The sequence below is a fragment of the Nostoc sp. CALU 546 genome (genome assembly GCF_048836525.1).
The window spans coordinates 1-97,521 of sequence record NZ_JAWJTF010000005.1 but is presented as its reverse complement, the minus strand read 5'-3'; the positions used below and the strand labels follow the sequence as shown (position 1 = coordinate 97,521).

The following is a 97,521-nucleotide window of genomic DNA, read 5'->3' as shown; positions in this document are numbered from 1 at the left end:
AGTTGATTGTTAGCGAGGTTTAGCGTTGTCAAGTTGGAGAGTTGAGTGATTTCTGGCGGCAGGATGCTGAGTTGATTGTTATTGAGGGATAGCGTTGTCAACTTGGAGAGTTGAATGATTTCTGGCGGCAGGCTGGTGAGTTTATTGTCAGAAAGAGATAGCCTTGTCAATTTGGAGAGTTGGCTTATTTCTGGTGGCAGGCTGGTGAGTTGATTGTTATTGAGGTTTAGCTTGGTTGTCTTTTTCTTCGCAGCTTTTTCTATAATTTGCAACAGTTCTTCGTTTGTCACCTGCAAACCTCACCAACTCTGTAGCGATATTTACTAAAGTAGTATATCGTAACTAACCGTTAGAGACTGGATGAGTGTGTTCATCTGCGTAAAAACGGTTGTAATGTTTAAATTAGCAGAGTCATTAGGCGTAGCCAGTCGTAGACATCGCTAACCTCGCAATAACATTTACTCATTAACGAGTATAAAAGACTCATTAACGGAGTTCAAAGACTCATTAACGGAGTTCAAAGACTCGTTAACGGAGTTCAAAGACTCATTCACGAGTATCAAAGGTGCGTTAGGCTTTTGCGCTAACACATCCTACGACTACGATCGCTTTATAATTGCAATGTTACGCCTAGGCACTACCAAAACTACAGGCGATCGCTTTATGGCATACATTGAATATAGTTAGCAGTCGGAAATCCCATGAATATTCGTCAAGAACTTCTAAGTCTGATTGAACAAATGAATTATGAGCAGTTATCAGCACTGCTAGATTTAGCTCTTTCTTTCAAAAATGGGGAAAAATCTGTTAGTCCTACTCTTGAATCTCAGGCTTATCAGGATTGGGTAAGTCCTGAAAATGATATTTACGATGAAGTATTTGCTGATGAACTTACAGCGCGGTGATGTGGTATTGTGTCGAGTCCCCATGCCTTCAACCGGATTCACACAGTTTAAAGTTCGCCCTGGTGTTGTTATTTCGGCAAATCAATTGAATCAAATTCTGGATGATTTGATGGTTGTGCCTTGTACTTCCAACACTAATCGCCTATTAACTGTAACGCAATATTTAATAACGGGCGATGAAATTGCCAGTGTCGGTATTAGAGTTGAGTCTGTAGTTCGCTGTGAGTCAATTTTTACATTAAATAAACCGATGATTCTCAGAAAGCTGGGTTCTCTTTCCTCTGAGGCGATTAATCAGGTGAATTTTTGTCTAATAGCGGCTTTAGAATTATAAATCAATAAGCTTGGGTTAGCGTCAAAAAACACTGGAAATGTTGGATTAACCTGCGGGAAGCCACTTTGGGTATACATTCCTCAACCCAACCTACGATTTTCCTTTACTTTCGCGCTAACACGCCCTACGACTACGATCGCTTTATAATTGCGATCGCAGTTATGCTAACCACAGTCATTACACCCCACGTCAATTATTCCTTGACAGCTTTTGCATAATTCTGTCGTCGCCAACCTTGATAAATCAGGTCAAAATGAGCGAATAGTGAGTCTCAGCAAAACAGACTTTATTAAAACGTGCCAAAAATATCACAATTTTGGAAAATAATAAAGTAAGTCGAGTATCACAAGACTCACTTGATATCCTCATTTCTTCTAGGAAAATATGACTCATCCTTTCCTTGAACGCCTGCGTAGTCCAGATAGCCCAGTTCTCGTATTCGACGGGGCGATGGGAACCAACTTACAAACCCAAAACCTGACTGCTGAAGACTTCGGCGGCCCACAGTATGAAGGTTGTAACGAATACTTAGTCCACACGAAACCTGAAGCTGTCGCTAAGGTTCACCGCGACTTTCTCGCCGCTGGTGCTGATGTCATTGAAACCGATACCTTTGGTAGTACGTCCCTAGTGCTGGCAGAATATGACTTAGCAGACCAAGCTTATTACCTCAGCAAGACAGCCGCAGAATTGGCGAAGCGTGTGGCTGCGGAATTTTCCACGCCAGAAAAACCTCGGTTTGTGGCGGGTTCCATCGGCCCGACAACTAAACTCCCCACCTTGGGACATATTGACTTTGACACCATGAAAGCTACTTTTGCCGAACAAGCAGAGGCGCTGTGGGATGGTGGTGTAGATTTATTCCTGGTGGAAACTTGCCAAGATGTGCTGCAAATTAAAGCGGCGCTGAATGCCATTGAAGAGGTATTTGCTAAGAAAGGCGATCGCAGACCGTTGATGGTTTCTGTGACAATGGAAAGCATGGGCACAATGTTGGTTGGTTCCGAAATCAGCGCGGTGCTGACAATTTTGGCACCTTACCCAATTGATATTCTCGGTCTAAACTGTGCCACTGGCCCAGACTTGATGAAACCACATATCAAGTATCTGGCAGAACATTCACCTTTCATCGTTTCCTGTATTCCCAACGCGGGTTTACCTGAGAACGTTGGCGGTCAAGCGCACTACCGGCTGACACCGTTGGAATTACGGATGTCATTGATGCATTTTGTTGAAGATTTGGGTGTCCAAGTGATCGGGGGTTGCTGTGGGACGCGTCCAGAACACATTCAACAATTGGCAGAACTTGCTAAAGACCTGAAGCCAAAAGTTAGACAACCTAGCTTAGAACCAGCAGCAGCATCAATTTATACTACTCAGCCATACGACCAAGATAATTCCTTCTTGATTGTTGGCGAACGTCTCAACGCCAGTGGTTCCAAGAAGTGCCGCGATTTGCTAAACGCCGAAGATTGGGATGGACTCGTTTCAATGGCGAGGGCGCAAGTCAAAGAAGGCGCACATATCCTCGATGTCAACGTCGATTATGTGGGACGTGACGGCGTGCGAGATATGCACGAATTAGTTTCGCGCATTGTTAATAATGTGACACTGCCTTTAATGCTTGACTCCACCGAATGGGAAAAGATGGAGGCAGGTTTAAAGGTTGCCGGTGGTAAGTGTTTGCTTAATTCCACCAACTACGAAGATGGAGAACCGCGCTTTTTGAAGGTGTTGGAGTTAGCGAAGAAATACGGTGCGGGTGTAATCATTGGTACTATCGATGAAGATGGGATGGCGCGGACAGCAGACAAAAAGTTTGCGATCGCCCAACGCGCATACCGTCAAGCTGTAGAATATGGCATACCACCCACAGAAATATTCTTTGATACCCTAGCATTACCCATTTCCACCGGGATTGAAGAAGACCGAGAAAACGGTAAAGCCACAATTGAATCTATCCAGCGGATTCGTGAAGGATTGCCTGGATGTCATGTGATTTTGGGTGTTTCCAATATTTCCTTTGGTTTAACTCCAGCCTCGCGGATGGTTCTAAACTCGGTGTTTTTGCACGAGGCGACGACGGCGGGAATGGATGCAGCCATTGTCAGCGCTAACAAGATTTTACCACTCTCGAAGATTGATGCACGCCATCAAGAAATTTGTCGCCAGTTGATTTATGATGAGCGGAAGTTTGAGGGTAACGTCTGCGTTTACGATCCCTTGGGAGAGCTTACCACAGCGTTTGCTGGGGTAACAACTAAGCGCGATCGCTCTTTAGATGAAAGTCTCCCCATCCCCGAACGCCTCACACGCCACATCATCGACGGCGAACGCATTGGCTTAGAAGAACATCTGAAAAAAGCCTTAGAAGAACATCCCCCCTTGGAAATTATCAACACCTTCCTGCTAGATGGGATGAAAGTTGTCGGGGAATTATTCGGTTCTGGACAAATGCAGCTACCCTTCGTCTTGCAATCTGCGGAAACCATGAAAGCGGCGGTGGCATTTCTAGAACCGTTCATGGAAAAATCAGAGTCAGGCAACAATGCCAAGGGAACCTTTATCATTGCCACAGTGAAAGGCGATGTCCACGACATTGGTAAAAACTTGGTGGATATCATCTTGTCCAACAACGGCTACAAGGTGATTAACCTGGGAATTAAACAGCCAGTAGAAAACATCATCAACGCTTACGAACAGTACAAACCTGATTGTATTGCCATGAGTGGTTTGCTGGTGAAATCTACCGCCTTCATGAAAGAGAACTTGGAAGTATTTAACGAAAAGGGAATTAGTGTCCCTGTAATTTTAGGTGGTGCGGCGCTGACTCCCAAATTTGTGTATGAAGATTGCCAAAATACCTATAAAGGTAAAGTTGTTTATGGCAAAGATGCCTTTTCTGACTTGCACTTCATGGATAAATTAATGCCAGCAAAGGCAACCAATAACTGGGAAGATTTGCAAGGATTTTTGAATGAAGTGGAAACTGCTGAAGTTTCGACAAATGGCCACAAAGAACCAAAAGCTACCACTTCTGAAGAAAAATCTTCTGAACCAAAAGTAGTAGATACAAGACGTTCTGATGCTGTAGCGATAGATATTGAACGTCCAACACCGCCTTTTTGGGGAACACAGTTATTGCAACCTAGTGATATTCCCATTGAGGAAATATTCTGGCATTTAGATTTACAAGCTTTGGTTGCTGGACAATGGCAATTCCGCAAACCAAAGGAACAATCTAAGGAAGAATATCAGGCTTTCTTAGCTGAGAAAGTCTACCCAGTGTTAGAAACTTGGAAACAGCGGATTATTGAGGAAAATCTGTTGCATCCCCAGGTGATTTATGGGTATTTCCCTTGTCAATCTGAAGGGAATTCTCTACATATATATGACTCAGAGAACCAATCACAGCAGGTTACGACTTTCGAATTTCCTAGACAGAAGTCGTTAAGGCGGTTGTGCATAGCAGATTTCTTTGCACCGAAGGAATCAGGAATTATTGATGTCTTCCCAATGCAAGCGGTGACTGTAGGGGAGATTGCAACCGAGTTCGCCCAAAAGCTGTTTGCCGCCAATCAATACACCGATTATCTGTATTTCCACGGTATGGCGGTGCAGGTGGCGGAAGCTGTAGCTGAATGGACACACGCCAGAATTCGCCGTGAGTTAGGTTTTACTGCTGAGGAACCCAATAATATTCGGGATATGTTGGCACAACGCTATCGTGGCTCACGGTATAGTTTTGGGTATCCCGCTTGTCCGAACATTCAGGATCAGTACAAACAACTTGAGTTATTGCAGACTGACAGGATTAACTTGTATATGGATGAAAGCGAACAACTTTATCCAGAACAGTCTACCACTGCGATTATTACCTATCACCCAGTAGCAAAATACTTTAGCGCGTAGAATCCTACCCATTAATCCAATAAACTTGGGCTAGTGATATTTTGCCCTTAAAGATCCCCCCAACCTCCATTAAAAAGGGGTTGGGGGGATCTTCACCAATTTACGAGTATTGGCATAAAGCAAATCTAGATTTTTGGCGGATGGTAAAAAAACTGAGCCAATAAAGTTGCCTCAAAAGCTTTCCCGCTCTTGTGTTGGGCTATTTCGGCAAAAGCTAGGCTACCTCTTTTTTGGTGAAAGTATTACCAGAAGGAATCACATCACATATTATCGGCTCAATGCGATCGCAACTTGCCAGAAAAGTTTTACAATAATGATTATCATTCTTATAAAGCTTTACGGAAGTTTGAATTGATTATGACTCAACTAACAGTACCAACTTCAAACCCAAGTCTTGAGATTCCTAAAAAAGGAATGCCTGTTACTATCATCACCGGATTTTTAGGTAGTGGTAAAACTACACTGCTAAATCAAATTCTCAAGAATAAACAAGATTTAAAAGTTGCCGTACTCGTGAATGAGTTTGGTGATATTAACATAGACAGCCAATTGCTAATTTCTGTTGACCAAGATATGGTCGAACTAACTAATGGCTGTATTTGTTGTACTATCAATGATAATTTAGTTGATGCAGTTTATCGAGTTTTAGAACGAGAAGACCGGATTGATTATTTAGTTATTGAAACAACTGGTGTCGCTGACCCACTACCAATTATCTTAACTTTTTTAGGTACAGAATTAAGGGATTTGACAAACCTTGACTCTATTCTCACTGTGGTAGATACTGAGGCGTTTAATCAAGAACATTTCCATAGTGAAGCTGCTTTAAAACAGATTACATACGGAGATATGATTCTTTTGAATAAAACAGACCTTGTGACTCCAGAAAAAATAGAAGACGTAGAAAATTTTATCCATGATATGAAAAATGGTGCAAAAATCCTGCACACCAAACATGGGGAGGTAGCGTTACCATTAATTTTAGATGTGGGTTTAACTCCAATAAATGAGTATACTGCCAATGATTACCAAGATACTCATGAGCATGAACACCATCATCATGAACATCATCATCATCATGGACATCACTCACATCATTTAGAAAATGATGGATTTATTTCGATTTCTTTCCAAACTGATAGACCATTTGATGTCCATAAGTTTGAGAACTTTCTCACCGAAAAGATGCCACAGAATGTATTTCGAGCTAAGGGCATTTTATGGTTTAGTGATAGCGACTTGCGCCATATTTTTCAACTGAGTGGCCCTCGCTATAGCTTACATGCTGATGAATGGCAGACTCCACCTAAAAATCAAGCTGTTTTTATTGGTAGAAAGTTGGATATTAGCGAAATTTACTCACAACTTAATGAATGTTTGGCATAATTAATAAGTGTTAATTAAGCATTACACTTGGTTAGTAGTCGTTAGTGATTATTCTCAAAATTGACTGATGACTCTTGACTATTAACTCAAGGTGTTATGTTGTTATACAGAATCATTAAACCTATCCACCCGCTGCGGGATCTTATGCAGAAGCGTTCTGAATAAGAATTGTTAAGCCCAGCTGCATGTTCTTCACCACACCTCTTATGCCAGATAAATCTGCACCAGAAATTGAACTGATACGCGCGGCTTACGCTGCCTTCAACGCGCGAGATATTGACGCCGCCCTCGCCACAACGACTCCTGATGTGGCTTGGCCGAAAGCGTTTGAAGGCGGTTATGTTCATGGACATCAAGCAGTCCGCGCTTACTGGACGAGGCAATGGTTCGGCATCAATCCGCACGTTGAGCCGATTTCCTTTCACCGGGAGGATTCCGGACGCATTTTAGTTGATGTGCATCAGGTCGTGCGCGACTTAGCTGGAACAGTTCTTTCCGATCAGCACGTTGGTCATCGTTATACCATTGAGCATGGCTTGATTCAAACTATGGAAATCTGTCCACCTCCATTGTCCGGCCACTGAGCCTAACAAAGCGCTGCAACGAACGGCGGGGTAGTATCTGCAAAGAGGTTGCTTTTCCTCCCGCCATCGCTGTTTTTACTGGCAGAATAGACATCTCCAGGTTGTAAACGTTTGGCGGAAATTTTGGAAGATTTATCTCATGGTAGTGTCAATCGTTTCCTTTTAAGGGAAAGGTATGAACCCAAGGATTTATTTAATGAAGTAAAGCCGTACATCAATTTAACAGGCGGTACTTTAAGTGGAGACGATACAGTTATTGACAAGCCTTATAGTGACCCGCATTTAACAGAGTTAATTGGTTATTTTGGGTATGGAAAGCATCATCGTATAGTTAAAGTAATTCAATTAATTACTTTGTATTACACCGACCTGTTAGGTAAATCTGTGCCCATAAATTATCAAATATATAACAAACAAGAAGGGAAAACAAAAAATGATTATTTAAGAGAAATGATTGCTGAAGTTTTGGCTTGGGGATTACAGCCGAAGACGGTGACTACAGATGCTTGGTATTCCAGTCGCGAAAATCTAAGATTTATTAGGGAAAAGGGATTAGGACTTTTCATGGGCATAGCAAATAATCATTCTTCATTAGTTAGGTGCTGTTACTTTCACGATTGTTTTGGGAATCCTGTAGTTGTATACCCACCAAATTTGTTAATCTCTCAGCTTAGGTAGGCTTATTTATGCAACTCATCACCTCGTTAGATATTAGAAATTCAGAATATTTATCAAAAAATCGCCTTATCAGTTACCATCACCAGTTGCGTCTAATTTTTTCGCTGGGTAATCAAGTAAAAAACGTTCTGGAAATTGGGATTTTTAATTCTCTGTTAACAGACATCCTGAAGAATAATGGATACAACGTCTCTACTGCTGATGTTGACCCCAGCCTCAAGCCAGAAATAATTTTGGATTTGACTACAGATTTTTCCTTACCAAAAGATAAATTTGATGCAATTGTCCTGTTTCAAGTGCTGGAACACTTCCCCTACGAACAGTCAGAAGAAGCATTGAGAAAACTTGCTATTGCAACTAAGAAATTTTTGGTGATTTCGATTCCCTATTGCACTCAATACCTCTCGTTTCAGGTGAAAACTTCTTTCTCAGGCAGACCAAGGCATTTACTATTCAATGTGCCAAAATTCTGGAGTACAACACCAGTCTGTGACGAACACTGCTGGGAAATGGGTTTAAAAGGATATCCGAAAACGCGGATTTTAAACTCTGTTGCCAAAGCTGGGTTAACTGTTAAGCAAGAATTTATCGATCCCACTTATCCATACCATTATTTTTTGGTGTTGGAGAAGAATTCTAGTAATACTTAAACAGCAATCTGTGGGGAGTGGGGAGTCGGAAGTAGGGGAATCCGAATCAGAAAATGGCGGCAAACAATGCTTCAAAAAGGTGCGATCGCCTAAGCTATGCTTTTAAAATCCTAATTGGTATCATGCCCTTCTGTGTTCTCCGGGTTTATCCTGGAAAACAGATGGCTAGGTTGTATTACCTACTATCATCATTTCAGATACTAACATCGAAAACTACCAATTATGCTAGAACAAGGCACTATCAGTATTCATACTGAGAATATTTTCCCGATCATTAAGAAGTCGCTTTACTCAGACCACCAAATCTTCTTGCGGGAACTGGTATCCAACGCTGTAGACGCCATCCAAAAGCTAAAAATGGTATCCCGCGCCGGCGATTATGCTGGAGATATCGGCGAACCAGAAATTGAAATTGCCATTGACAAAGATAAGAAAACTCTATCCATCTCCGATAACGGTATCGGGATGACCGCAGATGAAGTTAAGAAATATATCAATCAGGTTGCCTTCTCTAGTGCTGAAGAATTTATTCATAAATATGAAGGCAAATCAGATCAACCGATAATCGGCCACTTTGGTCTTGGTTTCTACTCTTCCTTCATGGTGGCGCAAAAGGTAGAAATTGATACCCTCTCTTATCAAGAAGGGGCGCAAGCGGTTCACTGGACTTGTGATGGTTCGCCAGCTTTTACTCTCGAAGAATCTTCCCGGACAACTCGCGGTACTACTATTATTCTCAGCCTGCAAGGGGAAGAAGAGGAATTTCTCGAATCAGCACGAATCAAGAATCTTGTCAAGACATACTGCGACTTCTTGCCAGTCCCAATTAAACTAGACGGCGAAGTAGTAAATAAGCAAAAAGCACCGTGGCGAGAGTCTCCAAGTAATCTGACTCAAGAAGATTATTTAGAGTTTTATCGCTACCTGTATCCTTTTCAAGAAGAACCTTTGTTATGGGTACATTTAAATACAGACTATCCCTTTATCATCAACGGAATTCTGTATTTCCCCAAAATGCGACCGGATGTAGATGTTACCAAAGGGCAGATCAAGCTATTTTGCAATCAAGTTTTTGTTAGCGACAACTGCGAAGAAATTATCCCGCAATTTTTGATGCCGATGCGGGGTGTGATTGATAGCACCGATATTCCCCTAAACGTATCGCGCAGTGCCTTGCAAGGCGATCGCACCGTGAAGCGAATTGGTGACTACATTGCCAAAAAAGTAGGCGATCGCCTCAAAGAACTCTTCCGCGATAACCGCGAACAATACATTAGCGCCTGGAAAGACCTCGGCACCTTTGTAAAATTCGGCGTTCTCAACGACGAAAAATTCAAAAAACAAATCGAAGATATCATCGTTTTCCGCACCACCGCCAAGCTGACAGAAAAAGTTGCTGCTGAAACACCAGTGGTTGAAGTCCAGTCTTCAGACGGCGATGCTTGGCAAGATGTCACTCCTTCACCCAGTTCTGACTCAGCACCCATAGCTCCCTATACTACGCTGAAAGAGTATCTAGAACGCAACAAAGAACGCAACGAAAACCGGGTTTTCTACAGCACTGATGGAGCAACCCAAGCTACATACATAGAACTGCACAAAAATCAAGGTTTGGAAGTCCTATTTATGGACTCCTTTATTGACACCCACTTTATCAATTTTCTAGAACGGGAATATCAGGATGTCAAGTTTACGCGGGTAGACTCAGACTTAGATAATACCCTGCTGGAACAAGATAAAGATAAGGAAATTGTCGATCCCAAGACGAATAAAACCCGGAGTGAGACGATCAAAGAGTTATTTGAGAAATCTCTCAACAAACCCAAACTCAACATCCGTACCGAAGCCTTGAAATCAGACGATCCTCAAGGAACACCACCTGCGATCGTGCTTTTACCAGAGATTCTCCGTCGTATGCGGGAAATGAGCGCCATGATGCAGCAGCAAACAGCAGAGTTTCCCGAAGACCACATTTTGTTGGTAAATACTGCTCACCCACTGATTCAAAATCTGGCAAATATTAACCAAGGTAGTATCATTCAAGGTGACGGTGAATCGCCTACAAATCAGTTAGTCAACTTGATTTGTCAACACGTTTACGATTTAGCGCTGATGTCTCAGAAAGGATTTGACGCTGAGGGAATGAAATCCTTCGTCGAGCGATCGAATGACGTACTCACCAAGCTGACGGAACAAGCGAGTAAATAGTGCTGAGTGGGGCATTGGACATTGAAAAGAGGCAGAGGGGAAGAACTTAGTGTAAACTTCTCCTCTGCTCCCCTGCCTCCCCTGCTCCCTCATCTCCCTCATCTCCCCACTTCTGCTGCCTAAGACCTAAAATGGAAAGGCTGTATTAAAATAACAATCTGGAGATAGTAGCTATGTCCCGTCGCTGTGAACTAACTGGTAAGAAGGCAAATAACGCTTTTTCTGTTTCTCACTCCCACCGTCGTACAAAACGCCTTCAGCACGCTAATCTGCAAGACAAGCGTGTTTGGTGGGAAGGCGGAAATCGTTGGGTGAGATTAAAGCTGTCTACTAAAGCAATTAAAACCCTACAAACTAATGGATTAGAAGCAATGGCAAAAGAAGCTGGCATTAACCTAAATCATTACTAAATAATGTGGATTTCATAACCCAAAGCTTTCGTTGGGTGAAATACTAGGTAATTTGTAGGGTAGCACAGCTAGGTGTGCTACCCTACTGCTTTGTCTAGCTAATTTTGAGGGATTTTAGTAATTTTCTGTTACCCAATCAATACGATCCTTTCCCCAAAATTTTTCGCCTTCCACTATCCAGGTTGACACTCTAGGACAAGCAAATTGTTCATATAGGACTCATATTTGATTTCTGAAAAAACTCAGTACAACTAAGAAGCCTTCTTGACTATTGCCTATTGCCTATTGCCTGCCTACGCAAATTAGTTCAGAAATCAAAGCGGATTCCTATATTCTGCTAAAGCTGCTACTAATTCTAGAATGCGATCGCCATTCAGCCCACCATCATTTGCACTAAATTAACTCGCTATTTTGATTGATATTAAACTTGGCTTTTCACCCATTGGCGAAATTCTTTAACTAATTCCAAATAATCTTTTTCTCCCACCTGCTCTAAGAAATTAGAAATCTCTGTTAGAGGCAGATTAGGAAATACTAAACTCTGTTCAACAGATATATATTTCTGATTTTGTAAAATGTTAATACTAAAATAACTACCATCATATCGCCAGATTTCAGGTACACCCATATCAGCATGGACTTCAAAGCGATTTTTAGAACTGCTAGTAATATCAATTTCCACTACCAAATCTGGTGGCGGATCTTGTTGCAAGTTAATTCTTTTTTTGCCTCTAATTATATTGATATTTTCAATATAAAAGCATTCATCTGGTTCTGTGCCACTAAGCTCTGGACGTTTGAAAGTAGTAGAACCAAGGGGGTCGATTCTAACGTCTAATTCTTCTCCTAGAGTTTCGACAAATCGACCTAATACTTTTTTGTATCGTTCATGTTCAGGTGAAGGAACCATGATTTCTAGAGTCCCTCGATTATAAGTAAGCCGGAGGCGGCGACTAGCACTAAGTTCAGTTAGCAACTTTTCATAAGTTTGCCAACTTATACCCGATAGGTGGACGATTTCTGTGGGTTGAAGCAGTGTGTTGCTAGCCATAGCGATATTTGATGTAGGTTCTCGCTGTACAATAGCCATTCTTACCCTCACTGTACTTTAAGCTGAATCTTCTTTAAAGGAAGGTGTCTGGTTGCTACAGTCGCGGTGAAAAATACTAAGCTGGTAAATAGCACGTTAAAACTTTAGCGGAAATTCCGAATCGCATTCATCGGCGGTTTAGAATTCCCCATTGGCGAACTACCTGTAATTACATTATGTTTGATGCATTATCTGACCGTTTAGAATCCGCCTGGAAAAAACTGCGGGGACAGGACAAAATTTCTCAATCCAATATTCAAGATGCATTGCGCGAAGTGCGCCGCGCCTTGTTGGAAGCAGATGTCAATCTCCAGGTAGTCAAAGATTTTATTAGCGAAGTCGAAGCCAAGGCACAGGGAGCCGAGGTGATTACCGGCGTGCGACCTGACCAACAGTTCATCAAAATTGTTCATGATGAATTGGTGCAGGTAATGGGAGAAGAAAATGTTCCCATCGCAGAAGCCCCAGAACAGCCTACTATTGTGTTGATGGCTGGGTTGCAAGGTACTGGTAAAACCACAGCTACCGCTAAGTTAGCTTTACATCTGAGAAAATTAGAGCGTAGCTGTTTGTTGGTGGCGACAGACGTATATCGCCCAGCCGCGATCGATCAGTTGCTAACGTTGGGTAAACAAATTGACGTACCAGTATTTGAACTAGGAAGCGACGCCGATCCCGTAGAAATTGCCCGACAAGGTGTAGAACGCGCTAGGGCAGAAGGCGTAAATACAGTAATTATTGATACTGCTGGTCGTCTGCAAATTGACGAAGACATGATGGCGGAATTAGCCCGCATCAAAGCAACTGTCAAACCCCATGAAACTCTTCTGGTGGTGGACGCGATGACTGGTCAAGAGGCTGCAAATCTTACCCGCACCTTCCATGAGCAGATCGGAATTACTGGGGCGATTCTCACCAAGATGGATGGTGATAGCCGTGGTGGTGCAGCGCTTTCGGTGCGAAAGATTTCGGGAGCGCCAATTAAATTTGTGGGCGTGGGTGAGAAAGTCGAGGCACTGCAACCCTTTTATCCCGATCGCATGGCATCGCGGATTTTGGGAATGGGCGATGTGCTAACTCTGGTAGAAAAAGCCCAAGAAGAGTTTGATTTAGCCGATGCCGAGAAAATGCAGGAGAAAATCCTGTCAGCGAAGTTTGACTTTACTGACTTTCTCAAGCAGTTGCGAATGCTGAAGAACATGGGTTCTCTGGGAGGCTTCATCAAGATGATCCCAGGGATGAACAAGCTTTCAGACGATCAGCTAAAGCAGGGAGAAACCCAACTAAAGCGCTGTGAAGCCATGATTAACTCCATGACTCGCCAAGAACGCCATGACCCCGATTTATTAGCCAGTTCTCCCAGTCGGCGGCGGCGGATTGCTGCTGGCTCTGGCTATAGAGAGTCAGATGTGACAAAACTGGTGGGTGATTTCCAAAAAATGCGATCGCTCATGCAGCAAATGGGTCAAGGTGGCTTCCCTGGAATGCCGGGAATGTTTGGCGGCGGCGGTATGGGCAACGCCTTTGCTGGTGCTGGTAATCGTCCCCCAGCCCCCGGATGGCGTGGCTATGGTGGCGATGCAGGCGCGAAAAAGAAAAAACCCAAAGATAAAAAGAAAAAAGGCTTCGGCAATCTTTAATTATTGGGCATGGGGCATGGGGCATGGAGTATTGGTAATTTACAAATGACTAATGACCAATGACAAATGACTAATGACCAATGACTAATAGCAGCAAATGCTAGGCAGTGCTAAAATTAGCATTTCGACCTCAGAATTTATCAGCAGAGGAAACTAACCCTCAATTTCTCGGCAGCAGCCAGATTTAGGTTACTTCCTCACCAATTAGTTGCTAACTAATATCTAACAACCAACGGGAGAACGATTCTTCAACCATGATCAAACTGCGCTTGAAGCGATTCGGTAAAAAGCGGGAAGCAAGTTACCGCATTGTCGCCATTAACAACCTTGCTCGCCGCGATGGCCGTCCCCTAGAAGAGTTGGGATTCTATAACCCCAGAACTGATGAAGTGCGACTAGACGTTCCCGGTATCGTCAAGCGACTACAACAAGGCGCTCAACCCACTGACACCGTTCGTCGCATTCTAGTAAAAGCTAATGTTTTTGAGCAGGTCAGTGCAACAGCCGCATCATAATTTCGGAACAAAACTCCCAACAGCTAGCCCCAACTATGTTGATCTGGTTCGGTTTTTGGTGCAGCCGTTTCTGGAATCCCCAGAGACATTAAGCGTCGATTGTGAAATTTCTCAGACCCTCAACCGGGTTTGGGTTCGCATCGCTTTTGAAAGCACAGATAAAGGAAAAGTGTTTGGTCGAGGGGGACGCAATATTCAGGCGATTCGTACAGTAATTGCGGCAGCCGCAGCCGCAGCTGGGCAATCAACATACCTGGATATCTACGGCAGCACCACTCCGGGCCGCGAGGGTATGTCTTTTGATGAAGAGACAGAAGAGCGATCGCCACCGCCGACTAGGAGAGAACCGCGTGCAAACGATGGGCCTAAACCCATTGTTAAACCACGCCTCCGCTAGGTTGAAACTAGAGAGCAAATCTGAGCGGTTGTAGTCACTTCCGCTCAGAATTTTTGTAAAGATGAAAAGTCAAAAGGGCGAATAGAATTCGCAGCTACACAAACATAGACGCTTTGCGGCTTCCCGCAGGGTAGTCCGCCTCCGCGGACTAAGGATAATCCAATTCGCAATTCGCAATGGGCTAACGCCCCGCTCCGCTAACGCAATTAAACTCAGACAGGCACTTCAGGATGGGGTTTTTACCTAACCTTGAGATACAAGGATTTTTTCGCCCACTATTCCACTCGCTTTTAACTAATATTCGTCACCCACTCGTACAGAATTCATACTGAATTCTGAATTCTTCTTAAAAAAAGCATAATTTCGCCGTTAGCGAGAAAATATTAACCTTTGTCAAACACAGATCCTCACCAATTAAGAAATACTATGGCAGGTGCCTTAACAATTCAGCTGCCGAATGTTCCCAGTGCGATCGCTCTTGCAGGAGATGGAGAAGAAAATCTCAAAATTTTATCTCGGCAAACAGGAGCTACTTTAGTGCTACGCGGACAGGAATTAGTGATTTCTGGTACCGAAGGGCAAATTGATCTGGCTTCTCGATTAGTGCGATCGCTGGAAGGCCTCTGGATTAAAGGCAATAACATCACCAGTGCTGATATTTTAACAGCCCGTCAAGCCATAGATAGCGATCGGCAAGGGGAACTGCAAGACTTACAGCGAGATGTCCTCGCCAAAAGTCGTCGGGGTGAAGAAGTCCGTGCCAAAACCTTCCGCCAGCGTCAATATATCGACGCACTCCGTAGACGTGATCTTACCTTTGGGATTGGCCCTGCTGGTACCGGCAAGACTTATCTCGCTGTTGTTGTCGCCGTCCAAGCACTCCTTGCTAACCAAGTGGAAAAGCTAATTTTAACTCGCCCTGCCGTCGAAGCCGGCGAAAAACTCGGCTTTTTGCCTGGAGACTTACAGCAGAAAGTTAATCCCTATCTTCGCCCACTTTATGATGCTATTTATGAATTCATCGACCCAGAAAAAGTACCCAGTTTAATGGAACGCGGTGTGATTGAAGTCGCACCACTCGCCTATATGCGGGGACGCACTCTCAATAACGCTTTTATAATTGTCGATGAAGCTCAAAATACTACACCCGCTCAGATGAAAATGGTTTTGACTCGTTTGGGTTTCCGTTCGCGGATGGTGATTACAGGCGACATGACACAAACTGATTTACCACTTCATCAACAATCGGGTTTAGGAGTGGCTTTACAAATTTTAAAACACGTTGAAGGCATTGCCTTTTGCGAATTTACTCAAAAAGATGTCGTCCGCCATCCTCTAGTTCAGCGCATTGTTGCGGCTTATGAACAATACGAAAAATAGGGATTGGGAATGGGGCATGGGGCATTGGGCATTGGGTATTAGTTAGGAATCATCGTCTAACCAACGACAAATGACAAATGACAAAGGACAAATGACAAATGACCACAACATTAAAAGAATTTTTAGAAGCTTGCGAGACTCTTGGAACTTTGCGTTTAATTGTTACTAGCAGCGCTGCTGTATTAGAAGCACGAGGCAAAATAGAAAAGTTATTTTATGCAGAATTGCCCAAAGGTAAATATGCAAATATGCATACAGAAGGCTTTGAGTTTCACTTGAATATGGACAAAATTACTCAGGTGAAATTTGAAACTGGTGAAGCGAAAAGGGGTAACTTTACAACCTATGCTATTCGGTTTTTAGATGATAAACAGGAGTCTGCTTTAAGCCTATTTTTACAATGGGGTAAACCAGGAGAATATGAACTAGGACAAGTGGAAGCTTGGCAAACTTTAAAAGAGAAATATGGGGAAGTTTGGCAACCTTTACCAGCAGAAATTTAATACAGCTAAACTGATAAAGGTGAAGGAAATCGGATATCTGCACTAAACTGCTCGATATTAACGCTGCGATGAATCGGTAAAATATATTCTAAATTTTCGTGGGGACGGGGAATAATGTGATTAGAAAGTACCTCGCCACCGTCAACTCGCAGCACTGCCTTTAATCCTGCTGTCACAGCTACATTCACTTCGCCTATAGCTCCTCGAATTAACACGGTAATTCGTCCTAAATCAGTATTTTCATAACCAACAAGGGTTACACGGGCAGCTTTACACATGGCATCTCCCACTTCCACTGCTGCGGGAACGCCATAAACTTCAATCATGCCTAATGCCAATGTCATGCTATTACTATAAATTCGGGATAGGGCTAATTATCTCACTACAAAGTTTTAATTTATTACAGAAAATTACTTAATTTTTAATCGATAAACAATAACCATTAAATACAAAACTGCTAATGCTTGTAATGAAGGTAATTTGGAGTTTTTGCTTGTTGCTTTTATTCCTTTTGTGGGGTGGTGAAGCTTTTGCAGGAGAGTTGGCTGAACGGTTAGCAAATTTTCCCCAATGGGAAAAACTAACTTCAGTGCAACCCGCTTCGGGAGATTTAGTTTACCCTGAATGGATGGCTGGAACTTGGAAAGTTACAAGTACCTTAGTAGATTTAGCTGCGCCTTTAGCACCAGAGATTGTAACACCAGGATTTGAAGGTAATCGCCAACAATTAAATCAGCCTGTGAGTTTTGTAGTAAGATTTGTGAAGGAGCAACCACATCTTTCTGGGTTAAAAATATTACCTCAGATAGATTACAAATCCCCCGTTGTAGTAGCAGATAGAGCGTTTAATAGCTTGAATTTGGCAAGGGCTTATTTAGGGGATGAAGCAGTGTTATTAGTCAAAGTAGATCCAGATTCACCTAATCGGCAGATTACGTTCTTGCGTAGCAGTCGCCAACTAGTTTCTATTGTGACTGCACGGGGCACAGAAATTACCCTTGATGGCAAGTTCATCACCACAGAAGTATTTCAACAACTATTTAAAGGCGGCTCACGTCCCTATTTAAACTCTGTAGAATCTACTACGGCTTATCACAAACTTTCAACATTTAATCCGGCGATTGAAGCAGATCAAGTTACTGCTGTCTATCTTTCATCCCAAGATCCAGATTACTTTAAAGCTGGTTCTCGACCAGTTGCTCTCTATCGCTATCGCCTCGAATTTTCCCCTCAAGAACTAACGACTACTCCCAAAGAGTGATTTGTCATCTAGCTCTTGACTACTTTGTAATACATTTGTAGTATATAAATTCCAAGTTTACGATCGCGCTCTTGGACGGTGTGCATCATGGCCAAATTTCAAGATATTGTCAATTATTTTCGCTCTGATTGGAAGCTGAGTCTCTTTAGTATCACGGCATCCAGCATCTACGAAATTGTTGATTTGGTTGTTCCTTATGCGATCGGGCAGATTTTAAACGTTTTGTCTGATCAGCCTTTGGATAAACCACTTCAAAGTGCGATCGCAACTTTTGCTGACATCACCAATTATCCAGTTACTAAAACTCTATCTTTGAGTTTATTACTGGGTTTAGTTTTTGTTGTCACCGTAGTGAGAGCGCCAACACAACCTTGGTTAACCCATTGGTTTCATTGGGATATATCCTTAAGGTTGCGTCGGCAAAAAGCCCAAACAGCCATAGAAAAAATTCTGACTCTCCCACTGGAATTTTATGATGAAAATAACCCTGGACGCATTGCTGGAAGGATAGCTAGAGGTATTTCTAACCACACTTTTACTTACCCCGAAGTTGCCGGACAATTGATTCCTAAACTAGTTCGTTTGCTGGGAATTTTTGTTTTTATCTTGGTGATTGAGTGGCGAATTGCAATTTTGTATCTGATTTCCTTTATAGTCATTCTTAGCTTTAGCTTAAAGGATTTAAAGCAGCTGATTTGGCACGAAACTATTCTGGATAAATATGCAGAAGATACGGAAAGTCGCAATTCTGAACTGATTACCAACATCAAAACGGTGAAAGCCTTTGCTACAGAAGCGAAGGAACTGAAGCGCCAAAAGCAACGTTTGGATCGTGAACTAATGGTGGTTGAGTATCGTGTCCACAAAGGTTATACGAAACTGGCTACTTGGCAAAGGACTGTAATTCAATTCTGCGTATTTACTATCTTGGGTTTGACTCTAGCAGCAACAGCAGACGGTAGAATTTCTCTCGGTCACTTTGTCATGACCTTAACTCTTTCTAGCATGGCATATTCTGAATTAGAACCTATTAGCACTTTGGGAGAAGTTTTTGCCCGCCGTTATTCTTCGATGCTGCGGTTTCATGAATTTCTCCAAGAGCCAACTGCATCTGATTCAGCTAGTCTTTTAGAAGAGAGCAACCAAACAGAATCACCTTATAAATTTACAGGAAAAGTTGAGTTATCGCACGTCAGTTTTGGATATGATGCCAACCGTCCAGTTTTGCAAGATATCAACTTGTTGATTGAGCCATACCAAACAGTGGCATTAGTGGGGCGTTCCGGTTCTGGTAAGTCTACTTTAGTGAAATTGCTGTTACGATATTTTGAACCGAAAGAAGGTCAAATTTTGATTGATGGTCAAGATATTCGCACTTTGAATGTAGGTAAGTATAGACGAAGGCTTGCGATCGTTCACCAAGAAGTAGACATTTTCAACGGTACTATATTGGATAACCTGACTTATGGTAGAAGGAATGCCACTTTGGGGCAGGTTCAGGAAGCCTGTAGGATTGCCAGAGTTGATGAAGTAGTGCAGCACTTACCCCAAGGTTATTACACCGTTGTGGGGGAACGAGGTGTCAGGTTATCTGGAGGACAAAGACAACGTTTGGGAATTGCGAGGGCGTTGTTAGTCGAACCAGACGTGCTGATTTTTGACGAAGCCACCTCTAGTTTAGATTATGAATCTGAGCGTTCAATTCAGCTAGCGATGCGATCGATTCAGGGTACTTGCACCACTATTGTTATTGCCCACCGTTTAAGCACAGTGCGGGAAGCCGATAAAATAGTAGTTCTGGAGCAAGGAAAAATTGTAGAAGTAGGAAGCCACGATGAACTCTTGCGTCACGAGGGCATTTATCGCCGCTTGCACTCCCTGCAAGAAACAGGAGAACTCCTGAATTAGGGGACACAAGTCAATACAGTTCAGATAAGACCAAAACACTTGTCTTGACGGCGATTTATCGCGTCTCGAAAACCCACAATTTTCTACTATTAGCCCTTAACCCAAGCATATTGGGACACAAGTAAGTCTGCGGGGATAAACCAACAGGACTTACGCAACTGGCACAATGCGATCGCTAATTACTAGTACATAGGTATTAGTTAAATCTGATTCCGAAAGCCTTGTATTCGTAATAGAAGCCGATGTATTGGAAGCAGGACTTACGCAACTGGCACAAATAGCGGGCGGGGCGTAGCCCTGCCACACAACAATTTAAATCAAACCAAGCACATAGCCTCTTTTTATCACTTTGGGAGAACCCAATCACTGAAAGCCTTTGGGAGCTTTAATCTCCAGGTTTTGGTTACAAATTTTAGTTCCTGTTAGAAAATAAACACTCAAAGCTTGACTCGATCAAATTTGTCTGAGCAGGAAACCCTTTAATTGTCCATTAAAACAGTATCAAATGGTAAAAACTTATGATATACATTGAAATTCGTTTTACGCGGTTGGGTGAAGTGCGAGAAGTAAAGTAAATAATCCATTCCCACTACTAGAATACTAATCAGGAATCAAAGTTTTCCAATAATAAAAAACTAGGATTTACTCTTATCGGCTTCTTTTTGCGCCGCCTCACTGTATTTTTTATATAGTTGAGTCCGAATCTTGGCTTCCTGATAACGGCTGTGGTTTTGTGGCACAGTGCCCATTAAATCTGAAGCTCGTTGCCACTTAGCAGCTATCTCTAACCACTGAGTTGAGGTTGTGGCTGTTTTACCAGATGCAGAAGCTTGGTTGGCAATTCGCACAGATATTGGAAATGGATCGTCAGATTGCTCAGAAAGGCTATTATTAGGAGCAGGGGATAATGTTTGGGCTTTCTTCTCGTTAGTATCTTCTGTTGTTAAAGATTTGGAAGTTTCTAGTTGCATTAAGTTTTTCAGCTTATCACCTAACTGAGCATAAACAATCCAACTCAGCAACAACAGTGAGCATAAACCAGCCGCTACTAATAGCTTTGTTTGAGGTTTATTTTTGTATTTCTCTTTGTTAATGAGTACTAAAGGACGAGAGATTGGAGTTTTCGGAAAATTTGGTTTTCCTAGTTCAGCTTGAGCTTCTGTGAAATCTTTAATTAGTTGTTTGACAATATTGGGCTGAATTAATGTAATTTCCTGCGACCAAAGCAATTGGTTTTCGCGATCGCTATCTATTTCCTTTAACCACAGTAATTGTTGTTCCCGAACAATTCGGCTGTTGATATTGACTCGGCGAATGTGACGCGGGGCGATGGACTCAAGAATTTGCTGGATTTGTTCTACGAGGGGAGATTGCTCAAGTTGCTCTACCCTAGCCGCCTCGCACAGAAGTTGTAAGACACCATCAGAAAACATGGCTCTAGTTCTGACACCAGACTTGGCTAGCTTTTCGTTCAATAGCTGAATAATCGCTGCAACGCTCCCTTGGTGGGCTTGCCAAGCGATATCGTTTATCCGGTCTACCACCTGAAATTTTGTGATAGTTCTTCCACCCTGACTGATTAACGTACTCATTAATTTAGGGACTCTTTTCTACTGACCTTGATCTTGTCTTCGATTTTACGAGTAAAAAGATGAGTTGCCAAATAATATCATAAATATAGAGCAATATAGAATTTTACTTCTCAATTCGGCAAAGATGCTCGATCGCGCTCAGTTAATTGGACAATCTCACGTCTTGAAAGCGTGGGATTTTTGGGCTGAAACTACGTTTTCAGGGTAACGCCGATGTTGGCAGACGGGTTACTTGTTTGACATAGTACATTCGGATATTCGGGATTCAGACCACGACCCAAATTTTGTTGCAAGAGCGTTCGCACGAGAAGAAAACTCTTTCCGAGTCCCCATTCCCCATTCCCCAATTTATTGTTCACATACCAAACAAAATAGCTATATCAGGATACTTTTGTGAGGAATTCTCGCTTTTTTTACATTTTTGTCAGAATGGCAATACTAAATAGCACTGCGATCGCTACATTAGTAGATATATAAATAAAAATCATTGTTGATTTTTATTCGTTCGCAGTTCACACAAAATCATGAGTGCAAGTACCATTATTTCCGAAAATCCCTTACTCCAAGGCACTGGTTTACCTCCCTTTGCAGAGATTAAACCAGAACGAGTAGTACCAGCCTTCAATCAGTTGCTAGCAGAACTTGACCAGCAGCTTGCCACCTTAGAGACTAATATACAGCCTACTTGGAGTGGTTTAGTAGAACCCTTAGAAAAGCTGACAGAACGGCTTACCTGGAGTTGGGGGGCGGTAAATCATTTAATGGGTGTTAAAAATAGCCCGGAACTGCGCGAAGCTCATGAAATCGTACAGCCACTAGTAGTACAATTTATCAACAAGCTCGGTCAAAGCCAACCCATCTACAATGCTTTTAAAGCACTCCGTAGCAGTGATGGTTGGGCAACTTTAGAATTAGCCCAACAGCGTATTGTAGAAGCCGCCATTCGAGATGCAGAACTTTCTGGTGTTGGCTTAAAAGGAGAAGCAAGAGAGCGTTTCAACGCCATTCAGATGGAGTTAGCAGAACTTTCGACCAAATTCTCTAACCATGTACTTGATGCCACGAAAGCCTTCAGCTTAACCCTGACAACACAAGCAGAAATTGACGGTTTACCACCAAGTTTGGTGAGTTTAGCTGCCCAAGCGGCTCGTGCGGCAGGAGAAGAGAACGCCACACCAGAAAATGGCCCCTGGCGGATTACTTTAGACTACCCCAGCTACGGCCCTTTCATGCAGCACAGCACCCGTGGAGATTTGCGTGAAAAGCTCTACAAAGCTCATATCACTCGCGCTTCTAGTGGCGATTTAGATAACAACCCGTTAATTGTGCGTATTTTGGAGTTACGGCAAGAACTCGCAGATTTACTGGGCTTTAAGAGTTATGCCGAGTTGAGTCTTGCAAGTAAAATGGCTCCTAATGTTGAGGCAGTAGAAGCACTATTAGAAGAACTACGTCAGGCGAGTTATGATGCTGCTGTCAAAGACTTAAAAGAACTCCAGGCTTTCGCCGCATCATACGGAGCAGAATATCAGGATTTAAAACATTGGGATATCAGCTTTTGGGCAGAACGCCAACGAGAAGCAAAATTTGCTTTTACCGCTGAAGAATTACGTCCCTACTTTCCCCTTCCCCAAGTGTTAGATGGCTTATTTGGACTTGTGAAGCGGCTGTTCGGTGTCACCGTAACCCCTGCCGATGGTCAAGCCCCAGTCTGGCATGAAGATGTCCGTTATTTCCAAATCGCTGATGAAACAGGTTCTCCCATCGCCTATTTCTACTTAGATCCCTATAGTCGTCCAGCAGAAAAACGCGGTGGTGCTTGGATGGATGTGTGTATCAATCGGGCCAAAATCACTGAGAATGGTGAAACTGGCATCCGCTTACCTGTGACTTATTTGATATGTAATCAAACTCCGCCAGTAGATGGCAAGCCAAGTTTGATGACTTTCTATGAAGTAGAAACTTTGTTCCACGAGTTTGGTCATGGATTGCACCACATGCTCACCAAGGTTGACTATGCCGGAGCCGCAGGCATCAATAATGTGGAGTGGGATGCAGTAGAATTACCCAGTCAGTTTATGGAAAACTGGTGCTATGAGCGACCCACTTTGTTTGGTATGGCTAAACATTACGAAACTGGGGAAGCTTTACCGGAACATTATTATCAAAAGCTGCTAGCGGCGCGTAATTATATGAGTGGTACTGCCATGTTGCGGCAGATTCACTTTAGCTGTGTTGATTTAGAACTACACTACCGCTATCGTTCCGGTAGTGATGAAACTCCAGCAGATGTGCGTCATCGCATAGCCAAGACTACTATTGTTTTACCACCACTTCCAGAAGATTCAATGCTATGCGCTTTTGGACATATTTTTGAGGGTGGCTATGCAGCAGGTTACTACAGTTACAAGTGGGCTGAGGTATTGAGCGCTGACGCTTTTGCCGCTTTTGAAGAAGCTGGGCTAGAAGATGAAGAAGCGATAAAAGCTACAGGTGGGCGTTATCGGGATACGGTGCTGGCACTCGGTGGTGGCAAACATCCAATGGAGGTGTTTAAAACTTTCCGGGGTCGTGAACCGAGTACGATCGCATTGCTCAAGCACAATGGTTTAGTGAGTGCTGCTGTAAACTAAACCAAACTTCTGTAGAGAGGTTGCAATGCAATGTCTCTACAAAAAAATTTTTGCAAATAATCTTTAACTGGTCGCCGCGTTCCTCCCTCACCAACTTTTATGTATGGTGGGGGAGGAACGCCGCTCCGGTACTGAGTACCAGGAATTGTTTTTGACAATTTGGTGGTGAGTAATGAGCAAACACCATATTTTTTCGATTTTATACCCAGTCCCCAATCCCTAATCCCCAGTCCCTTTTACTATTTTGTTCAGTCTAAGGTGTTTCCGGGAAAATGGTTTCTCCTGCAACATCATCTAAGCGGATGCTGCCTAGCAAATTCCGCCACTGTGCTTGCAGTGCCGCATCTTGAGGATTGTTTTGACGTAGTTCCGCTAGTGTCGTCAGTGCCTCGTACCATATCCCCTTTTGGGCATAGACAGCATAGCGCTTTAGAGGTTCTGTGGTTTGTAGCTCTTGAACTATGGCTGGATTCAGTTCAATTCGTTGGATTACTCCTTCAACAAAAGTTGGCGGCGAATTCTTTTCTTTGTCACAGCTAATAGTAAAAAACCAGCGGTATTGTTTGTTTACTGCTAAAGCAGGAGCAGTGGTAGGTAGAGAAACGCGGATGACTCCTGCTTTATCCGGTAGAGCGATCGCCTTTTGGTAAATCTCGTTAGAGTCCTGATCTTGCAGCACAAATTCAGCTGTATATAGGGAATCTTTGGTATATGGCACATAGAAAAACCAACTTGGGCGTTCTACCGTTGTCTGTGCCCAGACATTGATCACTGAGTTAGCTTCTTCGGTAAAGGGCACTAAAGCAGTCAGGTCAGGTTTAGTAACTGGACATGCAGCCACTTCCCCGCGCTTCGCTCCACCACGAACGCGACCTCCAGGAGGGGGACCAGGTGGAATTGGAGGTTGATTATATGTGGCTTGAGCAATGGTCGTTTTAGCATCAGAGCGATTAGGGGTTGGTTTCCCCTGTACTGGAGTCAAGTTAACTAGTAAGCTTGTACAGCTAAAAGCGACTAATAAAAAGAGTTTTATAGGTTGTGAATTTGAATTCATAAAAACCTGACCTCATACGATTTTAGATTTTAGATTTTAGATTTTAGATTTTAGATTTTAGATTTTAGATTTTAAATTGGGCATTTAGTTATTCTCCCCCATTCCCCATTCCCCATTCCCCATTCCCCATTCCCCATTCCCTATTCCCCACTCCCCACCGGCACTTCTGTTTTTGAATGATAAATTGACATCAAGCCCACCATCGTGACCAGTGATAAAGCCGACGGTACAAACGGTACCCAAGCACCTACAATTAACAGACCAAAGCAAACTATATACAAAACGCTAGAGGTAACACCGACTGCCAAGACCAACCAGGGTAACGAAAGCTTGTGCCAAGCCAGGACTCCCCCCACCACAGACCAGCCCAAAATCCAGACTATCTCAATCCACAGTGACCAAGCCCGCAGCAACGGCCGCCCATCCTGGACTGCACTGAGAATCTGACTGATCATGTGAGCCTGTACCAACACTCCTGGCATTTGATCATCTAAGGGAGCGCCATAGGGTGTGGGCCAGGTGTCTGGAGAATCCCCCTTTGCCACGACACCAATTAGAACAATCCGGTCTTTGATCGCGCTGGCGTTAACCGAATTAGATAAAAATTGCGTTAGCTTCACTTGTTGGGCTATCTGTTTTGGAGAACGGTAGTTGAGTAAGATTTGACCGCCATTAGCATCTATATTTTGATAGCCACCAGTTCGAGACTTTAGATTAGGAAAAATAGTTTTACCCAACTGCAAATTCCCTTTAGGGGTGAACTTTGGTTGAATTCCGTCAGGGCGCAGATAGAGGGATGCTAGTTGTAAACTGAAGGAATAGGGAGCAGAACACAACGATGTCGCCTCCTGATTCATGAACAGCAGATGCCGACGGATCACTCCATCGCGATCGTGAATAAAGTCACTGAATCCCAAGTTTCCTGGAGGGATTTCTGGTGGCGGCTTAATACCTTTAATATTTCCTGTGCTATCACTCCCCTTACATACGCCAACCAAGTTCGGAGTTTTTTGAAGACGAGTAATTAAATCTGGGTCTTTCGCCTTAAAATCACGGTAGATATCCAAGCCGATCGCACGGGGTTGGTATTGATTCAGTTTTGCCAGGAGTTTATTGAGAGATTTTTCGGAAATGGAAGCTCCGATCAAATACTCGCCATTTTGTCTTTGAGTCGCCAAATCATCATCGTCAATTGTGATTATTAGCAGTCGCGGATCAAGTCCTTCCGCAGGGCGCGATCGCATCATCAGGTCAAAGGCTTGAATCTCTGGATTTTCCAGCCATCCCAGCAATCTCACCCCACAAACCAAGGCTGTAATCGCCAAGCTAGATAACAAACTTGTCTGAAATCTGCGTCTGCTAGACAAAGCTAAATTTGGTATATCTTCAGTTTTGGTAGACCTTAATTCATCCCAAGTGGGTGGTATCTGCGCTGGATTTTGGCAAATCATTGGTAGCCAAGTTGCACAGGGAAATCGATCCTCAAGTCCTTGCAAACGTTCCCGCGCTTGGCGTACCGCTTGATATAAAGACTCTCCACCAGAAAAGCCTTCGAGAAAATACTTTAAAAACTCCTTAGCAACTTGGTCTGGGACGGGTTCGCGCATGACGATTATCTGAGGAATTTGCAAATCAGCCAATTCTCGCGCCAATCCCAATCCATCACAGGAGTTAAATATAGCTAATTGCAAGCCGTTTTCAATAGCTTTTTTGAGAGCGTACTTTAACTCACCAATGGTAAGACTATCAGTTTTATTCAGGTAAATTCGTCCGCTTTCTCCATTCCTGTGACTAGAACTGTGCCCAGCAAAAAAAAGAATATCCCAGTTTTTTCCCCAGAGATGGTCAGTCAATTCTTTACGCTGTGGTTCTACCAGAAAGGTAACCTCTGCGTTAGGACACTGTTGCAGTAAAGCTTGATCGGCTTGGGTGTCAATCCCCTGACTATTGCCCACAATTGCCAAAATGTTGACTAATTGGTTTAAAGTGCGTGGCTTGTGAATGCGATCGTAGGATGGTGAAGAAAGGGCAATTTCAGCCTTGGGATAGCGTTCTAACAAGTCCCACAGATGCCAGGGTAATAGCTGCAATTGGCTATTTTCTGTTTGCAAAATCACCCGCACTTCATCCGTGGACGACAATCTTTCTAACCACTTTTCCCTTAAAGGGCGAAACTCTTCTGCTCGCAGCCAGATATTAAAGCGTGCCCGTAAAATATGGGAAGTGTTTTCGCAGTCTTGAATCATCGATACATTCGTCACCTGCATTTGGTCAGCATGGAGGCGATAACGATTGCCTATCTGCCGATAACTAGACTGCCAATGACTATAGTAGAGCGGCATTTCCGGGAATGAAGGTAGCCTCCCCGTGATTTCTGTTGCAGCCCGCTCGTGTTCTTCACCAATTTGAAGGGTGACAGCAAACCCCTGCTCAAAACTACCCTCTCCGAATTTCATCACCACTAACTTACCCATGACCGTCACTATCTCCCTGTGCAAAACCATCCCCTGTTCTAATGTCTCATAACAAGCTCCACAAGCATTTACAGACTTTTTTAAAATCCCCAAATGCGGGCTTGAATTTTTAATCTTTAATTTTTAATTAACCAATTACCACTTAATAAAATACTGACAAAGAGGGAAGATAGCTACATATTTCAAATTCGGAAATGTTCGGTAATGCTGGTATTATCCAAGGCTACTTTAACGCTAAATTGCTCTGTGGGTTCGCCACGAAACTGTAACTGAATATAATTGTCTGATCTTCTAGATTGAGCATCTAGAAATACTGCTCCCGAACTATCTAGTACAGTGAGATGAACTCCTGGTGGCAAGTAGATTTGATTCCCAGTGGCGTGTAATTGCAGATGAATACTGGTTTGTTGATCCTTTTCGGGGCTGATTTCTACAATCAACATGACTGGTTGGTTGAGAATTTGGATACCCAAATCAATCAGTTTTGCCCGTTTAGTAATAGATTCTGGTCGGTTGAGGGCATTTAGTTCCAAAGTTTCAGTACTGCGAAAGGCATAATTTGGTCTGAGTTCTGGCACATTCCACAGGGATTCAATTGTCTGCCAGCCAGTATCAAATATCCCAGCAAACCACTGACTCAAATTCACTAACGAGGTGAGTGGGGATTGGCGCAGTTGCCACAGGTGGTCAATAAATGCTTCCAATGGTTGCAGTTGACTTAAAGGCAGTGTTTCAGTTGCCACACTAGGGATAAAACCAAGCAGCTTCGCTTCTTCAAGCGATTCATCAAATTGAACTACTAAATAACCCACCCGTTCTTCCCAAGTTTCTGGAGGAATGGAACATATCCGTTGATGCAGATGGACAGGGCGACACTCTAGACGACCAATTGAGGGAATCTCTAAATCAGCTACATTTCCACAAAGGCGCATGATGGGGTTCCAACTGTCACTAGCTTGAAGATTAGTAGGAATATCCATCATTTGCAAGTAGTCATTCACCACCCATACAGCCAGAGTATTCAGCTTGACTTGCTCTGCTTTTTCAGAATTGGGCTGCTGGTTAGCGAATTGCTGGGCAGTAATACGAGCCGTTTGGGTAATGGGTAATATTAAAGCGAAATCATCTAGCCGATAGGTGGAGTTATTCATAAGTCAATCCCTAGTCATCAATGCTGCTATGTAGATATCACCTGCATTCACTAAATTTATGCCATAAAACAGAGAATGATTATTAGAAAATTGGGCATGGGGCATGGGGCATGGGGCATGGGGCATGAGTCTTTAATACTCGTTAACAAGTCTTTGAATTCCACTCCCCTGCCTCCTCCAATGCCCAATGCCCAATGCCCAATGCCCAATGCCCCATTCACAAATCACAACCAATTGCCAATCAATACATAGGCAGACCAAAAGCTTGGCGCTCTGTAGTTGGGATGTTTCAGCAGTTGTAGCTGGGCACGGTGGACTGCTTCGGCTTTGGTAATTTTTCCACTCTTAAGTTCTCGATAGAACGCACTCACAAACATCGCTGTTGATTCATCATCAATTTGCCATAGGGAAGCTATGGTACTACGTGCCCCTGCTCGTACAGCTGCTCCTGCTAGACCGAGTGCTGCACGGCTGTCTCCTGATGCTGTCTGACAAGCACTCAAAACTAATAGTTCTACGATGCTTTTACCCTGACTGCGGAAGAGAGTATCAAAATCCTTGACATTGATCTGACCATCAAAATCTAAAATGAAAGTGTCTTCAAGGCGGGAACTAAACTGACCGTGGGTTGCTAAATGCACTATGTTGAATGAAGTTGCACTAATTTCACTCTCTAAATTCTTTTTCTTAAATTCCCCATCTACTAAGCTAGTTGTCGAAACTCCAGCTTTGGTAATGCCATCAAATTCAGATTTAATCGCAAGCAATGGTGCAAATTTGGGAAATCCTGGCGGTGGCTGAGTCAGTCCTGCGGTTAGCGCTCTGAGCTGCTGTTGCACTAGCGGTTTTGGATCGAGGAGTTGCAAACCCACGCTCAGAGCGATCGCATATTTCTCTACCAAGTATTGTTTACCATCGTAGAGAGCTGCCATTGGTAAGTTGCGTAATGGCCCATCCAAAACGAATACTAAAGTATCGACGCCACTTTTTTGCAATTCTGACTCAATAGGTTTAAGCAGCCAGTTGTAAACTTCTTGCGATTGCTTTTGAACGTTCTTGGTAGCGGTGGGATTGACAAGATTTTTTCGCAGTTCTACTAAGAGTTTTTCTACTTCTGCTTGGGAAATCTTGGTAGTGTAGCTTTGCAGGCGTTGTTTGGGAATTTTGACAATTACCTGGAGTTCGTCAGGAAGAATAATCGGATAAAGGATGGCGGCTGTGGAATTATCTTGGTCTACCACTTTATCTAGGGCTACTTTCTTACCTTGCAGACAAGCTTCCCGGAAAAAGTCGTCTAATTCTGCTAGTTGGAGTGCTTCAATCCGCTCGCGTGCTTTCTCCAATATTTTTTCATCTGATAATTTACCTTTTTGAGATTTCAGCAGTAACTCTACTGACTGGCGGTATACGGGTTCTACGCTATCCCGGAAGTTGAATTGCACATCCTGGTTTACTACATCTTTATTCACTACTAAATCTTTGCGGAGAGACTGGAGAGTATCCACAGCAGAATCATAAGCCGCGATCGCACCATTAATATCTTTTTGTGCCCAGAGCAATCTACCTAACTGCCACTCCAAGCTATAGGTAATTTCTAGGGCATTGCTGCTCTGTGCTAAAGCTAATCCTTGCCTGGTCAGCTTTTGCGCCTCTGACCACTGTCTGGTTTCTTCATACAAGCCGCCTAAACTCTTCAGGGCATAGGCTTCTGCCCGCTTATCTCCTAAGCTGTGGGATTGCTGGATGGCTTTGGCGAGTAATACTGCTGAGTCTTTTGTGCTGAATCCTGAGTAATAACTATGACTCGATGCTTGCAATACACCACTATTGACTTTTGATAGACTCTGTGAGTAATTAACCTGAGCGTAAATACTAGCGCGGCTGAGGGGAAGTTGGTCGAGTTTGGATTCAATCGACGGTAAGAGAGTTTGAACTTTTGCCCATTGTTGATCTTCAATGAGTAGTCCCAGGTGATTCAGTTGCGCTTGGACTTTTGTTAGGGGTGAGGGAGATGCTTCAACTGTTTGTTCATAATAGGCGATCGCCTGTTGACTTTTCTGTTGTTGGCGGGCATGATTCCCCAAGCTGAATAGACTTGCCCCAATATCAGCGCTTGATTGCAGGTTTCGAGCAATTGTCAGACTTTCTTCTAGCGTCTGACGTGATTTGTCAAAATCGCCCAATACCAAAAGGGCATCACCGAGCGATCGCAAACCTACTGTCTTTTCTATAGAATCTGGTTGAGATTTTAACGTCTGACTTACCTGATCGAGTGTTTTGACAGCCCGTGGGTAAAATCCTTGGGTGCGCCATGCTTGTGCTTGATTGATTTGCGATCGCACTACGCCACTTTTATTATCTGTTTGTTTGTAAATTTGTTCCGTCTGCTGCCAAGTCGCTAAAGCCGCCTCAGCCTGTCCCATTAACAGTTGTAAACGACCTTGAATATCTAGTGATTGGGCAAATATTTGCAGATTTTGGTTTTTATCCTGTCCTTTGAGCAAATTTAAGCTCTCTGTAATTGCCTGCTGCGCTTGACTCCATGCGCCGAGCTGCTGATAAGCCAGAGAAAGATTACTCAGTGTCGCTGCCAGTGCGAGGTTCTCCCCTCGCTGCTGATATACCTGGACAGCCTGTTGCAACAATTCTACAGCTTTGGCAAAGTTGCCAGCACTGTATAAAACTTTGCCCTGTTGTAGTAGTGAGGCGGGGTCAGCAGATACAACCAGCGATGTCAGACTGTTTATTGGCGGTTGGGATGAGGAATTGATTGAAACAGGAACTTTTGCTAGTACAGGTGAACCGACAATGCATAGCAAAGCAATCAGGAAGTACAAAGGTAAACGTAAAAAGTTAGCGTCACCCGTAAGGATCTTTTTGGTTTCTAAAACGAGTGACTGGCAAACCCCAAAGATGTAACGAAGGGAAAATATGCGACGCCCTGGCTCCTTTTGCCTTTTAACTTTTACAGAATTCGCGCCAAAAATCCTAGTTTTTTTTAGGCATAAGCATGACAAGAGGTAGGTGACATACTCACCGAGAAAGAAGGGTCGGTGATTCTGGAGTAATGAGTAATAAGTAATAAGTAAATACCCATTACTCATTACTCATTACTCATTACTCATTTAAAGTCCTGTCACCGATGATAAAAAGCCGTCCTCAAAAGACGGGGCTTCAGACCCAAGTTTTTGGTGATAACCAGGAGGGCACAGTATGAACTGTAGGTGCTTGGGCTACCAGAGTAATGTTACCATTCCCATCCCTCACCTATCTCTGAGTTTCTACAATCTTATTTATCAGGAGAGGCAGAGGGCAGGAGGTAGGAGGGAATATTGACTCCAGCGCTGAGAGCAATTGACCGTACAGAACTTGGGTCTAAAACCCCACAGTCTACACGGGGCATACAATTGGGAGCTAGTCCGGTGAACGGGAACGCCTGCATAAAGGAACTGGCGTGCGGGGTCTGAATCCCTGCCTCCTGCCTCCTGCCTCCTTCACAATAATCCCTCCAATTCTGCGAATTTACGCAAACGCGGTAGACATTGGCGCTGATAAAAACTGCTTAATGTCGGAATTGACATTCCAAATTCCTCAGATAATTCTCTCCAGCTAACTTCCGGGGGTAAGCGCTTGAGAATTAACACCTGACAATTCACCTCTGGACGCCCTTTAATGTAAGTACCACGCAATTCTCCATCAGAATCCGTCTTTGCCCATATCTCCAAGTCTTCTAGAATTGGAGGTGCTTGGGGATTAGCTGGAAGATTATCTACAGGGTCAATGATTTCACTTGTTCCACCCGATGTAGACTGACGAATTCTCAGAGGGACAGTAGTGGCTTGTTCCCGGTTCTGGTTCAGATAAAAGTCTTGTAGTCTCCTTTTTAGGTAAGCATTCAGCCAGGTGATGACAGTACCATAAGTGGGATCATATATCTGACCTGTCAAACCTTCACAAACATTGCGACAGAAATACAACCAAGTTTGTTGTAGTGCGTCTTGATAGTAGGGAGTACTTTCCCTCCAGAGTCTATTTGCTGTCAAGCGAATAATTTGCGTGAGCAGCTTCTGACGCTGAGGGCTTCCAGGTTGGTGTCCACAGGCTTCTGTAACTAAGCAGCGTAGCTGTTCATCGAATTGAACCATGACAATCTTGGCGAAGAAAGCAAGAATATCTTAGTATTGCGTATAACAACGCCCGAAAAAATTACCTTTCGTCAAGATGTTGGGGATTGGGGATTAGGTACTGGGGACTGGGGACTGGGGACTGGGAGATTTGAGTCTTTGAGGTGGATGAATGAGTATCTGAGGTGGATGAATCCAGTTCAAAGGTGGATGAATGAGTATTTAAGGTGGATGAATCCAGTTCAAAGGTGGATGAATGAGTATCTGAGGTGGATGAATGAGTATCTGAGGTGGATGACTGAGGATCTAATTCTCTTTGTCTCCCAATCCCCAATCCCCAATCCCCAATCCCTAATCCCCAATCCCCAATCCCCAATCCCTAATCCCCAATCCCCAATCCCCTCAATACAATCCCAGCCAGGACAAGAAATTTTCCCACCAAGAATATCTCAGATTACCTACACTCAACTTCATTTTGTTGCGAATATCTTGGATTTTCCAGTTGGTTAGTTTAGCTAGAGTTTGCGCCTCTTGTTCAAAACGCTTGGGTAAAGACTGCTTATATTCTCTACCCGCCTGACATTTGAGTTCCCCTTGGAACGGATGTTGTAAAACATAACGCCCTTGGAAAGATTCACTGTTGGCAGTTTGTTGAAATATCAAGTCTTCAGGGAATTTGTCACGGGTATAGCGGACATGCAAGCGAGAAATGAAGACGTTGCTTCTAGGAAACGGACGACGAAAGTTAGGGGATACTGGCACATTACTTGCAGAATTATCATCTAGCCAAAATACACCCGCTTGCTTGAGTTCCTCTGGGGTCAGGGGTTCAGCAGAACAGGGATCGCAACTACCCATATCCCAAGCGTATTCTAAAAAACCAACCTTCCTGTCTTCTTTGGTGTAGATGGTTTGAAACATAGATTTGTAAAATTCACCAAATTCATCTTTGACAAATATGGGAATATTTGCGTCGGAGGGAATTTTTACCGTCCGGTAGTTAGTGATTTCTGCCTGTCCTTGGGGCGAGAGAATGTAGACAATTAAATCTTGCTCTGTCGTAGCATTGATCATGCCCAAACGAATTGGCAGCATGAATTTAGGTGACTGGTAAGAAATTTGTAGCGGACGGAGGAACTGATAGCCAGATTGCTCGAATTTATCCAAGTTGACTTTAGCAACAAAGAATTTCATTGAGGAGCGAATGTAAGGCTGAAGTAACTGTTTCGCACCTCTGGGGATTTTGTAGCCATTGCGTTTGAGCCAAGTTTCTAGTCCACCAGATTCTTTAGCGCTGAGGATCAAAATGTCGTATTCGCCGACGTTGAAACGTGCTTCGACTGTCACACCTAAACTATCATCACTGCTTCTTTTACGCGCTGACTGATTGCTTGCTGCTGGCGCTGGTGCTGCTGATAACTCTCTTTCATAAACTGGGGCACAGGGATCTGGGTCAAAATATTCAACTAATCGCGGCGCACTAAAAGCATCTAGGCGTTCGATAATCTTGGGTTCAGTGACGCGAACTTGTTCTTTTTGCAGCACCGTTGGTACTGGTACTACCATTGCAAAATCTTTGACTTCGCCTTGAAAGTCGTTTGCCATTGTTAGGACAGTGCGATCGCCATCTCGCGCGATCACAACCTGAGAAGCTTTGTTATACAGTTTTGTATCTGCTTTGGCTACATAAAATCCACAAAATGCCCAAGCTGCGGGTGCAAAGCACAAAACAGCTACAATTGCCAACAATAATGGTGTTAAAAGTCGAAAAATTTTCATTTTATACCTCTATCTTTTTTAGTGCTAGAGACTAGAGACGCGATGAATCGCGTCTGTACAAGAGTTAGGAGTGCTGAGTTAGAAGTTCTTCTCTTGTTCCCTCATCTTTCTCTTGCCAAGCAAACCTTGGGGCTAACCAGAGAACATCTAGCAGGATGGTCAATGGTGCTAGGGCAAACAATGCCCAGAAAACTGCTGTGGAAACAAAGAAATAATTTCGCAGGATAAAAGTTAAGCCGGCGATACAGATTGCCCAAACTACACGCCCAATTGGGGAATTGGGAATCGATCGCGGATCTGTAATCATAAATAGAGCAAACAGCAGCAAAGACCCGCTCATCAATCGGTGCCAGTAAACATCCCAAGTCCAACCCAGCCAGAGATTGCGAATGGCTTCCAGCAAAGAGTAGGAACCCAAAAAAGCTGCTGTGGTGTCCCAGCGACCAACGTGCTGCAAAATCATGCCGCCAGTGCCGACAAATAATAGCCCATACCACCACTCTTCACCCCATTGTCCCGGCGAAACCCAAGCATCAGGGGTGAGAATCAAGGCAGATATGATGCCAAAATTGGCGGGATTGAAGAAATGCTTATCGCCGACTTGGAAGATAAATTTGCTAGCGATCGCAAGTGCTGCCGCTATTGCCATTGTCGTCCAGTGATCAGCCCGCAACAGTAAACTGAGTCCCAGTGAGGTAATTAAAGCACTGCGAAGATTCGGTATTTGTTTTTTGTCATTAGTCATTTGTCCTTTGTCATTTGCTAATGACCAATGACCAATGACTAATGACAATATCCATTGAGTTGCAAGACAAGTTGCGATCGCTACCCCAATTAACTCTGGTCGCAGCGTCCAATCTCGTGTACCGATTCCCAAGACTAGGAATAAGCCCAGAAATAAAATCTGATAATCTCGTATATCTTTTAGCAACATTAACCCTTAATTCAGGGATTACCCGTAGATTTTTCATCAATCTAGACGAGTAATAGCTCAAATAGTATTGCTGTTACAAATTTTGTTACAAAGTAGATAAACGCAAAATGCAACTAGCTCCCCTGTTCCCAATTTTCTACCGCATTCTCCAGCCGAGTTTTCCCAACTGCCTTTGGGGTGGAAATCCTCATACGAAAGCGATCGCACTTACGTTCGACGATGGGCCACATCCGCAATACACACCCGAAGTCTTGGCGGTGTTAGATCGTTACAATATTACAGCGAGTTTTTTTTGGTTGGGTGTTTGCGTCAACCGTTCACCAGGTATTGCTAAAGCCGTTAGCGATCGCGGACACTGGATCGGATTGCATGGCTACGATCATCGCTCTTTTCCCATGCTTTCCCCAAATGACCTAAAGGACAGTTTAGAAAAAACCCAAGCTGCTATCTACAATGCCTGCAACCTGCAACCTGAACAAGTGCGGGATGTCCGCCCCCCCAATGGTTTATTTACACCTGCGACTTTAAAATTATTCTTTGAGTGGAATTACCGTTCAGTGATGTGGAGCGTTGTACCAGAAGATTGGGTACGACCAGGTGTCAGCACCGTAGTACAGCGAATTATGCAGCAGGTGAAAAATGGTTCAATGATTGTCTTGCATGATGGTGCTTGCGGTGGACAAGATGTTGCTGCGACAATTCAAATTCTCATTCCGCAACTGCTACAACAAGGTTATGAGTTTGTGACTGTTGATACTCTATGGCAGCAAGTCAAGGCTAACTAAAGTACTATAGGAATCCGCTTTGATTTCTAGGCAACAGGCAACAGGCAACAGTCAAGAAGGCTTCTTAGTTGTACTGAGTTTTTTCAGAAATCAAATATGAGTCCTATAGCCTATCAAGTTAATAAAAATGTGGTGCTAGCGTGTTTAGTACTCAAAGTTAGCGATCGCTTATCTACACATTTTGCATAATTTGGCAAATGTTATCTGCGATTACGACATTGTAATGGGTAGCGCTTACCCCGCCATGTCGTCCAACCATCTGCGATTTTAGTACGACTGTTGTATTTGAGATACCAGTTATCTTGTTCTGCACCTAAATAACGAATACCTAAATCTTGTCTTTGGGTGCTGGAAAAACGTTTTCCTAGAGGAACCCAGGCACTACCATTATCACTAAACCGCCCGATGAGACGGACACCAGAAGTAGTAGAACAAACATCACCACTACAACTAGTTTGTGGGTCATCGACTACTTTCCACTGCATTTGAGCTGGTCTACCGTCAATATTACAATCCCAGAGACCAAAGAACCACTCACCAGCAATCTGACTAGCTTTAGCATGGCTAGATGCCAATACCAAACTTGCAGGAACAATCGCTAAACCCAAAAGCCATTTTGTGATGTTTTTCATAATGCTTCACCAATACCTTAAGCTAATCTGTACTTTCTATTCACTTATAGGTATCAGCATCGCTGTTTATGCAGCTATTAAAGTATCAAGTTTGGCATAAGAATTTTCATCCATTTTCTAGCCGGGAGTATCAGCCTGTGGTGGCTGATATCCCAGTGGCTTATGCTAATTCTTAAAGTTGATGTGTGGCTAGAAAAGCTTCGACTTCAGCAGCAGTAGGTTGAGAAGCGATCGCACCTGCTTTAATGGTAGTCAGCGCTCCAACAGCACTGGCATAAGTAACAATGCGTTTTGCTGTTTCTGCATCCTGCAAGCCGTGGATGCCATTCTGACTCAACTGATGGATAAATCCTGCCAAAAAACTATCCCCTGCACCAGTTGTATCAACTACAGGAATGGAAAACGAGGGTAATTTGCCTTCGTTTTCACCTAAACAGTAAGTGCAACCGTTTTCTCCATCTGTTACTAGTACCCCTTCAATTGAAGCCAGACGGTAAGTGATGGCTCCGGGATCTGCGGTTTCAAATAGCCATTCAGCTTCTTCTTTGGAGAGTTTGAGAAAATCGACTCGGTTAAATAATTCTGGAATTTTTTGATGGGCAATGTTTGGCTCTTTCCAAAATACAGGACGCCAGTTGACATCCAGCACAATCTTCAAGTCGTAATGTTCTGCTAATTCTAGAGCGCGGTGAATTGCCTTTTCACTTTCAGGATAGGCTAATTCCAAAGTACCCAAAACCAGAAAATCTGCTTCTTGAAACAGCGAATCTGACAATTGTTTAGCTTGCAGGCGAGTATCGGCAAATTCTGCGGTGTCATACTGACCAAATCCGGCGAAAGTGCGATCGCCAGCCAGATCCCGTGTAACATAAACTTGCCGCGTTGGTGCTGTGGGATGGCGTTGTATCCCCGTCGTCTCTACACCTACATCTTGTAATAGCTTGACCAGTGCATTCCCTGGTTCATCTTCACCAACGGCTCCGATAAATCCTGCTGGCGTCCCCAGCTTGACTAAAGCACAGGCTACATTAGCTGGTGCCCCTCCTGGATAGGGAGTCCAGGATTTCACTTCTTCCAGCTTTAGCCCTAATTGATCGGCTAAACAATCAAACAAAATTTCACCAAGGCACAAAACACGGGGATTGCTCATCTCATTTTCAATTTTAGATTTCGATTTGGGATTAGGAATTTACAGTATAAAATCTACAATAGTTTTTGCTAATCTGTCGCCAGTCCTTCATAGAATTAAATAGCAATTTTTATTACTCTAATAGCATGTATATGCTTCTAATTCTCGCTTCTTTGAGCTAAGTGCTGAGACAATATTCTTGCGAAGATAAGCTATATTTATTACTTTAAGAATTGCGTAGGTTATATTTATGTCAACTTGAAATCCAAAGAAAATATTGACAATCGTATTACTGCTAACACTTGAAACCCCTACCAACAAAAGAATCTTCTAGAATTAGAAAGAGCGATTAAGTACATATACCAAGGGAGGATAGAAATAGTCATGGCTGGTGGCAAGTCTGAGACCCCCGTTAGTCTGTCAGACAGAGAACTGCAAATTATCGACTTAGTAGCCGCTGGCTTAACTAACCAAGAGATTGCAGGAAAACTGGAGATTAGCAAGCGTACAGTTGATAACCATATCAGTAATATTCTCACCAAGACCGAGACAGAAAATCGAGTAGCCCTTGTCCGCTGGGCTTTACAGTGGGGCAAAGTCTGTTTGAATGATGTCAATTGCTGTACTCTACCTAACCAGATCGAATAAACAATTTACTAGTAGCAACGTAATTGCTTTGGTCTGGTATGATGCAAGCCAATTTTGAGTTTTACTGATTTTTCCCCTCTCACGACTAAGTTTTCAGTGTGAACACTCTACCAAAAGTTCCGAGTCCTTCACTCAGGCGGAGTTTATGTTAGTGGAGCCAGCTGACCCTCGGACTCGGAAACTATAAAGACCAGATATTCAGCAGAACAGATTGTAGGACTGGGGACTGGGGACTGGGGACTGGGAACTTGGGAGAACCATCTACAATAATTCCCAATTCCCAATGCCCAATGCCCCATGCCCAAACAAAAAATCATCTAGAAAAATTAGCAACAATTCAGTGATGCAAGCGTTACATTTGAAAGAAATCTATGTTGCCCCATCGGCTTTGGGAGTAGTGTTCCAATGAATACTTCCGCTTATTTTCAGGGTAGCTCGTCTCCCTTTGAATTTTTTAACTTTGATTTTACGATACCTGTATCTGAGAAAGTTTCGAGTATTGAAGACCAATTTTCAGACTGTCCGCAACCCACACAAGATACCGACTTACTCAGACAGCTATCGTTTATTCCAGGGTTGAAGGAAATTTTGATGCTGCGGCAGGTTCACGCCTTAGAACACGCAACTGTTTGGGTTCTTAGCGAATCAAAAAGTGCCTATCCTGCCAGAGCAGAATCCACTAAGGTTCAACTAGATAATGAACTATTAGGTGGTTTGTCTACTGAGCAGGGATTTTACCTCTATGGTGAGGTAAATATTAGTGATTTGCGGCGTGCGGTCACACTTGCTCGATATCGCATCACCACTGGAGAATGGGATTTGGCTGTACATCCCCGTTGTGGCACAAATTTATCAGTAGCAATGCTCTTAACGGCTGGACTAGCTGTGGGTGTGCATCTGTTGCTACCATTTCGCCCAATTGAGCAACTTATAGGTTTGGGGTTAGCAGCAACGACAGCCGCAGAACTCGCACCTGATTTAGGTTCTATGGCACAGCGTTACCTAACAACTGCTATTCCTTTTAACCTAGCAATTGAAAATATTACTCGTACACGGGATGTTTGGGGGCGTGAGGCACATTTTGTTAAAGTAGGCTGGCAAGAGTAATCTTATGGAATCAAAACCACGTACCTTCAAAGAAACCGCTAAAGAAACAACTCTACTGTTTTCAGGGGGCGCTGGCGCTGGACTAATCATCTTTGCCCTGTTCGGCGGCTTATGGCACGTCACTCACTTTTGGTGGGTGATGGCAGTAACTACAATGTTCTGCGGTTTATTAGCCGTAGTGTTCCGTCAAAACTTCCAGAAGATGTTAGATGCTTTGATGGATAATGCTCCCTGGATGTAGGAACACAAGGTTAAATATTTCCTTAAAAATTATGAGAAAACTTTACTTCTTACTTCCCGGTACAGATGACAAATTTGCCTGTGGTGGTCTTTGGGCTGAGTTAAAAGCACTTAATCTGGCTCAGAATTTCTGTAGTGCTGATGTTGTAACTTACCGTCAACGAGAAAAAGGTAAGCTTTTCATTGATGATTTACTAAAAGAGAAAAATTTAAATGATGTAATTTTTGTCATTAGTTGGGGATTTGATATAGCTCAACTCGTGGCTAAACTTAAGCAATACAATGTCGTTTACCACGCACATAGTGCAGGTTATCCATTTCGGCTACCTGCGAGTATTCCGATCATGACTGTTAGCCGCTATACAATGGGATATTGGGGAGAAAAATCACCCAATTCTCTAATTTATTATTTGCCAAATCAAATTTCTGATGAGTTTCAAAATTTAGGTCTGGAACGGGATATTGATGTTTTAGTTCAGGCTCGGAAGTCTTCTGAATATTTAATTAAAGAATTGATTCCAGCGTTGCAAAAACGTTGTAAAGTATTGGTTGTTGATTCATACATTGATGATTTACCTGGGCTATTTAACCGAGCTAAGGTTTATCTTTATGATTCCGCTGAGTACTGGGCACAACAGCGTGTTAGTGAAGGATTTGGTCTACAACCAATGGAAGCTCTTGCCTGTGGCTGTCAAGTATTTTCTAGTGTCAATGGTGGACTAGCTGATTACTTAGATCCTGGATTTAATTGCTATAAAATTGCTGGATATTCTCAAGAATATGATGTTCAACGTATTATGAAAGTGATTGAATCTTCAGTAGCATTTAGTTTGTCTGAAGAGTTTTTAGTTGAGCATCGAACTGAAAATATTATTAAGCGGTTCCAAGTTATTGTGGATGAGTTGAATGAGTTTTTTGATCACAAAATCCAGCAGCCATCTAATATTAAGAGTTTGACGAAAACACGCGTGGCAAAATTACTCGCCCAGAAGATATACGGGAAACTGAGGAAGAAATATTTTAAGTAATAGAAACGTATATGCGTAGCGACTTGCCACAGGCGATCGCAGAAGTGCTGAGAACACAGAGATTAAGAGAGGAAGTTAGATGAATCGGCGGTTATTAGTTACTGGTGGTGCGGGGTTTATTGGGGCGAATTTTGTCCATCATTGGTGTCAAGTTTATCCAGACGATCGCGTGGTGGTGTTGGATGCTCTTACCTACGCTGGGAATCGTCTGAATTTGGCGCTGGTTGAGGATAGAGAGAATTTTCGGTTTGTTCAGGGGGATATTTGCGATCGCACCATCTTAGACGAGCTATTATCAACGGAAAATATTGATACCATTGCCCATTTTGCCGCTGAATCTCATGTCGATCGTTCAATTCTTGGGCCAGCTGCTTTTGTGCAAACTAATGTAGTCGGAACTTTCACCCTACTAGAAGCTTTTCGGCAACATTGGGAGACAAAAGCACAGCCATCTGATTATCGTTTCCTACACGTTTCTACTGATGAAGTGTACGGTAGTTTGGGCGCAGATGACCCAGCTTTTTGTGAAACTACACCCTACGCTCCCAATAGTCCCTATTCAGCTTCAAAAGCGGGTAGTGACCATTTAGTGCGTGCTTATTATCATACTTATCAACTTCCAACCATTATCACAAATTGCTCTAATAATTACGGCCCTTATCAGTTTCCCGAAAAGCTAATTCCCCTGATGTGCATCAACACTTTGATCGGGAAACCATTACCTGTTTATGGCGATGGTAAAAATGTGCGGGATTGGCTTTATGTGGGCGATCATTGTCTGGCTCTGGATGTGGTGATTAATCATGGTGAACCAGGAGAAACATACAATATTGGTGGCAATAATGAGGTGGAAAATATCAACCTCGTCCAACTGTTATGTCAGATGATGGATGAATTAGCATCTGATTTACCAATATATCCAGCCAAGCAGTTAATTACTTTTGTCAAAGATAGACAAGGACATGATCGGAGATATGCAATTAATGCAAACAAAATTAAAACTCAGCTTGGTTGGACGCCTTCTGTAACGATTGCTGAGGGTTTACGTTTAACTGTTGAATGGTATCTCAACCATCGTGATTGGTGGGAACCTCTGCTATCTGCGGAATATCAAGCTTACTATCGCAAAAATTATCTGTAGAATTACCTAAGATGGGGCTAACTTTCACCAGTAATGCTCTGAAATTCTTATAGGGAACTAATTTGTCATAATGTAAGCGACCAAGAATTATGCCTGGATGTCTATTTTGATTTTGAGCAAATTCTTCAATCGTTTCACAAGAAAAGGCTTTTTTACTGCTGATAATAAATTCATTTAATGTCTGAGAATTTATTAACCAGTCAGCGGCTTTTGCATTAGCTTCTTTTTCTTCCTCATTCTCTTCTAACGCATCCAAGTTGTCTAAATAAGCTCCTTGATGCCCTAAAACGATATGTGCTAACTCATGCATGAGGGTGAACCAGAATGAATCTATCCGGTCATATCTCAATGTCAACGCGATAACGGGATTGCTGTTTAAATATAAAGCTGCACCATCCAAGTAGGTTTTGCTTAAATGCGGCACAATTAGAAAATGTACACCTAAATCTGCTAGCAATCTAGGAATCCGCACGATACTTTCTACTTGTTTAGCACAAGCAAGAATTTCAGGGATAGCAATCTCTATTTTTTCGCGTTCAAAACTAGCAACGGTTTGTTGTCTTGCTAGGTTCTCAACCCGTTTTACCCAAGTTATGCGAGAAGTTTCCTCTGGCTCTCGATGCTCGGAACAACGGAAATTAACGGCTAACTGGAGTGTTTCATCTAAGGAAGATATGCCGAAAAAATTACAGATTTGTCGTTCTAAGTCATCAATCGAATCTGTTGCTTGAATCCACTTATTTTTGATTAGTTCAGAGATGGGGGCAATTGTATACAATCGGCTTTTACGAGCTATATCTTGCTCCTTTTTTTCTTTTCCTACTAGATGAAGTTGATACTTTACTTCAAGATTTGTCCAAAACTCTGGAGAAGTACCCAAGGCTTGGGAGAGTTCGATAGCTATTTCAGGTATAATTTGCTTGCTTCCCAGAATAATTTCATCGATACTTTGAACTGGACACCCCATAATTTCTGCTAAATCTTTCTGTGTCCAGCCACGGGCTTCTAATTCTCGACTTAAAATTTTTCCTGGTGTTGGTACTTTTGCTGGTGCTAGCTTCTGGCTCATATTGCTGTTTCCCCTTCTGCCTTGGTTAGTGGTAGTCGGGGTGAGACAATATCCCAGCGCCTTCATAATTGAATTGACGTTTTCAAGGCGCGGGTTGCCATTGCTGGATAAAGCTTTTTGCAATCCCCGGCGTGTCATGCCTGTTTGCTCGGCTATCTCACTAATTCCTCGTACACGAGCAACAACACGCAAAGATGCCAATAACGCACCAGAATCGTTGTCTTCTGCATATTCCTGAAATATCTCGGTCAAATAATCATCGATTTCTTCCGGGTGCTTGCGGAAGTACTCTTCTTCAAATTCATCAAGTGTTCTAAAATTTCTCATGGCTTAGGTACTTCTTCCAGTAAGCTTTTGCGTCTTCGATGTCCTGATTCTGTGTGCTTTTGTCGCCTCCACACAGTACGACAACAATATTTTCAGCATCTTCACCGAAATAGACGCGATAACCAGAACCAAAGAACATTCGCAACTCGCTTAAACCATCTCCTATCGGCGCAACATCGCCGTAATTACCTTGTTCAAGGCGGCGTAGGCGTTGCAGTATGCGTCGTTTTCCTTGTTGGTCGCGTAAATTATCCATCCACTCTGCAAACGGCTCGTAACCATCTTGATTGGCATAGATGATAATCTGTTTTGGTTGTGCTTCTTTGGTCACTTTCAATCTCTACTATAATATTTATAACATATGCGAACAATAATTCGCACTAATTTTCTAGAGAACCCCAAAATTGGAATCTTCAACTGCTTTCAAAAAATTATTAGGCTCCCACAGTTTCTCTAGATAATGACTATCCTTGAATAGTAAGGGAATCAGAGTAAATTGCCAGCAGGTGTCAAATGCTGCAACCAGAACAGATATTACAAGACCGTTATCAAATTCAACGCCAACTCGGTAACAATGGAATTCGTCAAACTTGGCTAGCATTGGATTTACAAGCCTCTGATGGCGATAATTCCACTGTTGTAGTCAAACTTTTGGCCTTTGGCGGTACTGTGCAGTGGGATGATTTGAAACTTTTTGAGAGGGAAGCACAAATTCTCAAACAGCTAAATCATCCCCGAATTCCCCGGTATATTGATTATTTTTGTATCGACGATCGCACACTATGGTTTGCCCTAATACAAGAATATATCCCTGGTGAATCACTCAAGGATAAACTTGCTGTTGGCAAAAGGTTTACTGAAAAGCGAGCGAGAAAAATTGCTGTTGAGGTTTTAAATATTCTCATGTATCTACATGAGTTGAATCCAGGGGTGTTGCATAGAGATATTAAACCAAGTAATTTAATCTGGGGCGACGATAATCGGGTTTATTTAGTTGATTTTGGCGCAGTTCAGGATAAAGCAGCAAGAGAGGGCGTTACTTTTACCGTTGTCGGTACTTATGGTTATGCCCCTATGGAACAATTTGGTGGTCGGGCGGTTGCGGCTTCAGACCTCTATGCACTGGGAGCAACTTTAATTCATTTGTTAACTGGGACTTCCCCATCTGATTTACCCCAGCAGGATTTGCGACTGCAATTTACAGACCGAGTTAATCTCAGCCCCAGTTTTGTCAGTTGGCTACAAAAGTTGATAGAACCCGCTCCCGAACAAAGATTTAGTAGTGCCCGCGAAGCGCTGAATGTTCTTAAATCTGGTCTGGCTGTCAAATTTGCAAACAAGAATCAACTTTTACCGCTAAGAGAAATAATCAACAATTCAGGATGCGGGATAAATAATCATAATGAAACAGTCCCAGAGGAAATTCTCGGTTGGAACTGGGGGGCATTTTTGATGCCTTGGTTGTGGATGTGGCCTAATCAAGTGTGGTATGGGCTATTCTGTTTTGTACCGCATGGTTGGTGGTTAATGGCGATCGCACTCGGTGCAAAAGGCAATGAATGGGCCTGGAAAAGTAGACCGTGGCGCAGTATTGAACAATTCAAAGCACATCAGCGAGGTTGGGCGATCGCTGGGATTCTCCTGGGAGCGCCTATTAGTATTATGTTGTGGATTCGAGCGATCGATTTGCTGAAATCTGTATTTTAAGGCAGTCTTTTGGGTAAATATCAACCGGGTTTTTTAGGCAGATAACTATAAGGGTTCAACAAATGGTTCAACTTATTCAAGGAAAAGATATCACCCTAGCCCAACTGATTGATGAATTTGGCCTACAACTTGCAGACAACGAAAATTTTTTTTCAGAGTGGCAACATGATTTACCTGAGTTGAGTGACTTAGAAAAGCAATCTCTCAACGAAGTTAAGGCAGAATATTTGCATCTATCGAAATATCCTATTTTAGAACCTGTAGTCAAAATGGTGGTGCTATCTCCACTATTGCGTTTAGCAGGTTTTTATCAACCGCCTTTTTACATTGCCTCAGAACAAGAGGTAAAAATCTCTTCTGAAGACGAAGGCACGATTATCAGAGGACGTATTGACATCTTGGTGTTGCATCCTCCATTTTGGGTTCTCGTTATTGAGGCAAAACGAGCAGATTATTCTTTAGTGCCCGCAATTCCCCAAGCATTGGCTTATATGTTGGCAGATGCAACTTCGGCTAAACCTGTTTTTGGCTTTATCACCAATGGTAATGAATTTAGATTTGTCAAACTGCTAAAAACTGAAACTCCACAATACGCTCTATCTGATTTGTTTGCTTTAGATAGTCGTGATGATATATATATTGTCCTGAAAGTGTTAAAGCACCTAGCTCATCTAATTCGTAATTCGTAATCTTGTCGGGTGCAAAACATATCCCTCTCCGACTCGGAGAGGGATAGACTTGAACTAAAGTTCAAGGTAGGGAGAGGTTCGTCGAACTCACGTTAAGTTGACTACCCCACCAACTCCATTTCTAACTACTAACTTGCGATTCAACTACACCTACGGGACAAGATACATTTGTCCCTCCTAAACCACAATATCCATTGGGATTTTTAGCCAGGTATTGCTGATGGTAAGCTTCAGCGTAGTAGAATTCAGGTGCATCTAAGATTTCTGTGGTTATTTTGCCATAACCGGCACCATTGAGGGCTTGCTGATAAGCTTCCCGCGATGCTTCTGCTAGCTGCTTTTGACTTTCAGAATATACATAAATTCCCGAACGGTATTGAGTGCCAACATCATTACCTTGGCGCATTCCTTGGGTGGGATTGTGGCTTTCCCAAAAGACTTTGAGCAATTCGGTATAACTAATCACTTTGGGATCGAACACAACCAACACCACTTCATTGTGGCCAGTTTTTCCACTACATACTTCTTCATAAGTGGGGTTGGGTGTTAACCCAGCAGCATAACCCACTGCGGTGGTGTAAACTCCTTTCAGTTGCCAAAATTTGCGTTCTGCACCCCAAAAACAACCCAAACCAAAAATTGCCTTCTCTAATCCATCGGGAAAAGGAGGTTTTAAAGGATTCTTGTTGACATAATGAGCGGCGGGTACTGACATAGATTGTGCCCTTCCTGACAAAGCTTCTTCAGGTGTGGGCATAACTGACTTTTTGCCGAATCCGAATAATCCCATTGATTTTGACTCTGATATATATCTTTACCTTATTTACTATTGTAAAGAATCTTGCGATCGCTTGGGGTTTTCGCAAAATTGTCAGTACAGCCATTCATCTTCCTTGAACTGTTGGTCGATAAGTTTTTCGTTACTTTTTATTAAATTCAGTAAAAATACCAAAATAAGCTTTGCAATTATGATATATTCCTCGTGTTTTTACTTAATTTAACCAAAATAGAAAAAGTGTAATGTATGTTATTTAACTCCCTAGAGTTTATATTTCTGTTTTTACCAACTACTATTTTCATATTTTTCTTTCTTGGTAAATATGGTTATCAACGGTTAGCAGTCGCCTGGTTAGTGATTGCTTCTTTATTTTTTTATGGTTGGTGGAATCCAAGATACTTACTATTGCTTCTAGCTTCAATTGCCTTAAATTTTTTTATAGGTTCTACACTAAATCAAGAGTTAAACTCACCAGTCAGAAAAAAGACACTGCTCATTTTAGGAATAATAGCTAATTTAATCATCCTTGGTTGCTTCAAATATGCTAATTTTTTTGTTTCAAGTGCAGCCGATATATTAGGTATAAACTTTAATTTCCAAAAGATTATCCTGCCATTAGGAATCTCCTTTTTTACCTTCCAGCAAATTACCTACTTGGTTGATTCTTATTGTGGGGGAACGAAAAATACTAAATTTTTAGACTACTGCCTATTTATCACTTTTTTCCCTAAACTAATTTCTGGCCCTATTGTTCACCACTCAGAGGTAATGCCACAATTCGCTGACAAAACTGTGTATCGGTTTAACTTGGAGAATATGGCAGTAGGTATTACCATTTTCAGTTTGGGATTATTTAAAAAAGTTGTTTTTGCAGATAACATTGCTGCTTATGCAAGCCCAGTCTTTAATACTGCTGCTAGTGGTATTTTCCCCACATTTTTAGAATCTTGGGTTGGTGCGCTAGCCTACACGTTGCAGTTGTACTTTGATTTTTCTGGTTATTCCGACATGGCGATTGGGATAGCTAGGATGTTCGGGATTAAGTTACCAGTCAACTTCTTTTCACCTTATAAAGCTTCTAGCATTAGTGACTTCTGGCGTAGGTGGCACATCACCCTTTCTAACTTTCTTCGAGATTACCTATACATCCCTTTGGGTGGTAATCGCAAAGGTGAGATTAGACGAAGTTTGAATTTAATGATAACCATGTTGCTGGGAGGAATTTGGCACGGTGAGGGTTGGCAATTTGTCTTTTGGGGTGGATTGCATGGAACTTATCTAAGTATTAATCATGAATGGAATGTTTTACAAAAAAAGTATGATTTGAAAACAGATAGCTGGCTGAGTTTAAAACTTGGTTGGTTTATAACATTTGTCGCGGTTGTCTTCGGATGGGTATTTTTCAGAGCAGAGAACATGGCTACGGCATTCATAATTGTCAAGGGCATGATCGGATTAAATGGCTTCTTCTTCAGTACTCAAATTATTGAATCAGGATTAAAAAAAGCAATTATTGATATTTCTATTTTACTTGCGATCGTCTGGTTGACACCTAATGTTCAGGAATGGATGGGTAAGTACGATCCAGTCTTGAATTATGAAAAAGTAAAAAAACTTTCATCTAATAGCCTTTTCTGGTCTAAATTACAGTGGCAACCGAATCAAACCTATGCCTTAATCATTTCAGTTTTAACTGTAATCGCACTGTTGCATCTTACAAAAGTTAGTGAGTTTTTATATTTTCAGTTCTAGGGAGAATCAAAGCTGATGCTTGCTTATTTGAAAACCTACTTGACAATGGTAAGTACACTTATCTCATTTATTGGAGTAGTAAATTTAGCTGTTGATCCACTCTGGTACACTCAAGGGAACAAGTTAAATCCAATAAATGTTCCCTATAATGAAAGATTGACCAAAACTAATCTATTGTTGCATAGTGATAGGCGAAAGTATGATTGCGTCATTTTTGGTAGCTCTCGTGTAACTCTGTTAAACAGTAAGGCACTCAAGAATAATGTTTGTTTCAATTATTCTTTCAGTGCTGGAACAGCTGAGGAATTTGTTAAATATGCCGAATACGTTAAAGAGAAAGGAGTTAATCCTCAAAAAATATATGTGGGGATAGACGCTTACAATTTCACCTTCGACAAAAAGACGGCTTTGAAAAATAAAGTTGAGGTAGCAGAACCCAAACCCGCCTATCAGTCTTATCTATTCTCTCTAGATACTTTGCAGTTATCCTTAAAAACAATTTTTAGGCTAAATACAGAGATTAGATTCTACGATCAAGACTTCCAAGGTAAAGTTTTTGATAATGCCCCTAAATACAAACCTGAATTTGTAGATAAAAAAACTCAAGAAAAATGTAACTTTTCTCGCATCGCCTATTACAAACAAATACGACATATATTTCCAAATGCTAAAATTGTTGGATATGTGCCACCAATATCAGTTTGGAAGCTTTTCAATGAAAGCTATGCTCGTGGTTTGCTAGACTGCGAATTACAGGCAATTTATGAAGCTTCCAAGAGTTACGATATAACATACGATTTATCATATCCTTCAGAGATAACCACCGTAACATATAATACTTATGATGGTAGTCACTACTATCCAGATGTGAATAATCAAATAGCACAAGTTCTTGAAGGTAAGCTATCAAATCTTGGAATTCGCATCCATCAATATGATCTAAATGAATATCAGCAGTTCCATAAAAGTAAGCTAAAAGAGTATTTGTACAAAGAAGGGGAGGGAAAGCGGTGGTAGAAAACAGAGTTTCACTTTGTTTGAGTAAATCTTTATCGATGTTATGAATACTTTTCAAGGGGAACTTGGCGTCAGAAGCTACTCATGGATAAAATACCGAAAATTGACCGCCAAAGAGAGCATCAAGCGAACGAACGTACCTTTCTGGCTTGGCTACGCACTTCTATTGCATTGATTGCCTTTGGTTTTGCGATCGCCCGATTTGGTATATTTCTGCGCCAGTTGAATCTTGCTATTACCCAGCAAGAACCTCCATTACATCAATTATCCAACTCGGAAAATTTGGGTGTTGCTTTGGTAATTTTTGGAATTTCGACTATTGCCTTAGCTGCATGGCGATACAACCAAGTTTTCTGGCAAATTGAGGGAGGGAACTATAGACCAAATAGGTTAATGGTTTGGATCATGACTGGAGTAGTAATTATTTTGGGGCTTCTCTGTCTTCCTTTGCTCCTATGGCGCGATAAAGTACCTTCTCGTTCTCCGGTTCCAAGTCAACCACAGTCCCGAAAGGGGAGTGTGGGGAGTGTGGGGGGTAAGACTAGTACCGCAAGGCGGAATTAAAAATTAAAAATTAAAAATTAAAAATGAATACAGCATAAGGGTTTCGTTGATTTGGAATGATTGGTTTATTTACGCCGTGTTGTACTAGTGTGTTGACTTTGTACCTTTTTAGGGGTCAAAAATTCATGCACAATCCTTTCCAATCTAAGAGGAGTAAAATTTGCAGTGGGAAAAGTTATTCTTCGCATTTTTTAAGTAATGAGTAATGAGTAAATACTCATTACTCATTACTCATTACTCATTTGATTTGGGGCTGAATCGTCATACACTGATTTTGAACTAATGAAAGCGGTTGCCCTCAAAGAAACGATGAGCGAAAGTAAGATATCAGAGATATTAGAAACCTTCGAGGCAGACTTGCTGTCGGAGTGGACTCAAGAACTAGCCACTGTGAATATTCGGAGAGGCTTGATTAAAGAAGCACAGCTAAAGGAGGAGTGCCGAGAATTCCTTAGTTTGTTTCGGATTGCCGTTGGGCAGGGCAACTTTACCAATATTCAGACAGCGACATGGCAAGATATGCGGGAGATGCTCAACAGCATTTCTCGATCGCGATCGCAAAATGGTTTCACACCCTCAGAAACGGCTACATTCGTCTTTTCGTTCAAGCAACCCCTCTTCAACCGAATGCGTCAGCAATTGAAAGACCCGATTGAGTTGGGTGAAAATATCTGGCTAGCCACAAACTTACTCGATCAGCTAGGATTGCTGACCATTGAAATCTATCAAAAGGCGCGGGAAGAGGTGATTTTGCGGCAGCAGGAAGAGTTAATGGAGCTGTCTACCCCAGTGGTTAAACTCTGGGAGGGAATTTTGGCATTGCCGATAATCGGTACTCTGGATAGTACCCGGACTCAAATGATGATGGAGTTGTTATTGCAGAAGATTGTCGAAACCAGTTCAGAAGTTGCCATTATTGATATTACCGGGGTTCCCACTGTCGATACCCTGACTGCTCAACATCTGCTCAAGACTATTACTGCCGCCCGTCTCATGGGAGCCGATTGTATGATCAGTGGCATTCGTCCTCAAATTGCCCAAACAATCGTCTATCTCGGCATTGATTTGACAAATGTAGTCACAAAAGCAACCTTAGCCGATGCCTTTCTGACGGCGCTAAAACGGTTGGGAACGACCATTACCCGCTCTCAATCCAAATAGCTGGAAGAAAGCAATGGAATGCATTCCTATACTTAAAGTGGGCAATTTTCTACTTGTGACAATCCAAGTAGATATGCACGATCACCTTGCCATGACGCTACAAGAAGACCTGACAAACCGCATCACTCAAACTCACCCTCACGGTGTCCTGATCGATATTTCGGGATTAGAGATTGTTGATTCTTTCATTGGTAGGATTTTAGCCAACATTGCCAGAATATCAAGGGTGCTGGATACTGAGACTGTTGTCGTCGGGATGCAGCCTGCTGTGGCAATTACTCTAGTGGAATTGGGGCTATCGCTGACGGGTATTCGCACTGCCCTAAACGTTGAAAAGGGTATGGCATTGTTGCGATCGCTTCCAGCGGGCGGGACGCCATCGTCATTCAATGAAACCACAAATCAAATCACTGCCACTAAATCGGGTGCAGATGATGATGGAGAAGACTGAAACGATTAACATTCAATCTTCTATAGATGTAGTTTTAGTTCGGCAGTCTGTGCGCCAGCTGGCCGTGGAAATTGGCTTTGGCTTAGTAGACCAAACTAAAATTATCACCGCCGCCAGTGAGTTAGCCCGTAATACCCTAGACTACGGAGGGGGCGGTACACTCAAGCTAGAAACGCTTCAGGAAGGGCGACGACGAGGACTCCGACTGACCTTTGAAGATCGGGGGCCGGGAATTTCCGATATCGAACTGGCGCTGAAGGATGGGTTCACCACAGGCAACGGCTTAGGTATGGGGCTGGGTGGTGCCAAACGACTTGCCAACGAGTTTGAGATTCAGTCTGTGGTGGGAGAAGGAACACGGATAATAATTATACGATGGAAATAAAATGAGAGAATCTGTCGCTGTCACAATTACTGAATCTAGCCAAGCTGGGGAAGCTAGACGGGTAGCGATGGCTTTAGCAACTCGGCTCGGTTTTCAAGAAACAGAACGGGGCAAGGTTGCGATTGTGGTGACAGAAATTGCGAACAATCTGGTACAGCACGCCCACGGCGGAGTCGTGTTGCTGCGATCGCTCAAGGAAGATTCCAGAGTTGGCATTGAAATCTTATCGCTAGATAAAGGACGGGGAATGGTCGATGTGGATGAGTGTTTGCAAGATGGCTTTTCCACAGCCGGAACCTTGGGCAATGGTATGGGTGCAATTCGTCGCCTTTCTAGTTTATTGGAAATTTACTCCGTTCCCAACCAAGGTACAGCCCTTCTCGCCCATATCTGGACAGACTCAGCACCCCATCAACCTGAGAAGATTTTAGAAATTGGAGCAATCTGTTTGCCCAAACAAGGAGAAGAGGTTTCAGGAGATACCTGGACATCGGAAGTCGATTGTTGCCGTAGTCTGTTGTTAGTAGCTGATGGTTTAGGGCACGGGCCTGCGGCTGCTTCTGCTGCTGACGCAGCCGTAAGAATCTTTCAAGAACATCATCATCGTTCTCCGGGTGCGATCGTCGAAGCTGCCCACGCCGCCTTGCGAAGTACGCGAGGAGCAGTACTTGCCATTGCCGAAATCGACTTTGAACAACAGTCTGTCCGCTTTGCTGGAATTGGCAACATCGCTGCTAGCATTTTCTCCTTTACTGAGCATCGTCATCTGCTATCTCACAATGGCACGGTCGGACATGAAATCCGCAAAATTCAAGAGTTTAGCTATCCCTGGTATGCCAACGGAGTTTTAATTATGCATTCTGACGGATTAGGCGCTAAGTGGCAGATTGCTCGTTATCCCGGCTTGATGCAAAAACATCCCAGCCTGATTGCAGGTGTGCTATACCGAGACTTTTACCGAGAGCGGGACGATGTTACGGTGTTAGTTGCGAAAGGAATGGGCAGTTAAGGCAAATGAGTAATGAGTAATGAGTAATGAGTAATGAGTAATGAGTGGATTGTTTTTTATTTTTCTTTCAATTTGTTGATTGAAGTTGTTAATATTTTAATAATTCTTTCATTTTCTTCTATCAGATTTTGAAATTTTGATTTTGACACCAACTCCGATTTGATCATTATTTTTATCCAATAAATGGTTTCGTTGGCTTCCTTTAAGGCTATAGAATACTTATTGATAAAGTCTTTATTGGATTGTGCATATTTAGCTTCTGAACAGTTTGCACCTATTGATGTCCCGCTTCTTAAAAATTGTTTAGACAAGATTTTACCAGCGTCGTCAAAAGGTCTTTTATTTAGCTCAGAATAAGCTTTGATAACTCTGATTGCAAAGTTTTCTGTTCTTTCTTGAATACTGATACTTACGTTATAATTAATCATGAGTAAAAAAAAGAATGTGGTAATTCAACTTTACTTTATAAGTAATGGGTATTTACTCATTACTCCTTACTCCTTACTCATTACTTATTACTCATTACTCATTACTTAAAGAACGCGAAAAATAACTAGAAGTTTAAGAATTTTGAATTGGAGCGAAGCGACTTGACAATCCTTTTGGCGATCGCCATTCAGTACGAACAGGATGTTGTGCAAGCTCGGCAACGAACTCGTGAGATCGCCGAGCAGTTGGGCTTTGATGTGCAAGATCGGGCGCGATTGGCAACGGCAGTTTCCGAAATTGCCCGTAATGCCTTTCAATATGCCCAAGACGGAACAGTTGAATTTTCTGTGGTAGGAGAGCCGCAAGCGTTTCTGATTCAGATTCAAGATCGGGGTGGGGGCATTCCTGATTTAGAGGACGTTTTGGCCGGACGCTACACCTCTGAGATGGGAGCGGGGCTAGGCATCATGGGCACTCATCGGTTGATGGATTTGTTTGAGATTGAATCGCTGCCGGGACAGGGAACAAAGGTAACAATCGGCAAAAGGTTGTCGAAACGCACACCTACTTTCACCGATTCGCAATTGCAGCAGATTCGAGAAATCATAATGGGGCGATCGCCTGAAAATCCCTATCAAGAAATTCAGCAGCAAAACCAAGAATTACTCCGGGCTATGGCAGAGCTACGGAAGCGCGAGGAAGAATTAAGCCAACTCAATCAAGAGTTGGAAGATACTAATCGCGGTGTGGTTGCACTCTATGCAGAACTGGATGAGAAAGCCAGTTCTCTGCAACAGGTAAACGATCTAAAAACCCGCTTTCTCTCGAATATGAGTCACGAGTTTCGCACGCCGCTCAACTCGATTTTGTCCCTCTCTCGGATGCTGCTAGCCCGGATGGATGGGGATTTAACTATCGAGCAAGAAAAGCAGGTGACATTCATCCAAAAGGCGGCGAACGGATTATCAGAATTGGTCAATGATTTGCTGGATTTGGCAAAGGTGGAAGCTGGAAAAATTGAAGTGCGTCCCAGTTCCTTTGAAGTGAGTGATTTGTTTGCCACGCTGCGGGGGATGCTACGCCCATTATTGGTTCAAGGTTCCTCTGTCACCCTAATTGTCGAGGAAGCTGAAGACATTCCACCGCTCTATAGCGATGAGGGCAAAATTGCTCAAATTCTCAGAAATTTTGTCTCAAATGCGCTGAAATTTACCGAGCGGGGAGAGGTGCGCGTCAGCGCTGTGCAAACGGGTCATACCATCACCTTCTCTGTATCTGATACGGGCATCGGCATTGCTCCTGGCGATGAAGAACGGATTTTTGAAGATTTTATGCAAATTGACTCCCCTCTGCAAAAGCAGGTGAAGGGAACCGGGTTAGGATTGCCGTTATCGCGCAAGCTAGCGGAACTACTTGGGGGCAGCATTTCGGTGAAAAGTCAGCTAGGTGAAGGCTCTACCTTTACAGCCTTGATTCCCATCGTCTACCCAAATGCCACCGAATTGACTACCGTACTGCAACCAATCGCATCAGTTGAGCTAACTCGCCTGCCCATTCTGGTGGTTGAAGATCATCCAGAAACCCTATTTATTTATGAAAAGCACCTTCAGGAATCAATCTATCAATTGATTGCTACCCGCACCTTAGCTCAGGCAAGGCTGGCCTTACAAAAACTTCGACCGACGGCGATTATACTAGATATTCTGCTGGAGGGGCAAAACGGCTGGACGTTCTTGCGAGAAATCAAAGGAGATGAAACAACCCGCACTATCCCTGTACTGGTTATTACCATTGTTGATAACGAAAAGCAAGCACTGGCGCTAGGAGCAAACGGTTTCCTAATTAAGCCGGTAGACAGATTGCCGTTGTTGAACAAACTTAATAGGCTAATTACTGAGAACAAGCCTCAAAAAGTCTTGTTAATTGACGATGATCCCGCCTATCGATATCTGGTGAAACAGTTGTTAATAAATACACCTTTGAGCATTTTAGAAGCCACGAATGGAAAACAAGGATTAAATTTGGCACAACGGGAGCAGCCAAACGCCATCGTGCTGGACTTGGAGATGCCAGAGATCGGCGGGTTTGATGTACTCAAGCAACTTAAAAACAATTCCGTCACTCAGTCGATTCCTGTGATTATTCACTCATCTGCTCAACTGGATGCAGAAGCGCAGAGCAGGTTAGCGGCGCAAAGTATAGCCATTGTTTCCAAAGAAATAGGCTCTCAAACTACGGCAATTGCCCAACTTCAAGATGCGCTCGTCAAAGCCGGACTCGTTCTAGAGGTTTCAGGGAAAAGTCATGTCTGAGCCACGGGTTACGATCCTGCATGTTGACGATAACGAAGCCAATCGTTACGTTGTTACCCGTATTTTGCAAAATGCAGGTTTTAGCGTCGTGGAAGCGGCAAATGGAGCAACAGGCTTAGAAGCTGTTGCAAAGTTTCAGCCTGACTTAGTAATTTTAGATGTCCAATTACCAGATATCAGCGGCTTTGAAGTCTGTCGCCAAATTAAGGCAAACCCGGAAACGGCTTTTATCCCTGTGCTACACCTTTCTGCAAGTTTTGTCCAAAGCCAGGATAAAGCAGAAGGCTTGGATAGTGGTGCCGATGCTTATCTGGTGCAACCTGTTGAACCAATTGAACTGCTTGCAACTTTGCGATCGCTGCTGCGAATTCGCCGAGCAGAGGAAGCTGCTTTGTCCTCAGCGCGAGAGTGGCAAATCACCTTTGACTCCATGAACGACGGCGTATCTCTGGTTGACGGTGAAGGGATAATTATGCGCTGTAATCGAGCGATGATGCAGCTTTTTAACAAGCCCTCCCACGAAATCTTAGGTTATGCCCACAATGAACTGATGGGCGCAAAATTGGGAATCGGCGATGGCACTTGTTTTCGCCGTGCGAAACAAAGTCACCAACGGGAAATTCTCGAATTCCAGTTCCAAGAACGCTGGTTTGCCAAAACTATTGACCCGGTACTTGATGGGGATGGGACTCTGACAGGCGCAGTTTTTATTCTGTCAGATATCACCGAACGTAAGCGAGCAGAAGCATTGCTCCAAGAGCAAAACGATCGCCTCAATCAACTGATGATTTCTTTGCAGCAACAGACTGAACAAGCGGAGCAAGCCAACCGCATCAAAGATGAGTTTCTAGCAGTGTTGTCTCATGAATTGCGATCGCCCCTAAATCCAATTCTGGGTTGGGCAAGAATTCTACAAAAAAGTCATCAGGATGCAGCCAAAACTCAGTACGCTCTCGAATCCATTGAGCGCAACGCGAAACTGCAAGCACAACTAATCGAAGATTTGCTCGATGTGTCGCGTATTCTCCAAGGAAAGTTGAATTTAAACACAGTTCCAGTCGGTCTAAATTCTACCATCAAAGCTGCCCTTGAAACCGTGCGGCTGGCTGCTGAAGCTAAATCTATTCAGATTCAAACAATGTTTGAACCGAATGTTGGGCCAGTGTTGGGTGATTCTGGTCGTTTGCAACAAGTTGTTTGGAATCTACTTTCTAACGCGATTAAATTTACCTCACCCGGTGGTCGAGTAGAGGTGCGGTTAGAAACAATCAAGGATGAAGTAGATACTTATGCTGCGGAATATACTCAAATTACTGTCAGCGACAATGGTAGGGGCATCTCTGCTGAGTTTCTGCCCTACGTCTTTGACTACTTCCGCCAAGCCGATGGGACAACGACGCGAAAATTTGGCGGGTTGGGGTTAGGGTTAGCGATTGTGCGTCATTTGGTTGAATTGCACGGCGGAACTGTTCACGCAGACAGTCCTGGAGAAGGGCAAGGAGCAGTATTTAAAGTTAAACTGCCACTGATCGCTACTTCAACATTGGATCAAGTTAATACAGCCGATCGCGATCGCTCAGATTTAAATCTCAATGGATTGCAAACGCTGCTTGTAGACGATGATAGAGATTCGCGGGAGTTTATTGCCTTTGTGCTAGAACAGTACGGGGCACAAGTGACCGAAGCAGACTCAGCACATGATGCTCTGAGCAATTTGATGCAAGCAAAATTTGATTTGTTAATTAGTGATATTGGTATGCCCGATATGGATGGCTATACCCTAATTCGTCAAATTAGAAACCAGTCACCCGATCAAGGCGGAGAAATTCCAGCGATCGCCCTGACTGCATATGCGGGAGAAATTGATCGACAACAAGCACTAGCCGCCGGATTTCAACATCATATTTCTAAACCAATTGAGCTAGAAGTATTAATACAGGCTATTTTGACGATAGTAACGGTTTAGCAACCTGAATTTTTTGATTGGGGAACTCCAAGAAATAAATTATCCAATATTGTGGAGTGGGCAACGGACTGGGCTATCGTGTCGCCACTGGTGTCAACTTAAGCCAAAAATAGCGTACTGATTGGGTGTTGTTCACCCGCCAGGGATTGTAAATCCCTAATTGCTCAAGTCTACTGAGACAGGGATTTACAATCCCTGGCGGACGTGCTGGCGGACGTGCGGTTTCGCGTTAAGTTGACACCAATGGCGAGACGCCCACCCCACAATAAATAGTTGTATATTTTTTTATTTGGAAGTCCCTTGCTATCAGTTACAGTAGGATGTATAAATAAACTCAATTAACATTAGCCTCAGAAATAACCGTCACACAAGCATTCACTAAGGGTAACAGCGGCCCTAATTGTTCTTGTCCATTCACGGCTAAATCACTGTGACACAAATAAACTCTCTCCGATACACGAGAGAGTAAATCTGTCAAAATTCTTCGCAGTCGTTGTTCTTCTGCCAATTTCTCATCCTCTGCTGTCCAAGGTTCGCCTAATCTATCTCGCAGAAAAAACGGCGCACCGAACAAAGTTGCTGCACCACCTTTCGCCCACAGGGGTGAACCAGCATCTAGCCAAAAATGCCATCGGTGCGATCGCCTACTAGATCGATATTGAAATATAGTTGCTAAGGTGACGGCCTTTCTCGCTCCACCGATGGGACGCACAGGGTAAGGGTTGGCGGTAATCGTACCACGTCGCAGTAATTGAATGAATTCGATAATAGTTGTATGAGGCGTTGTCTCAACTTGGTCAATTTGTCGTAACCTGGTGTCAATTTCCCAGTAGTGTTGGGCGGTTTCTAATAATTCCCGCAATGCTGCTAGTTGTTCGTAGGGGAGATTGCTCCCATTCCACAAAAAGCGCTGAATTGCTCTGTCTAACAGAGAAATAGGACTGGGAATTAACCGCAGTTCTTGTTGCGATCGCTGCTGTTCTAACCACTGTAATATGTCATTATAGGCTGTGGTTGCTGCATAGCCGATTCGATCCCAACGCTCGAAGGCTGACACTGGTAACAAGTTAGGGCGATCGGGATGGGGTACAAAGCAGTAATCTGCAATTAAACCAGCGCGTACCGGATCAATATTTGTAGAGACGCGATTCATCGCGTCTGTAGAGTTTTCTGGTAGTTGTTGTTTCCTACTCAAGACAACCAGCATTTCTGCGACGGCATCCCGATCTACAAGTCGTCCCAAGCCGGGATAAACTAGTGCCAACATGGTGAGTAAGGCACGAATGACGGGTGAACTAATTAAGGGACGTTGGTCATTGAGCGATTCTACTGGGATATTTTGCTTGATGAGGATTTCTACTAGAGTATAACGAGCGATCGCATCTAAACCAGGTGCAATAATTGCCACTTGTTCTGGTTGCACTTGCTTTGATTGGATGGCATTAGCAATTACCTCGGCTGTTTGCCGCAATAATTGGGCGCGGGAGGTGGTTTGAATTGAATGCACAATCTCAGGTAAACTCAACAGTATCATCGGTTCTGTGACTAATTCCACCATCTGTTCAGTGAGTTGCTCACCAAGTGACTCTGGAGGCAGCCCAGTCAAGATTTCTACCCGACAACGCTCTGCTAAACCTTCTAGATAGCTGGGATCTGCTCCCAATCCCAATCGCACTGCACCATCGGGATTATAACTAAAGGCCCCGATTGCGCCTTGATCTAAGAGCAACTCAAACAAAAGACGCGCTACGCTAGGATAGTCATCGACATCATCTGCCAGTACCGCCTGATAGCGTTTAGTTAGGTGCTGTTGGTAATGGCGATCGCTTAATAAATATTGACTATAGAGTTCGGTAATAATGCCATAAGTTAGTAACCCCCTTTCTAAACACCAGTTACGCCAATCTAGCAGCAAAGATGCCAAAAATTCCGGCTCTAAAGTTGTAGTATTTTCCCCCAGACCCTTTGCCAAAATCTGGGCAATATCTTCGCAAGGAGTACCACTATAAGCTGCTAATTGCAATAAATCTAGGATGCGACGCACCAGGCGAGACTCATTCACTCCCGCAATCCGTAAAATTTCTTCGTCTAATTGAGGACGCCAGAGTTTGGTTGCTAATTCTTGTTCCGTTTCTGGCCGCAATCGTACCGGAAACTGTGCCTTCAGGTTCAATGAGTTAATTAGCAACGGCCAAAATAAAATAACTTCATCCTGAAAAAAACCTAGTGGCGTCTTGGCACGAACCGGATATTTTCCCAAGGTAGATGTAACAATTATGTCTCCTAACTCTCGACGATTATCATCATTGGCAGCTAAGACTAAAACTCCCGGCTCTGTTTGTTTAAGATATAAAAATTCGGGTACATGACCACTTTTTTTACGACCTGTTTTTTTAGTATAAAATGATTCAGCGTATTTATTCTCAGGTTCTAACCAATTACAAAATTGCTCTACCAAACGAGCCGTCTTACCACTACGGCTAGTGCCAACAATCCAAACCGAATGAGAAACCACAAACTTTCTCCTTTTAGATTTGCTAGTATACCTCGTGCGTTAACTTAAGGTTAAGAATCACCAAATAATGCTGGATGATTGTCTGCAATGAAAAACTCTGTTTTTAGCCAAAAAATCTATTCTTTCTTACTTGCTACTTATCGATGGTACTTACAGACTCCTGAACGTTCTTTACATGAAGCTTACGATGCAGCATTAAAGATTAAGGAAATAGAAGATAAGCATTTCAATGGTAATAAAATAGACATTGACTCAGCCATGTACAGTAATAGCGTGATGGATTATTTTGAGTCAGACCTTAAGAAGCTATTAAAAATTGTCAGGATGCGGTTGACGGAGTTTAGAGCAAGCCGTTGGTTTCTAAATGAAGAGAATCAAAAAGCTGCTCAGAAAGCAGATATACAGCATCTAAGTCCTTCTTTGGTTTTGGAAAAACTCAACTTCATCGATCAAATTACATCCAAATACACAAATATTTCCGATCAAACAACTTCTAAAGCTTTAGTAGTTCGTCCTCCAAATCCACCAGTTAACTCTGTAATATCTGACGATAATTCGCTGCTCGTCAATACTCCAACGTTACCACCCAAAATACCAAATCGAGACTCGGATAAAAAGCCTAAATCAAAGCTGAAAGCTGATACAATGGGTGTTTTACCGCGCTCTATTTTAAGTACTATCAGTCGTCTGCAAGTTGAATTAGACCCTAATTCTGAACAAGATGTAATTCAGACTTTTCGTCAGACTCAAAGAAGAACAATAATATCTATCAGGTTTATTTTACTATTAATTATCATACCACTTTTGACACATCAGATAGCAAAAGCTTTCGTAGTAGGCCCAATTATTGACCGATTTAGAAGCAGTGAGCAAATGCAGATATTCCTTAATTCCGAAATGGAAGAGGAAGCCCTGGTCGAATTACAAAGATTTGAAGAAAGGCTCAAGTTTGAAAATCTGATTATCAAAGCCCCTCCACTGTTGCCTGAACAGATAGAAACTGAAATGAAAAATAAGGCTAGAGAGATTTCTGAAGAATTTCGTCGCGAAAGCTCTAATGCTATCAAAAATGTTTTTGCAGATGTTTTCTCGGTGGTTGCTTTTATCTGGCTTTTGCTTGTCAGCAAGTCTTCTATTGCTGTGATCAAAGATTTCTTTGATCATATTGTCTATGGACTTAGTGATAGTGCTAAGGCATTTATCATCATTTTGTTTACCGATATATTTGTAGGATTCCACTCTCCTCATGGCTGGGAAGTGCTTCTAGAAGGTGTATCACGCCATTGGGGATTACCAGCAAATAGAGATTTTATCTTCTTATTCATTGCTACATTTCCAGTGATTTTAGATACCATTTTCAAATATTGGATCTTCCGCTATTTGAACCGGATATCGCCTTCTGCTGTTGCTACTTACCGTAATATGAATGAATAGAGAGTGGGGAGTGGGGACTGGGGAGTGGGGACTGGGGACTGGGGACTGGGGATTGGGTACTGGGAAAAATTTTGTAAAAATAATTTTTGATTTTTCAATTTGATAAAAGTGGGATAATATCAAAGATTTTGAATTTTGATGAAAAAGACACTTGCTGGGTTAGGAAAATTTAACAAAATTATTGCCATCAGCTTACCTGTGTTTTTGTCGATTTTGCTGGTACGGATGCAATCTTTGGCATATTCGGAACTCAGTCCGCCAGAATGTAGGGTGAAAAAGTGGGATATACCAGTTTCCTTGAGTGCTGAAAATCAAGATACATTTCCAGAAAAGCAAAAATCACCATTGATTCAGAGACTACCAGTTACTTGTTGTCAAGGTGATAGCTCTTGTTTTGATGAGGTTCTCTATGGAGAAATACCAGAGAAAAAGGCACTATTAAGCGCGATCGCACGCAGTCTCCAATATCTGCAAACAGCTAATGCGGCGGCTGCTTATCAAAACTATCAGGTGGCTGGAATTACGCGCGATCGCGTCTTAAAAAGCTTGCAAAGATTCCGCGAAATCCTATTAAAAACTAATTCTGCAACAGAATTACATCAAGCCATCGAGCGGGAATTTGTTCTTTACCAGTCAGTCGGTAGCAACACCAAAGGTTCCGTTTTATTCACCGCCTATTATGAGCCACTTTACGCAGCCAGTCGCGTCCCCACAGCAGAATATCGCTATCCTGTTTATCGCTTACCTCCTGATTTAAAATCCTGGCCTAGGCCTCATCCGACACGCGAAGACTTAGAAGGAGCAGATGGTTTACAAGGTGCAAAAGGGAAATTGCGAGGATTAGAGTTGTTTTGGTTTCGCGATCGCCTTGAACCATATTTAGCTCAAATTCAAGGTTCAGCTAGACTTCAGCTTCCCGATGGTAGTCAGACGACAATCGGCTATGCGGGTAATATTGCTTATAACTACAAAAGCATTGGCCGAGAATTAATCAATGATGGCAAATTACCGCTAGAAGGTGTAACTATGCCAACTATTCTCGACTATTTCCAAAAGCATCCCCAAGAATTAAATATTTATATTCCGCGCGATCGCAGTTTTGTTTTTTTTCAAGAAAATCACGGAGAGCCAGCCCAAGGTTCTATCAACGTACCATTAACAGCAGAGCGTTCTATTGCTACAGATAAATCTCTCATGCCCCCTGGTGCTTTAGCGTTGATTCGCGCTTCTATTCCCCTTGTTAATCCTACCGGAAAAATGGAGGAGCAGATTATTAGCCGCTATGTTCTTGACCAAGACGCTGGAGGTGCAATTAAAGGTGCAGGTAGAGTAGATTATTTTTTAGGTACTGGGAAAATAGCAGGCGATCGCGCTGGTGTTACAGTTGGCAATGGACAATTATTTTATTTATTACTCAAGTGAAATCGGCGGTTAAAAATCTCGTCGAGACAGGGTTTTACCCGCCTACGCGGGTTACAAACCCTTAATTTTTTCCTTAGTCCGCGGAGGCGGACTACCCTGCGGGAAGCCGCAAAGCGTCTATGTTTGTGTAGCCGCGGTTTATAACCGCCCTAGCTCTAAAATTGGGCTAATCTGCTAGGCTTCTAAATCCATTTCAGTATCATCATCGTCATGATCATAAGGAATATCGTCAAGGTCTATCATTTCTGAAATTTCTTCTACTTCAGTTAGATACTCAGATTCTTGATGTTCACGCTCGATGAGACGACCAGTTGACTTTAACCATTCCAAAAGAATAAATTCATTACTTGTACGAATTACAGGCGCTCGTTGGTTACGAGGCTCTTCACGCAAAGGACTTGTAGGCATAAAAAAAACTCACTTTGAATTACAGTTTACCGTGCAAAAACATCAAAATCGCACATTCAGGTTAAAAGTCTTGTATAAACCATTGAGTTTTTAATCTCAAGTCTTCAAGTCTGTTTAGTTACCTACCATTAAAATGTCTCCGCATCAGTCCTAATCATAAATGTTCAAGCGGACGCGATTACAAAGCATTTGGTAACTTGACGAGAGTTTCATACATATCAGAGGGTAATGCAGACAATCTGTTCGCTACTGCGACTGCATCAGCTAAGTTGCTAAATTGACACCGGACAATTTCTTGTCCATTTCCTGAAGGGAATCGCTTCCTAGCTTTGTTAGATACAGCACAAATAATCGCTAAAGCTTTGGCGAACCCATCTTTTGTCAATATTGTTTCTTGAGCAAACCCTTCAACAGGGATAAGGCACACCTCAAACCGATAGCCTGGCCTAGGAGAAACAGCTATGTCGATATAGGGTTTATCTTCTTTCCTGATTCGGCGTAAATATTTGGCTGTGGAATTAGTATCGTGCAAATCAGTCCCAAGGGCATAAGTAAAGAAGCAATCTTCCGTGAGCGACTCAGGACGGGTAATTATATCCGTTGGCATAAGTTCAAGTAGTATCCGTATGTTTTCTAGGTTTGTGACACACTTTACTGTCAGTTCTTCTTAGCACATTTTTTTGACAGTTAGATGTATTAGTGTAAAACGACGTATTCCAATACAGTTCAGCTAACCAAGATTCCAATTTCTGGAATGTTAAAGACTCTGGTTTATAAAGGTCTTATACCAATCCTCTGTAAACTCGTACTTAATAATTGCTTCTTCCTCTTGTCTAGGAGATGCTGCGCCTTTGCATAATAGTATTTCGTAGAAAAGGCGCTTCGTTAAATAAATTAAAAAGACCCGTTCTAGGTCGTCATTTTCAAGCTCGTTAGGTCTTCTTAGGTAGATTAGTAATATAAACTGACATAAAACACCTCCAGAATCAAAGGGCGTAGAGATTTAGATTCGGAGAGGCGTCTATATTCTTCAGTCACATGACCGAAAATATTTCTCAACGTATCTAATCATAACATAGTTAACAGTTGAACTTTTTCAACTATTTTGACCGATACATAATCTGGTAGCTAAGAAGATTGTGGTTGTATGAAATTGCGATTTTTAGATAAATCCGTTAGCTAGTAAAAATATTTACTAAGTAATTGAATGATTCAAGGATAAATTCTGACTGCGATCGCATCATCTTCTAAAGTAGGCTGAGTACCAATTGGACTTTAAGAGCGGAGCCGGAAAAACTCCGACTCCAGTGAGAATTTTTACTTAGATAATACTCAAATTAGCTCGGACAATAACATCATTAAAATCTTTGTCACCCCCACCGGCTAAATCCTCAAAGCCAAAGGTATTATTCCCTAACAGACGAATATGATCTACTTTGTCAGCATTAGCACCCAAAAATGAGAAGTAAACTGCCGGATCATTATTGGAATTGGTATCTAAAATCGCATCAGGTCTGCCATTGATGATAATAAATGGTGCAAAGATAGAACCAGGCTCAAAAGTGCCAGTAGAAGTTGCCGTACCTTGGTCGTTCACCGATAAATCAATTCCTACAACGCGCTGACGGACTGCGGCTTGAGCATAACCAGCTTGTCCAACAAGAATATCTGCCTGACCATCGCCGTTGGTGTCAATACCACCATTTTCATCGGCTACTTTATAGAATCCAACAAAATTGTTGAATTCAGCTTCTCGGTTAACCACAAAAGTAGCTGCCACTTCTTGTTCAACATCTCGTAAGTCAATCAATTCTCTTTGTGGCTGACCTTGTAAACTTGTACCCAAAGGTAACGGGTCATTTGTAGGCTGAATTGTTACTACCAGATTCTGAAAATCATTAGTGCTATTACCAGAACCATCCTTCCAAGCTAAAGAGAACGCATTGTTATCTAAACTAGTAATCTTTTGATTCGAGGGATCAGAAAATAGTACATCAGTGATTGGAGTGATATTACTGAGCACATTTTCCGTTGTACTGTTTTTGACTAAATAAAATCTCAGGTTAGTATCAGATGGGAACTCTAATAAACCATTTAGAGGACTGTTGCTGAACCCATTGGGTGGGTCGGCAATAGCTGAGAGAATTACCTGTCCTTCTTCTAAAGCTTTGCGGGCATAACCTGCTTCACCCGGAGCAATACCGTCAATTTTACCTGTAGCATCATCAACAGTATACACACCGAATTCATTCACCAGGTTAGAATTGCTGCCTGCGATCGCGACTTTGAGTGTTACCGTATCATTGTCACCTTTGATATTAAAGACATCATTACCACTGTTTGCCAGTTGTAGTTGTGGCTCTGGCTCTGGTTCTGGTTGTGGCTCTGGTTCTGGTTGTGGTTCTGGTTCTGGTTGTGGTTCTGGTTCTGGTTGTGGTTCTGGTTCTGGTTGTGGTTCTGATTGTGGCTCTGGTTGTGGAGTACCAAAGATAACATAACTTTGGCCTGCCCCCAAGGAAGCACCAGATGCACCAACAAGCAAATCGTCTGCACCATCGTCGTTGATATCTCCAGCAGCGCTGACTGAAATACCTGAAGAGTCAGTACCATTAATACCGTTGATAGCAAAGCCCTGGCTCTCGTCAAGGTTGGAAAGGTCAAGGTTGGCACCAAAGGCATCACTACTGCCAAAGACCACATAGCTCTGCCCCGCACCCGATAAGGCAAAAGGTGCACCAATAATCAGGTCAGCGATATCGTCATCGTTGACATCCCCAGCAGCACTAACTGAGTAGCCTGAGACATCATTGCCATTAATACCCTTGATGGCAAAGCCGTTACTTCCATCTAGGCTAGAAAGGTCGAAGTTGGCATTAAAGGCACTAGTGCTGCCAAACACTACGTAGCTTTCTCCAGCGCCAGAAGCAGCATTGTATGCACCAATGATTAGGTCGTCGATGTCATCATTATTAACGTCTCCAGCATTGCTAACTGATGCACCTGAGAAATCACTAGCGTTGCCGTTGATGCTAAAGCCGTTGCTGCCATCTAGACTAGAAAGGTTGAAGCTGGCACTAAAGGCGCTAGTGCTGCCAAAAACTACGTAGCTCTTTCCTGTACCTGATGCGCCAATAATTAGGTCGTCGATGTTGTCGCCGTTAATATCCCCAGCACTGCTGACCGATGTCCCTGAGGAGTCAGTGCCACTGCCGTTAATGGCAAAGCCGTTGCTGCCATCTAAGCTAGAAAGGTCGAAGCTAGCACTAAAGGGGCTAGTGCTGCCAAACACTACGTAGCTCTGTCCTGCACCCGAAGCAGCACTGGATGCACCAATTATTAAGTCGTCGATGCCATCATTGTTGATGTCCCCAGCACTGCTGACTGACTTGCCTGAGGAGTCTGAGATGCCATCTGAGTTAGCACCATTAATGCCGTTAATGGCAAAGCCGTTACTGCCATCTAGGCTAGAGAGGTCGAGGCTGGCATTCAAACTGTTGCCACCAAAAACTACGTAGCTCTGCCCTGCACCCAATAAAGCACCCGGTGCGCCAATTATGAGGTCGTCGATGTTGTCGCCGTTGATGTCTCCAGCATTGCTGACTGACGTGCCTAATTGTCCCTGAGGAGTCAGTGCCACTGCCGTTGATGCTAAAGCCGTTGCTGCCATCTAAGCTAGAAAGGTCGAAGCTGGCACTAAAGGGGCTAGTGCTGCCAAACACTACGTAGCTCTGTCCTGCACCCGAAGCAGCACTGGATGCACCAATTATTAAGTCGTCGATGCCATCATTGTTGATGTCCCCAGCACTGCTGACTGACTTGCCTGAGGAGTCTGAGATGCCATCTGAGTTAGCACCATTAATGCCGTTAATGGCAAAGCCGTTACTGCCATCTAGGCTAGAGAGGTCGAGGCTGGCATTCAAACTGTTGCCACCAAAAACTACGTAGCTCTGCCCTGCACCCAATAAAGCACCCGGTGCGCCAATTATGAGGTCGTCGATATTGTCGCCGTTAATGTCCCCAGCATTGCTGACTGAAATACCTGCGGAGTCAGGGACACTGCCGTTGATGATAAAGCCGTTGCTGCCATCTAGATTAGAAAGGTCGAAGCTGGCACTAAAGACGTTAGTGCAGCCAAACACTACGTAGCTCTGTCCTCCACCTGGTGCGCCAATTATGAGGTCGTCGATGCCGTCATTGTTAACGTCTCCGGCATTGCTGACTGATGTCCCTGATGAGTCATTGGCGTTAATACCGTTAATGGCAAAGCCATTGCTGCCATCTAGGCTAGAGAGGTTGAATAATATATCAGCCATGATTTTTTCTTATGTTTGTTGTTAGCAATGAAGTATTGTGTAAAATTTTTAAACAAATAACATTAGGATTAGTTAAAATTTAGGTTAATTCGATTATTTAAAATATTTTTTGGTTTGATGAAATCAGAGTTGTATATTAGTATTTTTTTGTATTTTTCCAAACAAATTACTATTTGCCTAGTTTTTAGATAATTATTTTCATGAAGAACTAGTAGTGCAAAGAAGTATCAAAAATAGCGCAAATATTCTATATCTAGCAGATCAATAAATTGGTTCAGACCTGTACTAAATCTATAAATTTAGTACAAAATAATTAGATAATTAGTTGTAAGTCTGACTCTCAAACTTATTGATTCTAAATTATGAATTCTGAGTAAATGCTCTGGCAATCCTAAATCAGTGCCTCAAGAAAACCCCAAGATTGGAAATATAATCCTGGGGTATAACCTTCATATCCTTACCAAGAGATTTATAAATCTAAAGGAGGCAAGAGCGGTTAACTCCAAACATCGTATTAAGGTTGAAAAACACCATCCACGTAAGTATTGACAACATTTCGAGACAGAGTTTTAATAGCATCGGGAAGAGGAGCATATCCACGAGCTGTAGCTATAGAGTTTGGGTTGATTGTCACATCTGTTCCACTAGCAGGAATAGGTGGTACTCCTAAAGCCCAGTTGATATGGGCTTTAATAGCATTTGCTATCCTAACATCTGCGTATCTGTCATAAAATAGCAGGTAAGGTGCTGAAACAATTGGATAAGCAGTTGTACCCGTTGGATCAACAACTTGAAGTCTAATCCGCCGAGGACTTGAATCTGTATCAGCTGCACCTACAAAAGCAGCTGAAATTGAAGTTGATGAAACAGCAGTATAATTACCTGCTCTGTTACGTAAGACTGCGGCAGGCAGACTTCTAGCTAAACGTGTAGCGCTATCTACATAACCAATTGCACCAGTATTGGATGTGATTGCAGTGGCTACACCTCCACCTCCTGATGCAGATAGGAAAGTAGCTGGCCAAACAACTGTATTGGCTGGTGGTGTTGGAGGTACAGTGCCTGCAACACTTATGCTACCCACTCCTCTACTCCATACAGCAGCTGCTGGAAGCCCTGGAGTCCCAGTAGTTTTACATGCAGTATTGAGATGAGTGCTTAAAACAAAAGTACTACCACTATTGTCACTACGACGTACAAATCTGAGGGGTAAGTTGGCTGCAATTATTGCGCCGCCGTTATCATTTCTAATTCTGATATCGTTCCAATTTGTAAGGGTGCCATTCAAAATAGCACAGTAAGTAGGTCGTGAAAGCCTAAGTCCAGTTGCTGGTACAGTAAGACCGGTACGGTTGAAAGCTAAGGTAATTCCAACACCTACTACAGGCACTTGGACGTATTTAGCAGCGTCTGCGGTAGTTCCACCTGCATTGTTAGGGCCGCCACTAACTCTTTCTGTTCCTGCTACGGGGTCGTCACTAGCTGCAAAAGAGACTGGGCGTAAGATAGTAAGATTGTTAAGAGCTGGTGTACCAGCTGGTACTGGTGGTGGGGTTTGAGTGAAAAAAGCGGTTAAACCTGCGCCACTACCAACCGGAGCATATCTGAATGTAGAGCCTGTATTGAGTGGGCCATAACTTCCATTTGGGAATCCGGCTAGGGCTGGGGGTACATTGTTATTGAGGGATGGAGGATTTCCAACACCGAAAACGTTAAACCATGAGCCTTTAGGGGAAAAAGGATAGGCAGTTCCCGTACCTACAAACAAAGTATTTACAGTGCTTGCACCCGCACCATTTACGGAGATTGCTGGTGCAACAGCAGGAGATGTAGCATTCTGAGCTACAGATTTATGAGTAGCAGATTGACCCACTACTAAACTAATTGTGATAGCAAGTACAGAAATTGAACTTGTCAAATTTTTCGATTGGCGATCGCGATAAAAATCCATGTCAAGCTCCTTCAAGTTAAGTTCCGATTCAACACCCTATCAAATCAAAATCAAGTACCAAACTAGGGATTCTAAACAACCCTCTTTAAGCACAATAAATTGGCATAAAAAAGCTATTAGCAAATCAATAGTTTGCACTAAGCACTGAAGAATATAGAGCAAATTCAAGGCAAAGCATAAAGTGTAGAGGGCAATTCAACTATTGCCAATCCACTCTATGACATGATTATTTGCTAGTTAAAACTCTACATTCCCAAGGTAAGTTTGTATAAATAAACATTCAGTGGCTTTAGTCTGAGAGAGTGGTTAATAGGTACTATGCATCATCCCTAAATTACCAATCTCAGCCTTTTACTTCCTTTTAAAAAGCCATGTTTAATTTTACCCACTTAGCTTATTTGGAATGGCAATTTAATCAAAATCACAAAAACCACTTTCTTAAATGTAGATATGCAGCAGTTTGCCACTAACTACCGCTAAGTGCGAAGTAAAGAAAGTAAGGGTTAAATAGATTTTTTAGGAGTGCTATGGCTAATAGCCGTTAAATTTTGCCAACGAAATCAACAGTATACTGTTAAAGTAAAGCTTTAGTCATGATTAAATTATGGAATGATTAAAAAAATCTAATATTTATGGAGTTTAGATGTGTCTGAAAAGTAGTTTTTGTGGAGTTTTTTATTCCTCTTTTCAGAGTAAAATCTGCAACTATCGTTAATATATGGTTTTGCTTATTAAAATTTTTTTAGAGATTTTAATAGGTTTTTAATAGAGTTTATGCAGTTTACAAATTCATCAGCGTATATTTCAACCAAAATATATTGTTTCAGCATTTTATTAGTTGCATAAGTATGAACCGAACTAATCGATACGTTGCAAAAAATAGCTGAAAAACCTGGTTATAACACCAGAATCTATACCCCGTATTTGGTATTTTCTGTCAAGGTGGGTAAAAATGCTGGTTGAATTAAGTAGATAGAATTAATTAATTACACAATGTCCTTGCGAACGCTCCATTCGCAATGACTGTAAATATTTTTATCCGACTACTTAAATCTCTTTTTTAACCTCTTATCACCGAAATTCTGAGGTCTACCGTGAACTTAACTCTGTGTTTTATACATTTATGGAGTTACATAAATTACTTTTAAACCGCAGAGACACAGAGAACGCAGAGAGAAAAGAAGGGATTTTACGAGTTATCTTGAAAGGGCTAGTAGAAGCAATTTGTAAACATTTGGAATATTTAGGTAAAAGGATAAAGCGTGGTCTCTTTCGTGCTGTAAACGGTATACTGACTAATGCGTATATGAATGGTAACCCTAAGATCATTTCCAGAAGTATTCCCAAAGACCTTTACAGATGGGACATTGTAGCCATCCGCATTGCGAATTTCCCCAAAAATGTAGCAACTGATGTAATATTTTGTAGTGCGCTAGGTAACGATAACACCTAACAAAACGGTTGCTTGGAGGAATAAAATATTTTCTATAGAACTTGTAACTATGCTCCCAAGCATTGTCTTACATTTCTAGTAATTTACCCAACCTCTAGTTGAGCAAAAGCGCTGAAATAGAAACAGTTTAGGAGGACTGAAGCAGTTCTGGTTTAAAGCTTGAAACCTAGTTTCTTAAACCAGGCACACTTATTTTTTAAATAAAAATTAATATATTATTAACTTAACTTAATAATTATGTGTATATAATATAGAACTTTACCGCGAACTTCATAATTTCATTAAAAATGAATGTTCAACCATGTTAGATTGTGATTAGCTGTAAAATTTTAGACACCTAACACTCATAGTACACCATAGGAAAATTAGCAAATGTCTAGACAAAGTTCTCATGAGAGAAACTTTTTCAAAGCTTTAACTGGTAATGCGGTCAAAGGATCTCATAAGTTAATACGGGGACTGGAATCCGGCCTGATTATTCTGGTTGAATCTGTACCTTTTTTGATTGCTTGTGCTGTACTTGTGAGCGTTATCAGCCTAAAAAGTCCTATCCTGCTCTTTTGTTTACTAGTTGGTAGTTTAATTGCAGTCATTACCCAGCAAATTGGGCAGCAGGTGAATTTATCAAGGCGATCGCTGATATCATTACAGATTTTAGCAGCAGCCATCATCTTGAGTTTGTTTTGGTTAGACTGTTTCGCAACCCCTGCACAAGCCCAGTTTTTTGGGGAAGCTGAAAAGTTTTTCAAAAGAAACTTAGGTGGTGCAGCAACAAATGGTGGTGGTAGCGAGACAGCAATCAGTTTGATATTTAATGTGTTGCGGGCGATTTACTTACTCTATATTGCAATTTCTCTGGTTGGTGTGATTAACGCAGTGCGTAAAGATGAAGATTGGCAAAGTATTGCCAGAACTCCACTATTAGTCGTTGTTGCTGTTACCATTGCTGATGTACTCACACGCTTTGTAATTGGCCCACAAGTGCAGTAAATAATTCAGATATTTCAAATGTCTCAAGAGCGGGAACAAGAATTTCGTCCAGTCAACCAGGTTCTAGGAAGCCAACCTTCATTAGGGCCAATTCCTGCCGATCAAATTCTTCCTTGGACGGTAATTGCCTTAGCCTCTTATTTTATGATCAATGGAATTTTTGGAGGACTTTTCCAAGAAGAATTTCAAAAATGGTTGTGGACAATACTAATGACTGGTTGGGGAATAGGAACTTGGTGGATTTTAACTGGTGGTAGGAGTTGGAGTTTTTTAAGTAAATTTATTGGTGTTCCCGCTTGGACAAGAGGCTTTGCTCGTTATCAGAGCTTACTGGAAGTTAACCATGAAGCAAAAAATCGGAAAACAAAGCGTCGGCGTCGCCGGAAGTGAAAGTAGATTAACACCATTTGAAGATGCCTTACACTTGGCGACAATGCTGCGTGTCGCAATGAATGGACGCGATATTGGCGCTTACCTTTTGACAAAAGGCACTCAAAAAGATCGGTTCTGCTTTGTTTTTGGTTTTGATTGTAAGGGAATTCATACCACCTTAAGACCTGAACAAATCGATACGCTTTTCAATAACATTGAAGCTGGCTTAAAAGACATCCCTACTGGTGAAAGGATGACCCTACACCTGGGTTCTTTTAGTTCAGACAAAGAGCGTCAAAAAGAATTAGCAACTCTAATCAGAAATTCGCCATCACGAGATATCAAATATTTGTTGATGGCAGAGAGAGCCAGAGTCAAAGAACTGACTACTTCTGGTATTCGTAAGCCCAAATTTTTACGAATTTATGTCACTTACACCATTGAATCCAACTCGCAACATGCAGACGATTGGATAGAAAAGCTGTTAGTCAAAGCTGAATCATGGTGGTTAAAATTCAAAGGTGATCTCTCAGAAGTAGAAAACCAACGCATTGAAACACTGATCACAAATGCTTACAATCAGGGTTTTCTCCGCTGGGAACAAATCTTATCTAACAAAATGGGATTGGATGTCAAGCCTTTGACTGCCAATGAACTCTGGGGGGATATCTGGAAAAGGTTTAATGATACGCAGCCAATAGATATTCCCCAGTTAATGACTTTAGATGAACAAGGATTGCATGAGCAAGTTAATTCCGATTTAGCTAGTACTAAATTGCTTCTAGAAAATATTCACGGCACAACTTTGCTGATGGAATCTAGTGTACCTTGTGCCGATCGCCGCTGGGTTAATGTTAACAATCGCTATATTGGCGCACTGTCGTTTCTGGAAAAACCCGGAGGTTGGCCGAATAAATCTGCCCAACTGCGCTATTTATGGGAACTGTTAGCTAGAGAAACAGTAGTAGATACCGAAATCTTTTGTGAGTTGACTGCCGCAAATCCCGCAGTGGTGAAAACTACCCTGCAACGAGTGCTGAAGCAGTCAAATATGACGACAATTTTGGCTCAAGAAAAAAGTAAAACTATTGATGTCAACGCTCAATTAAAGTTGAAGAAATCGGTAGCAGCGCAAGAACAGTTATATGAAGGTGCAGTCCCGATTTATACGAGTGTTGCCATTTTAGTACATCGTCCCACTGTAGAGAAATTAGATGAGGCGACAAGATATATTGAAAACTGTTTTCAGCGTCCAGCTAGGGTAATTAGAGAAACTGAATATGCTTGGAAAATCTGGCTGCAAACTCTACCCATAGTTTGGGAAGGTTTATTAGCAACCCCCTTTAACCGTCGCCAGCTATATTTAACCAGTGAAGTTCCCGGATTAATGCCTCTAGTTTTAACTAAACGGGGTGATAGACAAGGCTTTGAGTTGATTGCTGAAGAAGGCGGCACACCCGTACATTTAGATTTATTTAATCAACACAAAAATTTAGCTTTGTTTGCTACAACTCGTGCTGGTAAATCGGTGTTGGTATCCGGGATTTTAACTCAGGCTTTAGCGCATGGGATTCCGGTTGTGGCGTTAGATTTCCCTAAACCTGATGGGACATCTACATTCACTGACTATACAGAGTTTATGGAGGGGAATGGAGCCTATTTTGATATCTCCAAACAATCGAATAACTTATTTGAACAGCCAGATTTGCGATCGCTAGAACTAGAACAACAGCGCGATCGCTTCAACGATTATACCGCCTTCCTAGAATCAGCCTTAATGACAATGGTTTTAGGATCATCGACTGAAAGTCAAATTTTATCGCAAACCGTGCGATCGCTACTCAACCTCGCTTTAGAAGCCTTCTTTAGAGATGAGGGCATCAAAGAGCGATATCGACAGGCGATGGCGGCAGGATTTGGTACTCTTGCTTGGCAAAAAACCCCTACCTTAAAAGATTTTCTCTCTTTCTGCTCACCAGAACACTTACAACTAAGTTCTTTAACAGGCAGAGTAGAAGACGCCCTGAGTCAAATTCAGTTGCGCTTGCGCTTTTGGCTTTCTAGCCGCGTAGGACAAGCTATTTCTGCACCATCCAGCTTTCCTACCGATGCCCAACTTTTAGTTTTTGCTCTCAGAAACCTATCAGATAGTGAAGATGCAGCCGTACTATCCTTAAGTGCCTATTCAGCCGCACTCCGACGCGCATTAGGTAGTCCAGCTTCCATATTCTTTATCGACGAAGCACCAATTTTGTTTGAATTCGAGCAAATTTCTGATTTAGTTGGCAGAATTTGTGCGAACGGTGCTAAAGCTGGTATCAGAGTGATCTTATCAGGACAAGACCCTGACACCATTGCTCGATCTAAAGCTGCATCTAAAATTTTGCAAAACCTGACAACACGATTGATTGGACGCATTCAACCAGTTGCAGTGGATAGTTTTGCAGACATCTTGAAATATCCCCGCCAAGTTATTTCTCGTAATGCTTCAGAAAGCTTTTTTCCCCGCAAAGAAGGGGTTTATAGCCAATGGCTACTAGATGATAACGGTAGTTATACATTCTGCCGTTACTATCCAGGTTATGAACAATTAGCAGCAGTTGCAAATAATCCCTATGAACAAACTGCACGTAGCCAAATGATGCAACTTCACAGTGATAAATATGAAGCAATTTCTGCATTTGCACGTCAGTTAGTCGCGAATCTACGTAGTAGTTAATCGGGTTTTGTAAGTAGTTAACAGTGAGTCACAGAATTTTGGATTTTAAATTTTAGATTTTAGATTGACTGCAAGAAACAGGCTGAGTAATTTAGATTTTATAGGAGGCATAGCAGTGTTGCTTGGACTAAAGAAACAATCCAAAATCCAAAATCCAAAATCTAAAATTCTGTGACTCACTACATCATGTCGTCTACCTTTTCAGGCACAAATGTATGAAAAAAACTACCATTTTTACTTTCACCTTACTATCCCTGGCAATACTACCAGGAATGGCACAAATTCAGACGGGTGGATTAGGTCAGGTTTGGACTGATTTTCAATCATATTCCACAGATTTGCAAAACTATCTTCAATATAATCTGAGCGAAAATTTAAAGCCTGTAGAAGTCCAGAGTCAAAATGCTCTGAGTAATTCTAAAGGAGAATTGAACATACCTAACCCTGTCGCTGCGGGAAAAAATGTTCGTGATAATTTGATTCTATACTCTTCTAATTCAGACTCTAGATCAAACCGCTTTGAGAATAATGCAGCAGTGCGGGGAAATTTAGTTAGTAATGAACTAAATCGTGTCATTACCCGTGGAGTAGCGGTAGGTGTTCTCGGTGAAAATGGACAAATTCGGACAAAAACTAAGTTAGAAAATACAGAGAGAAGCCTGCAAGATATTGCTGGTTCAAATGATGTTGATAACCAGATTGATCGCTTTAAGAATCAACTGGAAAGTACTCAGATTGACAGAACAGTTAAACAAGTAATAAGTCTTGCTGACAACTTGTTAGGTCAGGGGGTATTAGCATTGCTAACCACTAACCAAGAAACCATTAAAATCCAACAAGAACAATCGAAAATTGTCGCTGAAACATTCGCTCAGTCATTACAAACTAATCAGTCTTTGCAATATTCTAATTTAAATTTAGCAAACATTTCTCAACAGACAGAAGAGGCAAATCGCGCCCGGAGAGTAGAAACATCTACAGAAGCCGCACGACTTTTACGAGCAACTTCTCAACTAGATTTGTTTGGCAGAAAAGTTAACAAGTAGAATTTGAGGATAAAAAACTCTCATTTTTCCATAGATTGTTTAAAATCCTTCAACAGGAAATCTAAAAAACAGCCCATTAACTCAAAATGCAACTTGCTATTCAACTAATTTTTGCCCAAGTAGGCATTGACCAGATTCTCGATAATGGTACTGCAACTTCCCAAAGTGTTGCCGAAGGTTGGGATAAACAATGGCTGGATTTATTACAAAATAACACCAGTAATAATTTGTATGGAGCGCTGACAAATCTGGGTATTTTTTTCGCAGTAGGAACCCTGTTATTTTTTATGATACAATTCCTCAGAGACTTAATATCCTACGAATATAGTCGTCCCATATCAGCTTTAATTTGGCCTTTTATTGTGGTAGTGCTCTTAAGTAATTCAGGCAATGGAAGTATACTTTCTAATCTGACGCTGGGAGTGCGGAATTTTTTAAACACTGTAAATCAGCAAGTATTGGTAACAGCAGATGCAGAGCAAATGTACCAGCAAGCACTGAATATGAGTATTGCTGAAGAAGTAGCTGGTTCTTTGCTTCGTCCTTGTCAATCACTAACTGGCGAACAACAAAGTCAATGCTTTGTCAAGGCTGCCGAAAAAGTCAACATTCTCTGGCAGAAATATAGAGATACTTATGGAAATAAAAACTGGATAGTTAGACTCCAAACTAAGGTAGATAACATCAGATATGGCACTGGAATTGTATCAGAAACCTCATTTAACTCTTTGTTAGGTTCTACAGTTCAAACGAGCATCAAAAACTTTTTAGTTTCCTTACAATATGCCTTCCAGAATTTGATAGAAGCTACTATGTTGCTGATAGCAGCATTAGGCCCACTGGCCGTAGGTAGTTCTTTGCTCCCTGTCGCTGGTAAACCAATTTTTGCATGGCTGACTGGATTTTTATCTATTGGAATCGCCAAGATTTCATTCAATATTATTGCTGTGCTGACTGCCGCAGTTATTGTCAATGGGCCAGGTCAAAATGCTAATGTTGATCCAGATTTGATGTGGTTCATTATTTTTCTGGGAATTTTAGCACCAATTTTATCTTTAATTGTGGCTGCTGCTGGCGGTTTTGCTGTCTTCAGTGCTATCAGCAACACGGCTTCTTTAGTAAAGGAGAGAATATAAGTAGCTAGGTATAATTTTTGTAGTGAGTTATTCATCGCTCAAAAAAAGGATTATAGCGTCTTGATTCTGACTCCGGAATTCTGAATTATGAATTCTAAATTCTTCTTCAATTTGGCTCGTTTCCTGACTGCTGACTATATGGAAATCATCATATATAATAGCTGAAGTTTTTCGCAGGAGGAGATGATGAAATGGTGCGTTTACTAGAAAAAAGACAAAAAACGGGAAGTGTTTTGACAATTTTTGCGATCGCAACCTTTAGTTTACATATATTAGTTTTATTTTTATTTATATTACAAGGGCTAAATATTCGCCAACTCAGTTTAAGAAAACCTCCCAACTTTGTACAATTAATCGACGGTCAACCAGTAGCTAATATTGATGATTTAGCAAGAGAACCAGAAACAATTCGCCGATTCATCAGCAAAACGATGATATCAATGTTTAGCTGGTCTGGAACCTTACCACCACAAACTATTGAAGAAGTCGCAAACCCCAAATCAGATTTAGGAATTCTGATTAGTACACCTCAAGGTGGTAGTCAAAAGATTAGTACTAGCAGTTGGGTAGCTAGTTTTGCCTTCTCAGAAGACTTTCGCAAAAGTTTCTTAAGCACAGTTGCAGAAATGACACCACCAGAAGTTTTCTCTGAAAATCCCAGCCAAGCAATGACATCACAATTAGTAATTAAGAGACTTTATCCACCAAAAGAAATCGCACCAGGTAAATGGCGAGTAGGTATGGTAGCCGACTTAATTCAAAGAAACCGAGTTGGTGGTGAAAAACTCATAACTCCTTTTAACAAAGATTTACTTGTACGTGCAGCAGATTATTTTGGTAATCCCCAAGCCAACAATGGTACAGACTTGCAAAAAGCAATATATAGTGTACGTGCTGATAAATTAGAAATTTATGAAATTCGTAACTTATGTTTGCTAGACGACTACAACAACCTCAACGAAGATAAATCCAAACAATGCGGAACTGGGCAAACATCTGGTAGTTTTATCAGATAATCGATTTCTACTTAATTTGAAGATAGTTCAATTTATATAATCAAGTATTAATGCAATTACTTAAACCAGAGAATAAGAAAAATAGTCCCTTACCACTGTTGGCAGTAGTAACACTTGGTTTACATCTATTCACCTTGGTGTTACTAATATTTCACTGGTCTATGTTACAACAGTTAAGTCAGCAACTCACACCTCGAAGTTTAGTGCAACTTGTTGATGGTCGCACTATAACCGTAGACCCCCAACCAAATTTAGAACGACAACCAGAGGCTATTCGCCGTTTTGTGGGTGAAACTATGAGCTTAATGCTCACCTGGTCACAGCAACAGCCGCCAACTCAAGTCTGGGAAATTACTTCCCAACTTGTAGCTGATGATTTTAAACAAAAACTTAAATCAGAACTTACTAATTTAAATCCAGATAGCCAATTTGAAAATATTAACAGAGGAGCAGAGAATGTATTAGTAATCCAAAAAATTTCCCAACCAACAAAAATAGGTGATGGGACATGGAAAGTGGAGATGCTTGCCAATCAATTAACTTTTAGCAGTTATGATAAGTTGGGAAAATCAGTTTCCTTTAATAAACAAATTTTAGTTAGAGCCATAGATGAACCAGCAACTTCACTACCAAATGCAGCCCTACCGTCGTACTTCGCAGCTTATCGCCTTGGTGAAGCCAGACTAGAAATTTATAATGTCTGTGAAATCCAAGATAAAAATTGTTCTGGAAATCCCAACCAAGCTCTACCATGACTCGATACTCAATTCCTGCCGAAACGCCTCCCCAAAATGGATTTACTCTCACCACCGACGATCGCCAACCAGAAGTAGAATCTTTAGATTGGGAATCACGGATGTCAAGGTTGGTCGGCTTTGAAGAAGAATCTTCTTCTACCGATACCCAAGGTTCAGAAGACTCTGCAACGCCGCCAGAGTCGCTATCTCTTCCACAAGAAGTTCAAACTAAGCAAGCACTCTCATCTAATCCCTTTGCAAAGTTAGGCTTGGTAGGGGCTGCTACCTTAGCGATCGTTTTGGTGGGTGGTGTGTTTTTATCCCAACTGATGGGTAGCAGTAGTCAAAAGCCAAAAAATATTGTTTCTCCACCAGTGCGTGAGCAGCCCACTGATGAATCTATATCTCAGCAGCTAGCAGCTGAAGTAGATACTCTCAAAACGAAATTAGCCCTGACTGAACAAGCACAGATGGTAAAAGCTGCTCAACAACAGCTGAGAATTGCCAAAACTACACCTAAAGTAGCCTTACAAGAACCGTCAGTTTCTTCCAGAGGTAGACAGACAGTGATTCCAACACCCCCACCAACAGCTTACGTGCCTCAGCCAGCACCAGTTGAACGCATCGTTAGAGTACCTACTTATCAACCTTCTGTATCACCCCAACTACCAGCTGTGACAGCTGTGAGACCAACCACTCAACCGGTAGTCAATATAACTCCACCACCTCCACCAAGCCCACTTGAAGAGTGGACAAGACTAGCAAAGTTAGGTAGCTACGGTCAAGTAAATGCCACCGATCAACCCAGTAATATAGCAGCGGCTCCTGAACCTTTAAACAATACGCAGCCCCAGGAAGAGACAGAACAGACACCAAACCCCAATCCTGAGCAAACCCCACAACCAGAAACTCCTGTAGTCAGTCAAGCGCAACCGCAGGGACAGAAGTCTGTACCAATCGGGAGTAGTGCCAAAGGTGTGTTGGCGACAGCAATATTTGGGGAAACTACTAGATCAGGCGGTGGTGGTGAGGGAGGTGAAGATAAAAATGTCTTTGTGATCCGATTGAAAGAACCATTAAAATCTACAGATGGTGCGATCGCTCTACCTGCAAACACCGAATTACTCGCTGAAATTCGTTCCCTCTCCGAACAAGGTCTTTTGCAGATGAACGTAGTCAAAGTTATCTCGCAAAATGATGGCAACGTTACAGAACGAAGCTTACCCAACAATACAATTATTCTTCGCGGTTCCCAAGGTAAACCTTTAATTGCAAATAAATTTCCTGGTCAAAGTTCGTCTATAGCCTCAATGGATATAGGGTTATTCGTGTTGGGAGGTATTGGCAAAGCCGCAGAGTTAATAAATCGTAGTGATACTGAACTCCAACCACTTACTTCACAAACTACCGTTGACGGCAACACCAGTAGTAGCACAACTCTTACTACTGTCACTAAGAACAGACGCGACCTTCCAGCCGGGATTGTGGAAGGTGGTTTGAACTCTGTAGTACCCCAAATTGCCCAACGTAATCAACAAGCGATCGCCCAAATGTCACAACAAACTAATATTTGGTTTTTACCCGCTGGCACAAATGTTGAAATATACGTTAATCAACCAACTCAGTTTTAGCAGGTAGAATTGATACCAATTTTGGATATTTGCAACCATGAAAAAGAATACTAAATTGTCAGGAAATACCCCAGAACGTTCTTCTTATTTCCTACCGATAGCTTCCTTCACTTTCTCGGTTGCTATGTTCTTAGTGGTAGGTCGCGCTGTGGCTAATAACGCCGTTCTGCGTTCCATATTTTCCTGCCAAGCACAAGGCTTAGGGGGAGTAATACCGACGATTGATGTTTCGTATCAGCAAGGAACAAACTTGAGCTTTATTACAGCTGGAGAAGTGATTAAAAAAGTTTGGTTAAACGATCCATCACAGGTAACTATGGATTTTGATGGGCCGGTATGTATGCAATTTGGCCCAAAACCTAATACTAGTGCTGGAGATTGTAAAAACTCCGCAGCGAATGTAATTCAACTCAGACGAATTAAGAAACTCAACATTCCAGGACTTCCAAATACTAGCAATACACTTTTAACAGTTATTACCGAAGGGCAAGGTAAAAACAAGTTGTATACTTTTCGAGTGATATATGGAACAGATAGCCCTGGGTATCATACTTTAGCAGTTTTTCCTGATTCTTCTGGTCAAGAAACTTCTTGTATAAGAGGTTCACAATAAAACAGGAGTCAGAATACAGAATACAGAATACAGAATACTCTACCCATAAAGAGATAGAGTTTTAAGGCGAGAATATTTTAATTTTTTCGCCCACTATTCGACTCGCTTTTAACCAATATTCGTCACCCACTCGTACAGAATTCATACCTGTTTTCTGACCGGAGCTAACGGAAACGTCTCCGGCTCCGCTCCTGAGTTCTGAATTCTTCTTATAAACTTCTGGCAAAATTACTCAATGCAACCACTAAAGTTTCCCCTCTACAAAAAGCGCTAATGCCTACCTATGTCTGCATTAGGGCTTTTTCCAGGAAGTAGTGATTGTTGTATTTCAACAGGTCATGCTCAGAATTCTCCGACTTGCAGCGCCGAAGTCTTGCGCTCCGGGATTGGGGAAGAAATTATTTTAAAGCGTCTCGTAGAGAAGTATTAAGATTTGGTTGGGATCTGAATCCCCATTCAAATCTTCCCAATCCCTAATCCCCAGTGCCTAGTTCAATCAATTAAAAAACGCCATTCCAGCTTCTATCTTTATAAATCTTCAGATAAAAACTAACCACAAATCTCAAACTTGTGTAAATATAAAGAAAAGCTTAAGAGGTTACAGACTCATGGTAACTGCAAAAATGATGCAACAGCTTTGGGCTGTAATAGAGTCTACCCAGGTTAGCACTCTGCTCCAATTTGACGATGCTGCTTTAGTACAATTGCTCCTCCATCAGTTAAAAGCTAAACAAGTGCTTGATGCTCAAGCAGATAGCACCCTCAATACTTATATAAAATCTAAACTGCCCCTAATTCGCGATACGGCTGAAGGTCGATTATCTTTAGGGCAAGGCGGCAATCATTAGTACGAGAAACCAGGTGATTGCTCACCATCAAGCATACGCCCAGAGTTCAAACAGTGGAATATTATGAATCACTGGCTAGTAATTGCCCTAGTAGCTTATCTCATTGGAGCAGCGATTGAAGGGGTGAGTACAGCCAGTCAGCTATCTCATTCAATCCCAGAACTAGCTAAAAGCACACAAGCTCATCCTTCAGAGTCTAACACTGGGTCTAGTTCGAGTTGGCGAGTTGTGGCAGCCATCGCCTCAGTAAGTGTTTGTGGAGCTTTTTTGTGGCCTTGCCGCCTTTTCCACCGTTTAATTAAAGGCAAAGTTAATTCGTGAACTAAACCCCTGGACAAAGCACAGGGGTAAAAAACATATCTATTTGCGGTTGGACAATCATACAGTTTGTTCTGGTTCTGTCGTTGCATTTTGCCCAATTTTTGGCTCAGTACCAGCAAGCAGCCGTTCAATATTAGTGCGATGGCGCAAAATCACATATAGTCCGCCGGCAATTCCAAACAGAATATAGGGTAAGGGTTGATGCAAAAGTGCCATGAAAATGGAAACTGCGATCGCACCTGCAATTGAACTCAAAGAGACAATCCTTGATATAGCAACAACGACGGCAAACACACCTGCTGTTGCTAAACCTACCTGCCAACTCATTGCTAATAAAATTCCTAAGCTAATAGCAACAGATTTACCACCAGTAAAGCCTAAAAAAATTGATTTGCTGTGTCCCAGGATGGCAGCTAACCCAACTAAAGTTACTATCCACGGTTGCCACAAGTTTACATCTACCGTTGGGGGGATATAATTTTGACTAGAGGCAAAATTGAACAACCAGTAAACTAGAGCGATCGCTAATACTCCCTTCAAAGAATCAAGTACTAAAACGAATGCTCCTGGCCCTTTTCCCAAGGTTCTTAGTACATTAGTTGCGCCAGTGGAACCTGAACCAACTTCCCGAATATCAATACCTTTTAACTGCTTCACAGCAATGTAGCCAGTGGGAAAAGAACCCAGCAGGTAAGCTATGACTACAATTGCCCCGCATAGAGTTAACCAAATAGCCATAATAAAATTCAAAATTCAAAATTCAAAATTTAAGAAAGTCAAGAGTAATACCTCTTGACCAATGATTCTTAGGAGTGCAGAGTGCTGAGTCTAATACCAATTCAATTAATGATTGCAATATATCCTTGGGTCAAGACGCGATGAATCGCGTCTCTACAAATGGTGTATTTGCCGCATTCTTTTTTTAAATTGGTATAACTTTTTACTCAAAATTAGGAACTAGCTCAACACTCCGCTACCACTAACGGAAAACTGTTTTGCCTAATGACAAATGACCAATGATAAATGACAAATTAAAAGTCATCATCATAGTTTCTCACTGTTTTGGGGTCAGGAGCAAAGGCTAACCACAAAGGAAATTGCAGCAGAGACAAACTGATTTGCTCCTCTGAATCATCAATGATAATTAAGGGTAGTTGATTGGCTTTCGTCAATCGGTCTGCTTTCTGAGCCAGAGCATCAGATGCCTCGAATAATACCACACCCCGGTCTGGGCCGAAATCAGGGCGACCGATTCCCAGACAGTCTTGTAAGCCGCGCCGCCATTCACCTAATCGCTCTGGTGTATTAGCTAAGACTAAAGTACGGACGCGATCGCCATACAGCTTGTGTAATATCGAAATCGCAGATGAAGCAATTAGGATATTCTGCAAACGGCTACCCATTGTCCGTAAACCACCCCGTCCCCCTTGGGTAAAAAACCAGTTAGAAACTCGTTCAGCGTGGATTGGTTCAAAGGTACGGCGTAGTTGCCACGGTGGGCCGTAATAATCCGGTTTATTGCGATATTGGTCAATTAAGCGGCGAATTTGCTTTGTAGTATCTTGAAACTGCTGTTGGGCAAATTGGGGTATTCCAGGTTGAGATTCAACTGGTTTAGCCTCTTTTACAGGTGGTTTTTCTCGTTCTACCACACTTGGCGTCAGTTGCAACTGCTCGGCAGCAGAGGCCAAATCCTGTAAGCTACCCGTGAGATAGTCTTTAAAACCCTGCACCCGAATTGCCAAGTCTTGGGATGTACCAGCAAAAGTGGTTCGCATCTCGTTGCGGATACGTTCTTGACGGCGTTCTAGTTGTTCTACAGAAATTTGCAGGGTTTGTTTGCGTTGTTCTAACTGCAACAGCGACTCTTGTACAAGTCGTCCCAGTGAGGTTTGAGTTTCACTCACCTGTGCCTTAAGGCTTTCGTAAGAAGCTTGCAGCTTGGCTATTTCTTCCTTGAGAGCAACTTCAGCGTTCTGCAACTCTGCCACTCGCTGCTCTGCTTCGGCATATAATGATTGATTTCCTGATCCTATTTCAGACCCCAGTGCGACATTTTCCGCTTCTAACTGCGCTACAAACTCGCCATTTGAATTTTCTGTTAGCTCTGTAGAATTTACCACTTCTGCATTGGAAATGAGTGGCTCAGAAGTTGTGTAGTCCTCTGATGAGCTACTGGCTGCTATTTCTACCACTGACTCAACAGATGGATTTTCTGTATTTTCAACTGCGTTGTTCTCTTCTTGTTTTTCTGCCAACCGCTCATCAATTGGTTCTGGGGTTTGAGATGCCTCTGGGTTCATAAACAATAGTGTAATTCCTATGACGCGAATAAATAGCTTTCAGAAATATTACAATTGACCTGCCATAAAAGTCCTGAGTTATGAGTGCTGAGTTATGAGTTTAGATCAAAACGACTCAGCACAGATGGTACTCAGCACTAAATACGCGGACAACGTTGTTCTAAGCAACTTTTCAGGGTGTTGGGATCAAATAAAATCGGCAAAAAGTGAATACTTTTAATTTCTTTAAAGTAAAACAGAATGGGGACTCCATTCCAGAAGATCCGCCAGTTTTGCCATTCTTGGTAGGGAAAGCGCCGAATTAATTTTTCGCCTCTATAAATATCTAAGTCGGTGGCGGTAAATTGCAACCGCAGCGTTAACGCCTGAAACATGAGAAACAAACCAAACAGTGTGAAAACTAAGCCTACCAACGGTTGTACCAACAGTAGTGGAATAGCGGCAATCACCAAGACTATCGGTATATTGTAACTAGGCTTGAGTTGCACGGTTGATGTGGAGCTAGGAGCAAATGAACTGGTCACAGTCTTAAATCCTGCTTTATTTAGTAGGAGGCATCTATCCTATTTTAGGAGGCAGGAGGCAGGAGTTAGCCCGGATTTCTCACTCATAGTGTGGGAGGTGTGGGAAGTGTGGGGAGTGAGGAGTTTTAACTAATAACTCCTAACTCCTAACTGATTAGTTTTATAAGCCTAAGAATGCACTGCCAGTCCCCTGAAACATTAACCAAGAAAGAAAAAAGTTGCTAACAAATATAATTAGTAAGGCAGTTACAACAGCGGTTGTAGTTGACTGTCCTACACCTTTGGCTCCTCCTGTTGTCGTCAATCCCCAGCTGCAACCAATTACGGCGATTAAAATACCAAAGCAACACGCCTTAATCATGGCGCTAAAAATATCCCAGATTCCAAGAAAGCTACGGGCTGAGTCTAAAAATACCGTATCAGACAGGTTGTAGATATTTGTCGCAATTATTAATCCTCCGAACATCCCTGTTACCAAAGACAGGAGGGTTAAAATTGGTAGCATTAAACAGCAAGCAAGAACGCGGGGGATAACCAGGTAATCGATTGGATCTGTTTTTAACATCAACATGGCATCGATTTGTTCTGAGACTCGCATAGTACCAATTTCTGCTGCAAAGGCAGAACCGACTCGTCCCGCCAAAACCACTGCTGTCAACACAGGAGCGAGTTCTCGTGTCAACGCTATAGAAAGCACTCCGCCGATAATGTTTCCGGCACCAAAGTTGATAAATTCCCGTGCCACCTGAATGGTAAACACCGCGCCAACGAAAATAGCCGTCAACAGGGCAATAAATAGGGAATCTGGCCCAACTGCTGCCATTTGTTCTAAGGTGTTGCGCCGATGGATTTTGCCCTTCAATAGGTGAACTAGTACTTGCCCACCCAGAAAAATCGCCGCCAGCAGCCGCTGACTCCATTCCCCTAAACTGGATTTGGATGTAGTCTGGTTCAATGTTCTGTAGCTAACTCGGTAACTGCCTTAAGAATAGCGGAAGTCATGGGGAATGGGGAATGGGGAATGGGGAATGGGGAATGGGGAATGGGGAATTGGGAATGGGGAATGGGGAATGGGGAATGGGGAATGGGCATTGAAAAGAGGCAGAGGGGCAGGGTGCTGCTCTTGCTGAGGAGAAAACTCTTTTCCCTTGCTCCCTGCTCCCTGCTCCCCTGCTTCTTCACCACTCTCCGGATCAGGCTAAACATTAACTTAAATTAAAGATGTTCTCAGAAAATAAAGCTGTTACTAAACGTGCTACAGAGGAATAAATAGGTGCTAACCTTGGCTAGAATCTTGGTTTTGCAAGGTTTTTTCAGATTTCAGTCATTTTTTATATCCCCAGCATGTGCTGTAACTGGTAGCCGCTTCTTTTAATGAAAACTTAAGATTCTTGACAGATTGTCTGCTTAGGAGCGATCGCACGTATTGTAGAAATTGACAAACCGCTATCTAGCTCTTGTCATCTCTACTCACGGAGTTTGTCTTAAATGACTATTTTCACCAACTTTCTCCGCTCTCTACTACTGACGATCATTTTTAGTTTTGTCGCTCCCATGTTCCTCGTTGGCGGTGGGTTGCTCTTTCTATTCCTCATGGGTCACTTCCCTGGCTTACAAGAGTTAACTGAGGCGATCGCTACTGAGATTATCCATTTTCTCGCCACCTTTGGCAGTGGAACTCCCCTCCGCGGATTAGTTGTAATTAGTTTGACCTGTGCTTTCGTCGGAGCACTGTTTGATATGTACGTTTGTTATCGGTATCAAATATTACGAATAGATTCATAAATAGTGAAAATAGCTTTGTAAAGCGCTCATGGGCTGTAGAAGATAAGAAAAAGTGATATTCCCGACAGTGAAAGTACTACTGGTCTTAACCTAAATAGAGATTAGTGTTGCTGAGTAAAACTTTATGAATTAAATTGAGTACCAAATTTATTGATGAAATATTTATTAATCATTAGTTATTAGTTATTAATTACTAACAACTAGTATGGGTGTTTGACCGTAGTAAAATAATATTCAAAAATATTCAAAAAGTTAAAAAGTTATAATCCGAAGGGGTTTGAAATTTTGAATTCCGTAAAAAAGCTAAAATAGTCTGTACTAATTCATCACGTTGGACGCTAAACTAGAGTTTAGTATTTTGTGTTAGCTACAATCTTTAAGGACTTGATTAGCATTCATCGAGAATATCAAAATAAAACTCACTGAAAAATATAAAAATTTCCTTAAAATTATGATGAACACAATCCCGGCTCATGTTTCTTAACAGAGAAAAACAGGGCGTCTGACCGTTGGGCATCTTATATTGAATTTATTACGAGGTATGTTGACAGCTCATGATTTGGCCGTTTAAGCCCAAGTTTAGAAAACAAATTGCGCGGATTGAAATTACTGGTGCGATCGCCGGTGCTACTCGCAAACGCGTCCTAGAAGCCCTGAAAACTGTAGAAGAAAAAAAGTTTCCGGCATTATTGCTCCGGATCGATAGTCCTGGCGGTACAGTCGGAGATTCCCAAGAAATCTACAGCGCCCTGAAGCGTTTGCGCGAAAAAATCAAAATCGTCGCTAGCTTTGGGAATATTTCGGCATCTGGAGGAGTCTACATCGGCGTGGGAGCCGAATACATCGTCGCCAACCCAGGTACGATTACGGGTAGTATTGGCGTGATTCTGCGTGGGAATAACTTAGAACGCTTGCTAGAAAAAATCGGTGTTTCCTTCAAGGTAATTAAGTCTGGCCCTTACAAAGACATATTGTCTTTCGACCGGCAACTTACTCAACCAGAAGAAAATATTCTGCAAGAGTTGATTGACACAAGTTATCAGCAGTTTGTCCAAACGGTAGCAGATGGCCGTTCTTTAACAGTAGAAGCTGTGAAAAGTTTCGCCGATGGTCGGATTTTTACTGGACAGCAAGCCCTAGAGTTAGGTGTTGTAGACCGCCTGGGCACAGAAGAAGATGCCCGCCGCTGGACAGCAGAACTAGTCGGACTTGATCCGGAAAAAACTCTCTGCTATACCCTAGAAGAACGTAAACCCTTATTGAGTCGTCTTCTACCAGGGAGTCGTCAGTTTTCATCAGGAATTGGGGCTGGTATTGATTGGCTCGAATTTGAAATGTCTACTAGTGGTTTACCGTTGTGGTTATATCGACCCTAATATGAGTTAGGAGTTATGAGTGAGAAGTTGAGAGTTTTAACTCCTAACTCCTAACTCCTAACTCCTAACTCCTAACTTTTATGTTTTCAGGAGGATTTTGGCGTGGACTGGCAAATGCGGGCTATTCGCGGAGCAACAACCGCTTCAGAAAATACTGTTGAGGTAATTCAAGAGGTAGTTACAGAACTACTAGATGAACTAGAAAACCGGAATCAATTCCAGCCCAGGGATATTATTAGTGTTACTTTCTCAGTGACACGCGACTTGGATGCTATTTTCCCAGCTGCGATCGCCAGAGCGCGTCCTGGTTGGGATAATGTGGCCATGTTGGATGTGCAGCAAATGCACGTCGAAGGCAGCTTACAGCGCTGCATTCGGTTCTTAATCCACGCCTATCTGCCAGCCTCCGCCTCAATTCATCATATTTATTTACGCAACGCCGCCAGCTTGCGCCCCGACTGGAGTTTGCCTCAGTCTTTACAAACATCACAGCCAGCAGTTAAGTCAAAGGTGTAAAATACCGAGATTAATAAATAAAAGCGAGTCGCTAAGAACGCCAAGGGAAATAATCGTCATCATTTGTAGAGAATTGGTATTAGAGCGATGTAAATTTTATGGCTCAACGCTTAGATTTCAGAGTAGATATTGAAGAAGCCATAAAAACGCTAAACCTTTCTTCCGATGATTTCAGGTTAGTTAGCCTTCATGAATACGAAGAGATATTGGTGTCAACTCTTGAGCGATTCACAACCTTGGGTAAAAAAGGACTAAATTATTCCTACTGGTGGAGTTCATTCAAAGAACCGTCTTGCTCAATTCATCTCGAATATGCACCTGACATTTTGAAAGAACTTGTACCTTTAGAAGAAACAGTGTGGTTTGTGGCTGAAGACTGGAAAAGAACTAAACAGCATGGTAATTTTTGGCTCTATGAGGGTGAGATCGCGGTAATTGCCGACCTAATAGGAGAAATGTACGGGTTTGAATATTACATAGTCTCGAAGAAGTTTGAGTGGCTACTGGGTGAAGATCGTCACGGGATATTGATTGGTGTTGGGCAGTCTATGACTGAAAAGATAGAATACTTAAAATCAAATCGTGAAAATATCAAATCGGTTCATCTTGATAGGTTTCAAACAACTTCTAAAATCATTGGTTAGGCGATCGCATTTATCATAAAGTACTATTCAGCTATATGTTAAAAACAATTCAAGGAATTTATAAAAACGGCAAAATTGAATTAGCTGAAACACCAGAAGGTATCACTGAAAGTTTAGTGTTTGTCACCTTCCTAGGAACTAAACCCAGCCAATGGCCAGAAATAATCATGCAATATTCAGGTATAAAAGAAAGTATTATCTTTGAATCATATCGAGAAGAACTAATACCACCGAGCGAAATAGAATTTTAATTATCTAGGACTTACGCATTGACAGAAAATACCAAATATGGATTCTTTGAAAAAGCACGTCTGTCGTAGGGGTAAAGTACAATGCTAAACCCCTACAGATGACTATCGAAGAATGATTAATAAAAGGCTGAAACGACCCATTTTCGGATATGCATTTCTTAAATTAGCTGGTTCACCTATTGGTGCTTATGATGTACTTATAGCAGCCACCGCAGTAATCAATAATCATATTGTGGTGACATCTAATGTCCGAGAATTTCAAAGAGTACCTAACTTGCAAATCGAAAATTGGCGTTCTGTGTGAATAGCTGACTCCTCCCAAATGCAAAGCTTAAAGCTTCCATAACAAGATGTTGTATTTGCTTCTATATTAAAGTATCTGTTCAGCAAGCTAACTTTGTTTAAACTACTCAGATATATTAGTATTTTTCTCATTACCGCCTGTTTGCTATTTGCTTGTCATACTTCATCACCTACCGAATTTAAACGCCCTCCCTTGAAAGTGCAATTTGCATCTTTTATTGGAGAGTATCCAGGCATCATTGCTCAAGAAAAAGGATTCTTCAAAGCCCAAGGTGTAGATGTTGAACTAACTTATAAACGATACACCCAATTGGAAAGAGCAAATTTCAGTGCGGGTAAGTATGATGGTATTACAGCGTCCTTGGGAAGTTTTATTATCTTGAGTGCCACAAATCCTGATATACAAGGCGTGCTGGTTATAGATGAATCAACAGGAGCAGATGTAGTAGTCGCCCAACCACAAATAAAAACTGTCGCTGACTTGCAAGGGAAAAAGCTAGGTGCAAATCTAGGCGGTTTTAGCGAACTTTTCGTGACTGAGATGTTGAAAAGTTCCAACTTCACCAGCGATGATGTGAAATTGGTTAAATTAGAGGCTTTAGAAATTCCTCAAGGCCTTAAAAATAATGTTATTCAAGCCGGACACACTTGGCAACCCCATCTTTCTGAAGCTATTAAATCTGGGGGACATATCCTATTTACCAGCAAACAAACCCCTGGCTTGATTTTAGATATGATTATCTTTCGCAATGATACAATCCGCGATCGCCCCGAAGACGTTCGTGCATTTGTGCGAGGATGGCTGCAAGCCGCAACCTATTGGAGGGCAAATCTTCAGGAAGGAAACGCGATCGTCAGCAAAGCCTTAAAAATTCCTAACAATACACTCTCTCTGGAGGGAGTAAAGCTAACTGATTTAGCTGAAAATCAAAAATTATTTCAATCTGGCAACCCTAACTCTATCTACAAAACTGCCAAGATATATGCAGACTTTTTTATTCGCTCTGGAAACGTGACACGCCTTCCTGAGCTAAAAAGTTTGTTTAATTCTTCCTTCTTGAACCCTCCTTCCTAGTTTAGAGCCATGCAGCAGCCTTTTTTGGGCAGCATCCGTACAAAGTTGATCGCCTCGTTTCTGATTGTTGCTTTGATTCCGTTGCTGTTATTGGCATTTATCAACAAACAGACAACTCAAAAAGCACTAACTGAAAACGCCCGACAAGCCCTATCTGCGGCGGCTAACGAAACTGCTAACAGAATAGATGCCTTTATTGATGGAAATCTCAATGCCGTGCGTGTAGAGGCGATTTTACCAGGTTCGGCACGCTACCTCAGCCTAACTCCAAAACAGCGAGATGACAGCCCCGAAATGCAATTGGCGATAGAAACATTAATTCGTCTCAGTCGCAAAGATATGCTCAATGTTCTCTCTTATGCTTTGCTCGACTTAAGCGGGAAAAATGTATTGGATACACATACATCGAACATTGGCAAAGATGAATCAGTTCAAGATTATTTTCAAAAACCACTGCAAACAGGGTTATCCTTTGTTTCTAGCATGAAGCGATCGCCAACAATTCCTGACCTTGTTACCCTGTTTTTTAGCAGTCCGGTTCGCAATGCCAAGGGAGATATATTGGGTGTATTGCGTGTTTCATACAATGCTACTGTTGTCCAGCAGTTAGTAACTCGACAAACTGAACGGGCTGGGGCAAAATCCTTTGCTATTCTTTTAGATGAAAATAATATTTATCTGGCACATAGCACTGCACCAAAACTACTTTTTAAATCAATTGTGCCTCTGCCTTTAGATGTTGTAACTCAACTACAAAGGAAAGGGCATTTGCTTAATTCTCCTCTCAAAGAAGTGGCAACTAATGAGTCAAAACTTAAGCAAGCATTAGATAATAAACAGTCATATTTAATTGCATCTTTGTCAGCAACAGGTAATCAGGTTAATCTGATTGTGATCGCTCATTTAAAATATAAACCTTGGTCTGTGTTGTTCGCACAACCCCTTGCTGTTGCCCTAGCACCTGTAGAAAAGCAAATTCGTGACGCAATGTTTCTATTTGCAATTATTGCTTCAGTAGTGACAATTATCGCTTTTGCCATTGGACAACTGCTAACAAAACCAATAATTTACCTTACGAATATAGTTTTCCAATTTACCGCAGGTAACTTAGATATCCGCGCCAAAATTAGCTCAAAAGACGAAATAGGTCAACTGGCGAAATCGTTTAACAACATGGCACTTCAGTTACAAACATCTTTGGAAACTTTGGAACAAAGGGTAGAAGAGAGAACAGCAGAGTTAGTAGTTGCTAAAGAAACAGCAGAAGATGCAAATCTTAAACTAGAACAACTGGTAAATCTAGATGGTTTGACTCAGGTAGCTAACCGTCGCTGCTTCAATGCACGACTGCAAGCAGAATGGAAACGCCTTGCAAGAGAACAACAACCCCTGTCACTGATTTTATTCGATGTTGATCAATTCAAATCTTACAACGACTGCTATGGTCATCTTGAAGGCGATTATTGTCTAATCAGAATAGCGCAAACAGTGCAACAAATAGTTAATCGTCCTGGTGATCTAGTAGCACGTTATGGAGGAGAAGAATTTTCGGTACTCCTTCCCAATACTGACTTAGCAGGAGCAATCAAAGTAACACAAAATATTCAGCAAGCAATTTACGCTCAGTCCATTCCCCATGCACAGTCTGATGTCAAGGATATCGTCACAGTTAGTTTGGGTATTACTTGTGTCATACCCATTTGCGACATTAAACCAGATACACTCATCGCTTCAGCCGATAAAGCACTGTACAATGCCAAACAAAAGGGGCGCGATCGCTATTGTACGTTTGGCTGATTTACATTTATACCCAGTCTTGGCAGTGTTTTAGCAGCGATCGCTCAGGGTGTGGTTGTTGAAATCAGAGATTTTTGACGCGTTGGCGCAGATCAATCTAGACATCGCTTTATGCAACAACTCTATTCTTTTTGGTGATGAAACCGAATTCCTAAAAAGATGTCGTAAACAAACTCAAAAAAGTCCTTTTTCTGCAACAATCCTGAAGTTTGATAACAGCCTTTTTCATCTAAGAGGGGCTTCATAACATAGTATGCAGGTTGGTAATTATACCAAGGAATCGAAGGCCACAAATGATGAATTAAGTGGTAATTCTGTCCCATAATTAGGATATTGAGAACTTGGTTTGGGTAGACGCGAGCATTTTTCCAGCGATCGCGCTCCGCGAAAGGATAATAAAATATATGCTGAGATTTCTGAGACGACGAGAGTTAGGATCAGAAAGTATTCTGTCGCACGCATACTAACTATATGACATCCACATCGCGTGTTGTTCATAGCGACCCCGATATATTGGGGGGAACGCCTGTTTTTATTGGTACTCGTGTGCCGATAAAAACCTTGCTTGATTATCTAGAAGCAGGTGACTCACTGGATGAGTTTTTAGATCACTTTCCCAGTGTCAGCCGTGAGCAAGCGATCGCCGCTCTCGAATTAGCAAAGGAAATGCTAACCGCCTATGCGAATTCTGCTTGATGAGTGTGTTCCACGACCCTTAAGGCGTGAACTTACTGATTATGAGGTACGCACAGTTGTGGAAATGGGATGGTCAGGCAAAAAGAATGGCGAACTGTTGCAACTGATGATCCAAGAGAGTTTTACGATTCTCCTAACAACAGACCAAAACTTACGATATCAGCAAAACTTGCAAGAGGCTGGAGTTGCGGTCGTTGTTCTGGTGGCATCTAGTAATCGTCTGCCTGATTTACTTCCATTGATACCCAGTGTTCGCAGTGTCTTAGCAACGATCGCTCCGGGTATGGTTGTTGAAATCGGGGATTTTTGACGTGAGCTTCACACAACAACTCTATTCTTTTTGGTGATGAAACCGAATTCCTAAAAAAATGTCATAAACAAACTCAAAAAAGTCCTTTTTCTGTAACAATCCTGAAGTTTGATAACATCCTTTTTCATCTAAGAGGGGCTTCATAACATAGTATGCAGGTTGGTAATTATACCAAGGAATCGAAGGCCACAAATGATGAATTAAGTGGTAATTCTGTCCCATAATCAGAATATTGAGAACTTGGTTTGGGTAGACGCGAGCATTTTTCCAGCGATCGCGCTCCGCAAAAGGACGATGGGGCAAATAGTCAAAAAATAATCCCAGGGCTATCCCCACCACAAAAGCTGGTATAAACCAAAAATTCAGAATGTAACCCAAAAAGTTGTACTGCACTGAGATATAAACAATTACACCAACAATTAAGCGGCTGATGAACCATTCCCATAGCTCATATTTACGCCACAGTCGCCGTTGAAAGAAAAATACCTCATGGTACAAAAAACGCACTGCAATCAACCATAGTGGGCCACCAGTAGAGACATAATGATCTGGGTCGTCTTTAGGATGGTTGACATGACCATGATGCTGTAAATGCACCCGCGTAAATACTGGAAAAGCAAAAGCTAGCATCAACGCACTGCCATGCCCTAACATCGCATTCATTACCCGGTTGCGATGGGCTGATTGGTGACAGGCATCATGAATTACTGTTCCAGCACAATGCAAGGCAAGGGTGTTAACGCTAAAGCACAGCCAGTGCGGCCATTCCCAAAGCCAGTAACCAAAGTTAGATAACACCAGCATTGCTACAGCTACCAAAAACAGCAGTAGCGTGGGATTAAAATCACCAGGAGGCGCTAAAAATTCCTTGGGTGGGATTGTCAGTGGCTTTTGTGCCTCCGATGTGATCATCTCTAACATTGACTCCTTCTTAATCAAACATTACGAATATACGATAAATATTAGGGAACAATAAAGTTTTGTAACTTTTTGTATAGCAATATTTATCCACAGCTTTGCATATCAGTAGATGAATAACGCTATGATTCCAGACAAGAACTAATCTTTACTGATAAGTGGGGTATGACAATTGGCAAAAAGTTGATGGGATAAACTCTTTCGTTGGGAGGATGGATACAAGATTGATGTACTATATCTAGTCTATCCCACAGCCCCCACTCTCCCATAAACCCTCTCTAACTGTTTATATCTTATTGATATAGCAGTGACTGAAAAGGAGATGCCACTTAAGTTACGATGACTTCCCAGATAGCTCCCTAACTTCAGCCCCTATGCAATTAAGAGATTCTCTGCGCCGGACAAAAATTGTCGCTACTATTGGCCCCGCCACTAGCAGTCCTGAAATGCTCAAGGCAATTATTGAAGCGGGAGCCACGACGCTGCGGCTAAACTTCTCCCACGGAACTCATGCCGACCATCAGCGTAGTATTCGCTTAATTCGGCAAACCGCTTTTGAATTAAATCAGCCAGTGGCTATTCTTCAAGACTTGCAGGGCCCAAAAATTCGCTTGGGGAAGTTTGACAACGGGTCTATAGTTTTGGCAAAAGGCGATCGCTTCACCTTGACAAATCGTCCAATAGTAGGGACGCAGGAAATTAGTTGCGTCACCTACGATTATTTAGCCGAAGAAGTCCCAGTTGGTGCAAAAATTCTCCTCGATGATGGACGAGTAGAAATGCTTGTAGAGGAGATTAATCGGGACAAAGGTGATTTACATTGTCGCGTCACCGTACCTGGTAAACTTTCTAACAACAAAGGCGTAAACTTTCCCGGCGTTTACCTGTCAATTAAGGCAATGACCGACAAAGACCGAGAGGATCTGATGTTTGGTCTAGATCAAGGTGTCGATTGGGTGGCACTTTCCTTTGTCCGCAATCCGCAGGACATGATCGAAATTAAAGAACTAATTTCCAGTACAGGTAAGCAAGTGCCAGTAGTGGCCAAAATTGAAAAGCACGAAGCAATCGAACAAATGGAGGCGATTCTGGCTTTGTGTGATGGCGTAATGGTTGCCAGAGGCGACTTAGGGGTGGAATTACCCGCAGAAGATGTTCCCGTACTTCAAAAGCGGTTAATTGCCACAGCAAATCGCTTGGGGATTCCCATCATCACAGCTACTCAGATGTTAGATAGCATGGTGAGCAATCCCCGTCCCACCCGCGCTGAAGTGTCGGATGTGGCAAATGCGATTTTAGATGGCACAGACGCGGTGATGCTCTCCAATGAAACTGCTGTGGGTAGCTTTCCTGTAGAAGCAGTGGCGACGATGGCACGAATTGCCGAACGTATGGAGCAGGAAGAATCCCAACACTTAAACTTACGTTCTGTCAGAGATGCTCGGCGCTCTATTCCTAATGCGATTAGTCAAGCTGTCGGTCAAATTGCCGAACAACTAGGCGCAGCAGCAATCATGACCCTAACGCAAACTGGGGCAACAGCTCGTAATGTCTCTAAGTTCCGTCCCCAAACACCGATTTTAGCAGTGACGCCTCATGTGAATGTGGCGCGGCAGCTACAGATGGTGTGGGGAGTAAAACCGCTGTTGGTACTAGGATTACCTTCCACAGGTCAGACATTTCAAGCTGCGATCAATGTGGCTCAGGAGCTTAAGTTACTGTCTGAGGGAGATTTAGTCGTGATGACCGCGGGTACACTCCAGGGAATTTCCGGCTCCACAGATTTGATTAAAGTAGAGGTGGTGACGGCGGTATTAGGTCACGGAATTGGACTAGGACAAGGTTCAGTGAGTGGTCGCGCACGGGTGGCAAATACTGGCATGGATGTGAGTAACTTTAATCCCGGAGACATATTGGTTGCACCGCGCACTAGTGCCGATTTTGTCGAGGCAATTCGTAAATCTGGTGGAATTATTACGGAAGATGAAAGTCTCACAAGTCACGCAGCAGTAATTGGTTTACGTCTTGGTGTACCAGTGATTGTTGGCGTGAAGCAGGCAACCCAGGCGATTCGGGATGGGGCGATTATAACCCTGGATCTACAACGGGGTTTGATTTACTCTGGGGCGGTGAGAACGTCTTAGATTAGGGATTGGGGACTGGGGACTGGGGACTGGGGAGCAGGGGGCAGGGGGCGGGGGGTAAGGGGGACAGGAGGAGGAGAATTAATAACCAATGCCCAATGACCCATGCCCAATGCCCAATGACCA

Annotated in this window: 86 protein-coding genes and 3 pseudogenes; 59 read left to right on the top strand and 30 right to left on the bottom strand. The window is 42.4% G+C overall.

Going from position 1 to position 97,521, the window contains the following annotated elements; translation table 11 throughout:
• The coding region (locus RRG12_RS04115; RefSeq protein WP_420758447.1) for a leucine-rich repeat domain-containing protein at positions 1 to 290 on the bottom strand (290 nt) is incomplete at its 3' end.
• A gap of 411 nt (positions 291 to 701) precedes the next feature.
• Between RRG12_RS04115 and RRG12_RS04110 the strand changes: the two genes are divergently transcribed.
• The 10 genes and pseudogenes from RRG12_RS04110 to rpmB all read left to right on the top strand — a co-directional run bounded on the left by RRG12_RS04110 (position 702) and on the right by rpmB (position 11,067).
• Positions 702 to 905 carry a hypothetical protein gene (locus tag RRG12_RS04110; RefSeq protein ID WP_420758446.1) on the top strand — a complete coding sequence of 68 codons (204 nt, stop codon included), beginning with the start codon at positions 702 to 704 and terminating at the stop codon, positions 903 to 905.
• Complete coding sequence (locus tag RRG12_RS04105) at positions 886 to 1,239, top strand: type II toxin-antitoxin system PemK/MazF family toxin (RefSeq protein WP_420758445.1); 354 nt, start codon at positions 886 to 888, stop codon at positions 1,237 to 1,239. The genes RRG12_RS04110 and RRG12_RS04105 overlap by 20 nt, the downstream gene beginning before the upstream one ends.
• Positions 1,240 to 1,304: 65 nt before the next feature.
• Entirely contained in the window at positions 1,305 to 1,457 is a 153-nt protein-coding gene (locus RRG12_RS04100) for a hypothetical protein (RefSeq protein WP_420758444.1), read from the top strand.
• A gap of 166 nt (positions 1,458 to 1,623) precedes the next feature.
• Positions 1,624 to 5,151, top strand: a complete 3,528-nt coding sequence (gene metH, locus RRG12_RS04095) for a methionine synthase (RefSeq protein WP_420758443.1) — start codon at positions 1,624 to 1,626, stop codon at positions 5,149 to 5,151.
• Between the two features lie 357 nt (positions 5,152 to 5,508).
• Positions 5,509 to 6,537 carry a CobW family GTP-binding protein gene (locus RRG12_RS04090; protein ID WP_420758442.1) on the top strand — a complete coding sequence of 343 codons (1,029 nt, stop codon included), beginning with the start codon at positions 5,509 to 5,511 and terminating at the stop codon, positions 6,535 to 6,537.
• 206 nt (positions 6,538 to 6,743) lie between these two features.
• Positions 6,744 to 7,121 (top strand): nuclear transport factor 2 family protein, encoded by a 378-nt coding sequence (locus RRG12_RS04085; protein WP_069068489.1) that lies wholly within the window; start codon positions 6,744 to 6,746, stop codon positions 7,119 to 7,121.
• A 48-nt stretch (positions 7,122 to 7,169) separates the two neighbouring features.
• Positions 7,170 to 7,703: pseudogene (locus tag RRG12_RS04080) on the top strand (IS701 family transposase); the annotation flags it as partial.
• A 104-nt stretch (positions 7,704 to 7,807) separates the two neighbouring features.
• Positions 7,808 to 8,449 (top strand): class I SAM-dependent methyltransferase, encoded by a 642-nt coding sequence (locus RRG12_RS04075; protein ID WP_420758441.1) that lies wholly within the window; start codon positions 7,808 to 7,810, stop codon positions 8,447 to 8,449.
• A gap of 222 nt (positions 8,450 to 8,671) precedes the next feature.
• On the top strand, positions 8,672 to 10,657 hold the full coding sequence (gene htpG, locus RRG12_RS04070; protein ID WP_069068469.1) for a molecular chaperone HtpG: 1,986 nt from the start codon (positions 8,672 to 8,674) through the stop codon (positions 10,655 to 10,657).
• A 173-nt stretch (positions 10,658 to 10,830) separates the two neighbouring features.
• A complete protein-coding gene (gene rpmB / locus RRG12_RS04065; protein WP_069068470.1) occupies positions 10,831 to 11,067 on the top strand; it encodes a 50S ribosomal protein L28 in 237 nt (78 codons plus the stop codon).
• A gap of 421 nt (positions 11,068 to 11,488) precedes the next feature.
• Here rpmB and RRG12_RS04060 read toward each other — a convergent pair whose 3' ends face one another.
• Complete coding sequence (locus RRG12_RS04060) at positions 11,489 to 12,157, bottom strand: Uma2 family endonuclease (protein ID WP_420758440.1); 669 nt, start codon at positions 12,155 to 12,157, stop codon at positions 11,489 to 11,491.
• Between the two features lie 176 nt (positions 12,158 to 12,333).
• Between RRG12_RS04060 and ffh the strand changes: the two genes are divergently transcribed.
• From ffh to RRG12_RS04035, 5 genes are all read left to right on the top strand, one after another.
• Entirely contained in the window at positions 12,334 to 13,797 is a 1,464-nt protein-coding gene (gene ffh / locus RRG12_RS04055) for a signal recognition particle protein (protein WP_420758439.1), read from the top strand.
• A gap of 254 nt (positions 13,798 to 14,051) precedes the next feature.
• Positions 14,052 to 14,312 carry a 30S ribosomal protein S16 gene (rpsP, locus tag RRG12_RS04050; protein ID WP_012409382.1) on the top strand — a complete coding sequence of 87 codons (261 nt, stop codon included), beginning with the start codon at positions 14,052 to 14,054 and terminating at the stop codon, positions 14,310 to 14,312.
• Positions 14,275 to 14,709, top strand: a complete 435-nt coding sequence (locus RRG12_RS04045) for a KH domain-containing protein (protein ID WP_069068472.1) — start codon at positions 14,275 to 14,277, stop codon at positions 14,707 to 14,709. Before rpsP ends, RRG12_RS04045 begins: the two co-directional genes overlap by 38 nt.
• Positions 14,710 to 15,135: 426 nt before the next feature.
• Positions 15,136 to 16,089 carry a PhoH family protein gene (locus RRG12_RS04040; RefSeq protein WP_069068473.1) on the top strand — a complete coding sequence of 318 codons (954 nt, stop codon included), beginning with the start codon at positions 15,136 to 15,138 and terminating at the stop codon, positions 16,087 to 16,089.
• A gap of 98 nt (positions 16,090 to 16,187) precedes the next feature.
• Positions 16,188 to 16,592, top strand: a complete 405-nt coding sequence (locus tag RRG12_RS04035) for a ChuX/HutX family heme-like substrate-binding protein (RefSeq protein WP_069068474.1) — start codon at positions 16,188 to 16,190, stop codon at positions 16,590 to 16,592.
• Between the two features lie 5 nt (positions 16,593 to 16,597).
• On the opposite strand, the gene RRG12_RS04030 is transcribed toward RRG12_RS04035, so the two are convergent.
• Positions 16,598 to 16,936, bottom strand: coding sequence for a carbon dioxide-concentrating mechanism protein CcmK (locus tag RRG12_RS04030; RefSeq protein WP_420758438.1), 339 nt, complete (start codon positions 16,934 to 16,936; stop codon positions 16,598 to 16,600).
• A gap of 116 nt (positions 16,937 to 17,052) precedes the next feature.
• Between RRG12_RS04030 and RRG12_RS04025 the strand changes: the two genes are divergently transcribed.
• Positions 17,053 to 17,853: a DUF6816 family protein gene (locus RRG12_RS04025; protein ID WP_420758437.1), complete on the top strand. Its 801-nt coding sequence runs from the start codon at positions 17,053 to 17,055 to the stop codon at positions 17,851 to 17,853.
• A gap of 87 nt (positions 17,854 to 17,940) precedes the next feature.
• Positions 17,941 to 19,761, top strand: coding sequence for an ABC transporter ATP-binding protein (locus RRG12_RS04020; RefSeq protein WP_420758436.1), 1,821 nt, complete (start codon positions 17,941 to 17,943; stop codon positions 19,759 to 19,761).
• Positions 19,762 to 20,396: 635 nt separating this feature from the next.
• Here RRG12_RS04020 and RRG12_RS04015 read toward each other — a convergent pair.
• A complete protein-coding gene (locus tag RRG12_RS04015) occupies positions 20,397 to 21,353 on the bottom strand; it encodes a hypothetical protein (RefSeq protein ID WP_069068478.1) in 957 nt (318 codons plus the stop codon).
• 524 nt (positions 21,354 to 21,877) lie between these two features.
• Between RRG12_RS04015 and RRG12_RS04010 the strand changes: the two genes are divergently transcribed.
• Complete coding sequence (locus RRG12_RS04010) at positions 21,878 to 23,986, top strand: M3 family metallopeptidase (RefSeq protein WP_420758435.1); 2,109 nt, start codon at positions 21,878 to 21,880, stop codon at positions 23,984 to 23,986.
• Positions 23,987 to 24,239: 253 nt separating this feature from the next.
• On the opposite strand, the gene RRG12_RS04005 is transcribed toward RRG12_RS04010, so the two are convergent.
• The 7 genes from RRG12_RS04005 to RRG12_RS03975 form a co-directional block, all read right to left on the bottom strand.
• Positions 24,240 to 25,040 (bottom strand): DUF928 domain-containing protein, encoded by an 801-nt coding sequence (locus RRG12_RS04005; protein WP_420758434.1) that lies wholly within the window; start codon positions 25,038 to 25,040, stop codon positions 24,240 to 24,242.
• 140 nt (positions 25,041 to 25,180) lie between these two features.
• Positions 25,181 to 27,514, bottom strand: coding sequence for a CHASE2 domain-containing protein (locus RRG12_RS04000; protein ID WP_420758433.1), 2,334 nt, complete (start codon positions 27,512 to 27,514; stop codon positions 25,181 to 25,183).
• Positions 27,515 to 27,696: 182 nt separating this feature from the next.
• A complete protein-coding gene (locus RRG12_RS03995) occupies positions 27,697 to 28,665 on the bottom strand; it encodes a DUF1822 family protein (RefSeq protein WP_420758432.1) in 969 nt (322 codons plus the stop codon).
• 224 nt (positions 28,666 to 28,889) lie between these two features.
• Complete coding sequence (locus RRG12_RS03990; protein WP_420758431.1) at positions 28,890 to 31,769, bottom strand: CHAT domain-containing protein; 2,880 nt, start codon at positions 31,767 to 31,769, stop codon at positions 28,890 to 28,892.
• A gap of 390 nt (positions 31,770 to 32,159) precedes the next feature.
• The gene (locus RRG12_RS03985; RefSeq protein ID WP_420758430.1) at positions 32,160 to 32,810 is read right to left on the bottom strand and encodes a sigma-70 family RNA polymerase sigma factor; all 651 of its coding nucleotides are present in this window, start codon (positions 32,808 to 32,810) and stop codon (positions 32,160 to 32,162) included.
• 381 nt (positions 32,811 to 33,191) lie between these two features.
• Complete coding sequence (locus RRG12_RS03980) at positions 33,192 to 34,568, bottom strand: DUF2330 domain-containing protein (RefSeq protein WP_420758429.1); 1,377 nt, start codon at positions 34,566 to 34,568, stop codon at positions 33,192 to 33,194.
• A 64-nt stretch (positions 34,569 to 34,632) separates the two neighbouring features.
• Entirely contained in the window at positions 34,633 to 35,502 is an 870-nt protein-coding gene (locus RRG12_RS03975; RefSeq protein ID WP_420758428.1) for an RnfABCDGE type electron transport complex subunit D, read from the bottom strand.
• A 107-nt stretch (positions 35,503 to 35,609) separates the two neighbouring features.
• On the opposite strand from RRG12_RS03975, the gene RRG12_RS03970 reads away from it, so the two are divergent.
• Positions 35,610 to 36,287: a polysaccharide deacetylase family protein gene (locus tag RRG12_RS03970; RefSeq protein ID WP_420758427.1), complete on the top strand. Its 678-nt coding sequence runs from the start codon at positions 35,610 to 35,612 to the stop codon at positions 36,285 to 36,287.
• Between the two features lie 200 nt (positions 36,288 to 36,487).
• On the opposite strand, the gene RRG12_RS03965 is transcribed toward RRG12_RS03970, so the two are convergent.
• Both RRG12_RS03965 and RRG12_RS03960 read right to left on the bottom strand, forming a co-directional pair.
• Entirely contained in the window at positions 36,488 to 36,919 is a 432-nt protein-coding gene (locus RRG12_RS03965) for a DUF6006 family protein (RefSeq protein ID WP_420758426.1), read from the bottom strand.
• Positions 36,920 to 37,091: 172 nt separating this feature from the next.
• Positions 37,092 to 38,069 carry a carbohydrate kinase family protein gene (locus RRG12_RS03960; protein ID WP_420758425.1) on the bottom strand — a complete coding sequence of 326 codons (978 nt, stop codon included), beginning with the start codon at positions 38,067 to 38,069 and terminating at the stop codon, positions 37,092 to 37,094.
• A gap of 363 nt (positions 38,070 to 38,432) precedes the next feature.
• Here RRG12_RS03960 and RRG12_RS03955 point away from each other — a divergent pair, with 363 nt between their 5' ends.
• The 5 genes from RRG12_RS03955 to rfbB all read left to right on the top strand — a co-directional run bounded on the left by RRG12_RS03955 (position 38,433) and on the right by rfbB (position 42,212).
• On the top strand, positions 38,433 to 38,696 hold the full coding sequence (locus RRG12_RS03955; RefSeq protein ID WP_069073632.1) for a helix-turn-helix domain-containing protein: 264 nt from the start codon (positions 38,433 to 38,435) through the stop codon (positions 38,694 to 38,696).
• 405 nt (positions 38,697 to 39,101) lie between these two features.
• On the top strand, positions 39,102 to 39,803 hold the full coding sequence (locus RRG12_RS03950; RefSeq protein WP_420758424.1) for a DUF6391 domain-containing protein: 702 nt from the start codon (positions 39,102 to 39,104) through the stop codon (positions 39,801 to 39,803).
• 4 nt (positions 39,804 to 39,807) lie between these two features.
• Positions 39,808 to 40,044 carry a hypothetical protein gene (locus tag RRG12_RS03945; protein WP_069073634.1) on the top strand — a complete coding sequence of 79 codons (237 nt, stop codon included), beginning with the start codon at positions 39,808 to 39,810 and terminating at the stop codon, positions 40,042 to 40,044.
• 31 nt (positions 40,045 to 40,075) lie between these two features.
• Positions 40,076 to 41,071, top strand: coding sequence for a glycosyltransferase (locus tag RRG12_RS03940; RefSeq protein WP_420758423.1), 996 nt, complete (start codon positions 40,076 to 40,078; stop codon positions 41,069 to 41,071).
• 79 nt (positions 41,072 to 41,150) lie between these two features.
• Positions 41,151 to 42,212: a dTDP-glucose 4,6-dehydratase gene (rfbB, locus tag RRG12_RS03935; RefSeq protein ID WP_420758422.1), complete on the top strand. Its 1,062-nt coding sequence runs from the start codon at positions 41,151 to 41,153 to the stop codon at positions 42,210 to 42,212.
• On the opposite strand, the gene RRG12_RS03930 is transcribed toward rfbB, so the two are convergent.
• A complete protein-coding gene (locus RRG12_RS03930; RefSeq protein ID WP_420758421.1) occupies positions 42,139 to 43,608 on the bottom strand; it encodes an addiction module antidote protein in 1,470 nt (489 codons plus the stop codon). The genes rfbB and RRG12_RS03930 overlap by 74 nt on opposite strands.
• Entirely contained in the window at positions 43,595 to 43,939 is a 345-nt protein-coding gene (locus RRG12_RS03925; RefSeq protein WP_069073637.1) for a type II toxin-antitoxin system RelE/ParE family toxin, read from the bottom strand. Before RRG12_RS03925 ends, RRG12_RS03930 begins: the two co-directional genes overlap by 14 nt.
• A 182-nt stretch (positions 43,940 to 44,121) precedes the next feature.
• Here RRG12_RS03925 and RRG12_RS03920 point away from each other — a divergent pair, with 182 nt between their 5' ends.
• Both RRG12_RS03920 and RRG12_RS03915 read left to right on the top strand, forming a co-directional pair.
• The gene (locus tag RRG12_RS03920; protein WP_420758420.1) at positions 44,122 to 45,315 is read left to right on the top strand and encodes a serine/threonine protein kinase; all 1,194 of its coding nucleotides are present in this window, start codon (positions 44,122 to 44,124) and stop codon (positions 45,313 to 45,315) included.
• A 62-nt stretch (positions 45,316 to 45,377) separates the two neighbouring features.
• Positions 45,378 to 46,004: a type I restriction endonuclease gene (locus tag RRG12_RS03915; protein WP_420758419.1), complete on the top strand. Its 627-nt coding sequence runs from the start codon at positions 45,378 to 45,380 to the stop codon at positions 46,002 to 46,004.
• 121 nt (positions 46,005 to 46,125) lie between these two features.
• On the opposite strand, the gene msrA is transcribed toward RRG12_RS03915, so the two are convergent.
• Together msrA and RRG12_RS03905 are read right to left on the bottom strand one after the other, a co-directional pair.
• Complete coding sequence (gene msrA / locus RRG12_RS03910) at positions 46,126 to 46,794, bottom strand: peptide-methionine (S)-S-oxide reductase MsrA (RefSeq protein ID WP_069073640.1); 669 nt, start codon at positions 46,792 to 46,794, stop codon at positions 46,126 to 46,128.
• Positions 46,748 to 46,888, bottom strand: coding sequence for a hypothetical protein (locus RRG12_RS03905; protein ID WP_420758418.1), 141 nt, complete (start codon positions 46,886 to 46,888; stop codon positions 46,748 to 46,750). The genes msrA and RRG12_RS03905 overlap by 47 nt, the downstream gene beginning before the upstream one ends.
• A 140-nt stretch (positions 46,889 to 47,028) precedes the next feature.
• Between RRG12_RS03905 and RRG12_RS03900 the strand changes: the two genes are divergently transcribed.
• The 7 genes from RRG12_RS03900 (at position 47,029) to RRG12_RS03870 (ending at position 53,121) form a co-directional block, all read left to right on the top strand.
• Positions 47,029 to 48,534, top strand: coding sequence for an MBOAT family O-acyltransferase (locus RRG12_RS03900; protein WP_420758417.1), 1,506 nt, complete (start codon positions 47,029 to 47,031; stop codon positions 48,532 to 48,534).
• A 15-nt stretch (positions 48,535 to 48,549) separates the two neighbouring features.
• The gene (locus RRG12_RS03895) at positions 48,550 to 49,551 is read left to right on the top strand and encodes a hypothetical protein (protein ID WP_420758416.1); all 1,002 of its coding nucleotides are present in this window, start codon (positions 48,550 to 48,552) and stop codon (positions 49,549 to 49,551) included.
• An 84-nt stretch (positions 49,552 to 49,635) separates the two neighbouring features.
• Positions 49,636 to 50,115 (top strand): YidH family protein, encoded by a 480-nt coding sequence (locus tag RRG12_RS03890; RefSeq protein ID WP_420758415.1) that lies wholly within the window; start codon positions 49,636 to 49,638, stop codon positions 50,113 to 50,115.
• Positions 50,116 to 50,397: 282 nt separating this feature from the next.
• Entirely contained in the window at positions 50,398 to 51,276 is an 879-nt protein-coding gene (locus RRG12_RS03885) for an STAS domain-containing protein (RefSeq protein ID WP_256091220.1), read from the top strand.
• A 13-nt stretch (positions 51,277 to 51,289) separates the two neighbouring features.
• Positions 51,290 to 51,727, top strand: coding sequence for an STAS domain-containing protein (locus tag RRG12_RS03880; protein WP_069073146.1), 438 nt, complete (start codon positions 51,290 to 51,292; stop codon positions 51,725 to 51,727).
• Entirely contained in the window at positions 51,666 to 52,112 is a 447-nt protein-coding gene (locus RRG12_RS03875; protein ID WP_420758414.1) for an anti-sigma regulatory factor, read from the top strand. Before RRG12_RS03880 ends, RRG12_RS03875 begins: the two co-directional genes overlap by 62 nt.
• Position 52,113: 1 nt before the next feature.
• Positions 52,114 to 53,121, top strand: coding sequence for an ATP-binding protein (locus tag RRG12_RS03870; RefSeq protein ID WP_420758413.1), 1,008 nt, complete (start codon positions 52,114 to 52,116; stop codon positions 53,119 to 53,121).
• A gap of 56 nt (positions 53,122 to 53,177) precedes the next feature.
• Here RRG12_RS03870 and RRG12_RS03865 read toward each other — a convergent pair whose 3' ends face one another.
• A complete protein-coding gene (locus tag RRG12_RS03865) occupies positions 53,178 to 53,549 on the bottom strand; it encodes a four helix bundle protein (protein WP_289797744.1) in 372 nt (123 codons plus the stop codon).
• Between the two features lie 162 nt (positions 53,550 to 53,711).
• On the opposite strand from RRG12_RS03865, the gene RRG12_RS03860 reads away from it, so the two are divergent.
• Entirely contained in the window at positions 53,712 to 55,862 is a 2,151-nt protein-coding gene (locus tag RRG12_RS03860) for an ATP-binding protein (RefSeq protein ID WP_069073142.1), read from the top strand.
• Complete coding sequence (locus RRG12_RS03855) at positions 55,855 to 57,828, top strand: response regulator (protein WP_420758412.1); 1,974 nt, start codon at positions 55,855 to 55,857, stop codon at positions 57,826 to 57,828. Before RRG12_RS03860 ends, RRG12_RS03855 begins: the two co-directional genes overlap by 8 nt.
• A 334-nt stretch (positions 57,829 to 58,162) precedes the next feature.
• On the opposite strand, the gene RRG12_RS03850 is transcribed toward RRG12_RS03855, so the two are convergent.
• Entirely contained in the window at positions 58,163 to 60,343 is a 2,181-nt protein-coding gene (locus RRG12_RS03850; RefSeq protein ID WP_420758411.1) for a recombinase family protein, read from the bottom strand.
• Between the two features lie 87 nt (positions 60,344 to 60,430).
• On the opposite strand from RRG12_RS03850, the gene RRG12_RS03845 reads away from it, so the two are divergent.
• The gene (locus tag RRG12_RS03845; RefSeq protein ID WP_069074138.1) at positions 60,431 to 61,777 is read left to right on the top strand and encodes a proton extrusion protein PcxA; all 1,347 of its coding nucleotides are present in this window, start codon (positions 60,431 to 60,433) and stop codon (positions 61,775 to 61,777) included.
• 138 nt (positions 61,778 to 61,915) lie between these two features.
• Positions 61,916 to 63,199, top strand: coding sequence for a murein transglycosylase A (locus tag RRG12_RS03840; protein WP_141699885.1), 1,284 nt, complete (start codon positions 61,916 to 61,918; stop codon positions 63,197 to 63,199).
• 174 nt (positions 63,200 to 63,373) lie between these two features.
• Here RRG12_RS03840 and RRG12_RS03835 read toward each other — a convergent pair whose 3' ends face one another.
• From RRG12_RS03835 to RRG12_RS03815, 5 genes and pseudogenes are all read right to left on the bottom strand, one after another.
• Positions 63,374 to 63,607 (bottom strand): DUF3134 domain-containing protein, encoded by a 234-nt coding sequence (locus RRG12_RS03835; protein ID WP_069074137.1) that lies wholly within the window; start codon positions 63,605 to 63,607, stop codon positions 63,374 to 63,376.
• Between the two features lie 178 nt (positions 63,608 to 63,785).
• Positions 63,786 to 64,214 carry a hypothetical protein gene (locus RRG12_RS03830; protein WP_069074136.1) on the bottom strand — a complete coding sequence of 143 codons (429 nt, stop codon included), beginning with the start codon at positions 64,212 to 64,214 and terminating at the stop codon, positions 63,786 to 63,788.
• 714 nt (positions 64,215 to 64,928) lie between these two features.
• On the bottom strand, positions 64,929 to 67,244 hold the full coding sequence (locus RRG12_RS03825) for a DUF4114 domain-containing protein (protein WP_420758410.1): 2,316 nt from the start codon (positions 67,242 to 67,244) through the stop codon (positions 64,929 to 64,931).
• A gap of 121 nt (positions 67,245 to 67,365) precedes the next feature.
• A pseudogene (locus RRG12_RS03820) lies at positions 67,366 to 67,920 on the bottom strand (integrin alpha); the annotation flags it as partial.
• Positions 67,921 to 68,434: 514 nt separating this feature from the next.
• Entirely contained in the window at positions 68,435 to 69,871 is a 1,437-nt protein-coding gene (locus RRG12_RS03815) for a substrate-binding domain-containing protein (protein ID WP_420758409.1), read from the bottom strand.
• 1,825 nt (positions 69,872 to 71,696) lie between these two features.
• Here RRG12_RS03815 and RRG12_RS03810 point away from each other — a divergent pair.
• The 11 genes from RRG12_RS03810 to RRG12_RS03760 all read left to right on the top strand — a co-directional run bounded on the left by RRG12_RS03810 (position 71,697) and on the right by RRG12_RS03760 (position 82,753).
• The gene (locus RRG12_RS03810; RefSeq protein WP_069074132.1) at positions 71,697 to 72,314 is read left to right on the top strand and encodes a hypothetical protein; all 618 of its coding nucleotides are present in this window, start codon (positions 71,697 to 71,699) and stop codon (positions 72,312 to 72,314) included.
• Positions 72,315 to 72,332: 18 nt separating this feature from the next.
• Positions 72,333 to 72,704 (top strand): hypothetical protein, encoded by a 372-nt coding sequence (locus RRG12_RS03805; RefSeq protein ID WP_069074131.1) that lies wholly within the window; start codon positions 72,333 to 72,335, stop codon positions 72,702 to 72,704.
• Entirely contained in the window at positions 72,658 to 75,405 is a 2,748-nt protein-coding gene (locus RRG12_RS03800) for a hypothetical protein (protein WP_069074130.1), read from the top strand. The genes RRG12_RS03805 and RRG12_RS03800 overlap by 47 nt, the downstream gene beginning before the upstream one ends.
• A 215-nt stretch (positions 75,406 to 75,620) precedes the next feature.
• Positions 75,621 to 76,451 carry a hypothetical protein gene (locus RRG12_RS03795; RefSeq protein ID WP_069074129.1) on the top strand — a complete coding sequence of 277 codons (831 nt, stop codon included), beginning with the start codon at positions 75,621 to 75,623 and terminating at the stop codon, positions 76,449 to 76,451.
• A gap of 86 nt (positions 76,452 to 76,537) precedes the next feature.
• Positions 76,538 to 77,587 (top strand): hypothetical protein, encoded by a 1,050-nt coding sequence (locus tag RRG12_RS03790; RefSeq protein WP_420758408.1) that lies wholly within the window; start codon positions 76,538 to 76,540, stop codon positions 77,585 to 77,587.
• Positions 77,588 to 77,778: 191 nt separating this feature from the next.
• Positions 77,779 to 78,603, top strand: a complete 825-nt coding sequence (locus RRG12_RS03785) for a hypothetical protein (protein ID WP_069074127.1) — start codon at positions 77,779 to 77,781, stop codon at positions 78,601 to 78,603.
• 50 nt (positions 78,604 to 78,653) lie between these two features.
• Positions 78,654 to 79,358 carry a hypothetical protein gene (locus RRG12_RS03780; protein ID WP_069074126.1) on the top strand — a complete coding sequence of 235 codons (705 nt, stop codon included), beginning with the start codon at positions 78,654 to 78,656 and terminating at the stop codon, positions 79,356 to 79,358.
• Positions 79,355 to 80,971: a hypothetical protein gene (locus RRG12_RS03775; RefSeq protein ID WP_420758407.1), complete on the top strand. Its 1,617-nt coding sequence runs from the start codon at positions 79,355 to 79,357 to the stop codon at positions 80,969 to 80,971. The genes RRG12_RS03780 and RRG12_RS03775 overlap by 4 nt, the downstream gene beginning before the upstream one ends.
• A 37-nt stretch (positions 80,972 to 81,008) precedes the next feature.
• A complete protein-coding gene (locus RRG12_RS03770) occupies positions 81,009 to 81,584 on the top strand; it encodes a hypothetical protein (RefSeq protein WP_069074124.1) in 576 nt (191 codons plus the stop codon).
• A 608-nt stretch (positions 81,585 to 82,192) separates the two neighbouring features.
• Positions 82,193 to 82,432 carry a hypothetical protein gene (locus RRG12_RS03765; protein WP_069074123.1) on the top strand — a complete coding sequence of 80 codons (240 nt, stop codon included), beginning with the start codon at positions 82,193 to 82,195 and terminating at the stop codon, positions 82,430 to 82,432.
• 63 nt (positions 82,433 to 82,495) lie between these two features.
• Positions 82,496 to 82,753, top strand: coding sequence for a hypothetical protein (locus tag RRG12_RS03760; protein WP_420758406.1), 258 nt, complete (start codon positions 82,496 to 82,498; stop codon positions 82,751 to 82,753).
• Positions 82,754 to 82,810: 57 nt separating this feature from the next.
• On the opposite strand, the gene plsY is transcribed toward RRG12_RS03760, so the two are convergent.
• The 4 genes from plsY to RRG12_RS03740 all read right to left on the bottom strand — a co-directional run bounded on the left by plsY (position 82,811) and on the right by RRG12_RS03740 (position 86,535).
• Positions 82,811 to 83,491 (bottom strand): glycerol-3-phosphate 1-O-acyltransferase PlsY, encoded by a 681-nt coding sequence (gene plsY, locus RRG12_RS03755; RefSeq protein ID WP_420758405.1) that lies wholly within the window; start codon positions 83,489 to 83,491, stop codon positions 82,811 to 82,813.
• A 293-nt stretch (positions 83,492 to 83,784) separates the two neighbouring features.
• Entirely contained in the window at positions 83,785 to 85,056 is a 1,272-nt protein-coding gene (locus tag RRG12_RS03750; protein WP_420758404.1) for a DUF3086 domain-containing protein, read from the bottom strand.
• A gap of 137 nt (positions 85,057 to 85,193) precedes the next feature.
• Positions 85,194 to 85,580 (bottom strand): DUF3119 family protein, encoded by a 387-nt coding sequence (locus tag RRG12_RS03745; protein ID WP_069074119.1) that lies wholly within the window; start codon positions 85,578 to 85,580, stop codon positions 85,194 to 85,196.
• 160 nt (positions 85,581 to 85,740) lie between these two features.
• On the bottom strand, positions 85,741 to 86,535 hold the full coding sequence (locus RRG12_RS03740) for an MlaE family lipid ABC transporter permease subunit (RefSeq protein WP_069074118.1): 795 nt from the start codon (positions 86,533 to 86,535) through the stop codon (positions 85,741 to 85,743).
• A 533-nt stretch (positions 86,536 to 87,068) separates the two neighbouring features.
• On the opposite strand from RRG12_RS03740, the gene RRG12_RS03735 reads away from it, so the two are divergent.
• The 8 genes and pseudogenes from RRG12_RS03735 to RRG12_RS03700 all read left to right on the top strand — a co-directional run bounded on the left by RRG12_RS03735 (position 87,069) and on the right by RRG12_RS03700 (position 93,327).
• Positions 87,069 to 87,365, top strand: a complete 297-nt coding sequence (locus RRG12_RS03735; RefSeq protein WP_069074117.1) for a hypothetical protein — start codon at positions 87,069 to 87,071, stop codon at positions 87,363 to 87,365.
• Between the two features lie 554 nt (positions 87,366 to 87,919).
• Entirely contained in the window at positions 87,920 to 88,741 is an 822-nt protein-coding gene (gene sppA, locus RRG12_RS03730; protein WP_420758403.1) for a signal peptide peptidase SppA, read from the top strand.
• Between the two features lie 102 nt (positions 88,742 to 88,843).
• Positions 88,844 to 89,257, top strand: coding sequence for a chorismate mutase (gene aroH, locus RRG12_RS03725; RefSeq protein ID WP_069074115.1), 414 nt, complete (start codon positions 88,844 to 88,846; stop codon positions 89,255 to 89,257).
• A 98-nt stretch (positions 89,258 to 89,355) separates the two neighbouring features.
• Positions 89,356 to 89,901, top strand: coding sequence for a DUF6756 family protein (locus tag RRG12_RS03720; RefSeq protein WP_420758402.1), 546 nt, complete (start codon positions 89,356 to 89,358; stop codon positions 89,899 to 89,901).
• A 35-nt stretch (positions 89,902 to 89,936) separates the two neighbouring features.
• The gene (locus RRG12_RS03715; RefSeq protein WP_420758401.1) at positions 89,937 to 90,152 is read left to right on the top strand and encodes a hypothetical protein; all 216 of its coding nucleotides are present in this window, start codon (positions 89,937 to 89,939) and stop codon (positions 90,150 to 90,152) included.
• A 151-nt stretch (positions 90,153 to 90,303) separates the two neighbouring features.
• Positions 90,304 to 90,456, top strand: a pseudogene (locus RRG12_RS03710) (type II toxin-antitoxin system VapC family toxin); the annotation flags it as partial.
• 93 nt (positions 90,457 to 90,549) lie between these two features.
• Entirely contained in the window at positions 90,550 to 91,530 is a 981-nt protein-coding gene (locus RRG12_RS03705; protein ID WP_420758400.1) for an ABC transporter substrate-binding protein, read from the top strand.
• 9 nt (positions 91,531 to 91,539) lie between these two features.
• On the top strand, positions 91,540 to 93,327 hold the full coding sequence (locus RRG12_RS03700) for a diguanylate cyclase domain-containing protein (protein WP_420758399.1): 1,788 nt from the start codon (positions 91,540 to 91,542) through the stop codon (positions 93,325 to 93,327).
• Positions 93,328 to 93,449: 122 nt separating this feature from the next.
• On the opposite strand, the gene RRG12_RS03695 is transcribed toward RRG12_RS03700, so the two are convergent.
• Positions 93,450 to 93,731 carry a fatty acid desaturase gene (locus tag RRG12_RS03695; RefSeq protein WP_420758483.1) on the bottom strand — a complete coding sequence of 94 codons (282 nt, stop codon included), beginning with the start codon at positions 93,729 to 93,731 and terminating at the stop codon, positions 93,450 to 93,452.
• Between the two features lie 67 nt (positions 93,732 to 93,798).
• Between RRG12_RS03695 and RRG12_RS03690 the strand changes: the two genes are divergently transcribed.
• Both RRG12_RS03690 and RRG12_RS03685 read left to right on the top strand, forming a co-directional pair.
• The gene (locus tag RRG12_RS03690) at positions 93,799 to 94,023 is read left to right on the top strand and encodes a DUF433 domain-containing protein (protein WP_420758398.1); all 225 of its coding nucleotides are present in this window, start codon (positions 93,799 to 93,801) and stop codon (positions 94,021 to 94,023) included.
• Positions 94,007 to 94,333, top strand: coding sequence for a DUF5615 family PIN-like protein (locus tag RRG12_RS03685; protein WP_420758397.1), 327 nt, complete (start codon positions 94,007 to 94,009; stop codon positions 94,331 to 94,333). Before RRG12_RS03690 ends, RRG12_RS03685 begins: the two co-directional genes overlap by 17 nt.
• Before the next feature lie 21 nt (positions 94,334 to 94,354).
• Here the strand turns inward: RRG12_RS03685 and crtR are convergent, their stop codons facing one another.
• Positions 94,355 to 95,245: a beta-carotene hydroxylase gene (gene crtR, locus RRG12_RS03680; protein WP_069069165.1), complete on the bottom strand. Its 891-nt coding sequence runs from the start codon at positions 95,243 to 95,245 to the stop codon at positions 94,355 to 94,357.
• A 380-nt stretch (positions 95,246 to 95,625) separates the two neighbouring features.
• Between crtR and pyk the strand changes: the two genes are divergently transcribed.
• Complete coding sequence (gene pyk / locus RRG12_RS03675; protein ID WP_069069144.1) at positions 95,626 to 97,395, top strand: pyruvate kinase; 1,770 nt, start codon at positions 95,626 to 95,628, stop codon at positions 97,393 to 97,395.
• Positions 97,396 to 97,521: the final 126 nt, after the last annotated feature.

What these genes read in the sequence shown, in the direction of transcription:
- RRG12_RS04110 (WP_420758446.1), top strand. Translation starts at nt 702, where the DNA reads ATGAATATTCGTCAAGAACTTCTAAGTCTGATTGAACAAATGAATTAT.
- RRG12_RS04105 (WP_420758445.1), top strand. Translation starts at nt 886, where the DNA reads ATGAACTTACAGCGCGGTGATGTGGTATTGTGTCGAGTCCCCATGCCT.
- metH (WP_420758443.1), top strand. Translation starts at nt 1,624, where the DNA reads ATGACTCATCCTTTCCTTGAACGCCTGCGTAGTCCAGATAGCCCAGTT.
- RRG12_RS04090 (WP_420758442.1), top strand. Translation starts at nt 5,509, where the DNA reads ATGACTCAACTAACAGTACCAACTTCAAACCCAAGTCTTGAGATTCCT.
- RRG12_RS04085 (WP_069068489.1), top strand. Translation starts at nt 6,744, where the DNA reads ATGCCAGATAAATCTGCACCAGAAATTGAACTGATACGCGCGGCTTAC.
- RRG12_RS04075 (WP_420758441.1), top strand. Translation starts at nt 7,808, where the DNA reads ATGCAACTCATCACCTCGTTAGATATTAGAAATTCAGAATATTTATCA.
- htpG (WP_069068469.1), top strand. Translation starts at nt 8,672, where the DNA reads ATGCTAGAACAAGGCACTATCAGTATTCATACTGAGAATATTTTCCCG.
- rpmB (WP_069068470.1), top strand. Translation starts at nt 10,831, where the DNA reads ATGTCCCGTCGCTGTGAACTAACTGGTAAGAAGGCAAATAACGCTTTT.
- RRG12_RS04060 (WP_420758440.1), bottom strand. Translation starts at nt 12,157, where the DNA reads ATGGCTATTGTACAGCGAGAACCTACATCAAATATCGCTATGGCTAGC.
- ffh (WP_420758439.1), top strand. Translation starts at nt 12,334, where the DNA reads ATGTTTGATGCATTATCTGACCGTTTAGAATCCGCCTGGAAAAAACTG.
- rpsP (WP_012409382.1), top strand. Translation starts at nt 14,052, where the DNA reads ATGATCAAACTGCGCTTGAAGCGATTCGGTAAAAAGCGGGAAGCAAGT.
- RRG12_RS04045 (WP_069068472.1), top strand. Translation starts at nt 14,275, where the DNA reads ATGTTTTTGAGCAGGTCAGTGCAACAGCCGCATCATAATTTCGGAACA.
- RRG12_RS04040 (WP_069068473.1), top strand. Translation starts at nt 15,136, where the DNA reads ATGGCAGGTGCCTTAACAATTCAGCTGCCGAATGTTCCCAGTGCGATC.
- RRG12_RS04035 (WP_069068474.1), top strand. Translation starts at nt 16,188, where the DNA reads ATGACCACAACATTAAAAGAATTTTTAGAAGCTTGCGAGACTCTTGGA.
- RRG12_RS04030 (WP_420758438.1), bottom strand. Translation starts at nt 16,936, where the DNA reads ATGACATTGGCATTAGGCATGATTGAAGTTTATGGCGTTCCCGCAGCA.
- RRG12_RS04025 (WP_420758437.1), top strand. Translation starts at nt 17,053, where the DNA reads ATGCTTGTAATGAAGGTAATTTGGAGTTTTTGCTTGTTGCTTTTATTC.
- RRG12_RS04020 (WP_420758436.1), top strand. Translation starts at nt 17,941, where the DNA reads ATGGCCAAATTTCAAGATATTGTCAATTATTTTCGCTCTGATTGGAAG.
- RRG12_RS04015 (WP_069068478.1), bottom strand. Translation starts at nt 21,353, where the DNA reads ATGAGTACGTTAATCAGTCAGGGTGGAAGAACTATCACAAAATTTCAG.
- RRG12_RS04010 (WP_420758435.1), top strand. Translation starts at nt 21,878, where the DNA reads ATGAGTGCAAGTACCATTATTTCCGAAAATCCCTTACTCCAAGGCACT.
- RRG12_RS04005 (WP_420758434.1), bottom strand. Translation starts at nt 25,040, where the DNA reads ATGAATTCAAATTCACAACCTATAAAACTCTTTTTATTAGTCGCTTTT.
- RRG12_RS04000 (WP_420758433.1), bottom strand. Translation starts at nt 27,514, where the DNA reads ATGGGTAAGTTAGTGGTGATGAAATTCGGAGAGGGTAGTTTTGAGCAG.
- RRG12_RS03995 (WP_420758432.1), bottom strand. Translation starts at nt 28,665, where the DNA reads ATGAATAACTCCACCTATCGGCTAGATGATTTCGCTTTAATATTACCC.
- RRG12_RS03990 (WP_420758431.1), bottom strand. Translation starts at nt 31,769, where the DNA reads ATGAGTAATGGGTATTTACTTATTACTTATTACTCATTACTCCAGAAT.
- RRG12_RS03985 (WP_420758430.1), bottom strand. Translation starts at nt 32,810, where the DNA reads ATGGTTCAATTCGATGAACAGCTACGCTGCTTAGTTACAGAAGCCTGT.
- RRG12_RS03980 (WP_420758429.1), bottom strand. Translation starts at nt 34,568, where the DNA reads ATGAAAATTTTTCGACTTTTAACACCATTATTGTTGGCAATTGTAGCT.
- RRG12_RS03975 (WP_420758428.1), bottom strand. Translation starts at nt 35,502, where the DNA reads ATGTTGCTAAAAGATATACGAGATTATCAGATTTTATTTCTGGGCTTA.
- RRG12_RS03970 (WP_420758427.1), top strand. Translation starts at nt 35,610, where the DNA reads ATGCAACTAGCTCCCCTGTTCCCAATTTTCTACCGCATTCTCCAGCCG.
- RRG12_RS03965 (WP_420758426.1), bottom strand. Translation starts at nt 36,919, where the DNA reads ATGAAAAACATCACAAAATGGCTTTTGGGTTTAGCGATTGTTCCTGCA.
- RRG12_RS03960 (WP_420758425.1), bottom strand. Translation starts at nt 38,069, where the DNA reads ATGAGCAATCCCCGTGTTTTGTGCCTTGGTGAAATTTTGTTTGATTGT.
- RRG12_RS03955 (WP_069073632.1), top strand. Translation starts at nt 38,433, where the DNA reads ATGGCTGGTGGCAAGTCTGAGACCCCCGTTAGTCTGTCAGACAGAGAA.
- RRG12_RS03950 (WP_420758424.1), top strand. Translation starts at nt 39,102, where the DNA reads ATGAATACTTCCGCTTATTTTCAGGGTAGCTCGTCTCCCTTTGAATTT.
- RRG12_RS03945 (WP_069073634.1), top strand. Translation starts at nt 39,808, where the DNA reads ATGGAATCAAAACCACGTACCTTCAAAGAAACCGCTAAAGAAACAACT.
- RRG12_RS03940 (WP_420758423.1), top strand. Translation starts at nt 40,076, where the DNA reads ATGAGAAAACTTTACTTCTTACTTCCCGGTACAGATGACAAATTTGCC.
- rfbB (WP_420758422.1), top strand. Translation starts at nt 41,151, where the DNA reads ATGAATCGGCGGTTATTAGTTACTGGTGGTGCGGGGTTTATTGGGGCG.
- RRG12_RS03930 (WP_420758421.1), bottom strand. Translation starts at nt 43,608, where the DNA reads ATGAGAAATTTTAGAACACTTGATGAATTTGAAGAAGAGTACTTCCGC.
- RRG12_RS03920 (WP_420758420.1), top strand. Translation starts at nt 44,122, where the DNA reads ATGCTGCAACCAGAACAGATATTACAAGACCGTTATCAAATTCAACGC.
- RRG12_RS03915 (WP_420758419.1), top strand. Translation starts at nt 45,378, where the DNA reads ATGGTTCAACTTATTCAAGGAAAAGATATCACCCTAGCCCAACTGATT.
- msrA (WP_069073640.1), bottom strand. Translation starts at nt 46,794, where the DNA reads ATGGGATTATTCGGATTCGGCAAAAAGTCAGTTATGCCCACACCTGAA.
- RRG12_RS03905 (WP_420758418.1), bottom strand. Translation starts at nt 46,888, where the DNA reads ATGGCTGTACTGACAATTTTGCGAAAACCCCAAGCGATCGCAAGATTC.
- RRG12_RS03900 (WP_420758417.1), top strand. Translation starts at nt 47,029, where the DNA reads ATGTTATTTAACTCCCTAGAGTTTATATTTCTGTTTTTACCAACTACT.
- RRG12_RS03895 (WP_420758416.1), top strand. Translation starts at nt 48,550, where the DNA reads ATGCTTGCTTATTTGAAAACCTACTTGACAATGGTAAGTACACTTATC.
- RRG12_RS03890 (WP_420758415.1), top strand. Translation starts at nt 49,636, where the DNA reads ATGGATAAAATACCGAAAATTGACCGCCAAAGAGAGCATCAAGCGAAC.
- RRG12_RS03885 (WP_256091220.1), top strand. Translation starts at nt 50,398, where the DNA reads ATGAAAGCGGTTGCCCTCAAAGAAACGATGAGCGAAAGTAAGATATCA.
- RRG12_RS03880 (WP_069073146.1), top strand. Translation starts at nt 51,290, where the DNA reads ATGGAATGCATTCCTATACTTAAAGTGGGCAATTTTCTACTTGTGACA.
- RRG12_RS03875 (WP_420758414.1), top strand. Translation starts at nt 51,666, where the DNA reads ATGAAACCACAAATCAAATCACTGCCACTAAATCGGGTGCAGATGATG.
- RRG12_RS03870 (WP_420758413.1), top strand. Translation starts at nt 52,114, where the DNA reads ATGAGAGAATCTGTCGCTGTCACAATTACTGAATCTAGCCAAGCTGGG.
- RRG12_RS03865 (WP_289797744.1), bottom strand. Translation starts at nt 53,549, where the DNA reads ATGATTAATTATAACGTAAGTATCAGTATTCAAGAAAGAACAGAAAAC.
- RRG12_RS03855 (WP_420758412.1), top strand. Translation starts at nt 55,855, where the DNA reads ATGTCTGAGCCACGGGTTACGATCCTGCATGTTGACGATAACGAAGCC.
- RRG12_RS03845 (WP_069074138.1), top strand. Translation starts at nt 60,431, where the DNA reads ATGAAAAACTCTGTTTTTAGCCAAAAAATCTATTCTTTCTTACTTGCT.
- RRG12_RS03840 (WP_141699885.1), top strand. Translation starts at nt 61,916, where the DNA reads ATGAAAAAGACACTTGCTGGGTTAGGAAAATTTAACAAAATTATTGCC.
- RRG12_RS03835 (WP_069074137.1), bottom strand. Translation starts at nt 63,607, where the DNA reads ATGCCTACAAGTCCTTTGCGTGAAGAGCCTCGTAACCAACGAGCGCCT.
- RRG12_RS03830 (WP_069074136.1), bottom strand. Translation starts at nt 64,214, where the DNA reads ATGCCAACGGATATAATTACCCGTCCTGAGTCGCTCACGGAAGATTGC.
- RRG12_RS03815 (WP_420758409.1), bottom strand. Translation starts at nt 69,871, where the DNA reads ATGGATTTTTATCGCGATCGCCAATCGAAAAATTTGACAAGTTCAATT.
- RRG12_RS03810 (WP_069074132.1), top strand. Translation starts at nt 71,697, where the DNA reads ATGTCTAGACAAAGTTCTCATGAGAGAAACTTTTTCAAAGCTTTAACT.
- RRG12_RS03805 (WP_069074131.1), top strand. Translation starts at nt 72,333, where the DNA reads ATGTCTCAAGAGCGGGAACAAGAATTTCGTCCAGTCAACCAGGTTCTA.
- RRG12_RS03800 (WP_069074130.1), top strand. Translation starts at nt 72,658, where the DNA reads ATGAAGCAAAAAATCGGAAAACAAAGCGTCGGCGTCGCCGGAAGTGAA.
- RRG12_RS03795 (WP_069074129.1), top strand. Translation starts at nt 75,621, where the DNA reads ATGAAAAAAACTACCATTTTTACTTTCACCTTACTATCCCTGGCAATA.
- RRG12_RS03790 (WP_420758408.1), top strand. Translation starts at nt 76,538, where the DNA reads ATGCAACTTGCTATTCAACTAATTTTTGCCCAAGTAGGCATTGACCAG.
- RRG12_RS03785 (WP_069074127.1), top strand. Translation starts at nt 77,779, where the DNA reads ATGGTGCGTTTACTAGAAAAAAGACAAAAAACGGGAAGTGTTTTGACA.
- RRG12_RS03780 (WP_069074126.1), top strand. Translation starts at nt 78,654, where the DNA reads ATGCAATTACTTAAACCAGAGAATAAGAAAAATAGTCCCTTACCACTG.
- RRG12_RS03775 (WP_420758407.1), top strand. Translation starts at nt 79,355, where the DNA reads ATGACTCGATACTCAATTCCTGCCGAAACGCCTCCCCAAAATGGATTT.
- RRG12_RS03770 (WP_069074124.1), top strand. Translation starts at nt 81,009, where the DNA reads ATGAAAAAGAATACTAAATTGTCAGGAAATACCCCAGAACGTTCTTCT.
- RRG12_RS03765 (WP_069074123.1), top strand. Translation starts at nt 82,193, where the DNA reads ATGGTAACTGCAAAAATGATGCAACAGCTTTGGGCTGTAATAGAGTCT.
- RRG12_RS03760 (WP_420758406.1), top strand. Translation starts at nt 82,496, where the DNA reads ATGAATCACTGGCTAGTAATTGCCCTAGTAGCTTATCTCATTGGAGCA.
- plsY (WP_420758405.1), bottom strand. Translation starts at nt 83,491, where the DNA reads ATGGCTATTTGGTTAACTCTATGCGGGGCAATTGTAGTCATAGCTTAC.
- RRG12_RS03750 (WP_420758404.1), bottom strand. Translation starts at nt 85,056, where the DNA reads ATGAACCCAGAGGCATCTCAAACCCCAGAACCAATTGATGAGCGGTTG.
- RRG12_RS03735 (WP_069074117.1), top strand. Translation starts at nt 87,069, where the DNA reads ATGACTATTTTCACCAACTTTCTCCGCTCTCTACTACTGACGATCATT.
- sppA (WP_420758403.1), top strand. Translation starts at nt 87,920, where the DNA reads ATGATTTGGCCGTTTAAGCCCAAGTTTAGAAAACAAATTGCGCGGATT.
- RRG12_RS03720 (WP_420758402.1), top strand. Translation starts at nt 89,356, where the DNA reads ATGGCTCAACGCTTAGATTTCAGAGTAGATATTGAAGAAGCCATAAAA.
- RRG12_RS03715 (WP_420758401.1), top strand. Translation starts at nt 89,937, where the DNA reads ATGTTAAAAACAATTCAAGGAATTTATAAAAACGGCAAAATTGAATTA.
- RRG12_RS03700 (WP_420758399.1), top strand. Translation starts at nt 91,540, where the DNA reads ATGCAGCAGCCTTTTTTGGGCAGCATCCGTACAAAGTTGATCGCCTCG.
- RRG12_RS03690 (WP_420758398.1), top strand. Translation starts at nt 93,799, where the DNA reads ATGACATCCACATCGCGTGTTGTTCATAGCGACCCCGATATATTGGGG.
- RRG12_RS03685 (WP_420758397.1), top strand. Translation starts at nt 94,007, where the DNA reads ATGCGAATTCTGCTTGATGAGTGTGTTCCACGACCCTTAAGGCGTGAA.
- crtR (WP_069069165.1), bottom strand. Translation starts at nt 95,245, where the DNA reads ATGATCACATCGGAGGCACAAAAGCCACTGACAATCCCACCCAAGGAA.
- pyk (WP_069069144.1), top strand. Translation starts at nt 95,626, where the DNA reads ATGCAATTAAGAGATTCTCTGCGCCGGACAAAAATTGTCGCTACTATT.